Genomic DNA, 115,343 nt, shown 5'->3' with positions numbered 1-115,343 from the left:
ACCATGCCGCTGATCAAATCCCATTGCGAGCTTTCATAGACGACCCTGGGCTCGAACCCTGCTTGTATGCACTCCCGGATGATCCGGTCATGAAGGGTGAAATCCTCGCGAAAGAGCACAAAGGGTTCATCCGCCAATTCCGCCAGATCCACCCACTCCCGCCCTGCAAGCCGGTGTGAAGGATGTACCAGCAGGTTCAGCTTCTCCCTGACAAAAGAGTAGGAGTGAAACACCTGCTCATCCACAGGCAGCACTGCTACGCCGATATCGAGCTGTCCGCTTTCCACATCGGCCTCCACTTTTTTCGCCCCGTCTTCAAACAGTTGGATCGTAATCTTAGGATATTCGCGATGGAACAAGCCGATGACCTCCGGAAAAAAACTGGAGCCGACCATCGGCGGCAGACCGATGCGCAAATGCCCGCGTCTTAGGTTCATCAGGTCCTCCAGCTCGTCGGACACCTGCTGAAAGGACTCAACCATCTGCTGTGCCTGCTGATACATGATCCGCCCGGCATCAGTCAGCTCGATCTTCTTTCCCTGGCGATAAAACAGCGTTACGCCCCATTCATCCTCCATGTTGCGGATCGTCTTGCTGATGGTGGGCTGGGTGATGTACAGCCGCTCCGCCGCTTTGGTAAAGCTCCCCGCGCGGGCAACCTCCAAAAAATACTGCAAATGACGTATGTCCATCTGATCGCATCCCTTCTGACTGTTTTACTAGTATAGATAAATGGAATGGATATCATTCGATATATGCATTTTACCTATGAAAGCAGTCGTTGTAAAATTTCATTAAAGAATGAAAAGGAGGGACAGATCATGAAAAACGTCATAATAGGAAGTTTGCAGGTGGCTGGCTTTATGCTCTTGTCCCTGCTGCTGGATCGACTGGTGGAGTGGCTGAATATTGGCATTCCCGGCAGCATTCTGGGAATTGTCATTGTGTTTATTTTGCTCGAAACAGGCATTTTACAACTTGAATGGATTGAGCTTGGCGCAAACTGGCTGCTGGCGGAGCTGCTGTTGTTCTTCATCCCTGCGGCAGTTGGCATTATGAAATTTTTTCCGATGCTGGAGAGCGACGGACTTCAAATATTGGCGGTTGTCTTGATCGGCACCATTACCGTGATGGTCACATCCGGCCTTACGGCCACCCTGATCTCTTCCAGAAAGGAGCGAAAGCGCATATGAGTCTGTCGCTGCTCGGATTATACGGCTTGCCGCTGACGATCGGCATCTACTGGGGCGCCAAGATGCTGTACCAGCGTCTGCCGAAGGTCTATCTGTCCCCGCTTCTGATCACGCCGCTCCTCATCGTGGTCCTGCTGACCCAAGCGGGCGGCTCCTATGAGGCATACCATGAAGGAGCGCAGTGGATCAGCAAGCTGCTGCAACCCGCGACGATCGCCTTTGCGGTACCGTTATATAAGAACTTTCAAACTTTGAAAAAGCATGCCGCCGAAATTATCGTCAGCGTGCTGACCGGCTCCATGTTTGCCATCATCTCGTCTGCGCTGCTCGCCAAATGGCTTCACCTGAGCAGTGATCTGGCCACCAGTCTGATCCCGCGCTCGATTACGACCCCCATTGCGATGGATGTGTCGGCAGTGATCGGCGGCGTGCCTAACATGACGGCGGTGTTTGTTATCCTCACCGGCATTCTCGGCGCCATGATCGGGCCTTCCATCATGCGCATATTCCATATCAAAGGCGACATCGCCCGGGGTGTGCTGTTCGGGACGAGCGCCCACGGAACGGGCACTTCCAAAGCATTTGAGTTCAACTCCCTGTCGGGAACGATATCCAGCATTTCGATGATCGTGGCCGCCTTGTTTACGCTTGGGGTTGCCCCACTGATGGTCTCCTTCCTGCAATAACCCAAATAAAGGCAAAAACGAAGGGTATCGCCGTTTTTCTTGTGCGGACCCCGGTTTTGCCTTATTTTCCATTTCCTCGGCTGTGACTTCCCGCTTTGACAACCCGATGTGAAGAGGGCATAATAAATTCTGTTCATCAGTTTTGTAAAATCAGGATAAGAATAACTGAACATTTAAATCCAAAATTACGTTTTATTCCTAAGAGTGACGAAATGAGGACCGAAGACGGAATGGAAAGGAAGGCGATCGCAGTGTTCTCCACTTCACGGTTTCGGTTAACACTCACGAAACCTTTTATGTTTTTTTCGATCATCTTGCTGCTCAAGAGCTATCTCGCCTGGATGGTCATCTTTGACGATGTCCTACCCTGGAGACCGCTTATTACAGAGATTCCATTCATCTGGCTCTTGTTCAGTCTGATTGAATGGTTCGCTTCCAAACGGAAGATGGCGATCTACATGGCCGTCAACCTGCTGCTGACGGGCATTTTCTTCGCAGCTATCATGTATTATAAATATTACGGTGTCATCGTAACCTATCATGCGCTGGAGCAGGTGAATCAGGTTACGGCTGTCAGCAATAGCGTATTCTCTCTCATGGATCCTTACTACTTGCTGATCTTTACCGATATTATCGTCTTGTTCATTCTGCTTCGGCGCAGCGACCGGGTTAAGCAATGGAAAGCCCGGCACGCCCATAGGGAAAAGCGGATGCTCACCTCCGTTGTATTCGTTCTTTCCCTTATGATCTGTCTGTTTCAGATCATGCCGAATCGCGCCAGCATGAATGAGATCATCAAGGCTCAGGAGATGGGCATTCTCAACTATGAGGCTTATACGATTTTCCAGCAGGAAAATACGGAGCTGGTGGATGCTAAGACTATCAATCAGGAAGCCATCCATGCGTTAAAGGGCATTTCCGATCCCGAAGAGCCTCAGCTTGCAGGCGTCGCGGAGGGCAAGAATCTGATCATTATCCAGATGGAGTCGTTCCAGGAGTTCCTGATCGGCCTTGAGCTTGACGGACAGGAAATCACGCCGAACATGAACAAGCTGGCCCGGGAGAGTCTGTACTTCCCGAACTTCTATCAGAATGTCGGCCAGGGCAACACCTCGGATGCTGAATTCGTAGTCAACACATCGTTTTATATCCCGCCTCGGGGGGCTGCCACGCAGCATTACGCGGACAAGGCGCTGCCAAGTCTACCGAAGCTGCTCAAGGCGGAAGGCTATGATACGGCGACTTTCCATACGAATGTCGTAGAGTTCTGGAACCGGGGCGAGCTGTACAAGGCGCTTGGTTTTGACCGCTATTATGACAAATCCTTCTTCGGAGAAGAGGACAAACTCTTCTTCGGGGCCTCCGATGATGTGCTGTATGAGAAAACAGCGCCGGAGCTGAAAAGCATGGCTGATTCCGGAAATCCGTTCTACGCCCAGGTCATTTCGATGTCTGCTCATCATCCGTATACGATTCCTGAATACAAGCACCGGATGCTGCTGCCGGAGCGCTATGAGGGCACCTTCGTCGGCGAGTATATTCGGGCACAGAACTATGCCGATGACGCGCTGGGACAATTCATAGAGCAGCTCAAGGCAGACGGCATCTGGGACAATAGCCTGATCGTCGTTTATGGCGATCATCTCGGGCTGCCGACTTACTCGCTGAACAACAAGGATAAAGAGCTGATGCACGAAATTTTCGGCCGCGACTATGATTCGGCCGATATGATTAACATCCCGCTCATGATTCACAGCAGCGGCATTGAGCCGGATGTACTGGAGCAGGTTGGCGGACAGATCGATTTGCTCCCGACGATCGCGAATCTGATGGGCGTCTCTATGGAGGGCCATCTGTACTTTGGTCAAGATCTGCTGAACCATGGCGAAGAGAACCTGCTGCCGGAGCGCTATTATCTTCCTTCCGGCACCTTCATCAACAGCTCGACGCTGTACATTCCGGGCATCGGCTTTGAGGACGGGGAAGCGAAGCCTCTTCCACATTCCGATGCATCCGCCGTCAAGGCAACAGAGAATGAGTTCGAGCGTGCGCTGGAGCTGCTTCATCTGTCCGACAGCTATGTCAAACAGCTGCCAAGCCACAATCAATAATGATCCATGAATCAGAGCCTCCCTTGCATCAGGCAAGGGAGGCTCTTTTTGCGTAAGGGCGTTGGGCAACACCCTTCCTGGCTCAGGCCCTGCTTGCTTGGCGATTGACATCGGCATAGCCGCTTGCTGAAGAGCGATACATCCGCGTCGTACCAGGGTTTCTGGATTGGTATTTGACAGGGTGGCTTGCTATTTCTTATGATTAGTAACATATACGTTTTGTTTTATTTTTATCGATAGTGGTGAAGATTACCTTACAACGACCATATAATGAATACCACTGGTCAGGTACGCTCGGTTACCTGCTGCGGCAAAGAACCGATGATATGAACTTAGGAGTGACGATTTCACTTGGACCCCATACGAAGGATAAACGGTATCTTAAGTATAATACTCGGCATGACGCTAATCATGATTACATTGGTTTCCGTCGCTGCCGCGGAGCCTTCCGAATCGAAAGAGAATCCGCCTGAAGCTGTGGAGAGCGTGCGCCCTGCGCCGCCTATGCTCCCTAAGAGCCCCGAGCCTGGACGGATGATGCCGGAAGTGTTCTCCCGGGTGTTCATAACGCTCTTGCCCAAGAGCATTGATGAGCCTGTACAATCGGATACGTTCCTAATCCTAAAGCACATGCTGCTCGAGCCTTTGAAGTTCCGATCGAATTATGTAGATATCCATGCATAGTACGCCATGGTTATCTAAAAACTAATTCAGATCAGAAGAGAAAAGGATGTGTTTTTACGTGGATGGCAATATAGGCCTTAATCTATTCCTAGTGTTTGTATTAATCGCGGCAACCGCGTTTTTCGTAGCAACAGAGTTCGCTATCATCCGGCTTCGGCCAAGTCGTGTGGATCAATTGGTGATGGAAGGACGCAAGGGCGCCCTCGCCGTTAAGAAGGTCACCTCCAACCTGGACGGATATTTATCCGCCTGTCAGCTAGGTATTACCATTACCGCACTCGGGCTTGGATGGCTCGGGGAGCCGACGGTCGAGAAGATACTGCATCCGGTCTTTGAAAGTCTGGAGCTGCCAAGTGCGGTAGCTTCCATGATATCGTTCTTACTGGCATTTATTATTATGACTTATATCCACGTCGTGATCGGGGAACTTGCTCCGAAGACACTTGCTATAAATAAAGCGGAGACGATTTCGTTCCTCTGCGCCCAGCCCATTATCTGGTTTAACCGCATCATGTATCCGTTCATCTGGCTCCTGAACGGGTCTGCCAACAAGCTCGTTCGCCTGTTCGGCATGAAGCCTGCCAGCGAGCACGAGGAGGCTCACTCCGAGGAAGAGCTTCGCATGATTCTGAGCGACAGTTATGAGAGCGGAAAGATCAACCAGAGCGAGTATGGCTACGTCAGCCGTATCTTTGCTTTTGACGATATGCTGGCCAAGGAAATTATGGTCCCTCGTACCGATATGATCTGTCTGTATGCAGACAAACCGCTGGCCACAAACTTACAGATTATCAAGCGGGAGCAGTACACCCGTTTCCCCGTTGTCAGAGGTGACAAGGACCAGATTGTCGGCATGATCAATACGAAACAGTTCTTTCTGGAGTTCGATGACAATTCCAACATGGATCTGTCGAAGCTGATTCATCCTGCGATGACCGTATCCGAAGCGATTCCGATCAAGAAACTGCTTCGCAAAATGCAGCAGGAAGGTACCCATATGGCCATCCTGATTGACGAATATGGCGGCACATCGGGTATGATCACAATTGAGGACATCCTGGAAGAGATCGTCGGTGAAATCCGCGATGAGTTCGATGATGATGAAGAACACGAACTGACCCAACCGGAGCCGAACCGCATCATTGCGGACGGCAAGGTGTCGATCAGCCGGATTAACGATCTGCTCCCGGCCAATCTGGATACGGATGACCTGGATACGATCGGAGGCTGGCTGTACGGCCACAACTCCGAGCTTGGGAAAGGCGATTCCTGGACCTATGAAGATCTGGTGTTCACGGTATTGGAGAAGAAAACCCACCGTTACACCAAGCTTCAGATCGTGAAGCAATTGCCGGAAGAAGCGCAGGAGGACGAACCCGTCCCGGTCGCTGAAGATTCTCACTCTCATTCATAACCATGATTACCGTCTGCGGCGCTCCTCCTTCGGGAAGGGGGCCGCAGATTTTTTTCTGGATAATTTAACACTTTAACAAGTTATAACTCTGCTGTAATATAGTCTTTAGTTTATTTCTACATACAGGAGGCTTCAGCCTATGAATCGTCAAATCGCCATTCTCGGAAGCAGCGGCGGAAATCTGTACAACCTCGGGGGCAGAGACCCGCTCAAGCTTCTCGATGAAATTTTAGTGCAGCTAAAAAGCGCCGGCCTGTCCTGTGGGGCTCTGCAGTTCATTGCTGCCGAAGGCTCTATGGATACTGCAACAGACCGTACTCCTGCCAAATTGTACGGCTGGAGTGTGACGCAGCAACAGCCGATTGTTGTGGCTGAAGGAACGTTGGAGGAGGTCAATCAAGCCGCCGAGCGGCTCGATCTTGAAATCGCCGAGCAGATTGAGCTTGCCGAAATTGATGGCCTGATTGTGATGAGCGCCGATCCGGAAGGATGCAATCGAAATGCCATTGCCGCGGCCGTGAAGGAGAAAATTCCGTTAACCGGCACAGGCGGTTCTTCAATGGCGGTCATCCAGTCCAAAGGGGCCAACGTGATTGCCGCCTCCGGCACGACAGGCACGACGAACCGGACCCGTGCCGTTGCGTTTGCAACCTCCCTCAGCAAGCACTGGAAGTTAAGCTATCGCCCGGTGATCGGACAGGCTGCCGCTTCGACAGGTGCTGGCGATCAAGCCGTCTCCGCCTCCCCGTGGCGCCGCATCAGCATTCGGGGCATTATGATGGCGTCGCTGCCCGGATTCATCGGCATGGCCCTTATTCTGGCAGCCAGTAAAATTCCGGGGTTGTCGGCCTTGTCCGAAGTGTTCGACCTGATGATCAAGGCGCTGCCGGTCATTCTATCCGTCATCGCAGCCAAGCAAATTTCCGAGCTGGACGAGGTATCGATTGTCGCCGGCATTGTCGCTGGTGTGCTGTCCGTTGAGGGAGGCATTATCGGCGGGATGATCGGCGGGATTGGCGCAGGTCTGATTGTCCATTATGTATTCCGCAAATGTGTGGAATGGCGCTTCCCCGCGACAACCGTCAATATCGTGGCAGGCGGGATCTCGGGCCTTATATCCGGACTTATCGTTTATTTCCTTATCGCGCCGGTGGCGCTGGCAGCCGGGGAAGGAATCCGGGCTCTGATCGAGACCTTGGTGTCCTGGAACCCTGCCATCGCTGGATTAGTAGCGGGTCTGCTCATATGGCCGGCCATTATCGGCGGCGTATATCATGCCGCCATTCTGCCCATCGTCCTGCTGGAGATGGAGACGACCAGCAACAGCTTCTTGGGGGCCGTGGATATGGTTGGCCTGGTTATGGTGTCGGCTGGCATTACGCTCGCCAATATCATCTCCCCGCGCAATAAAGGAGAAGCCGCGGTAGCCGCACCGGGTTTTGCGATCAATATGGGGTTTGGCACCTTCGTGGAGGCTGCATATCCGTTCATGTTCTCGAACAAGCTTGTCTTCGCCGGAGCTATCGCTTCAGCCGGGCTTGGCGGTATGCTTGTCGGTTTATTCGGCGTAAGGGGCACCGCCTATGTGCCATCCTTTGTCGGTCCGATTACGTCCAACAACACCACCGGCTTCTTAATCTCGATGGCTGCCAGCCTGCTATGCTCCTTCCTGATTACCGTACTGGCCAACAGACTGGCGCGGTATAAAAGCAGCAGCAACACGTTGGGTATGTAGCAAAGGGTGTTCGGTAGGCGAATCGGAGCTAGAGTATTCCAATTCCAGTGAAGTCCCCATAATAAAAAGTTGGGCGGAGAAACGTTATGTTTCCCGTCCAACTTTTTTTATATCAAGCCTAATCCCCAACGTGATCGGCTCCTCGATTCTGAGCCCTTGCCCCTTGCATGATTATCCCTTTCGTTCAGGGAGCAAAAAAAAGGGAGTTCAGGCTGGGAGCTAGCATAGGCTATAGGCTCATTAAAAGATCGAATAAAAGGGCGTGGAGAAATAATCGCCAGCCTTACCCACCTACACCTTCCTCCTGCAGCGCGACTTGGAGCAGCGCTTGTTTATGCCGATGTACCTATCCCCTTCTCGGCAGTTCTCCGTTTCTTTCGCTACCTGATTAAAAGGGATTATCGTGAAAGCATCCGTGAAAGGGGAAGTGACGCTAATGGTTATGCTTGCTGACCTACTGAACGGTCTCCGCCAACCCTACGCCTTCGGGTGAATCATCTCTTCCGGACGAACGATGCGGTCAAACTCCTCGCCGCTTAGCAGGCCGCTTTTGATCGCTGCCTCGCGCAGGGTCGTTCCTTCTTGATGTGCCAGCTTCGCAATGGTCGCCGCGTTCTCGTAGCCGATATGCGGATTCAGGGCGGTGACCAGCATGAGCGAGCGCTCCATATTGGCCCGAATCACCTCGATATTCGCCTGGATGCCCACCGCACAGTTGCGGTTGAAAGAATCCATCGCATCCGCAAGGAGACGAGCCGACTGCAGATAATTGTAGATGATGACAGGCTTGAACACGTTTAGCTCAAAATTGCCCTGGCTTGCCGCAAAGCCGATGGCAGCGTCATTGCCCATCACCTGGCATACGACCATCGTAAGCGCCTCGCTCTGGGTCGGGTTCACCTTGCCCGGCATAATCGAGCTGCCCGGCTCGTTAGCCGGAATCGTCAGCTCGCCGATGCCGGAGCGCGGACCGCTGGCCAACCAGCGCACATCGTTGGCGATCTTCATCAGATCAGCCGCCAGCGCCTTCAGCGCACCATGAGCAAATACAAGCTCATCATGGCTCGTCAGCGCATGGAACTTGTTGCTTGCCGAAGTAAAGCTGTAGCCGGTCTGGGTGCTAATCTCGGCAGCGGTCATATCGCCGAAATCCGGATGAGCGTTGATGCCTGTACCAACCGCCGTACCGCCAATGGCAAGCTCGCGCAGCGGCTCGACAGCAGCCACAATCATCTGCTCGGACTTCTCCAGCATCCGGTGCCAGCCGCTGATCTCCTGTCCGAGGGTGAGCGGCGTTGCATCTTGCAGGTGGGTGCGTCCGATTTTTATAAGATCCTTATATTCATCACGCTTGTCCGCAAGCGTCTGCTTCAGCCGCCGCAGTGCCTGCAGCACCTGCTCCTCCACCGCCACGACAGCCGCCATATGCATCGCGGTAGGGAACGTATCATTCGAGCTTTGGGACTTGTTAACATCGTCATTCGGGTGGATCGCAGTGTCCGCCCCTTTATCCTTCAACAGCTGGTTCCCGCGGCGGGCAATCACTTCATTCACGTTCATGTTGGACTGCGTGCCGCTTCCGGTCTGCCATACCACCAGCGGGAAATGCTCATCCCACTGCCCCGCGATGATCTCGTCAGCCGCTGTCACAATCGCTTCTACCTTGCCCGGCTCCAGCTTGCCCAGCTTGCCATTCACAATGGCGGCGCTTTTCTTCAACACGGCAAAGGACCGGATGATTTCCATCGGCATCGTTTCCGTGCCTATGCGGAAATTTTCCAAGCTTCGCTGGGTCTGGGCAGCCCACAGCTTATCCGCAGGTACCTTGATTTCACCAAGCGTATCCTTCTCAATACGGTAGTCCATCTCATCTTCCTCCTCGTGTCTATTTTGCTAGCCGTTACCCATCATGTAAAAACGCTTTAAAATTCCAATCCTATTATGACACAGATGGCAGCGGAATGAAAAATGCTTCCCCTTCATGCTGATAACGATCCATGGCTCCCTATGCAGGCTGTGCCGGTTGATCATCTTCCTCACGTTTACGACGCACAAAAGCCCGGGCCCTCGAAGAACACATCCTTCGAAGACTCGGGCTGTATGTTGTTGTGTCACCCCGAGGGAGTTCACATGACGCCTGGCCGGTCGAGCTGATACAAGCGTCTGTAACGAGAGGAGCGCTGGAGCAGCTCGGCATGCGTCCCTCTCATCGTAATCTCCCCTTCATCCATAAACACAATTTCATCCATCTGTTCGATCCCTACGAGATGATGCGTAACCCAGATTAACGTGCGGCCATGCAGACTGCTGAAAATGGTGGACAACAGATCCCGCTCAGTCTTCGGATCAAGGCCGACCGTCGGCTCATCCAGAATGACAACCGGCGTATTCTGCAGCAGAATGCGGGCGAGGGCCACGCGCTGCCGCTCTCCGCCGGAGAAACGCTGGCCCGCCTCCTGCATCCGTGTCTTGAGGCCTGCCGGAAGCGACTGCACCAGCGGCCCCAGCCGGGCAAGCCTTACCGCCTCGTCCACTTCCTCTGCTGTAGCGTCATGACGCCCGAGCCGGATATTGTTTTCCAGTGTCGTGTCAAACAGGTGCGGGCTCTGATTCAGTACCGATATAAACGAAGCCATGCCATCTCCATAATGGTCCGCCGGACTCCCGTCCAACGTGACACTGCCCGCCGATGGAGAGATAACGCCTTGAAGCAGCTTGAGCAGCGTCGACTTGCCTGCACCGGATCGGCCAATGACCGCTACTTTCGAGCCAGGAGGGATGTCCATCGACAGACCACGAACCGCATACCGGGTCTCTCGCTCAAGGCCCTCCTCTTCTGCTGTCGCAAGAGCTGAGAGGGATTCCTTCTCATAACGGTATGAGACATCCCTCACAAGAATATGAACCCCCGCGCCCGCGTCGGACAAGAACCGGGCATTCTTCGCCAGGTCCAGCTTGGCGGCATGCTGCATTCCGGACCGGTTTCGATTCTCCACACTCTCTCTATCATATGCAGCACCGGCCAGCCCTCCCCTTGCGTTTCCTGCCTCAATCGCCCGCAGACGGGCCAGTGATTCCTCATAATGCGGTATCTTCTCCACTGCATCAGACAGGGGAAGAAAAGCATCCATCAACGGGAAAACGGCGAGGACAAAAGCGGCAATCAGCGTCACATCCAGCATGCCTTCCCCGTGCCGCTGCCCTGTCCAGTACAATACCGAGATGACCGTCAGCGCCACCACCCCTTGCGCGATCAGGCCGCGCCACCGTGCCCAGCGCTTCAGCTGTCGATCCGTCCGGTCTACCTCCGCTTCATCCTCTTCATATCCGCGCAGGAACTGTTCTTGACGACCGCTCACGAACCACTCGTTCAGACCGAGCACAGCATCGGTAAGCTTGCGGTATAATGCACTGCGCTGCTGCTTAATCGCTCTGTTCTTCCGCTTGGTCAGCAGCAGCGAAATGAGCGGCAGAACAAACACAAGCAGACAGACATACAACCCGATCAAGACGGCAAATCCGGGATCAAAAGCCCCGAGCGCCGCCACGATCCCCCCGTACATCACAAGTGCGGTCACAGCCGGAAAGACGGTTCGGATATAAACGTCCTGAAGACGTTCAATATCTTCTGCGAGGACGCCCAGCAGATCGCCTGTGCGGTACCGGGAAGACAGCCGGAGCGCCTGCGGCTCCAGCAGGTTGTACAGGCGCAGGCGCATTTGTGACAGGATGCGCAAGATGGTGTCGTGCCCGACCAGCCTCTCCACATAATGGATGACCGCACGGCCGATGCCGAATGTTCGCACGCCAACTACCGGAACATACACCATCAGAATATTTTCGGGCCGGAGTGCCGATTTGGAGATCAGATACCCGGAGGTGAACATCAACGCCCCCGCAAACAGAACAGTCAGAATGCCGAGCACCGCGATCAGCACAAACCGCCAAATATGCGCGGTAGCATACGGCATAAGCCACGATTCCTGCTTCAAAGCACTCCCTCCATTTGCAATGTGATCAGTTGATAGTAAACCCCGCGCCTGGCCATCAGCTCTCCGTGTGTCCCGGTTTCGGCCACTCGTCCGGCGTCCAGGACAATAATGTAATCCATGTGCGGCATCCAGTGGAGGCGGTGGGTTGCCAGGAACACCCATTTATCCCGAAACAGAGGGAGCATCGTCTCCTTCAGCTCATACTCGGTCTCGATATCCAAATGCGCCGTAGGCTCATCCAGCAGCAGCACCGGCCGATTGCCGAGCAGCGCCCTCGCCAGCGCCACGCGCTGTGCCTGTCCGCCGCTAAGCGCCCGTCCGCCTCCGCCAATGTGCTCATCCAGCCCTTGCGGCAATGACGCCACCAGCTTCGACAGTCCGGCCATATCTACCGCCTGAACAACCTCTGCCCTTGAGGCATCCGGTGCATAGAACTTCACATTATCCTCAAGAGAGCAGCTGAACAGATACGGATGCTGGGGCATGTAAGTGATCTGTTCACGCCATGCGCGCCTATCTGCATCCGACATCGGCACGCCATCTAACGAGATCGTTCCCTCCGATGCCTGGACGAACCCGCCAAGCAGATCAATCAGTGTTGACTTGCCTGCACCGCTCTCACCCACGATGCCAACCTTTCTCCGCCCCCGGATCTGAAGGTCAATTCCCTCCAAAGACGCGCGCCCGCCGTCTTCATACCGCTTGCCAATCCCGGTCAGCCGCAGCAGGCTGTCCGTCTCCCAGGCAAAAGACTTCCCGATCGGGGGTGCGGCCGGGCCCTTCCCGGCTTTACGCGGAAGGCCTGATGAACCGCCATTCGCATTCCCTATCGCGTATCGCTGCGGACCTTGAGCTTGAGGCGGCCTCTTCTGCTCGCCTGCTGCTGGCTGCTTCGTGTCCGGGAGCGGCGTAGCGCCAGACTCGGCTTCAGCCTCCCGGATCATCGATTGCATGGCCAGCCCCGCCTGCCTGCCGTCCAGCGTCGCGTGGAAGTCAGCCCCGAGCATGCGCACAGGCAGGAAATATTCTGGTGCAAGCACCAGCACCGTCAGTGCAGGCAGCAGCTCCAGACTGCCATTGATCAGGCGCAGGCCCAGGTTAACCGCCACAGTGGCTACGGACAGCATTGTGAAAAAGTCCAGCGAGAAAGAGGACAGAAAGGCTACGCGCAGCGTCCGCATCGTCGCCTTCCGATACCCTTCGCTAACCTGCTTGATGCTGCGGCTGTGGCCAGCGCTTTGACCGAGATACTTCAAGGTCTCCAGCCCGCGCAGCGAATCGACAAAGTGATTGGACAGCACCCGGTAGGAACCTAGCTGCTTCTCGGTTTGTTTTCTCGCAGCCAGTCCTACCAGAATGAGAAATGCGATCAGAATCGGCATCGTCACGAGCAGAATCAGGCCCGATATACGGTCAGTCGCAAATACATACAGCCATACCAAAATCGGTGTAATTCCTACCCCGAGCATGCGCGGGATGACCAGCTCGGCGTATTTGCGAAACTTGCCGATCCCGTCCAGCACCAGCGTGACCACATTCCCGGTCCCTTCGGTACGAACAGCCGCCGGGCCGCGCTGGAACAGCGCTGCCAGCAGCCTCTGTCTCAGATCGGAGCCGGTCTCCTCGGCAAACCGCTGGGCCAGACGCTGCTGCAGCATGGAGATGACGTGCCGGGCCAGAAACGCCAGCAGAAACCAGCCGATCTCTCCGGCCTGCTGGTACGGACTTGAGCCCGCGAACAGCGCCGAGATGACTTCTGCCAGCCATTTCGCTTGCAGAATGATGGCCAGGCTTTGCGCTACCGTACATAATGCCACAAGAAGAAATACCGGCTTCGCCCCTTTATACCCCAGCAGTTCCTTGCCCATCAGTATTCCAGATGCTCCTTCTCATTCACGCGCTTGTGGAACACAAAGTAGCTCCAGATCTGATAGCCCAGCACAAATGGCAGCAGGGTGACAGCGACGATGGTCATAATCTTCAGCGAGTACGGGCCGGAGGCCGCATTGTAAATCGTCAGGTCAAATGCCGAATCGATGGAGCTGATCATGACGCGCGGGAATAACCCGGCGAACACCGACGTCACCAGCAGCACGATGACCGCGCCGGTCATCCCGAACGCCCAGCCGTCGCGCTTGACGCTCATGAAATAGCCGCCGATGAGAAAGGCTACCATCGCGAGGATGAGCAGCAGCGATACGAGCATGCCCTTCTTCTCGATAATGTCCGTCACCATGTAAGTCATCACGCCGAAGACCATGAACAGCCCTGCAACCGGCAGAAGCAAACGCCGGGCCAGGCGGCGCGCCCGCTCCTGGAGCTGACCTGTCGTGCGCAGCGTAGTGAACATCAAGCCGTGCAGCAGACAGAGCATTACCATCGTCAAGCCGCCGACCACTGTATAAAGGTTCACGACATCGAAGAAGCCGGCATGCAGCTGCATCTGCGCATCAATCGGAAGCCCCTGAATAAGACAGGCGAACACAACGCCAAGCAGAAACGGAGGCAGCACGCTGCCGAGAAAAATTGCCGCATCCCATACTTTTTTCCAGCGGGTGTTATCGACCTTTCCCCGGAATTCAAAGGCGACCCCGCGCCCGATGAGCGCCAGCAGCAAAAACACAAGCGGAATATAGAAGCCGCTGAACAGCGTGGCATACCAGTTCGGGAATGCGGCAAACATCGCACCCCCGGCGGTCAGCAGCCATACCTCGTTCGCATCCCAGAACGGACCGATCGAGTTGATAAGAATACGACGCTCTGTGTCGTTCTTCGCGAGAAACCGGGTCGACATGCCCACTCCGAAATCGAAGCCCTCCAGAAAAAAGAAACCGATAAACAACACAGCAACGAGAATAAACCACAGTTCATTAAGAGACAGCATTGTAGTCCTCCTCCTTCGCGAACGGGTCGCTCACATGTTGATCGCCCGTCTCTTCCGCATATGGCCCTTTCTTGATGACCTTCACGAACAGATAGGCCATTACGACAGCCAGAACGGCATAGATCGCAGTAAACGTAATAAGTGAGAACAGAATGGAGCCTGCGCTGACGTTAGGCGATATGCTGTTCTCTGTTGTTATCAGTCCGAATACCGTCCATGGCTGACGCCCGATCTCCGTCATAATCCATCCGGTTGTATTGGCTATGAACGGCAGCGAAATGCTGTACAGCATCAGGCCCATGAACCATTTGCCGGCCTGCTCCAGCTTCCTGCGCAGTGCCAGCCACGTGCCATACAAGCCAAGCAGAATCATGATTGTGCCAGACGCCACCATAATCCGGAAGCTCCAGAAGGTCGTTCTCACCGGCGGAATATAGTCACCAGGCCCATACTCCTGCTCGTATTGGGCTTGAAGCTCCTTCATCCCGACCACTTCCCCGGAAAACTTGCTGTAAGACAAGAAGCTCAGCAAATACGGAACCTTCACTTCCATGGCGTTCTGCTGCTTCTCAGGATCAATAGCCGCAATGACCGTCCATGGCGCCGGATCATCACTTGTCTCCCACAAGCCTTCCGCCGCCGCCATCTTCATCGGCTGGGTTTGCACCAGGTACTGCGCCTGCTGATGACCGAATACGGCTACGAGTATAGAGGATATCAGCCCTACAACAACCGCGATGTGGAAGGACTTTTTGAAGAAGGTCACATCCTGCTTCCGCATCAGCTTATAGGCACTGACCCCGGTGACCAGAAATGCCCCTGTGGCGAGCGCGCCGAATATCGTATGCGGGAACTCTACCAGCAGCTGTCCATTCGTAATGAGCGCGAAGAAATCGTTCATCTCTGCCCGTCCGTTGTTGATGACATAGCCGACCGGACGCTGCATGAAAGAGTTGGCCGCCAATATCCAGAACGCCGACATGACCGTCCCCAGGGAAACCAGCCAGATCGAGAGCAGGTGAACCTTCTTGGACAGGCGGTCCCAGCCGAAGATCCACAAGCCGATGAAGGTCGACTCCAGGAAGAAGGCCAGCAGCGCTTCAATCGCCAGCGGCGCACCGAATACGTCCCCGACAAAGCGGGAGTAATCCGACCAGTTCATCCCGAACTGGAACTCCTGCAGAATGCCTGTTACGACCCCGACCGCAAAATTGATCAGGAACAGCTTGCCCCAGAACTTGGCCATCTTCTTGTACACTTCCTGGCCTTTCACCACATACATCGTCTCCATGATGGCAATCAGAAACGCCAGACCGATGGATAGCGGCACAAAAATAAAATGAAAAATGGTTGTCGATGCGAATTGAATTCGCGCCAGCATGACCGGATCCATAAAATACCCCTTTCTTTCCTTTCGATTGAGCATGCCTTGTGAAGTTCGGTTCGGCTGCTCACGGTTCTGTTTGTATTTTCGCAGAGGGATAATTTGAATATTGTGATAAAAATCACATAAATCAGCAGCACATGCGGGAAAAAGTTATAAATTCGTGACAAAAATCACTAATTAATCATGATGAAAAAAAGAAAAGCCCGCGCAGATCAGCGCCGGCTTACGTCCTCTCATATTAGCTTTTACATAAGAATTCATCCAGATTATACCGGCTGATGACACTTTCGAGCGTATTGCGATCCGATAAATACTCTACAGTATAAGTGCCGGAAACCGTTACCTTTCGGCCATCCTCCAGGTAGTCCAGATGAAGCACGCCATACTCATCAAATTCCCATTCATGAGCCACCCAATATATTGGAGAGGCCAAGCCTATGAACTGAATAACGACGATCGATCCATATACAAACTCTTCAGGCTCCTCGTATTCCTCGTATTCCTCATATTCCTCGTACAAGTCGTCTCCGGCGTCATATGCATTATATTGATGACGATCGATCCGGGATCGAATGATTTTGATTACGATAGCAGCCGCTGCAGCGACCGCCAAAAGGATAATAAAAGCCACACTGTTAGACCACGACACGTCCTATTCCCCTTCCAGCATCACCTGTTATGTACCTTGTTTCCTGATGATACAACTATGCATACTTGTTGCTTTTATCATATATCGGAAATCCAATTTCACAAGACGTTTCCTCAAAAAATGGGCCAAAACTAAAAAAAAATAATTTTTTTCTTAAAACAGCATGCCGGAGCGCGATGCCTCACGATCGTTATTGGTAACAGCCCTTCCGGATCAGGCGGAACAAATATGCTGATACACCGGGAATGAAACCGGATTCTAGCTAGCTTGCATTCTCCACAATCACATGAATGAAAAGCTTAAAATGCAAGTGCTTCCATCGATCCGTATGAAACCGCAATCACACTGCGTCAGATTATCTGCCGCGTTGACGACTTGACAAAGCTTATGTTACGGTTTTTTTAACGACAACGGCGAATTCAATTATGGGAACCGCCGGATATCCAACTCGTTTTGTTATATTAACTAACACTTTATTAACATAAGGGAGTGGTTAAATTGATCAAAGGTTTCATTTTTGATTTTGACGGAACGATCATCGATACCGAGACTGCCTGGTACTATGCTTTTCGCGAAGCCTACCAGGAGTATGGAGTAGAGCTGACACTCGCACACTATTCCACTTGTATCGGCACCAGCTTGAATTCTTTTAATCCTTACGAATATCTGATGACCGACCTGAACCTGCCCATTGATAAAGAGGAATTCCGCATCGCGGTTCAGCAGCGGCACAGTGAACTGATGGAGAAAGAGGCAATCCGTCCGGGCATTCTGGAGTTTCTGAACTCGGCGAAAGAGGCAAATCTAAAGCTGGGGCTAGCATCAAGCTCTTCCAAGGCCTGGGTTGAAAAGCATTTGGAGTTGCTTGATATTCAAGATTACTTTGAATGTATCCGCACTTCTGACGATGTGGCCCGGGTTAAACCTGATCCTGAGCTGTATGTGCAAACTCTGGAGTTTCTGGACCTCGCGCCTTCGGATGCCGTGGCCATCGAGGATTCCCCAAACGGCTCGAAAGCAGCCGCAGCTGCAGGCATGCATTGCGTAGTTATCCCCAATGAACTGACCCGTTATCTGGAGTTTGATGTTCCGCATCACAAGACCGATTCGTTAAGTTCCCTCGATTTCGAACATGTAGTCACACGCAAAATTTTTAGCTAACAGCTAAGTAATCCTCTATACTCCATTCACACCGATCATAATCAAAGGCCTGTCCGACAAGGATGTTCAGCAAGTTATAGGAACAGGACGGAGATAATGATGAAGCGAAATATCAAGTCCCCTACCTGTCCTGTTCCTTCTTCATTCCAGTCTTTAAGACCAAAAAGGAGGAATACACGATGAAAGCTGTCCACTTCGGGGCCGGGAACATCGGCAGAGGTTTTATCGGCCCGATACTGTCCAAGTCCGGTTACCATGTATGTTTTGTCGCCCGCAACAAGAAGCAAATCAGCGAACTTCAGACCCGGCGGGAATACCCTCTTGTGCTGGCCAATGAGGATCGCAAATCCGAGATCGTTGGCAACGTAACGGCGCTAAGTCTGGGGGAGTCTGGCAAAGTGACCGCGCAGATTGCCGCAGCGGATATCGTCACTACGGCTGTTGGCATCAGCGCACTGAAGGACATTGCCGAATCGATTGCCCGCGGGATTCGCCAGCGGATAAAGCAGGGCAATGCAACCCCTCTGCATATTATGGCCTGCGAGAACGGGATCGGAGCAAGCCAGTTGTTGAAGAAATGGGTCTCCCCTTACCTGGAAAACTGGGGAATTCAAGATGCCGACCGCTTCGTGTCTTATCCGAATACGGTGGTGGACCGGATCGTCCCCGTGCAAAAGCATAAAGATCCGCTGCAAGTGATGGTCGAACCTTTCTCCGAATGGGTGATTGACCGCAACGAGATCAAGGGCGAGCTTCCCCCTCTGCAGGGCGTCCGTTACTCCGATTCGCTCGACGCTTATTTGGAACGAAAGCTGTTCACCGTGAATACCGGACACTGCTGCGCCGCGTATTTCGGATATTTGGAAGGCTATTCTACAATTCAGGACGCGATGTCCGATCCCGGCATCCGTTCCAAAGTTACCGGGGTGCTAATGGAGACCGGAGCGCTGCTCCGCGAGCGTTACGGTTTCGACGAGAAGAAGCATCGGCTGTATATCGAGAAAATATTGGGACGATTCGCAAACCCGCATTTTCACGATCCGATCACTCGTGTCGCCCGTTCCCCGATCCGCAAGCTCTCATCCAGTGAACGCCTGGTGTATCCCGCCATGCAGGCTGAGCGACTCGGATTGAATACATCCGGTTTGGTTACGGCCATTGCCGCCGCCCTTCTGTTTGATCACGCTGACGATCCCGAAGCGCTGAAGCTGCAAGAACAAATCCGCAAGCAAGGGATTCGTGAAGTGGTCTCGCACGTGCTCGGCATCCCATTCAGCCATCCGCTTCACGGCCGTATTACCGCCGCCTACCGGAAGCTGTGCTTGAACTATCCTCATCTGGCCAGCACGGGCTTTGAGACGATCTTCAGTCCTACCGCCCATCGCCCGGCGTCCACGGAATAAGCAAGTGGGCCGGGACACGCGGGGATGCGTAAGCGCAGAACCCTTCGCTTATGACACCGGTCCAATCTCCGTTTCAATCAGCTTGAACTCGGTCACATCCGCAAGCCCACGATTGGTAATGCGGATTTCCGGAATGACCGGCAGCGCGATCAGGGAGAAGGTCATGAAGGGTGCATGGATCGGGCAGCCCAGTTCACGCCAGGCATCCTCCAGCGTCGCAACTTCCTCCGCAACCGTCTCAACCGGCCGGTCAGCAAGCAGTCCGGCAATCGGCATTGCGACCTTTGCCAACACCTTGCCGTCCCGCACGGCAATCATGCCGCCGCCGCAAGCAGCAAGCTCATTGGCTGCCAGCGCCATATCCTCGGTATTCGCGCCCATGACCAGCAAGTTGTGGCTGTCATGCGCTACGGTGGAGGCCACCGCACCGTGTTTCAGTTGGAAGCCGGTTGCGAAGCCAAGCGAGATTTGCCCGGTGCCTTGATGACGCTCAATGCAGGCCAGCTGGATGACGTCCTGGCTGACATCCGGCTGAATCACGCCTTCCTTCACCGACAAAACAGCCGTATGCTTGGCTGTGCGGGCGCTGTTCTCAATGACCCGGACCACGTTCACCTTCGTTTGATGCGTCTCGTATTGGCTAAGGAGACGGAAGTCCGCTGCTGTTAACGCCCGCTGGAGACGAACGGAGCCGAAGGCCTTCTCTGGGTACTCGTAAACCGGGAACGGCTTGATGAGCTGCCCGGCCTCCGCTACCACCTCGCCATCAGTGATCACGATGAACGGAACCATGCTGTTCAGATCGTCGATCAGCAGCATGTCCGCGATTTTGCCTGGTGAAATACTGCCCAGATCTCCATCCAGCCCAAAGTAGCGGGCCACGTTGACCGTCGCCATCTGAATGGCGGTGACAGGCTCTACGCCCTCCTCGATGGCCCGGCGCACCACATGGTTCATGTGACCAAGCCGGAGCAGCGTCTGCGGGTAAACGTCGTCTGTGACAAGGGAGATGTTGTCCGTCCGCACCTTGTCCTCCGTCACCACCTTGATCACTTCCTTCACGTCCTGCCAGGCCGAGCCCTCGCGAATCATCAGATGCAGACCGAGCCGAACCTTCGCGAGCGCCTGTTCTCTCGTAACCGTCTCATGATCCGAGCTCACCCCTGCGGCGAGATAGGCTTGGAGCATCCGGTCATCCTCTGCCGGAAAATGCCCGGTCACGGCCTTGCCTGCACGGATCGTCGCTTCAATCTCACCCTTCATCGTCGGGTCGCCATAGACAACCCCCGGGAAATTCATGACCTCTCCGAGGCCGGCCACGCCCGGCCAGGTGAGGCCCTCTTCAATGTCGGACACGCCCAGCTGGGCCCCGGCATCCTCCAGATCGAACGTGGCCGGAACACAAGACGGAATGGTCGTAAACACTTTCAGCGGCAACTCGCGGCCTTCTTCATGCATCCAGCGCACCCCTTCCATGCCGAACACATTCGCGATCTCATGCGGGTCCATGAACACGCCCGTTGTGCCGGTCACGAGGGCAGCCTTCGCGAATTCCGTTACGGTCAGCATCGTGCTTTCGACATGCATATGCCCGTCGAGCAGTCCAGGTGTGATATACCGTCCGCGGGCTTCGATCACCTTCGTACCGTCTCCGATCGTATGATCCGCTTGTCCGATATAAGCAATTCGCCCGGCAGCAATAGCGATGTCTATCCCCTCTTGAAGCTCCCCTGTAAACACATTGACCAGCGTGCCGTTCTTGATCACCAGCTCGGCAGGCTCCTGGCCAAGCGCAATGCGCCCCAGGCGATCGCTAACTTCATATCGAGGCTGTCTTTGAATTGTTGTCATTTCGATCTCCACTCCCTTATATTTCAAGCTTTCCTAACCCGAGCCCAATTCATTCCCTGTCATGCGGCGGCGAGATAATAAAAAAAACAACCCGGGCTACAATTTCGCCCGGGTTGCCCATGATATCACATTTATAGATGACACAAGCCCCTTCTCGTCACTCGATTACCATATGCCGCGATTGTCCCCGCAAGGACTAACCCGGCGGCTCCCGCTTAACGAAAGGGGCCTTCCGCGATAGACAGCAGGCCGGCTGCTTCTTCGATCCGCTGCGTCCCCTGCATATTCGCTGTGTCATCCTCATGTAGTCAAGTCATTTACGGTAACCTGGTAGAAACGCCAGAGCCTTATTCTCCGGCATATACATCAAGAATGTATCTTATAAAGCCCTATCTGTATATTTCATTGTTTGCATTGTTGTTAGAATTATAATCTTCCTGCCTGAGAAGTCAAGACAGCCGCGATTTCCTTTTCTTGTCTCTTTCGCTTTCTTAGCCCTTATCCTCCCTATTCATCCCCTTCGGGAAGGAAGGCCTTGCTCGGCATCCTGCCCCCTAAGGCATACGCAGCGCTTCGATCATCGGATGCTCAGCTCCGCCTCACGCCTGTCGCCGCCGCTTCATCCGCACCATCCCAAGCCCTATCGCCCATCTCCGGCAGCAGGACCGTAATTGCCGTCCCTCTTCCCGGCTCCGACCAAACCTCCACCTGACCCTGATGCGCTTCCACAATCGCCTTGGCGATGCTCATTCCAAGCCCGGAGCCCTCCATGCTCTCCTCCGTATTCGTCCCGCGATAATACCGCTCGAACAGATTGGCCATCGTCTCCTCATCCATGCCAACCCCCTGATCAGCCACGGTGATCGCCACCCATCCCGGGCGTTTCTCCACCCGTACCTCGATCTCGATGCCATCCGGATTATGCTTGACAGCATTCGTAATCAGATTATCCATCAGACGCTGCAGCCAATTGACATTCCCGTTAACCGGAAGCTCTCCCTCTCCGCCGCTGAACGTATAGGACGCCTTGCTCCATGTAGCATCGTTCACATATTTCAGCACGCAGCGCCGCACCAGCTCGTTCACATCGACCGGGGACATTTCCTGCGGCGCGATCCGGCTCTTGAGACGGAATACCAGCGAGAAATCGTTGATCAGATCCAGCATATAGTCGCCTTTTTCCCGGATGACCGTGCCCATCTCCCTCAGCTCTTCCTTGCTCCATTCCTCCGGCGCGTTCTCAAGCATATAGCCATAACCCTGAATCGAGGCCAGCGGGGTTCGCAGATCATGCGATATGCCTGACATCCATTCCTCGCGGTTCCGGTCCAGTCGCTCCCGCTCCTCTTTGGCCTCCGCCAGTCGATTCGCCATCAGATAGAAAGCATGGATCACTTCCTTGTACAGCTTGTATCTCATGCGGAGCTTGCCATTCCTGCGGAATACCCTTTTTCGGTCCTTCGGTGTCAGCACTTCCTCATACTCCCCGCGTCCCATCCGTTCGAACCAGCCTGTGAAAAGCAGCAGCGGCCGGCTATACCGATAGCCGTTCCAGAACGAGATGGCCAGCGATATGATCAGCATGCAGATCATGAGCCATACGGTGGCCCAGATCACCTCCTGCATGACGGAGACTTTATTCGCGACATTCTCCCGCGGCGTATGATATAACCACGTATGTCCCGTGCGCTGATCACGATAGACGGTAATGGATGTAGAATACGTTCCAGGCTGTTCCTGCATCGCAATAATTTCTAGCGGATGATAACTGTCTTTCTCTGCGGATCGATCACCAATCGCCTGGACGATCTCCCCTTCGCCATTGATCACATGTAAAAAACCACCCAGACGAGCCATCTCCTCACCCAGCCTGACACTCCCTTCCGGACCGACAACCCCATTCTCCTGGAATCGGGCGAACCAGGACTGCAGCCAATCCGCCTTCTCATCCACTCGTCCTAACAAATACAGCAAGGGCTCTTCATAGGCCAGATCCATCTCCCAATTGACGGTATAGCCGCCTAATCGCCCGCTCTCCTGGATCTCGAGCAACTGGCTCACTGAATATTGCTCCGGAATATCTGAATTCGTATTGGATGCATGAATGACCTGCCCCCGGGTGTCTACAACCTGTAGCCACATGTCACTCTCTTTCAGCAATACATTCCAATACTCCGCCAACCGAACGACGCCATCCTCCGTTATCGTCTCAGCCACGATGCCTTCCAGCACACCTGCCGGGAAATTGCGCTTCATCTCCTCGTTGTTGATATGCTTGAGCAGGAAGAACAACAGCACCAGCAGCACGCAAAGCATCAGAACCGACAGGGCAATCATCTGATATGTAAAATGAAAAGCGAGCCTTCTCCGCAGTTTCATCAGGCGTTCTCCTTCACCAGCTTGTATCCCAAGCCCCTGACCGTGACCAGCAGCTTCGGATGGCTCGGGTCCTCCTCAATCCGTTCACGAATGCGGCGGATATGCACCATAACCGTATTGTCCTCGCCGATCCCGTCGATCCCCCATACCGCCTCGTACAGCTGAGACTTGGAAAAGACGATGCCAGGATGCTTGCAGAAATAGAGCAGCAGCGAAAACACCAGCGCCGGACACTGTACTGGCCGTCCCAGTACGCGGAGCTCTCCGGCAGTCTCATCGAGCACAAAACGCCCGTAATCCCACACCCGCCCGGCAACGACCGGCTCCGTCTCGACCGGGACTCCTCCCAGCCCCGTCCGGCGCAGTCTCGCCTTGATTCGGGCTGCAATCTCAAGCGGATTGAACGGCTTGGTCACATAATCGTCCCCGCCCATCGCAAAGCCGGTGAGCACGTCCAAATCGGACGCTTTGGCTGTCAGAAACAGAATATGCGGGCTTCCGTAAGCCCGGATTTTCGGGCACAGATCAAAGCCGCTTCCGTCTGGCAGCATAACATCCAGCAGCACGATATCCGCGCCGTGGGCCGAAATCGCCTCCAGCGCCTCCTTGCAATTCCCCGCCGTATATACTTGGTTAAATCCTTCCTTGCGCAGCACCATCTGCAGCATTTTCACAATGGAAGGTTCGTCATCGACAATTAGTATTTTTGCGTTCTCCATATCTCCCCACCCTCTAGCTAAATGCTAGCACAACTACCTTAACAGGAGCTAAACAATTACCGCAAATTTAAGGAAAAGTTAGGCTGGTCTTATCCGGGACGTTAACTCCGCTCGCTATACTGTTCAGCAAGAGGTGATGATCGGTGGTCAAAATACCACAACGCGCAGCGGCCGTTGATGCCATACGCGGATTAAGTCTGCTGGGCATTTTGCTGGCCAATATGCTTATTTTTCAATATGGGATGTATGGCAAGGACGAACTTCATCTGTTCCATCCGACCACAACGGATACTCTCGGTCACAGGCTGGTTCAGGTTCTCGTAGAGGGCAGCTTTATGCCGATCTTTACGTTCCTGTTCGGATACAGCATGATCAAGATGCGGGACGCGTTAACGGCGAGAGGCCGAACGTCGAGATGGAGCTTCATTCGCAGATCGCTGGCGCTAATCGGGCTTGGGATTGGGCACGGCTATTATTTGTGGGAAGGCGATATTCTGATCTTCTACGGGGCAATAACGCTGCTGCTTCTGTTCTTTCTGAAACGAAAGCCTCGAACGCTGATCCTATGGGGCGCTCTGTTTCTGACACTTACCGGTATCGTGAGCCTTGGAGCAGCGGAGAAGAACCTGGAGGAAACACAGCGACTGGAGAGCTACGTGACAGAAACGACCCATGTGTACCAGTCGGGAAGCTACAGTGAGATCATGGACTATCGCCTGAACTCGGAACCGCCGCTGGATCTGCCGGAATGGGTAATGCTCATCGTCATTCTGATTGTGCCGTTTATGAACGCGCCGATGTTTCTGTTCGGCATGGCGGCTGCCAAGAAGGGCCGCTTCCTTCAACCCTCGGCGGAAGCCACAACCTATCTGCGCTGGTCGCTTCTGGTTCCGCTCGGTCTGGTGCTGAAAACCGCCGCTGTCCTTCTCGGAAGCACCCACGCCTTGAGCGGGGTATGCATCGTGCTTGGCGGGCAGCTCCTGGCGCTCGGTTACATTCATCTATTCGCGCTGCTGTATGCGAAAGCTCCGAGCTCTTCCCTCGCATTTCGCGGGTTCGAAGCTGTCGGCAGAATGTCGCTGACGAACTATTTGCTGCAAACGGTCATTTCCACATCGATTTTCTACGGTTATGGACTCGGGCAGTTCGGCCGGCTTGGCGTATGGCCAGGCATCCTGCTGGCGCTTGCCATATATATGGCCCAGGCAGCAGCGAGCTTGCTCTGGCTCGAAAAGTTCCGCTCTGGCCCGGTTGAGCGGCTGATGCGGAGCCTGACCTACTGGACTTGGAGCGGACGAATAAAGCCGAAGCTGGCGAAGTTACGCCCAGCGGCGGAGGAATCCCGGCAAGCCGGTCGTGATGCTCCATCTCCAACGGGCTGAATGCGGGGAAGACAGCTTTTATGCCTACAGATTCATACATTCCCGGGATTACGGTTATATTAATCGGTGAATACACCGCCGTGATCACGGATGGTTACGTTGAAGGAGGTCCGGTATGGACAGCAGCACGCATGAGTTTGTGGAAAAGATGAATGAGAACGCCGAGAAGGCCCGCCGCAACCAAGAGCAGCACGGCCATGGAACGCCGAGCAGCAAGCTGCCGAACAAGCAGCATGGGACTCGCAAATAATTGAATCATTTGTATCTCTCGAAAGCGATCCGTTCATGGGTCGCTTTTTGGTGTGACCTTACGCCCCTATCCCTGAACTGGAGTCCGCCACCGAAGGGTAGGAATGCCCCGACGGAAAAAGCCGGACGCATCAGCTGGCAAATAGGTTAGGCTCCTTCAAGCAAGTCTCCAAGCGCTACCGACATCGAGTGGCTTGACATGGTCCCATCTGTTGTCTACAATTTAAACAAACGTTTATTTTAAACAAACATTTAAATTGGGAGGGAATCAAGTGGGTGGAGTGGTTAAGGATTTTTTCAAACAGAAAACAACGATCATCGGAATCGCTACGGCGGCGTTGTTCCAGCTTATTTTCAGTGTGGTATGGATGACGGGGTACAGCGGGGTTAATGAACGAACGAGCCAACTGCAGATTGCCGTTGTGAATGAGGATGCCGGCTTCGGGGCTGTGCTCGCGGCGTCGCTGCATGAACAGCTGCCATTCACCGTTATCAAGCCGGGGAGTTTGACAGAGGCTCGCGATCAGCTGGAGCAGCGGGAGGTCCAGATGGTGGTTCACATCCCCGCCGATTTCAGCGAAGCGGTATCGTCAACGGAATCCAAGGGGATGATTACGTATGCCATGAACGAATCCAATGTCGTCACGATAAAAAATGCTATGGCCAGTGTCGCCCAGCAAATCACTGCGACGGCCAATCAGCTTGCCGCACAGCACGGGGTCCAGCAGACCCTAGCCTCCATGCAGATCGCTGAGCCGCAAGCGGAAGCGCTCGCTGCAGGATTGACCTCCCGCATTGAGGGAAGCTACGAAATCAGCAATCCGGTGCCCGATATGGCTGACCAAATGGTGCCGATGATGATGGTGCTTGCCTCTTACGTCGGCTCGATGCTGCTCGGCATGAATCTGGAGCAGTCATCCGCAGCCTTGACAAGCCGGCACTCCAAGTGGCAGCGATTCACAGCGCGTCAGCTCATCAATGTCGGAACAGCCGTCATTGTCGGATTGTTCGGCGTGACGCTGGTCACGCTGCTGGGCAGCTCAACCGAACACAGCTTTCTGTCCTTGTGGGGCTTCCAGACACTGTTCCTGTTTGCCTTCATGACATTGGCGCAGGTCTTCCTGCTGCTGTTCGGCACAGGCGGCATGGTGTTCAACATTATGCTGCTGTCGGCACAGCTCGTATCGTCAGGCGCCATGGTGCCGCGCGAAATGCTGTCCGGATTCTATCAGGGACTGGGCGATGCGCTGCCTGCCACCTATGCCGTTGAAGGCCTGATGAACTTGCTGTTCGGCGGGCCGAGCACTACAGCACCAGCGCTCGCGTTAGCGGCAAGCGCTTTGGTATACTTAGGAATAGGTATCGCCGTAACGGCCGTGAGACGCGGCCGTGCACTGCCCGAGAGGAGTGCATTCGCGGCGAATTAAAAGAGGGGGCGCTGCGACATGACGGAACCGGACATCCGAACCAGAATTCTTCTCGCGGCGAAGACGCTGTTCGCGAAGCATGGGTTCGACGGAACGACGGTTCGCCAGGTTTGCGAGGAGGCAGGAGCCAACGTAGCATTGGTTTCGTACCATTTCGGCGGGAAGGAAAATTTGTTCTCCGCGTTGTTTGATGAGTTTTTCCCCAATGTGGATGATGCCTTGGAGCAGTACCGGGACATTCTCGCTCAGCCGGAGACCGGCCTGGCATTATTTATAGAACAGGTCATGCTGTTTAAGTTAAACGACCCGGACATGGGCAATATTCTGGAACAGGAAATTCTAATGCACTCTCCGCGGCTGCAAGCGATCCAAGACCGAACGTTTCCAATCTGGTCGAAGCTGCGCGACTTGATGCTGGACGGGCGCAGTCAAGGCAAGTTCCACTTCCTGTCCATCGATACGACGCTGTTGCTCGTACTGGGCAGCCTGCTGTTCCATAAGCGAAACTATTACTTCCGTCCGCTGCTCCTCGAGGAGCCGCAGCCGCCGGAAGCCGCCATCGCGGCCACGGTGGAATATGTATACGGAGCGCTCGGCGCTGCTCATCTCGTACCTGAGCGGTATCGGCACGGGACGCGAGGTGACTGTCAACACAACGCTGAATCCATCGAATGATGAACGATGCATCCATAAATCATCGGGCGCTTGTTCGAGCCGCGTGAAGAGGTTTCTTTACGCCAATTCTATATTTATATTACGGCGAATCGGTCTTGAGCACTATGAGGACCGATTCGCTCTTTTTATATAGAAACAGGCGCTGCTCCGGGTGTTTCAGCTGCTGCAACAGACCGAAAAACCAGCAGATCATTGGCCTAATTTTGCAAGGGTAGCTGTTTTATCCTGGTCCCTCTAGAATATGTACATCTTTATGTATTGATCTTTCCTACCCGAGAAGGAAATTTCCTTTTATTAGATGTTCTTACTCAAATTCAAAAGTCTGGCCGTCGATATAAGCCGTGGAGCCAATCCCCATGAATATGTGAAAGGAGCGTTAGAGAAAGACCTCTTGGGGAAGGATGCGGCTTATATCATGATGGATAGGAGAGAACATATGTACAGACAACCAACGAGGAGAAAACATCCCCTCATCATACTCGCGAACGTTGTGATCGCGTTCCTATTATGGATAGGCAGTTTGCCGCTTGCAGCTCCGGCTGTTCATGCAGCGGATCGCGATCCTATACTGTCGCTTCACAGACCTGTTTACGCCTCTTCCAGCCTTGGCGGAAATACGCCGGATCTGGCCGTGGACGGAAACCCGAATACCCGCTGGGAAAGTGTATGGCAGAAGGACCCGCAATGGATTTACGTCGATCTCGGCGCCAGTGCGAACATCTCCAAGGTGACCGTAAACTGGGAGAATGCTTATTCCAGTGCATACACCATTCAAGTGTCGGACGATGAGATCGAATGGACCGATGTGACGGATGTCATTCAAGGAAGAGCCGGTGAGGTCGAGAGCGAAGTATCCGCAGCCGGCCGCTACGTCCGCGTCTATAGCACCGAGCGCGCGCAGCAGGCTTACGGCATTTCGATATGGGAGCTGGCCGTTTACGGTACTGGCGGTGCGAACAAGCCGCCGAAGCCGGAAGCCGTCAATCTGGCGCTGAACAAGCCGGTTACGGTCTCCTCCCTCGAAATTGATGAGCCGACTCGCTCGGCCGAGGACAAAGCCCGGATGGAGGAGCGCAACTACGCCGCCCGCAATGCGACCGATGGCGATCCGGGAACACGATGGTCATCCGTATACACGGATACGGAGTGGATCTATGTCGATCTGGGCGAAGTCAGCGAAATCGGCAGCGTCGCCTTCCATTGGGAAGCTGCTTACGGGCGTGCCTACGACATTCAGGTATCCAACGATGCCCGTGAGTGGACGACCGTGTACCGGGAGCTGAACGGCTCCGGCGGCAAGGATGTCATTCCGCTGTACACCCATGCCCGCTATGTCAAAATGGCCGGCATCGCGCGCGGCAGCGCAAACGGTTATTCACTGTTCGAATTTGAAGTGCGCGCTTACCGCGAAGGGGACCCGCAGCCTGTTTATGATATTCCGGAAGTAAAGGCTCCCTCCGCTGTGCCAGTAGGAGCCGGAAGCTATGAGATCAACGATATCACACAGCTGGAGCCGAAAAATCCGAAATACCGGACGCCGAATATCCAGGCGCCGATCCCGTCCAATGGCTGGTGGCAGTCGATCCTGATCGCCAACCTGGGCGATGGCAACGGCCTGATCACTCTGCCGCTCAAGAACTGGTACACGAAGCAAGGACTCGCGGTATTGAACCCGGGTGCCGGTTATGTGTCGGCAAGCGGCGATAACATCGACGCAGACGGCGACCCGGATCTATACCTGTTCGTCAACAACATCCATCCAGCCGAAATGGAGACGAAAATTTCCGGCTATGGCGATTATTCCGCCAGCGTCATCCTGAGTGATGACGATACGGCTAAGATGAGCACCACCTTTGTGAAGGGTTCGCCTTTCCTGTACAACACGTTTGAGAACCCGGATGCTGTCATTATTCATTCGCCGGTGCTTTCCCGACTGTTCGATGATAACAACAACCCGGTATTGGTGAATGACGGAGACGTGCTCGTAAGCGACCATATCGGCTTCGAAGTGGTGAACCAGGACCGGGCTCCAGCGCCGCAAACGTTCGTCCGCAGCTATGGCATCTATGCGCCGCCGGGAACGACGTTCATGAAGCTTGGGAATACGGTCAAAATCAAGCTTGGACAAGGCGACTACCTGTCCATCGCAGCCCTGCCTTCGGCAACCGAGCTGGAGCGATACTACCAGCACGCCTATGCGTTTGTGACCGATACACGCGTCGATTATCGCTATGACGAGGACACCTCCCTTGTCACAACGAACTTCACCTCGGAGACCGAGCCGAAAAGACCTGGCTTTTCCGAGGAAACGATCATGACACTGCTGCCGCACCAGTGGAAAATCACGACAACTCCGCTGACCGAGCTTAGCTACCCGTCCATCCGCGGTACGCTTAAAGTGCGGGAAGGCAGCACATTTACGACGGAAGACCGTTTTTACGGCATGATTCCGCAATTTGTAGAACCGAGCAACCCGGATTATTCGCGGGCCCAGCTCGTGGCTTACCTCGATCAGCTCGATGCCGATCTTGCGAACGGGCTGATGATCGCGGATCCTTACTGGCAAGGGAAAAAGCTGCATCCGCTCGCGGTAGCGGTGCTGATCAGCGACCAGCTTGGAGACACCGAGCGAAGAGACCGCTATTTGGCGGATCTGCGCACCATTCTGACGGACTGGTATACGTATTCCCCTGATGAGCCGCGTCATTCCCATTATTTTCACTACTCGACGTATTGGGGGTCCGTATTCCCTTACGCCAGCGGATTCGGGCTGAACACGGGACTGACGGACCATCACTTCACGTATGGCTATTACGTCTTCGCGTCCGCGGTGCTAGCGACCTACGACAAGGAGTTCTTGCGTGATTATGGCGATATGACAGAGGTGCTGATTCGCGACTATGCGAACCCGTCCCGGACAGACAACCTGTTCCCTTGGTTCCGCAACTTCGACCCTTATGAAGGCCACTCCTGGGCCGGAGGCTATGCCGACAACCGCAGCGGGAACAACCAGGAAGCGGCCGGCGAAGCATTATTTGGCTGGGTTGGCGAATACATGTGGGGGCTTGTCACCGGCAATGATGCCTACCGCGATGCGGGCATCTGGGGCTTCACAACCGAAGAGAAGGCGGCCGAGCAATACTGGTTCAACTATGACGGAGACAATTGGCCGGAGGCGTACAAGCATAAGGTCGTCGGGCATGTGTACGGCAGCGCCTACCTGTACGGAACGTTCTTCTCCGGAGATCATGAGATGGTCTATGGCATTCACTGGCTCCCGTCAGCCGAATGGATGACCTACTATGGTCGTCAGCCTGAGAAAGCCGCTGCCCTGTATCAGGGACTGATCGATGAGCTGGGAGGCCAGCCTGAAAACACCTGGTTCCATATCATCTGGCCATTCCAGTCCCTCAGCGATCCGGAGGCTGTGCTGGCCAAATGGGACACAACCCATATGCAGCAGAATGAAGCATTCAATACGTACTGGTTCGTTAACAGTATGGCCACGTTGGGGCACCGCTCCACCGCGATCTGGGCCGATTATCCGGCAGCTACTGTATATGAAAAAGACGGCGTGTACACAGCACAAATCTGGAATCCTTCAGAGAGCCCGAGAACCATTCACTTCTATAACGAAAACGGTGTTGTCGGCTCCGCCACCGTATATCCGAACGCGTTAGTTGCCGTTGATCCAACCCGGCATACAACAGTCGAAGGCCCCGACCCGTCTCAGGGCGTGTCCTACCTGGACCGGACATCCTGGACGATCACGGCCTCCGCAAGTTCCGAGCCGGTATCCAACCTGACGGATAATGACCTGTCCACCCGCTGGTCATCAGGACAAACGCAGCGGTCAGGTGAATGGCTGCAGGTCGATCTCGGATCAGAGCAGTCCTTTGATACCCTGTTCATGAATTCTGGCACAAGCTGGGGCGATTATGCGCGCGGTTACGAAGTATATGTCTCCAACGATGGCGAGAATTGGGGAGAAGCCGTGTTCACAGGGGCTGGCGCATCGCCGAGCCTGGCAGTCTCCCTGGGGGCTCAGCGCGCCCGATTCCTCAAAATCATGCTGACTGCCCCGTCGGACAGCTGGTGGTCGATTGCCGAGATCAAGCTTGCACGTTTTGGAGAGCCTGGGGCCCAGCCTCCGGTCCAAGAACCGGGCACGGACAAACCGGAGGATCTGCCTGGCTGGACAGTGACTGCCTCCTCGTCTGCTGACGAGGAAAGGCCGTCCCATATGCTGGATGGCGATATCCGCACCCGCTGGACCAGCGGACAGCCTCAAGCAGGTGGAGAATGGCTGGAAATCGATCTGGGTGCAGCCCACACCTTCGATACCGTCATCCTGGATCCTGGCGTCTCCACAGACGATTACCCGCGCAGCTATAAGGTGTATGTGTCTGAGGACGGTCAAAGTTGGGGAGACGCGGTCGCCAGTGGAGCAGGCGAGCCCGGGATGCTTGAGATGACCCTCCCTCCGCAGACGGCCCGCTATATTAGAATTGTTCAGACCGGGGAATCCGGCAAATGGTGGTCGGTTGCCGAGCTGTCCGTGGTGTATTACGGCATCGGCAAGCAGCGGCAGCTGACTCCGGCAGACTGGGTAATCAGCGCATCGGCCAACTTTGACCTCTCGCAGACCGGGGCGATGCTGGATGGCGATATGTTCACCCGCTGGACCTCCGGTGCCGAGCAGAAGGGCGGCGAATGGATTATGCTGGACCTTGGCGAAGCGACACCGCTAGACAAAATCGTGATGGACAGCGGCAGCAGCCGAGACGATTACGCACGCGGTTACGAAGTCTACCTGTCCAGCGACGCCGAGAACTGGAGCGGCCCGGTCGCTTCAGGCGAAGGCAAAGGTCCGATCATCACCGCGGTCTTCCCGCTGCAAACAGCCCGCTACGTCAAGATCGTGCAAACCGGGGAAGACCTGCATTGGTGGTCGATCAGTGAGCTGGGGCTGTTCACCGCTGACAACGACGACCACGGATCGCCTGATCGTTGATCAGACGATGATCCGAGCAAGAAGGTCAAACACTTCACACGCTATGAGTAAATGAGAATATGAAGAAGCAAGCACATGAAACGGCGTCTCCTGTCTACTTCGTTGCATGTTGCACGGTTATCCCTTTCGTTCAGGACGCTACCTGATCCAGTGGGATCATCGTGCTAAACATCAGGAGTGTCGTTGCGTGCTGGGCTGGCCTCCGGAAGTCTGTTGATCTGACTTCCGGGACAGCCTTTTTTTTACCCCAAAATGCAGTGCCAGCCCTGCAATCATCAATCACGATCCTACGATCGGCTCACCCGGCTCCGCTCCCGGTACGCCCTGTTCTTGGCGCGGTTGCCGCAGGCGCTCATGAGGCACCACTTTCCTGTTCCCGGACGGGATCGGTCTATAAATACCCACTGGCAATCCGGGGCCGAGCAGACCCGAATTCGCCGCCAAAGCCCTTTTCTTCTCATCTCATATACCAATGCCAATACATGCCCGAGCCCTTGCTTGCCTCCTTGATGAAGCGGCTCCAGCTTGTCCCCGTTGTCTTCAAGCCTAATCGCGTACTTGAATTCCCTGGCAACCTTCTCGAGTGGTTCCACGTCAACATCAGGCCCCCGATCATGCGGGTTAAGCTCAATAGCGTCTCTTAACGCGGCTCGCAGCTTCCTCGCCAGCGCCAGATCAGACTCGGACACAGGCTCCTCGCCGGCAATATAATGAATGTTCTGCAACCAGTGCTTCAAATCCTCAGGGACCACCCAGCACTCTGTGCCCGGGTCCCCCTCATATCGCATTCGCCGATCATAGGTATTGATGAAATCCGCTATAATTTCCAGCCCCTGATAGTCTTGCTCCATCACAGCCCAACCTCCTGTTGCTATTGATCCTGCAAACCATTAAAATAAAATAACAGGTTAGCTAACCTTTAAATATGTTTTATAAGTCACGTTTCTCATGATTTACTCCATTTTATCACATATTCACATAACGCCCCCAACCGGGTTCTGTCAACTTTGTACAGCCAGCTATGGCAGACCACCGCCTCATCCATAAAGCGAATAAGATCGTAGCGTACCACATGCAAACATCACCCCTATTTCAATGAAACGAGAGGAGTGCCTGATATGAAAATAGACATTCAGCCTTTCCGCTTCCGGGTAGCGCCGGAGGATATCGAAGACCTGAATCGCCGTCTGGACATGACCCGCTGGCCGGATGAAATCCAGCATGCACAGGGGGACTATGGAATTCCGCTAGCCTTCATGCAGGAAATGATTCGATACTGGAGGCACGAGTTCGATTGGAGCCGCATGGAGCGCAACATCAATGCATATCCGAATTATATCGCCGACATTGACGGACATCGCATTCACTTTATTCACATCAAGAGCAGCGGCGCGAGCCCCATCCCCTTGCTCCTTGCCCATGGTTGGCCCAGCACCTTCTATGAGATGCTAGAGCTGGTCCCCTACCTAACTGAGACGGATACATACGGGGATGGCTCCGGGCTTTCTTTTGATATTGTTATTCCATCCATCCCTGGCCACGGCTTCTCCATCGGGACGAGGGAGCCGGGGTTTGAAGACCGGCAGGCCGGGCAGCTTCTCGGCCAATTGATGGCCGGCCTAGGGTACGATCGGTTCGGCGCCCACGGGTATGATATCGGTGCCAGCATCCTCGGGCTGCTCTGTCTGGATCAACCGGAGAGTGTAATCGGCTACCACACCACGTCGCCAGCCAATCCGAGCCCGTACACGGATGAAACGACCCTACTGTCCCCGGAAGAAACCGAGTACCTCAATATTCAGCGGCAGTGGTATGCATCGGAAGGCGGTTATGCCCATCTGCTCGGCACCAAGCCTCAGACGGCGGCTTATGGCCTTGAGGACTCGCCAGCTGGACTTGCCGCTTTTATATTGGAAAAATGGCATGACTGGACTTACCCCAAGGATGGCGACCTGCTGCAGCACTTCAGCCGGGATTTCCTCATTAGCAACGTTGCGATCTACTGGCTGACTCGGACCATCAATTCGTCTAACCGCTATTATTACGAAGGCAGGCATACCCGCTGGCCCGGCCCGGGAGAGTCCTCTCCTGTGCCGCACGGCATTGCTCTAACGTCCGAGCCGAATACTCGCCCGCCACGGGCATACGTGGAGCGTATATTTCCTAATCTCATTCGCTGGAAGGATCTAAATATCGGAGGGCATTTTATTGCCGCCGAGCAGCCGAAGCTTCTGGCTGAGCAGATTCGGGGTTTCTTTCACATGCTGCAAGGCTAAGCTAAGCTAGGCACAATGATTCAAACAAAAATATCACGGTCGGAGAAACCGGGCACCAGATAGAGATCGACGCACAAAAAGAGGACATATGAGCACGCGAATCGAATCCTTATTTTCCAACCTCTATTCTCTGACCGGGAGGCTCATGACTTGATATGGAAAAGAAAATTCCGCGCAAAATTCATATTATCGGCTCTGTAGGCAGCGGCAAAACAACACTCGCCCGATCCCTGTCCGCCCGGATGGATGCTCCTTTCTATGAACTGGACAATGTCGTATGGATCCGAGCGGACGCTGGGGATATCCGGCGTGATGACGAAGCCATCGTTGCCCTGCTCCAACAGATGGTTCAGAGCGAAAGCTGGGTCAGCGAAGGCGCACACTATCATCACTGGGTTCGGCCTGCTCTTGAGGAAGCCGATCTGATCCTATTTCTGAGCCCGTCCTATCTCACTCGCTGTCGCCAGATCGTCAAGCGATTTATCAAACAGAAGCTCGGGACGGAACAAGCGAATTACAAGCCGACATTCGAGATGCTGATCAAGATGTTCAAGTGGAATCACAGCTACGAGCGGGAAGGCAAGCGGAAGATCGCTGCAATGCTCACGCCCTATACCGATAAAGTGATCGTCGTGCAGAGCGGCAAACAGGCTCTGGCTCAATTCAGAAATCAGAGCTGACTTCCAGTGAAGCTCGGGGCTCGTGGGAATGAGAGGGCTTCCATTACTGCCCGAACAATACCCATGAATATACCAAAGAACCGGACGGCAAGATCCCTCTCTTGCTTCGTCCGGTTCTTCGTTTGGTTATACGATACGGGCAACCACCCACGTCTTACACTGCAACTTCCCTGCTGTACAGCCAAGCTGCCGCAGCGCAGTCTTATCATTATGATCCAAAAATATCCATGCTCAAGTAACGCTCACCTGTATCCGGAGCCATACATACCACCCGTTTCCCTACTCCCAGCCGCTCCGCTACGCGGATCGCGGCAAATACCGAGGCCCCGGAGGACGGCCCGACCAGAATCCCTTCCTGACGAGCCAGGCTGCGGACCATCCCGATCGCTTCTTCATCAGCAATCTGAATGATCTCATGATAGATCTCCGTATTTAAAATATCCGGCACAAATCCCGGGCTTGTGCCCACCAGCTTGTGCGGCCCCGGCTGTCCGCCAGACAGCACCGGCGAGCCCTGCGGCTCAACAACCGCAATATGCAGTTCCGGCAGATGCTTGCGCAATTCCTCCCCGGTGCCGGTAATCGTCCCGCCCGTTCCGGCGGTCGCCACAAAAGCATCCAGCCGCCCTTCCATCTGCTCCAGAATCTCCGGCGCCGTCGTGACTCTGTGAATGTCCGGGTTCGCCTGATTCTGGAACTGCTGCGGAATGAAGCTGCCAGGAATCTGTGCTCGCAGTTCCATCGCCTTGGCTATCGAGCCGGGCATGCGCTCGCTGCTGGGCGTCAGCACCACCTCTGCGCCATAGGCCTTCAGAATGTTGATCCGCTCCTTGGACATATTGTCCGGCATGACCAGAATAGCCCGATAGCCTTTCGCCGCCGCGATCATCGCCAGGCCGATGCCCGTATTGCCACTGGTCGGCTCAATGATGGTTCCTCCGGGAGCAAGCAAGCCCTGTTCCTCTGCGGTGCGGATCAAATTATACGCCGCCCGGTCCTTCACGCTGCCCGACGGATTGAATCTTTCCAGCTTGACATACACGTCGGCTGCACCCTGGGGTACCACGCGCTGAAGCCTCACCATCGGCGTCTGGCCGATCATCTCCACTACATTGTTATAAACGTCCATGCTCTTCTCCTTCTATACGGTCCTGGCAAAATTGATCCCGCTGCATCCTATCCCTATCTTCGCCAAAATTTTGTCAAAGTGGTTCTACCTGTCTATCTACCTTTGATGTTCTGCCCATTCCTATAAATACAATAACTTAACAAGGATTTTCTTTCATCTTAGAAAAGATGCCGCTTGCTTGTCAAACGAAAGGCGCAAGCAAATCTTTCATGCCACCCCGGGCATTGTGGTATTCTGTTCATATCAATCCCATTCATTTCAGCAGAACATGCTCCGGCTTTACATATAGAGGAGGCTTACCCGTTGAACAATTTGAACATGAATATCCCCTTCCGCTTACCCGAACACCAGCCGATACTTATACTGGACCGAACCGCTGATCTATCCTCGGTGGATGTCCTTCACCTTTTTGCCATGGACGAGCTGCTCTGCAGCCAAACCGGGAATGGCGGGCCAGCCATCTGCCATCTATGGCGGCATCCCCGCGCCTTTGTCATGGGCGTGCGGGACAGCCGCCTCCCCCATGCGCCGGAAGGCGATGCCTGGCTGCGTTCCCAGGGCTATAACACCGCGGTCCGCCACTCCGGCGGCGCAGCCGTTCCCCTGGACGCAGGCGTCGTGAATCTGTCCCTGATCCTGCCGTTCGATTCTACGGGCAAGGCTCCGGACTTCCACGACGACTTCGAGGTGATGGTGCAGCTGATCCGGGACGCGCTGCATTCTACCGAGGCGCAGGTGGACACCGGCGAGATCGCCGGCGCCTTCTGCCCCGGAACGTATGATCTCAGCATCGGTGGGCTTAAATTTTGCGGCATCGCTCAGCGCCGCCAGCGGCATGCCTTCATCATCCAGGCATTCATCATCGCCAGCGGCTCCGGCAGCGAGCGCGCCAGGCTCGTGCGCTCCTTCTACGACATCGCCGCCTCCGGCGCGGCTCCCGGCAGCTATCCGCTCGTGGAAGAGAGCAGCACCGCCAGTCTGGAAGAGCTCATCCCCGGGCAGGAGGATGCCGTAAACAGCTTCACGCATGCAGTCAAGGACGTGGTCCGCCGGTGGCAATCTGGCTATGACCTGACCCAGGCGGCCGCCCGGTTCAAGCTGCCCTCTGCAGACGATGTCCGGGAGATGGCGGACAAGCTGCGGCAGCGGTATGCAGATAAGTTAAGTTAAAAACCGGACTGGGGCTCGCAGGATTCTACCTATATAAACGGAGAAATTCCAAGTCATAATGCAACCCTAACAAACAAGCTGGCCTCTACTTGGCCAGCTTGTTTGTTAGGAAGGATTCACCGAAAGACCCTCCAGGGGAGCATATCCTAATAGCTCTCAGATTCATGATATAAGTAAGTCATCTGTATAGTGAGCCAACCCCTTGCGGTGCCTCAGCGGCACCTCATTGCCAGTTCAGCTCCTTCAGCACTAGCCGAGCGCCTTCAGCGTCTTCACAATGTCTGCTCCGATGCCGAGCTTGTAGCCCTCAGACATGTACCGGACTTGACGGCTCGCATCCAGAACCAGCACGACCGGCCATTCCCGGCCCTGGAGATCAGGCACGGTTGCCTTCACCTCTTCCAGCAGTCCGCGGGCACCGTCCTCCTCTACCCGCAGCGTGGCCTGATCCGGCAGCCCATCCATATCCTGTGATGCCGGCGCTGCCTCGCTAAACAGCTTGATCGGCCCTCCCCAGTCTTCCAGCCGGTCAGACAGCTCTCTCAGTTCACGCAGTACATGCTTGGACGGCTCGCGCTCGGACTCCAGCCAGACCAGGACGATGCCAGTGTGCTCGGCGGCCACACTGCCGCTGCCGGCACAATCAGTCCATACCCGGTCACTGACTTTGCCCCATACGGGCGCTTCAATCTCCTCTTCCCGGAATATCAGCGGTGCCTTCACTTCTTCACCCGGCGCAACGCTAAAGAAAGAGAGAAGCACCCGAACCGAACCGTCACCAAGCCGGGTTCCTGTCGTCAGCCGGTAATCTCCGCTCAGCACCTCGTAAGGCTTGTCGTATACATTCGTTTCACCGAACGGAATCGACAGCGTACGATACCTGCCCTCCTCCAACCGGGCCAGCGTGAAATTGTAATGATACGTGGCCACGTCGGATGAAGCGTCCGCTGCCGGCTGATTCGGCGGCTGTACAAAACATACCTTCCCTTTCGCCGCCGGTTCAGCCCCTATCTCTGCAGCCTCCTGCCGGAGCCCCGCCGGGTCCAGCACCGCATCCTGCCAGCTTCCTGCCTGCCAGAACTGCGGCGTGCCGTTCAGCGGCTCCAGTCTGGCCGGAATGCCCAGGCTGCGCGCCGCCGCCACAAACGCGATATGCCGGCTCAGCCGATCCGCCACTTTCAGCCGGAAGGCACCAACGGGCGTTGCCATTCCTGAATAACGGTCCACATCGCTGGCTACCTGAATCAAGCTGCCAATGTGCTCGGCGAGCAGCTGCGGGCTCGCAGCATAACGCGACTTCTCTTCCTCGGTAAAGGACTGCTGGAAGAACGCCCTGTACGGCGCAATCATCTCAAAGTGTACCCGCGGACATAGCACGTAAGTATCAAACAGCTCCGAATCCGGAACGCGATCCACAAACGGCAGGGCGCCGTTCAGATGATCATGCAGCGACTCACGAAACGTATCCGTCAGATCCTTCACCCGCAGGCTTTCCAGAAGCCGAAGTCCCAGCAGCCGGTGTTCAGGCTTGATCTCCTGCAGGAACAGAGCCAGCTCCTCCCCGTTCCCTTTCGCCTGCTGCAGCACCGGCAGCAGCCGGTCCAGCGGCAGCGCCAGTTCCCCGGCCAGCTTGGCCGCATACGCCTCGGAGCAGAACGTGGCCTCATATGCCGCGCGAATGGCCGTTCCTTCCTTCATCCGCTCCTCGTGGCGCCGGCGCATCTCTTCGCTGACGACCCGTTCTTCCCCTCCGGACACCGGCGGGGGTACCATATCCAGCTCCAGCACCTGACCGTAGTCCGGCTGCGAGTGAATGGTCAGCTCGAATTCCCCGGCCTCGGACACGCGGATATGCCGGAAGCCCCAGCCCTGCTCTCCACGGGCATGAACGAGCAGATCGCCAAGTCCTGTCATCAGGGTGACACGCCCTTTAGCATCGGCCTTCTTGGTGACAATCGTGCTGAATTCAGCGAAGTTATACAGCTGGAAATTCACCTCTGCATTGATCGCCGGTCTCCCATCCTCATCCACAACATACACCGAGATCTCTTTCACTGGCGCATAATGGTCCAGCATATTGATCTCCGCATACCACGGATGATCCGAGCAAATTTCCTCCGGACCATCATAGTCAGCCGCTACCCGGGTGTTCACCAGCATCGCGCGCGTGGATGGTGAGCGGAACCAGCCTTCGTCCAGCACCGGCTCCGGCTCACAGGCGCCGATGAAATGCCAGGCGCCGTCCGCCCAGGCCTCCACCCAGGCATGGTTGGAGTCGCAGTGGGCCCAGCGCGGCGTATATACCTGACGCGCCGGAATGCCGATGCTGCGCAGCGCGGTCACCGCCAGCGTGGATTGCTCCCCGCAGCGTCCGAGTGCGGTCCGCATCAGCGTCAGCGGCGAAACCGTCCGGGCATCGTTGCCCGTATAAGTCGCGCGCTCATGACACCAGTAGTTGGTCTCCAGCACCGCCTCCGACATCGACAGGCCTTGTACCCTCGGGGCCAGCTCATGGTGGATCACCATGCGGCTTTCGTCGATGTTCTCATTGTTGACGCGGTAAGGCAGCACGAAATGAACGAACAGCTCCTCCGGCACCGACCGCCCCCATGGCATCTGCTCCCGAACCTCAAGCGCATGCCGAACGTGACGAAGAAAGAACGCCCCGTCATAATCGGCCAGGTCATGCAGCGGCATATACGCATACAGAAATTTCAGCAGCAGCCGCTCTTCCTCCGTCAGCGGCTCACGAAAGACGCCGAACAGCTCCCGCTCCCGAAACTTCGCCCACTGCCTTTTGGCTGCAAATTTCTCTTCCATCACCTGCACATCAAATCCGTAGGTTGTATTCATTCTCTCGCTCCCTCCTGCTCCGTCCATAACTTGCCGTCCTCCCGAATGCATACCCGGCTGCGCCCATCGCTTGATCGGGCCGAGACCTGAAACAAGCTCGACGTGGTTTCAAGCTTCAGATCAAGCAGGCCGTCGTCCCAGCCCTTCTCCGCCTCGCCCAGCAATATGTCAAGCCGGTCACTAAAGACCCCATGCTCGGCGTAATAGTTCCGCTGCCGGTAGTACACCTTCCTCAGCAGACGCTTGATCCCTTCATCCGGCGGAAGCGCGAATTCCGCCTGCTCATGATCGGCGAACATCACATATCCCCACAGCTCCGGATAGTGCATATTGATAATCCCCATCGGGCTCCATACCCAGTTCTCCTCCGGCAGCGGTTTGCCGGTAGCCGGATCCAGCCTTTTCACATATTGACCGTCCTTGATTTCCACATGCCACTCCACCCGGGAGAAGTTCACCCGCCAGCATTCACCAGCCCTTGGCCCGCGCCCCTCCGGCGCACACTCCTTCAGGCTGCTCCATGGCATCGCTACCTCCAGGCTCCATTTCCGGTTGTCGGCAGACGGGTTGTTGATTTCGCCCTCGATATAAACAGCGGTCTCCAGCCCATGAATATCCCATCCATTGATCGCCGGACCTCCGTCCCGATATGGCTTCGGCAGCAGCAAATCCCATACCGTATTCCATGCGTTGATCTCGAATTCGTAATAATTATGGGTATCGCCGTCCGGATCAATAAAGATTTCAAAATCATTGTCATGGAAAATGACCGAATCCCGCTCAGTCAGCGTCGCCCATATTTCGTCTTCTTCCAGCTCGGCCCCCACATAGAAATAATCATCGTCCCATAGCATTTTGACTCGGGTCCGCTTAGGCGGTCTCGGCTTCAGCTCCCCCTCAATATCGACGAAATCCTCCGTCCATTCCGCCTTCTCCCAGAATGGCTTATCCAGGCGTCCATCCAGCTTCAGCTTCCCCGAAGCCCTTCGGCAAATGTAATGTTTTGGCTGCACCTCGATGCCCGGTTCAGGCACACCGCTGTAATTCATCACGATTCCCTCCCTCATCCTCCTCATCAATTTCTGCGAAAGTTGAATGCGGAGCATTGATTTATATCCCTAGTTCTCTTACTATTTTTAAATAAGAAGCTAACAGGAGGTACCTACATGAAGATGAAGTGGAATCACTTTAAATCCAAGCTACTCCTGAAATACACGCTATCCTACATCTCCATTTTCCTTATACCTCTTGTTATATTGACGTTTATTATCTACCAGAATGCGACTGACACCCTCCGCTCCGAAATCGAACACACTAATGTAAATCAGCTTACGCAAGCGATGACCGTCATCGACGAGCGCATGAAGGAACTGCACGAAATTGCCTCCCGGATTGCCTACGATGGCCAGCTCACACCCTATCTCGTGCATCATCCCTACTACAGCCGCGATGCGATCAGTACGCTGGAGAAGTACAAGGCTACCAGTTCCATCATCAACGAGCTGTTTCTTTATTTCCGTGGGGAAGACCTTATTTATTCGGCGAAGGGCCTGGAGGATTTGTCGGTGTTTCTTGGCCGCTACAAATTCCACAGCTGGAAAAAAGAAGACTTCATCAACGATCTGAACAACGTGCGTTTCCCGACCATGCGGCCATCAGAGCTCGTAGACCGCAACGGGCAGCTGCAGCAATCGCTCATGGCGTATCTCGTGCCCATTACACCGAACAAGCCTTATCCTCATGGCACGGTCATGTATCTCATTCCCGAGTCCAGCTTGACCGGACTGATCGACTCCATTCTGACCGACTACCAGGGGATGACCTACATCTTTGATGACAACGGCCATGTGCTTGCTGCCAACCGCCACGGCGAGCCGGTTACCCCGGATGAGGTGAATGCCCTCTACCAGCTCACTTCCGGCATTCACAGCATTACGCTGAATCAGGAGCAGCACTCGGTCGTTTCCGTCAAGTCCGAAGACAACGGCTGGACCTACGTGACTGCGATGCCAAGGAAGCAGTTCCAGGAGCGCATTCTCCATATCCGCACCTTCATTCTGCTCGTATTCTCGGTGGTTGTGGTGATGGGGACACTGATCGCGATCCTGCTCGCAAGACGGCAGTATCACCCGATATCAGATCTAATGGAGATCGTGAAATTGAAAACCCTTACCGAGCGATCTTCCGAGCCTCCGGCCAGCAACGAGCTGGATTGGATCAAAAAAACACTGCACAATTACATCAAGCGCATCGATATTCAGGAGCCTTATGCCCGGAACCAGTACTTGCTGATGCTGCTCAAATACGGCCATTCCCGGGATTATACGGCCGAGGTGCAGAGCATGCTCGGCATCCGGTTCCCGCACTCGCATTATTTTGTCATACATATTAGCTGGGACCAGACAGCCAAGGCCGAACCGCATGATGCCGAACTGCAAGAGGAGCCTGTACCGTCTATCGTGCCGCTCTTTACCGATATCAGCATTCCTGAGCATGCCGCTTCTGCCTATGGCGTCGAGCTTCCCCAGCCGGAGCAGCTGGCCTTGATCATCGGCTTTGACGCCGATAACGAAGACCCGAGCGTATTGTACGAGCGCAGAGTTCAGATCGTGGAAGCCGTGCGGTCGAGAATACGAAGCAACTCGCCGGTCCCTCTCGCGATCGGGGTAGGGACAGCCTACACCAGTCCCGAGCAATTGCATCAATCCTATATCGAAGCCTCGTCGGCACTTGATTTCTGCATGCTGAACAACCAGGAAAGCACCGGCTTCTTCGATAAATTATCCGAGGTGCAGGACCCTGCCTTCTGGATACCGAAGGATCTGCTGCTGAAGCTCAACCAGAGCCTGAAGCAGGGCAGCTACAAGGTTGCCGCGCAGACGATTCACACGGCGATCGCCAGCCTCAAGACCGAGAAGATCCCGGTGGCGCTGCTGCGGTGCATCTGCTTTGACATTATGAATACGATGCTGAAGATGGCCTCGGAGCTTGGCATTCATCATGTGGTGAAGCAGCTCCCTCAGCTGACCTCCTTCGATTCTCTCGAGGAGCTGGAGAAGAAGCTGAATGTGCTTGCCGCTGAAATCTGTGATCATGTCGAGCGAAAAAGCGTATACGAGGAGAACACCCTACTCAACAAAATCATCGCTTACATCGACGAGAACTTCACTGATTATACGCTGAGCCTGGGCACCATCTCAGCCAAATTCTCCATCTCGGCATCCTATTTCAGCCGTTCCTTCAAAGAGAAGGTAGGCACCAATTTCTCGCAATATATATGGCAGAAGCGAATGGACGAGGTGATCCGCCAGCTGATTCAGACCAGCGATCCGCTCAAGGACATCATCACCCGGGTCGGTTATCTGGATACACCGAACTTCATCCGCAAGTTCAAGAAAGAGATGGGCTGTACGCCGGGACAGTACCGCAAGCAGTACGGGAACAGCGGCGCGGCCGAGCTTGCCGATGATGAAGAGGACTAGTCCTTATCCGAGCTGCTCACTGCTCATATCGGAATATCGATATATAGGAAGCAACTCCCCGGTTCAAGGGGGAGTTGCTTTTTTAGATCACCCATTTTAGTTTATTGGTTTTGGTTCCAGCGATCGTAGGCAGCCTGATAAATTTCCTCGATGCGCTCCCCGCCCATCTTCTTGATCTGCTCGACGTAGGCATCCCAGTTCGTCAGCGGCTCTTGGCCAATTACGAATTTAGCCTCCATCTGTTTAACATAGGTGTCAAGATCGGAACGAAGCTTGCTGATCTCCTCCGTCTCCTCTGCAGTCAGATATACAAGCGGATAAGGAACTTTCGCATAAGGCAGCAGTTTCTCTTCATTTTCTTTGATCAGGAACTCGTCATAGTCGGTCTTCAGACCCTTCTGTACATCATTGTTCACGATGCCCGGTGTCACGATGCCATAGTTCGGCGTTAGCGTCGCGCGGAATTCCTCGCGGTCTCCCTCCACTGGGACGGTTTCTTTCACGCGGTTGTCCTTGTCTGTGTATTTCCACAGCATCCCTTCAGGTCCCAGATCGAACAGCACGGCGCCTTCATAGCTGTACAGATAGTCGATCCAGCGCATAGTCGCTTCTGGTGCCTTGTTGGAATTTGTAATGGCAAATGCGCCTCTGGACAGTCCAGGATGCTTGCCATATACCGGTGAATCTGCGATTTCACTCTTCAGTGGCTTCATCATTTCATCTTCAGGGTTCGGATCCCCGCCAAGCGTAAAGTACGGATGGAAGTCTGAGAAGATGGCCAGCTGATTGTTTTTCCCTTTGGATTTCTTCTGATCGTCCGTTTGGGAGAACGTTTCCTTATCCATCAACCCGTCGTTCCAGAGCCGGTTCAGGAATGTCAGATAGCCTTTATAGCCTTCCTGCATCGGCGTGTAATTCACTTTGTGGTTTTTGTCTGCGTAAATGACCTCGCCGTAAATGCCCCACCAGCCCAGCATAAACATTCGCACATCATCCAGTTTGACGGAAGAGAACGGAATTTCGTCTGCCTGACCGTTGCCGTTCGGATCTTCTTCCTTCACGCGTTTCAGATACGTGTAGAGCTCTTCGGTCGTTTCCGGAATTTTGTCCATGTTCAGAGCTTTCAGGAATTCGCCGTTATACCACATCGGACCGCGATACCATACGGCGGACAAGTCGATGCGAGGCAGGGAATAAATATGCCCGTCCGGGGTTGTGATCGACTTGCGGATCTCCGGATTTTCATCGAGTATCTTTTTAATATTCGGTGCGTATTCGTCAATCAGGTCTTCCAGAGGAATCAGCACCCCTTGACCTCCATACCGGACTTCCTCGTCTTGAGTAAGCTCTGCGGCGTAGAAGACATCCGGGTAGTCGCCACTTGCAAATACGAGGTTTTTCTTCGTATCAAAGCTGTCGAGCGGTGCGTTCCGGAAATCAAACTTGATTCCGGTCAGCTTCTCCATCTCTTGAATAACCGGCATTTCATTCCAGTTCTTCATCCCGGCATCCTTCGCCATCATCGTTAAGGTGATGGGCTCATTCACAATCGGGAACCCTTCCTTGTTCACATTGCTGCCCGTTGCACTGCCTGCTTCAGGCTGTTCGGATGTAGAAGGGGAAGAAGAAGCACAAGCTGCCAAGACCGAGAAGAGCATCGAAAACGTAAGAATAATTGCCCATTTTCTTTTTAAACCTCGCATAATAAGAGCCTCCCTTTTGTGATGTTCATTTATTTCATCGCGGTCTGACCGAGGTGAAGAATGGCCAGCGCGATGTTAACCTTTAACCGAACCGATCATCACGCCCTGTACAAAATAACGCTGCAGGAACGGATATACCGCAATGACCGGCAGGGTGGATACGATGATGACCGCATATTTGACCAGCGCAGCGACATCGGCCTTGTTCGCCAGTGCCTGTGCCACCTCTCCGCTGACCGGTCCGGTCATCTCCGAGCCCATCTCCTGCAGAACCAGGATTTGTCGCAGAATCATCTGAAGCGGATATTTCGCTTCCTCATTGAGATAGATCATGGCACTGAAGTAGCTGTTCCAGTGACCGACGCCATAGAATAGAGCCATCACCGCGATGATGGGAAGCGAGAGCGGAAGCACGATTTTCATAAACAGTCTGAGGTTCGTACATCCGTCAATATGAGCCGCTTCCTGCAGCTCTCTAGGAATCGTCGACTGGAAGAACGTACGGGCCACGATGATGTTCCAGATCGAAGCAGCACCGGGAAGAATAAGCGCCCACATGCTGTTGACCATGCCCAGATCCTTCACCAGCAGGTAGCTTGGAACAAGCCCTCCGCCGAAGAACATCGTCACCAGGAACATGCCCATGAAGAATCCCCGACCGACAAAGTCCTTCCGGCTTAGCGCATAGGCCGCCGGCATCGTCACCAGCAGGTTCACGGCCGTCCCGACCAGCGCATAGATAATGGTGTTCTTGTATCCCGTCCAGATCTTCGAATTCTCGAATACGCGGGCGTAGCCTTCAAACGTAATGCCTTTGGGCAAAAGCCACATTTCACCTGAGCTGACATACCTCGGATCACTGATTGAGGCGCTGATGATATACACCAGCGGATACAGAACAATGACCAGTGCAAATAGGAGATACATGTAGTTAAACAGCAGGAACCAGCGATCTCCTCTGCTTTCTTTCACTGCAGATGGCATATTGATTTCTCCCTCCTTCTCCTTCTACCACAGACTGTTTTCGCTTGTCCGGCGGGCTATTTGGTTGACAACGATGAGCAGAATCGCATTCACCACCGAGTTGAACAATCCGACAGCGGTAGAGAAGCTGTACTGCGCATCCAGCAATCCCGATCGGTAGACGAAGGTGGAGATCACATCGGAAGCCTCCATATTCAGCGGGTTCTGCAACAGCAGGATCTTCTCGAATCCTACACCGAGAATGCTGCCCATGTTCAGAATCAGCAAAATGGTAATGGTCGGTACAATCGCCGGAATGTTAATATGCATAATGCGTCTCCAGCGGCTGGCGCCGTCCACGATGGCAGCTTCGTGAAGCTGCGGATCGACCGCCGATAATGCGGCCAGGTAGATAATCGTCCCCCATCCCGTGCTCTGCCACACGCCGGACAGTACATACACTGTCTTGAACCAGGCCGGATCGGTCAGAAACTGGGGAGCGTCAAAGCCGAGAAACTGAATCATATGCACAATAATGCCTGAAGATGGCGACAAAAAGGTAATGATCATACCGGACATGACAACGACCGAGATAAAGTGCGGCGCGTAGGTGACGGTCTGCACGGTACGCTTGAAGAAGGAATCCTTCACCTCATTGAAGGCAAGCGCCAGAATAATGGGCAGCGGGAATCCGACGGCAAGCTCATACAAGCTGATGCTAAGGGTGTTCCAAAGCAAATCCCAGAAATAATAGGAGTCGAAAAAACGCACAAAGTGTTCGAATCCAACCCAGGGACTTCCGGTGATGCCCATCGTAGGGATGAAGTTTTTAAAAGCGATCTGGATCCCGTACATCGGGCCGTAATGAAAGATCAGAAAGTAGAAAAATGCTGGCGCGATGAACAGATACAGCTCCCAGTTCCGGGTGATTCTACGCCACAACGTCCTCTTCTTCTGAACCGGAACCGACGGGTCCGGTATGCTGTTTGGCAAGGCGGCTTGAACATCTTGCTGCATCACTTCCCCTCCTTTTGCAGTGATATCGTCTAGGCTGATTTTCTAAAATGATAGCGCTTTTATAACGAATTGGGTATAAGCCGTTTGTCCGCTTCCAGCCAGGGCAGTGAAATCTGTTTCTCTTCTGGTGCATGGGTTGACATATGCTGGAACTGGACTTACTCTTGGAAAAATGCATTTCACTTCGATTTGATGAAAGGGGTAATGATCCATGACCAAGGTTACAAAAATTCTGGCCGGATATGTAGGCAGAAATGCACTGCCGGAGGTTACGGCCGACGATGCGAAGCGCCTCACCCATGTGAACGTTGCGTTTGGTCACGTCCAGAACGCAGCCATTACGTATCCTTATCCTGAAACGGCAAGCGAACTGCTTCGTCTGAAGTCGATCAACGCCGAGTTGACCATTCTGCTGTCCGTAGGCGGCTGGGGTGCCGGCGGTTTCTCTGAAGCGGCCATGACGGCCGAAGGCAGAAGACGCTTCTGCGAGTCCGCGATCGAGATCCTGAGAAGTTATCCGTTTGATGGCATAGATCTCGATTGGGAGTACCCGACTTATGCGGTGGCCAACATTGCCGCCTCCCCGAAGGACAAGGAGAATTTCACGCTGCTCCTGCAAGAACTGCGGGACACTCTGGACCAGTACGGCAGAGGCCATCGGCATTACTTGCTGACCATCGCAGCCGGCGCCGATCAATATTACCTTGATGGTACCGAAATGGATCGCGTGGCCCCTTATCTCGATTTCGTCCAGCTCATGACCTACGATATGCGCGGCGGCTTTCAGACACTGACAGGGCATCATACGAATCTGTACACCTCTACCGGCGACTTGTTCCGGATTAGTAGCGATCAATCCGTACGCTTGTTCACCCAGGCGGGTGTGCCCCTGAACAAAATTGTCATCGGTGCCGCATTCTACTCCCGGATGTGGAAGGATGTCCCTGATCGCAATCACGGTCTCCTGCAGATGACACCTGGCCCGGGCGGATATGGGCCCACCTATACGCAGCTTGCTGCCGATTACTTCAACAATCCGGAGTACACCAGGTACTGGGACGATGAAGCCAAAGCTCCTTATTTATTTAATGGAAGCAGCTTCATTACGTATGATGATGCCGAATCTCTTGCCCACAAGTGCAAGTACATCCAGGATCAGGGCCTTGCAGGGATCATGTTCTGGGAGTACAGCTGTGATCAGACGCGCACGCTGCTGAAAGCCATGCATGATGCGCTTCACAGCTAAACGGCTATAAAGAACAATCGGAGCGGCATTGTCTCCCCCTTTCCTTCAAGTTCTCCCTTGATTATGCCTGTTGTCTCTTGTCTCCGTTCTCTTTAAGGGAATCAGCTTCATCGTTGGAACACATCATATTATGTCATGTAATTTATCATTTACATATCATCAATGCGTCCAGCGCGGCTGTTGGGTTTATTCTAGAAGCTGACGGGCATATCCGTAAATATGTTGTTTTTAAGATCGTATTTTACGCTGATTTTACACTTTTAACATGGTTCATTTTAGTTGAATATGTTGAATTTGACTAGTATTAATCGGCACTTACGGAAATGACAATGCGAAGAAAATGCCGAAAGGCCGCTTCCTTTCAAGGAAACGGCCTTTCTTCATGTAAACTTTCTGTAATCCATGCAATTTTCATTTTGTTACATTTGGAGTTAGATATATTGACTTATCTGGCGGCAGATCTGTCATCATTACTTACATATCCGAAGAGCCGAATACAATACAATGCGGACAAACCGACCAAGGTATAAATCACACGGGAGGCTCCTGAAGTTTGTCCGCCAAATATGCCTGCAACAAGGTCATATTGAAACAACCCTACAAGCAGCCAGTTGATGCCCCCGATAATGAGCAGCAGCAGCGCAATCGTATTCCATGTTTTCATCGTCTGATCCTCCTTCTATTCTAAATTTTTGCAGATTCAGTTAAGCAACAGTACTATTTTTAACGACTCCCGCGCATTGTAATCATCGAAGAGACAGAAATATTGTTTAAGGTGTGTTGTTATTAAAGGTCTTGGGTGCTTATAGTCTGTTTCGGCTTTTTTTCGGACAAAATGGAACTGTTAGGAGGCGCTGCATGATGAATCAAAATCATACGATGATGCAATTTTTTGAGTGGCATCTGCCTGCGGACGGTTCACATTGGAACCGGCTCCGCGAACTGGCTCCGGAACTGAGCAAACTCGGCATCGACGCTGTCTGGCTCCCGCCGGTGACCAAAGCCCTCTCTGCAGAAGATAACGGCTATGGCGTATATGATCTATATGATCTGGGGGAATTCGACCAGAAAGGCTCAGTCCGAACGAAATACGGGACAAAGCAGGAGCTTGTAGACGCCATTGCCGCTTGTCAGCAACACGGCGTTGCCTGCTATGTTGACCTCGTCATGAATCATAAGGCAGGCGCGGATGAAACCGAGCGGTTTCAGGTTGTCCAGGTGGATGCGATGGACCGCAACAAGGTCATATCCGAGCCCTTTGAGATTGAAGGATGGACCAAGTTCACATTTCCCGGTCGAGGGGATCAATATTCAAGCTTCAAATGGAACTTTCAGCATTTTAACGGCACCGACTATGACGCATCTCGGCAGCAGAGCGGGATATATAGAATGGTTGGGGAGCATAAGGGCTGGGATGACAAGGTGGATCATGAGTTTGGCAACTATGATTATCTCATGTTCGCCAATCTGGATTACGAGCATCCCGATGTGCGCAAGGAGATGATTGAATGGGGCAAGTGGCTGGTCGATACAATTCAGTGCAGCGGTTACCGGCTGGATGCAATCAAGCATATCAACCATGATTTCATTAAACAATTTGCCGTGGAGATGCAGAAAAAGCGCGGGGAGGACTTCTATATCTTCGGAGAGTTCTGGAATCCGGACCTTGCGGACTGTCGGGACTTCCTCGATACGGTAGATTACAAAATCGATCTGTTCGATGTATCGCTGCATTACAAGCTGCAAGCTGCCTCCCAGGGCGGAAGGGCATTCGATCTTCGCACGATATTGGATGACACGCTGGTGCAGTCCCATCCGCTGCATGCCGTCACGTTCGTGGACAACCATGACTCCCAGCCCCAGGAGTCGCTGGAGTCCTGGGTTCAAGACGGGTTCAAGCCCAGCGCTTATGCTTTAATTCTGCTGCGGAAGGATGGTTATCCGGTTGTTTTCTACGGCGATTACTACGGGATTGGCGGGGAGCATCCTATTCCCGGCAAAAAGGAGGTGCTCGATCCGCTCCTGTACGCCCGCCGGTCCAAAGCATACGGGGAGCAGATCGATTACTTTGACCACCCGAACACCATCGGCTGGGTGCGCAAGGGGTTTCCGGACATGGACGGCTCCGGATGCGCAGTCGTCATCTCGAACGGAGATGCGGGCGAGAAGCGAATGCATGTCGGCGAGCACCGCGCCGGCGAGGTGTGGGTGGATCTGACGCAAGCGCGAAGCGACCAGATCACAATTGGACCGGACGGATATGCTGTATTTCCGGTAAATGGAGGCAGCGTATCCGTCTGGGCACAGCCTGAATGAACGTTCCGGGCAGGGCGAAACCGCCATCAGCCCTTCAGTTGAAAGTGACGGCGCAGCCCCTCGCCGAACAGGTTGAACGCGATGATAGCCAGCATCATGGCACCGGCGGGATAGATGACAAACTCCATTTTGCCAAGGTAGATGTCCATGCGGTTACTGGACAGCAAGGTAGCCCAGTTCACCCCGGTCTCCACAAACTGCATCGTGTACTCTTCAACTTCTTTCCACTCGTGGGAGATGAAGATCCCTATGATCGCCAGCTGACCCAGAAGCAGCATCGCTTTGCCCATATCCATACAGAAGTTGACGATCAGCTGCGGAACCAGCGCTGGCAAATAATAATTCCTCATCAGCTTGCGGGAAGTGAGACCCAGCGCAATGCCCGCTTCCATAAATGGTTCCCGGGACAGCTGATTAGCCTGCTCCTGCACCGTTGTTGCCACCCTGCCTGCCTCAACAGCTGCAAGGATCACAATGGCCCAGGCAATCCGGTTCTCCGTAAACAGGAAGAACGGAATAGCCAGCAGCAGTGCTGCGGCAAATATCGGCGGCATGAATGAGAATATCTGCTCCATAAAGGAGACCAGGCTGTGGAAGAAACCTCTCTTCTTCCTCGCCAGCAATCCGAGCGGCACGCCAATCAAATAGCGAACGACCGCAATGGCGGTTACCATGAACAGAGTGCTTTTCGCCGCCACCACAAGCTTGCTTAGATTGTCCACACCGTTCTTGTCCGTGCCAAGCCAGTTCTTCGCCGATGGTTTGAATGCGGGCAGGGCCAGCTTGTCCTCCGTAACCCAGCGCGACCGCTCCTGATTCAGCTCCATGTCAATCATGGGCAGATAAGGTCCGATAAACGCTACAAATAAAAGAAATGCGATTAAGAATCCGCCTAGCCACAATGGAACATTCTTCAACGATACTTCCTCCCTTATTGCGGTCCCAAAAAACGACGAGCCATATGGCTGATCCACTGCACCAGCAGAAACAGCACCATAAAGCTAAAACAGATATAGATAATAATCCCTGGTTCATAACCTGGCCCCGTCCCTGTATACGCATTAAAGTCGAGGGCCTGGACCAAGCGCCAGGACGCGCCGGGATAGTTGCGGTAAAGCTCGACGATGAACAGGTTCGACAATATGTATACGAGCAGCCCGGGCAGGTGGGTCAATATAAGGCCGATGCCGTTTAACAGCATATGCTTGAAGACAATCACCCTGTCTCTCAGCCCCTTCGCCTTGGCCAGCATAATGTACAGCTTCCCCTCCTGGGCCGCGAGCGAGCTGGAAGTAATTCTTGCTATGTAAACGACGGGATAGATTGACACCAGCAGCGCCGGAATGACAAAAGCCTCCCATCCCTCAACCGCAAAGTAACGAATGAACGGGACATGCTTGACGAGATACCACTGGATCACCAGCATCAGGAAGAAATCCGGCATCGACTGGAAGAGCCAGGTTGTCCAATTCCCGAACACGCTGAATTTGGTCTTGGACAGCTTATAATCGGCAACCCCTTTCAGAACGCCAAACACCAGCCCCAAGAACAGAGCAGAAACAATAACCAGCAGGCTCATCCCCACGGCTTCGAAAGCGGCCGCCTCCGCAGATTGTCCTTGGTATCGGGACGGTCCGAGGCTGCCACTGGCAATCGCGTTGCTAAAAAACTGATAGACATTCTCCGTAAATTGACTCCACTTGAAGGCCGGGTCGGCTACAACGATATAGCCTTCAATTCTCATATTCAAGTCCCGTGGAATCAGGACAATCAGTACAACCAGCATAAAGGCAAAAACGCTGATCAGCGTTGACTTGAGCATTTGGCTTTTCAGACTCATGACGTCCCCCTAATTCCTCATACTTCAGTCAGGATTTTACAAAATCCTCAATTAACTATTATCACAAGCCGGCCGTTTCGTCCATGTTTTGATGTAATTTTTTCCTGGTGAAATTATGTCGGACATCTCATCCGGCTTGTTGTTATGCGCTGCGATCCCCATTTGCAATCCGTTGGGAAAGCGGATAACCTAAAGCTAACAAGCCGGGATTCGAAGCAGAGATGAAACAGAGAGAAGTCTGAAACAGGCGCGTACAACATCACCTCAGGAAGGTGAAAGGAGGCAATGATAGGGATGAGTTTATTCGACATTGAAGTCACAACGATCCGGGGAGAGCAGCAAACGCTGGCGCCCTACAAAGGACAGGTGCTGCTGATCGTCAATACCGCCACGAAATGCGGTTTCGCCCCTCAGTTTACAGGTCTGGAGAAGCTGTATCAGACGTACCGGGATCAAGGCTTTGCCGTGCTCGGCTTTCCGAGCAATCAGTTCATGAATCAGGAGCTGGAGGATAACTCGGCGATTGAGGAAGCCTGCAAGTTGAATTTTGGCGTTTCCTTTCCGCTGTTTGCAAGAATCGATGTGCTTGGAGCAGATGCTCACCCCCTGTTCAAGCATCTGACCGAGGAGGCTCCAGGCGCGCTCGGGATCAAGGCGATTAAATGGAATTTCACCAAATTTCTGATTGACCGCAGCGGCAAGGTCGTCCAGCGCTTTGCGCCGACGGATACGCCGGAGAAGATTGAAGCCTCCGTTCGGAAGCTTCTGGAACCGTAGAAGATGCTATGCAGCGGCGCAGTCATCGAGTTACGGCAGCATATGCGCTTGACCACACGTGATGGGCCAGGCCATGATGCTGCGGATCAGGTTCGCATTAGGGAACGAATGAGCTTGTGGGATGACCTGAAAGATAGGAGAAGGGCGACTGCTGGTCTATTGTGCTCGTGCTCGAACCGGACGGCAAAACAGCGGGGCTTCGTAACCGATAGGATACGAAGTCCCGCTGTTCGTTGTGCAGGAATGATGGAGCCTAGAGATTATAATGATGAATCAGGTCAGGTCAGGGCGGGAGCTTCACGAATCCAGACGGCCATTTCATTCTCGCCGCGATTGCCCCACAGATAATAAGGGATGGCCTTAATCGTAACCGGACGCAGCTTCTTCGCAGAGGCCCGGTATAGATCATCCTTCCAATCATCGCTTTCCTCGAGCCAACCTTCACCTTCAATGACGGTCGCACCGCCCAGAAGATCCGGATGGAACTGTGCCTTCAGATTCGGCTCGGATGCCAGCAATATCGAGGAAACCGGCGCGCCATGATCGACGCTCTCCAGGCAATAAACAATCGGTCCCCGCTGGATTGCAACTTTTCCCGCATTGGCCCGCAGATGAGGATGCGAGCGTAGCACCTGAACCGCCGTGGACAGCTCCAGACTCAGTGTATCGCCATCTGCCCACACCCGGCGAAGGTAAGCATATCCGTCCTTCACCACCGCATTCAGATCCATCTCTTCTCCGTTCACCCGCAGGACCGCTTGGCCGCGCGACCAGCCCGGAATACGGACAGCGATTGTCCATTCGGTCTCCTGTTCAGGCTGGACGGTCATGCTGACGCTGCTGCCCCACGGCAAGTCGCTGTTCTGCACAACCTTCACCGGGACGTCCCCGAAATTCACGTTGGCTTCGCCGCCGATATACAGGTGAGTGAATAGCGTATCCGAGCTTGAGGTGTACACATACTCGCCGAGCGAAGACATCAATCGGGCTACATTAGGCGGGCAGCATGCGCAGGCGAACCAGCCTGGCCGAACCGGCTTAATATGGTGCTTGCCAGGGTTCTTCCGGGACGCATCCGGCCATACCTCGAGCGGATTGACGTAGAAGAAATGTCTGCCGTCCTTGGCCATGCTTCCGATCACTGTGTTGTACAGCGCCCGCTCCATCACATCGGCATATTCGGAATTCGGGAACAGCTGCAGCATGCGGCGCGCGAAGAAGATCAGCCCGATGGAGGCGCATGTTTCTGAATAGACGGTATCGTTAGGCAGATCATAGTCGAAGGTGAACGCCTCGCCGTGATGGGTGGAACCGATCCCGCCTGTAACATACATCTGCTTATGGACAATGTTGCGCCATAGCGCCTGACAAGCCTCAAGCAGCTGCGCATCGTTCGTGCGGGCCGCCAGATCAGCCATCGCCGTATACATATACACCGCTCGAACCGAGTGGCCGACAGCCTCCCGCTGCTCTCTGACCGGAATATGGCTTTGGTAATAGTCCAGGTGAGGCGGGGCTGACGTTCGCGAGAAGAAGGATGTCCGGCCGCGCCGTTCCCATTCCTCAAGGAAGAAGTGCGGCTCGGTGCCTCGCTGATCGATAAAATACTGACTCAATTTCAAATATCTTTCTTCCCCGGTCACTTCATATAGCTTCACCAGCGCCAGCTCAATTTCCTGATGCCCGTCAAAGCCGTGAATCTTGCCTTCCTCCGGGCCGAACACAGCGTCGATATAGTCTGCGAACCGGCAGACAATATCCAGCAGCTTGCGCTTCCCGGTTGCCTGATAATAAGCTACAGCGGCCTCCATCAGGTGCCCTGCACAGTACAGCTCATGGCAATCGGTCAGATTGGTCCAGCGCTTCTGCGGCTCTTTAATCGTGAAATACGTATTAAAATAGCCGTCCGGCTGCTGGGCCTCCTCAATCATATCTATAATTTCGTCCACCTTGTTCTCCAGATCAGCATCCGGATGTACGGCGATGGAATAGGCGGCCGCCTCCATCCATTTGGCCAGATCGCTGTCCTGGAATACGAACCCGCCGAATTCCCCCTGCGCTCTTCCGGCTGCGATCCGAAGATTCGCAATTGCGTGGCTCGGCTCAACCCCCGGTATCCGGTCGTGCAGCGCCTCGTATTGGTATGGAATGACAACTTCTCTCACCAGCTTCACATATTGGGACCAGAACGGATCATCAAGCTTCACTTGCTGAAGCGGAACAGATTTGGAAGGTGCCGTGATCGTGAGCATGATTAAACACTCCTTTGAACGATATATAATAGCCCTTGCTCCTCCCATTTTACGTTTTGTGATAAGATGAAAGCGATAACAGATATGAGCTTGTTTTTTATACAATTTCACACAGGGTCAGGTGATGGCAAATGGCTGATCATTCCCTTCTGACATTCTCCCCGCTCCCGCTGCCCTTCTATATAGAATCCGGCAGATCCTTCTATGCCCCCGGGGACAGTCACCCGAGCCGGCGCAACTTGGGGGTATACGATCTCATCATGGTGGACAAGGGATGTCTCTATCTCGGAGAGGAAGGCCAGCAGTGGGCGCTGGGGCCTGGCGATATGGTCATTCTGCTCCCGGATGCCTATCATTATTCGGTGCAGGGATGCCTGGAGGAGTCCTCTTTTTACTGGCTGCACTTTCAGTGTCACGAGCCGGATGCAAGCCGTGAAGACAGCCCGATGGCACACAGCATCCAGCTGCCGAAGCAAGGGCGGATGCCCGACCCGGAGCAGGCATTCCGTCTCTTGGAAGCGTTGCAGCTCTTGACGGTGGAGCCGCGTTCGACTGCATTTTGGCGGGAGCAGACGCTGTTCATCGAGCTGATGCAGCTGCTGGACCGATCCCGCATCGACCAGGAGCAGACCCGGGTTCACAAGGTAGCTGAGCAGATTGAAGCGTATATCAAACGGCATTACAGAGAGCCGATCAGCAATGCCCGATTATCCGAGGCGCTTCATTATCACTATAACTATTTGACACGCTGCATGAAGACAGCCTATGGCATCACTCCCGCCGAATTTCTGCTCCAGTATCGGCTGGATCAAGCCAAGCGGCTGCTGCTGACCACTCCGTGGTCCATATCGCGTATCGCCGAGCATGTCGGATTTCAATATCCGCCCTATTTCACCAGGCGTTTCTCGGCCCGCTTCGGAATATCACCGCTGAAGTTTCGCAAGCAATATACGGAGTAGAGGGGATGCCCATTCAGGCACAGGGGCGGGGGAATCCAGAAGGAAGGAGCGGGCTTATACAAGGCAGGATATTGGCAGACCGTCCTGAATGCAGGATCGGCCTGAATGAATTGGAATATAGAAGCTAGCGGCACAGCAGCACTACAGGACGGCATGAGCAAGTTGACCGACCGCCTGCCATGTGCACGCCTATACGCATCCAAGCCGGGCAAGAAGCTCACCCAGCTCCTTATAGCTCGCCGCCACATGATGCGGCTCATGATCCGATTCGGGCTTCACACCGCGGTGATTGAACCAGATGACATGCCATCCTGCGGCCAGCGCGCCAACCACATCGTTGCGCCAGGAGTCGCCAATGTAATAACTGTGTTCCGGCCGCGTTCCTGTCGCCTCGTTCACATGCCGGAAGATTCGGGCGTCCGGCTTGTCCCATCCCACCGCGCCTGATACAAACAGCCGCTCCGGCGGGATAAGATCGCCCAGGTTCATCGCCCTGATCTTGTTCATCTGATGCGCCTCAGGCCCGTTCGTAATCAGCCCGATGATATGACCGGCTTCAACCAGCGTCCGCAGCAGCTCCCGAGCGCCATCAAACATCTCGATGCGGAATTGGCGCTCATGATAAACACGCTGAACCGCTTCCGCTTGCTTCTCATCCAGTGCAATGCCGAACTCCGCCAGCGCCAGCTGGAAACGGCGCACGCGCATCTCTCGTACCGCCTCCCCGTAGGCCGCCGCCCCCGCGCCGCCAAGCTCCTCGGACAAGCGGTCGCTATAATACCGCATCCGGTGATATGCCGCTTCATACGGAAATGAATCTGCAGGCTGGGCCACCTCCTGCACAGCCCCCCGAAACGGAGTCAAATGGTCGTATAACGTATCATCCACATCAAAAAATATCCCTTTATGCATCGTTGCTGTCATTGTAATTCCCTCTTCCTGTTCCTGTTCTTATCTGAGCCTGCGGCCCGGGCCGGTTTGCCGGATGTCCGGATGGCCGGTTGTTCGGTTGCCCGGCCTCTGTCGATCTGTGCGCTTCTCAGCATCAGGCTATGCGTGCCGGTCATCCTGCGCTAAGGACTCCGCCGTCATTTACCCTCTGCCGCCAGCCGTACGTCTTCGACTTATGTTGATTCTATTGTACATGCCCGCGCCTTATGTATACTACCCATAACCGTTTAGACCGCCCTTTATTCGCGAATATCTCCAGCCCAATGACTGGCATCGCTCAGGCATGATATGATCGTTATAACCGCATCAGGAGCTCGCTCAATAAATAGTCGTATAAGCCGCAAATGATCCACGATGCCGATGACACATCGGCAGCCCGTGTGAATGCATGCGCGAGTCGAATCAGAGACAAAAGGAGATGACCTTGCAATGACAGAGGAAACAAGCAAAGTTCCATCCGCCACAACCGTGCCCGAAGGCAATCGCCTGAGCAACGTGCAGCGTTTCAACGGGTTCCAGGACACGTATGACCAGCATCGCCCCGAGGCTCCGCAGGAAGTCGTTACCCTATTGACCCAATATCTCGGGCACAGGCCTTCTCTCGTTGTTGATATCGGCAGCGGTACCGGCTTGTCCAGCTTCGTGTGGAGAGATACCGCAGCACGAATTATCGGGGTCGAGCCGAACGACGATATGCGGAGCAAAGCGGTAGACAAGCTGATGTCGCTGGCAGGTGCGCCCACAGACGATCAGGTTCAAGCGGCCGAGATGTCCTTTGTTCCCGGCTATTCCAATCAGCTGGAACTGCCGGACGGCGCGGCCGAGATTGTCACCTGCTCCCAGTCGTTCCACTGGATGGAGCCGGTGTCCACCTTGAAAGAAATTGCCCGCGTCCTGCGTGAGGGAGGCATCTTCGCCGCCTACGATTGCGACTGGCCGCCAAGTCTGGACTGGCAGGTGGAACTGGCCTACCATGAACTGATCGAGCTCTCCGAGCAATTGATCGACCGCCATGTCGATGCCGCGGAGCAGGCTTATAAAGGCAATAAGGACGAGCATCTGAAGCATATCCGGGAGAGCGGACATTTTCGATTCACCAAGGAAATTGTGTTCCATCACACTGAGCCTTTTACAGCCGAGCGTTATATTGGCCTTGCTGTCAGCCAAGGCGGAATTCAGACCGTCTTCAAGCTGAACCTGCCGGAAATCCATGCGAAGCTGGATCAATTTCAGGCGCTGGTCACGGACTATTTCCAAGGCCGGACGCTTCCGCTCATGTTTAGCTACCGCATGCGGATCGGCATTAAATAATCTCCTTGATCTCAAATACAACAGACCTAATAGCGGCAGCTCGCAGCAGCCCTTCGTGACCGAAGGCATTGCTGCAGGCTGCCGCTTCGTATTCTATCGCTGGAGCCTGACCTGTTCTCCGCCCGCTCGTGAACCCCGCTTGATTAGCGGCACTATCCCCGCCTCAAGCCTTCTTTCGGTCAACGGAACCGACATGGGCGATCGTCTGCATCACCTCAAACTGTCCCTTCGAGCTGACTCGCCCCGCCAGCAGCGATCCGATGATACCGCCGGCAAATCCGCTCGGAATCGAGACAATGCCGGGATGCTTGAGCGGAAATATCGCCTCGGCCCGGATCCATCCGGATTCCGGGTCCATGACGTTCGGGCCGAGCGCAATGAAGGCCAGCGATGTTACGAGGCCGCAGGCGATGCTCAGCATGGCGCCAGCCGTATTAAAACGGGGCCAAAACAGCGTGAACAACAGCACCGGCAGATTGGCGGAGGCGGCAACTGCAAAGGCAAACGAGACCAGGAACGCCACGTTGAGCTTTTGCGCACCCAGCGCAAGCACGATGGAGGCCAGCCCGACCGCTATGGCAGACAGTTTGGCAACCCGCATCTGCTGCTTCTCGCTCGCCTGGCCGCCGCGGAATATGCTGCTGTACACATCGTGAGCGAACGCGGATGAGGCGGTTAACACCAGGCCCGAAATGACGGCCAAAATTGTGGCAAAAGCCACCGCCGACACAAACGCCATCAGAAACTCGCCGCCCAGGGCGCTTGCAAGCAGCGGTATCGCCAGCTCCACCCGTTCCGACAATGCCGACCAATCCACAAAGGCGGCTGCCCCGAACCCGAGGAATATGGTCATCGCATAGAAAATGCCGATGGTCAGCGTAGCTGTCTTCACCGACAGCCTGACCGCCAGCGGGTCCCGCACCGTATAGAAACGGGCGATGATATGCGGAAGCCCTGCCGTTCCCAGCACCAGCGCCATATTAAACGACAGCATATCGAGCGGATGATCGAACATGTTCCCGGACTGGAGAAACCGCTCCTTCAGCGGCGTTGCCTCTTGCATGGCTGTGAACAGTCCCGGCAAGTCCCACCGGAACCGGGCCAGTACGATCAGACTAATAATAAAGGTGCTGCTGACGAGTAGAATCGATTTCACAATCTGTACCCAGGATGTGGCCAGCATGCCGCCAAAGGTGACATACACCGTCATCAGAATCCCCACCAGCACAATCGCCCACGAGGTCTCAAGTCCGAACAAGAGATGCACGAGCCAGCCTGCACCGACGAGCTGGGCAATCATATAAAAGACGGTGATCATCAGATTGTTCAGTGCGATCAGCCCGCGCAGCCGCCGCTCCCGGAACCGGACCGCCACCGCATCAGCCATCGTGTACCGGCCCAAATTATGAAGCGGTTCGGCGATCCAATACTGAACGATCACATAGGAGGCCAGAAATCCGATCGAATAAAAGAAGCCGTCAAAGCCATACACCGCAATCGAACCGGCAATGCCGAGAAAGGAGGCTGCACTCATATAGTCGCCAGAGATCGCCAGCCCGTTCTGAAGGCCGTTCAGGCGATTGCCTGCCGCATAGAAATCGTGGGTACTGGTGGTCCTGCCAGCCGCGTAATACGTCATCATCAGCGTGCCGACCACGATCGCCAGAAAAAATACGATGCCGGAAATGTTCACTACAGGCCTCCTTCCTTCGCTTTAATCATGCATCATCGCCTACTATTTTACCGTAAAATGACAAAAAAGGGGGATTCAACTGCTGCTAGGCAGCAGGAATCCCCCTTCCGGGGCTGTTCACTATATCGTGGATGCATCCAGTTCGAGATGCAAATAGCTCTGTGACAGATCATAAATCAGCATAAAGTAATCGCCATTGGTTAGCGATTGCGGATCACTAATCTGACTCAGCGTCTCTTCCGCAATCCAGCCCCTGTCTATCAATTCCGCAAGCGACGTATCCGGTGTCACCTGGTCCCTTCCGAATATGGACGAAGCCAGAATATACGTAGCTGTAGACAGATCGAGCGCCTGCTGTCTTGGATCATCCAGATGGCTCAGCACGCTTGAAGACAAATTCGGGAACAGGTCCGGATACGCGTTCGACAGCTGGGCAACCGCATTGAAGAAGCGCTGCACGTTGGCAGGCGAATCGAGCGCCCAGCCGTCATTCGTATAGTTGCCGGAGGTCAGGTACAAGCTGGCCGCTGCCAGAAGGCCTTTGTAGTTTTTGTGCGTCAAATAGGCCGGTTCCTGCACATGATGCGGGGTGAGATCCATCCCCTGCTTCTCCAGCATCGTGCGCAGCTGACCGATCAACTCCTTGGAATGTGACATTTCCCTGAAGCTGATCTGCTGCTTGGAGGCAAATGCCGCTGCCGCCCCGGCCGCTTCGCCGGTCGCCATGCCGAGCGGAATGACCCGCGCGCTGCCATGCGGGATGGAATCAAAGCTGGCGGAGCGCCCGACGACGAGCAGCCCGTCCACACCTACAGGAACAAGGGTCCGAAATGGCACGCCATAGCGTTCCGGCTTCATCATGATGGTGCCGGTCCTGCCGTCACTCGTGCTTTGAATATCGATCGGATAGGAGCCGTAGGCAATATCGTCCCAGTGCACGCGATTCTCCATAACGTCCGCCAGTTTCAGTCTGTATTCGCCGATAAGATGACGGGATTCCCGGATGTAAAGCTCGGATGCTGTTCCGGCATAAGACAGGCCCGAGAACTCTTCAAACGTAGTCGTCAGGTATTCGGCAATCCGCGGCGCCTCTTCCTGACCGACCCGCAAGCCTTCCGCAACCGATCGCGGATCCAGCGGGTCCACCTGGAACAGCTGCATGCTGTTGATCAGAATGGTTCCGTCGTTCTGACGGCCAATATTCAGCCCCCGCATCTTGACACGATCCGGGCGGGTCGATTCATAATGCCGCGCTTCCGTGTACCCCCAGATGCTCATCCGGTCACCGGAAGTGTCCGGGCCGTGCGTCAGCATCTTGTTCCATGCTTCCTGGGTAACACCACTCAGCTTGATCACCAGCGTTGAAGCCATGAACTGCGTGCCGCCGGACTCGGTATCATTGCGCCCCACCGTGAATCGCGCGCCGGCAGCGGCCGCAATATCCGCATTCTGGGTTGCATCAATGACTGCACCGGCATGGACGGTATGTTCCTGTCCGTCCGGAAGAGTGAGCACGACGCCGGTCACGACTGCCTGATCTCCTGAGCGTTCCACGACAGGCGCCATCGCCTGCAACCCCATCAGCAGGTCAAGGTTCGGCTCCGCAGCAACCATCTGATAGAAGCGGTTGGCCGCTTGTGTCGTATCGAAGGATGACGTATTAAAGTAGGAATACCATTCCTCAAAAATTCCTTTGTTCAATAGTTTGACCGGACGGAGCGTAGCCAGAAAGGAAGGCTGCTCCGGCGAGTAGTTAAAATCAATCGTATTCAGCCCGCCTTCGGTCATCAGACCTCCAAGCATCGTTCGCTGATAGCCATCGACCAGCAGCACACGCTGCCCGTTTCGGCTTGCGGACAACGCCGCAGCAATGCCTTCCGGGTCGGTTCCGACCACAATCGTGTCATAATCGCTGTCAATTTCGGCTGTGGATTGCACCGGAATGAGCGGTTCGGATTTGGCATAATTAATGAACCGGGTCTGGTATTTGTAATACCAGTAGGATCCGAAGGCTGCACATGCCAGGAACAGGATAGCTGCTAATAGCAGCAGGACTTGCTTCTGTCTGCTCATCGTACGCTTGCTAGTTTTCATAATTTTGATGAAGTTCTCCTCTGGTAAGTATGTATGGAAATGGACCAACTGCATGTTGTACAGACGCTCCGTTCCTGATTATAGGATATGACAAATTCCGTCATAAATAAATATGGAATATTCACTACCCTCTTCCTATGTTCGTTGATTTCTGCTTGCAATGACAAAAAAAGGGCGACTTCACTGCTGTAACAGCAGCAGGAGTCCCCCTTTCTATGTCCTTCATCCGCTTTAAGCCATCTAACGTCGGCATCAGGCACAGACACCTGTTTCAGACTCCGGGCTTCAGACTTCGTGCCTGATGCCCTCTTCTGTCCCCGGTTATGCTCCCGTGTTAGCCTTCACCAGCACCTCGGCGTATTTCGCCTCATCCTTGGAGGAGGAGAAGTACGTTCCGAGATATGCCGCCAGGAAGCCGAGCGGAATCGAGACGATGCCCGGATTGGTCATCGGGAAGATCGGAGTTCCTGTCAGAATGGCCTGACCGTTCGGGTCCCAGATGTTCGGGCTGAGCGCAACCAGAACAACGGTGCTGATCAGACCTGTCAGCATGCCTGTAACCGCGCCGGTGGTATTGAATCTTTTCCAGAAGACGGTATACAGAATAACTGGCAGGTTCGCGCTGGCCGCCACGGCAAAAGCAAGCGACACGAGGAAGGCAACGTTCATATTTTGCGCGAACAGCGCCAGCAGAATCGAAAGAATGGATACGCCGATGGAGGCGTAACGCGCCATCTTCAGCTGCTCCTTCTCGGAGGAGGTTCCTTTGCGCACGATCTGACCGTAGAAATCATGGGCAAAGGCCGAGGCTGCCGACAGCACAAGTCCGGTAACAACTGCCAGTATGGTTGCGAAGGCGACTGCCGAGATGAGGGCAAAGAGGAAGTCGCCTCCAAGCGCCTTGGCCAGCAGCGGCGCCGCCATATTGCCTGCGGTATCGACCTGGGTAATGTCAGCCGTCCCGACAAAGGCCGCAGCCCCGAAGCCAAGGAAGATCGTCATCACATAGAACAGGCCGATAATCCAGGTGGCGTAGACGACCGAGCTGCGCGCCGTCTTCGCATCCTTCACCGTAAAGAAGCGGATCAGAATATGAGGCAGACCGGCAGTCCCGAGCACGAGCGCCAGGTTCAGCGACAGCGTCTCCAGCGGTACGTTGTACTTGTTCCCCGGGTGGAGGAAGGCCTCCTGCAGCGGCGTCGCCGTCTTCATATGCTCGAACATGTTCGTGAGGCTAAAGTCAAACTTGGCGAATACGATGATGGAAATAATGAACGTACCAATCATCAGCAGAACCGCCTTCGAGATTTGCACCCAGCTGGTGGCATGCATGCCGCCAAATACGACGTAGATCGTCATGAGCACACCGACAATCAGAACGGACAGCGTGTAATCCAGCCCCAGCAGCAGCTTAATGAGCGCGCCCGCGCCGACAAGCTGTGCGATCATGTAGAAGATGGAGATTGAAATCGTATTGAGCGCAGCTACACCGCGAACTTTCTTATCCGAGAAGCGGGCGGCAATCATGTCCGCCACCGTATATTTCCCGAGATTTCGCAGCGGCTCCGCGACAAGATACAGCACAACCAGATAAGCTACTAGGAAGCCGATGCTGTAGAAGAAGCCATCGAAGCCCACCAGCGCGATGGACCCTGCAATCCCCAGAAAGGACGCTGCCGACATATAATCGCCGGCAATCGCGGTTCCATTCTGCCAGCCTTTCAGGCCGCCGCCTGCCGTATAGAAATCGCTCGTATTCGTTGTCTTCTTGGCGGCATAATACGTGATGATCAGCGTGAGCAGTACGATACCGCAAAATAACGCAATCGCCATACGCTTAAGCCTCCATCTCCTGTTTGATGTCATCCGCAATCCGGTCGAATTGCGAAGCCTTGCGGGTGTACAGAATGCACAGCACCCAAGTCATAATGAACTGGGCGAAGGCAAAGACCCAGGCCCAGGTAATCGGGCCGACTGCCGGATGATTCAAGATGTCCGTGTACGAGGTAAGAATCGGCAGTGCAAAATAAAACAGCATAAAAAATACAGTCATCGGAACTATGAAACGTTTCTTGTGTGTGAGCAGTTTTTTGAATTTGTCGGAATGCCATACTTCCATATAGCTTTTTCCTTTGGTCTCCATTCCATTTCCCCTCCATCCACAGCAGAGTGCGTTTCAATCCAATCAAATTGTAAGCGCTTCAAATTGATTATATACGCGACCTGATTCGCATACTACCGCCTTTGCGCGAAGCGTCGCCATCTCTGCGCGAAATGCCGTGTACCGCGTGTGGACCGCATCGAGCGGCGACGGATGGTGCGAAACAGCACCGGATCACAGGTGATCTCCGCCTGGGAAGGTAGCCCTTCGGGCATCATGCTTCGGGTAGCCAGGACCGCGCCTCCCTAATCACTAGCTCTCACGCAGCAGCCTGAACAAATCCTTGGCTGCTTCTCTGGACAACGGGATGACCGTCCCATCCCCGTCCTTCAACACGAGGTTATAGGCGCCATTCTGCCACGGCAACAGCTCTGCAATCCGGTCTACGTTCACCAGATAGCTGCGATGCGGGCGAAAGAAGGAATAACCCGCAAGCCGCTCCTCCAGCTCCTGAAGCGTATGCTTGCTCTTGATCTTGCGCCCTTCCGCGGTATGAATGACGACGCTTCGCTCCTCCCGCACCGCGTATACAATCGCTTCCGGGTCAACCAGGACATGCTTGCCTCCGTCATCAAGCAGCAGCTTGCCTCGCATGGCGCGGCCCCGGTTCTCCGCAGGGGAAGGCTCCTCTAACCCGGCCTTGCTTCCTGGATCGGACGGCTCTGTTGGCGAAGGAAGCTCTGTAAACAGGCGGGCGCGTACGCGCTCTAATGACTCCCGAAACCTCAGGTGGCTGTACGGCTTCATTAAATAATCAATGGCGTTCAGGCCGAACGCCTCCACTGCATATTCGTCATAGGCTGTCGTGAACACGATCAGCGGCGATGCAGCTGACGCCTTAAGCATCCGGGCAGCCTGAAGGCCTTCAAGCTCCGGCATATGGACATCGAGGAATACGACATCCGGCTTCCACTGCGAAGCCAGCTCCAGCAGCTCCCGGCCGCTCTCGGCATGCGGAAGCAGCTCGATATCCGGTTCCTGCTGCAGCAGGTAGACCAGCTCCTCTCTGGCCAGCCGTTCATCCTCGGCAATCATCGCTCTAATTCGCTTCAAGGTACTGCCCCCCTTCCGATATGCGGATAGGGATGCGGAACGATATCCCGCAGCCGCCTTCCGCCAGATTTTCGATCATGAGCCGGGTCTCCCGGCCGAACAAACTCATCAGCCGCTGATTGATATTGTAAATGCCGATACCGCTCCCCCCGGCCTCGTGAAGCGGCCGTTCCCCGAGTCGCTCCAGCACGGCCGGCGCGATGCCGCAGCCGTTATCCTCCAGCCGGATGACGGCCATGTCGCCGTCACGATATACCGAGAGCCTGATAATGCCGCCTCTGGCCGTGTGGCGGAATCCATGCTTGATGCTGTTCTCCACCAGCATCTGAAGTGTCGCTGGCGGAATATGAAGGTCCATCAGATCCGGTTCAAGCTCGCTATGGAATGCGAATCGGTGCTCAAAGCGGATCTGGATAATATCCAGGTAGGCGCCCAGAAGCTCCATCTCCTCGCGGATGGTTGTTCTGCGGGATGCCATAACCTTCCCATTCAGCCGCATGAAGGCGCCCAGCTGCATCGTCGCGTGTCTGGCGAGCTGCGGGTCTGTTCGGATCAGCGAATGAATCGCATTGAGGGTGTTGTACAGAAAATGCGGATGAATCTGCGCCTGCAGAAGCTTCAGCTCGGCCTCTTTCATGAGCTTGGCCATGTTCTCGTGGGAAGTTGCGCCCAGCTGATAGGAGATCAGCTGCCCGAGCCCCCTGGCCATGGCCAGCTCGACGCGTCCGATGTCCTGCGGCCGCTTGAAATACAGCTGGATCACGCCGACGATTCTCGCACCTTCCATCATCGGCACGAGAATGGCCGCCCCGAGCGAGGGATGACGGGGCTGAATATCCTCTTCATGCTCCACCACCTGCAGCACGCCGGTGGAGATGACCTGCCGGGCCGGCAGGGACGCTATCGGCTCCCCCGGATCAATCGTCCGGCTCGCCGCTCCGGCATGGGCCAGGAACCGCTCCGTATCGGTGACAGCGACCGCCGTCGTCTTCAGCTCCCGCAGCAGCAGATCGGCGACCGCCTGAGCCGTCCGGTAGGTCAGCCCCTGCTTCAGATGGGGGAGCGCAGCTTCGGCAATATGCAGCGCCTTCTCCGTCTCGTAGGCTGCTGCCCGCTCTTCCTCCGCCAGCGCCACCCGCAGCATCGTCGTGAAGATCGCGATCGCGATGCTGCCTGTCAGCACCATCGGCAGACCGATCAGATCGACCAGTTCAATCGCCTGGGCGGCATCATCCGCGCATATCAGAATGACCCCCATGTACAGCACCTCCGCAAACATGCCAACGAACAGTGCCTTGGCCGGGGAGACAACCCGCTCCTGCGAGAAGAACCGGGCGACGCCACCGGCTAGGATGCCCGTCAGCGGCGCTGCGATCAAGCCTGCGAGCCCGGTGTAGCCGCCCATGTAGAACAGATGCGCCCCGGCCAGTAGGCCGCCGCCAAAGCCGACGCGCGGGCCGCCAATCAATCCCCCGATCACCACGCCGACCAGCGCGGCATGCGCCAGCGCCTGATCCGGCTGAAGCGGGAGCAGCCAGAAGGAGGAGCTGATCTCCTTCCCCTCCACTACGACCCCGGCATAGGTGCCAAGAATGCCAAACAGCCCGAACAGAAAAGCGTTCAACAGCGTCTGCAATCCGGAGATTTCCCGCCGGTCCAGCAGCTGACGAAACAGCGGGATTCTCGTCAATATAAAGGTCAGGATGAGCAGCATGCCCATCCGCTCGAACAGATGCAGCGCCAGCTCCTGCATGGATCATCCCTCTTCCTGATCTGGAGTGGAATACAGCCATCGCCTGAATGATGTCGCTTTGCGTAGTTACAGCTTTTTTATATACTCCGAAGCTTGTTGAATGCGGTTACACAACACTTTAAATTACAGATCATTCAGTGCAAGTAGATTATAAGGCACAGCTCCTGATTCAGACAATAAAAAGGAATAATATGAATTCACTGGCAATTATAATGACACCTGACAGGGCATGGGTGGAAGCGTGGATGCGCTATCCCTTTTTCTCATAACTACAGACCTCTTTCCTGTGATAGGGAAATGTAAGTCGAAGCTCGCAAGCCCCGTCCAACGCGAAAAAACCGCATCCCGGCCGTGCAGCCGACATACGGTAAGCTGATGATATCCTATGGACCGAGCTTCCATTCCCGGATTCTCCTCAACGGGTCACCAGCTTCCTCAGAACCTGATTGATCACTTCCGAGAGCAGCAGCCCGAGCGCGATTGCGCCGGAGATCATGAACGCCTGCAGCCCGAGCTGCACCGCCTGGTCGAACTGGTTCTCCGCCACGTTGCGAAGCGCATTGTAGGCCAGCCCCCCCGGCACCAGCGGAATGATGCCCGATACGCTGAATACGATGATGGGGGTCTTATATTTTTTCGCAAAAAAGTGACTGATCATCGTCACGCAGAAGGCCGCCACAACAGTCGCAGGAATCGGATTGACCATCATCTCCTGCAGCCAAATGTATAGAATCCAGCCCACCATGCCTGCAAAGCCGCATTGCAGCAGCGCTTTTCTCGGGGCGTTAAAGATCATCCCGAAGGCCGCGGAAGCGATAAAACTCGTCACGAGGTGCTCCACATACATCATTGCCGCTCTTGCTCCCTTCCTCATTCAATAAAATGACAGCGTAAAGGCGATGCCTGCCCCGATGGCAAAGGAAGTGACAAACGCCTCCGCTCCCTTGGACAAGCCGGATATAAGATGCCCCGCCATTAAATCCCGAATCGCGTTGGTAATGAGCAGACCCGGCACCAGCGGCATGACCGAGCTGATAATGATCGTATCCAGCTGCTGCCCGAATCCGTATTTGACCATCGACACAGATGCGATGCCAATGACAAGCGCCCCGGAAAACTCGGCAAAAAACCGAACCGGGATCACGCGATGCATATATACAAAGCAGGTGAAGCCGAGTCCTCCGGCAATCGCCGAGGGGATAAAGTCCGGCCACACCCCGCGGAACATGAGCAAAAAACAGCCGCTTGCCAGAGCCGCGACAAGAATGAGAAGCCAGGAGGGATATAGCGCCTCCTCCCGTTCAATCTGCTGCAGCTTCCGGTAAGCCTCCTCGATGGTCAGCTCCCCCATGCTGATGCTTCGGGATACGGTGTTCACCTGCTCGATTTTATACAGGTTGGTTGTCCGGTCCGAGATCCGGATCAGCCGGGTGATATGCTGAGGCTCCTCCACCGAGAAAATAATGCCCGTTGGCGTCATATAGCTGTGGCTGTTCTCCACGCCAAAAGACGCGGCGATCCGCATCATCGTGTCTTCGACCCGATACGTTTCCGCCCCGCTCTGCAGCATGATTTTGCCTGCCAGCAGACATATCTTGATAATCTCATGCTCCCGCTTTAATGAATCGATCAACGCCAGTCCTCCTGATGCATGAATGCTGTTTTCAAACCTCTTTCATTATAGTACAGTATGACCGTTTCCTGAAAGGAATAGCTTCCGCGCTGTCGCGGTCTTGGCCGAGTGGGCTGGCGCTGCCCGGAAGGTTGCGATCTGATCATGAAAAAATGCGCCCTGCCACTTGAATATATCCCGCCGTTTGCGGTATACTGTACAACAATATCAACATCAGACCGATGAAGAGCATCCAACTCAGAGGTGTTTTCGCCAAGGGGAGTAGATCTGCGTGATGTGATCTGCACGAAGTAAGCCGAGCTATGATCCCCCTAAGTTAACCGGGTCCGCCCGTTACCGCGGATTCAAAGTGGATTGAACAAGGCCCGTCAGCAGATTGACCGGGAGAGCGTTCAATCAATTTGGGTGGCACCGCGAGCGCAACAAGCGTCCCTCGTCCCATACGGACAAGGACGCTTTTTTATTTTCATGAATAAGGAGTGGATCGTCGATGTTGGATATGAAATCGATTCGGGAAAGTGAGCAATATCAGAGACGGGTTCAGCTGGCCGCTGACCACAAAGGCATCAAATTATCGGTCGCGGAGCTGCTGGATCTGGACAACGACAGACGCAGGCGGCTCCAGGAGGTCGAACAGCTGCGCCAGCGGCGAAACGCAGGATCGCAGGAGATCAGTCTGCTCATGCAGCAGGGAGCGAAGGATCAGGCTGAGCTGAAGAAGCAGGAAATCAAACACATCAACCTTGTGCTCGGCGAACAGGAGCAGAAGCTCCGGGAGGTGGAGGCCCGCTTCAACGAAAGGCTGGCCCTCGTTCCGAATATCGTCTCGCCGGATACCCCTGTTGGGGCGTCGGATCAGGATAACGTGGAGGTGCGCCGCATCGGCGAGCCCGCCGTGTATCCATTCCCCATGAGGGACCATGTCGAGCTCGGTGAACTTCACGGGATGATGGATATCGGGCGCGGCGTCAAAACCGCAGGGTCGCGCGGGTATTATCTGAAGGGAGCCGGCGTGCTCCTGCACCGGGCGGTTCAGCAGCTGGCGCTGGATAGGCTGATGCACAAAGGCTTCATGCTGCTCGATGTGCCGTTGATGGTGCGAACAGCCGCCATGGAGAACACGGCCTTCTTCCCGCTGGGACAGGATCAGGCGTTTGCCATCGCAGACGAAGACCGCTGGCTTGTCGGCACATCGGAGGTGCCGCTGGTCAATTTCTACAGCGGGGAGATTGTTGATGTGAGCGAGCCGCTCCGCCTGGCAGCCGCTTCGCTATGCTTCCGGAGCGAGGTTGGCTCGGCGGGAAGAGATGTAAGCGGGCTGTACCGCGTGCATCAGTTTGCCAAGGTGGAGCAGGTGATCCTGTGCGAAGCGGACGAAGAGGTTTCGGAGCGGCTGCTGCAGGAGATTACCGCCAATGCCGAGGAGCTGCTGCAGCTGCTTGAGCTGCCTTACCGCGTCGTGGCGGTCTGCACTGGCGATATGTCGCAGAAAACCTACAAGCAGTACGACATCGAAACGTGGATGCCAAGCCGCCAGGCCTATGGCGAGACCCATTCGTCCTCGAATCTGCTCGACTTCCAGGCTCGCCGCTCGAACATTCGCTACCTCGATAGCGATGGCCAGCTGCGCTATTGCCATACGCTGAACAATACGGCGGTTGCCTCGCCGCGCATTCTGATCCCGCTGCTGGAGAATCATCAGCGGGAAGACGGGTCGATTTATATCCCGCAAGCGCTGCGTCCCTATATGAACGGAATAAAGGAGCTGACAATACAGCATCATAACGACTGACATTTAGGTATCACAGAGTATACTGTCAACCCGATATCACGATCCATCGGCCTTCTGGGTGCTGCTATCCCCTGTTTTCTAAGTCAGGTTCCTGAATAAGGGCTGTTCTTTCATTTGTTCCTGTGAAAAAGTAAGGATATAATAGCGATACAGTGGGCTCTGCGCTTTCTGCTTCTACTGGAGCCAATACGCTGCATGGCCCTCCTGTTTCGCCAATCGCGGCCAAACCGCGGCGTTGGCGACGCTGTATGTTTCTATAGCTTGGTCTGCTCGAGCAACAACTGGCCACCCATGCCAGTCAGATGAGCGCCAGGCTGCTATAGCACTTGAACAGTCCGCTTTCATTCCACTGCAGGACGGTGAATGACGGAACGGTATGGATACATTGATGTCCGCCCACTTTATGATTAAGGAGGCATATCCTAATGTCAGAACCCGAACAACAGCAGCACACCGCTCGTCCCAAACAGCTTGGCGACGTTCCGATCTCCATCCTGGACCTTGCATCCATCACAACGGGAAGCACCGCAGCGGTCTCGCTAAGACATACACTCGACCTGGCCCAGCATGCGGAGAAATGGGGCTACCACCGCTACTGGCTGGCCGAGCATCACAATATGCCAGGCGTAGCCAGCTCCGCCACATCGGTGGTCATCGGCTATGTGGCCGGCGGAACCAGCACCATCCGCGTCGGATCAGGCGGCATCATGCTGCCTAACCATGCTCCGCTGGTTATTGCCGAGCAGTTCGGCACACTCGAATCTCTATATCCGGGCCGCATCGACCTCGGTCTTGGCCGCGCGCCGGGATCAGATCAGTTGACCGCCCGTGCGCTGCGCCGCGGTCCTGGCAGCGACGGACAGGACTTCCCCGATCGCCTGGGCGAGCTGCGCACCTACTTCAACCCGATATCCGGCTCTTCCATGCGGGTAAGAGCGATTCCGGGTGAAGGACTCCACATTCCGATCTGGCTGCTTGGCTCCAGCGGCTTCAGCGCCCAGCTCGCTGCACAGCTGGGTCTGCCGTTTGCGTTTGCCAGCCACTTTGCACCGGATTTCCTGCTGCAGGCTTTGGATTTGTACCGCAGCTATTTCCGCCCATCCGAGGAGCTGGCGAATCCGCATGCCATGATCGGCGTTAACGTCATCTGTGCTGATACGGATGAGGAAGCTGAGCGTCTGGCAACCTCAGCTTACCAACAGTTCCTGAATATTATTCGCGGGCGCACCGGTCAGCTGCAGCCTCCGGTCGACAATATGGAGGAACTGTGGTCGATACAGGAGCGGGCCATTGTGAAAGGGCAGCTCAGCTTCTCTGCCATCGGCAGTCCGAAGACCGTGCGCGCCCAGCTCGAGCAGTTCCAGCAAATGACGAATGCCGATGAGATTATCGTGGCCTCGGCAATCTATGATCACGATGCCCGCCTGCGCTCCTATGAGCTGCTTGCTGACATTACGGGGATTAAACCCCAGGCATAAACGTAAACCCAAGCGATAGCCCCGGTCCAGCACACCGCATATGGCGGATTCAGCTGCTGTCTTGCAGATAGCCGGGGCGTCCACCGTTCCAACAGCCAAAAAGAGCGATCTGTCCTGCGGCATCTAGCCGCCACAACAGATCGCTCTTTTCGTACTTCACAGCTGCCAATAAGCTCGTCCTATACAGGAGTGATGACAGGGCGAGAAGAATCTATAGCCTCGCAGTTAAACGGCCTCCAGTTCGGCCTGCGTCAGCTCGCGCAGCTTCTCCACCGTCATCCGCTCCACAAAACGGGAATACTTCTCCTTCTTCTTGCCGGCTTCCTGATATACCGAGATCAGCCGCCGAATGACAGGAACCAGCTGCCGGGAGGATAGCCCGGAATGCAGCTGCTTGGCAATACCGGCCTTGAGCCCACGCGGTTCACCGCCGACATAGATGTCATAACCCTCCCGAATCTTCACGACGGCAATATCCTTAAGCAAAGGTTCGCTTGTCCCGAGCCCGCATCCGGCGTACCCAATCTTGAGCGGATTCGGTACGGGATGATCTGCGATGGCCTCATCCAGCATCAGGGCAACATCCAGTCCGGAATCCTCAGCCCCTCGGCAAAAGTTGCAGGTGATCAGACTTTTGGATACAAAGCCTGCCGGATGAATTTGCAGCCCCGTCTCCTTAAGCTGCACCTCCACCTCCTCGATCCGTTCTTCGTCCATCTCCACGTACAGCTGCTTAAATGTGGTCAGCTCGATGCGGGCGTTCTCTCCCACAATGGAGCCCAGCACGGCCAGCTGCTCCGGCTTGAACAGCGTTCCGCCGACCTCAAATCCCGGCGTTACCGCAAATTTTCGCATAGCCACTTCTTCTCACTCCCATTTCAACGTTCAAGCTTGCCCCATTCTGTATTCCGGCCAAATGATTATCCCCCGGACCACTTGCCTTAACCGTCAGCGCCTTCGGCTTCTCATGACTCTCCTACCATCCGCTTTCAGGCCACCCCGCTTGTTCCGGGCGGTGCGATACGTTCATACGAAGGTGTGCATTATACCTTCATTCGCTGCAGGCGGAGCGCATTCAGCACCACCGATACGGAGCTTAGTGCCATCGCCGCCCCGGCAACCCAGGGTGCAAGAAGCCCGATGGCGGCAATCGGGATGCCGAGCGAGTTGTAGGCCAGCGCCCAGAACAGGTTCTGCCGGATATTGCCCATCGTCCGGCGGCTCATATAGATGGCATCCGGAATGCTGCCCAGATCGCCCTTCATCAAGGTGACGTCTGCCGCCTCCATGGCGACATCCGTGCCTGTGCCAATCGCCATGCCGATATCGGCCACTGCAAGCGCCGGAGCATCGTTGATGCCGTCGCCGACCATCGCCACCTTCCGGCCTTGCTGCTGCAGCTTTTTCACCTCATCCGCCTTGCCTTCGGGAAGAACCTCTGCCCGCACCTGATCGATTCCGGCCTGTGCAGCAATCGCCTGAGCGGTGCGTTCATTGTCGCCGGTAATCATGATGACCTCGATCCCCATCTGCTTCAAGCGCGCCACCGCCGCCTGCGATGTCTCCTTGATCGTATCGGCCACTGCAACCAGTCCGGCATATTTGCCATCGACAGCCACCAGCATGGCCGTTTTGCCCGCTGACTCCAGCTCGGACATGCGGCCCAGCGCGGGTTCCACGGAGACATGCTTCGCGGCCATCAGCCTTCTTGTTCCGGCCAGCACCTCTCTCCCGTCGACGACCGCACGGATGCCGTGACCCGGAATCGCTTCAAATTGCTCTGCTTGCGGCAGCTGCACCCCCGCGGCCTCAACTCCGGCCACGATCGCCTCGGCAAGCGGATGCTCCGAGCCTTTCTCCGCAGCCCCTGTCAAACGGAGGAATGCCAACTCCTCCATGCCGTATGGCTCCACGTCGGTCAGCTCCGGAGTTCCTTTCGTCACCGTTCCCGTTTTGTCCAGAATGACGGTATCGATCTTATGCGTCGCCTCCAGATGCTCGCCGCCCTTGAACAACACACCGAATTCGGCGGCCCGGCCGGAGCCGGCCATGATCGAGGTCGGTGTGGCCAGGCCCAGCGCACAAGGGCACGCAATCACGAGAATGGCAATCGCGATCTCCAGCGCGTGGGCAAAGTCGCCCGGCGCAGCCCAGAAATACCATACGATAAAGGCAAGCACGGCAATGCCGACAACAATCGGTACGAAGATGCCCGAGATCACGTCCGCGATCCGCTGAATCGGCGCTTTAGAGCCTTGGGCCTCCTCCACCACCTTGATAATTTGAGCCAGGGCGGTCTCTTTGCCAATCTTGGTGGCCGTAAACGTCAGTCGCCCATTCTTGTTCATGGTCGCCCCGATCACCGTGTCCCCGGCTTTCTTCTCCACCGGTATGCTTTCACCTGTCAGCATGGACTCATCCACAGCCGACATGCCGTCCACGACCCGGCCGTCCACCGGAATTTTCTCGCCGGGCTTCACGATGACCGTATCGCCAACCAGCACCTGTTCCACCGGAATCGTCATTTCCTGGCCGTCCCGGACGACCAGCGCCGTCTTCGCTTGAAGCCCCATCAACGCTTTAATCGCTTCCGAGGTCCGTCCCTTCGCCAGCGATTCAAACAGCTTGCCCAGAATGACCAGCGTGATCAGGATGGCACTTGTCTCGTAGTACATCGCCGGCCCATGATGGGCTGAAGCGCCCGCCATTGCCCAATCCAGCGTCAAATACAGACTGTAGAAATACGCCGCCGATGTCCCGAGCGCGATCAGCACATCCATATTGGCGCTAAGGTTCCGAAGCGCCTTATAGGCGCCGACGTAAAACTGCTTGCCGATATAGAACTGGACCGGAGTGGCCAGCGCCAGCTGGAACCATGGATTCATGAACAAGTCCGGCATCCAGATCCAGGAGGTGAAGGAGAAATGCGCAACCATCGCCCATAGCAGCGGCAGCGACAGCACGGCAGACAGAATGAACTTCCGCTTCTGCATAGTAATCGCCTGCTCCCGGTGATCCTGCCGCCCTTCAGCCTCCTGCTTCGGCACGGCCTGATAGCCGAGCTTCTCCACACGCTGCTGGATATCCTGGAGTGACACCTCCGCCGGATTATATTCCACCCGAGCCGTCTCCATGGCATAATTGACGGTGGCCTCCTGCACGCCCGGCATCCGGTTGACCACCTTCTCGATCTTCACGGCGCAGGCTGCGCAGTACATGCCTGCCAGCTGCAGATCCGCCGTTTCCTTGGCAGTGCCGTACCCGAGCTTCTCGATCTTCTCTTCCATCTGCTGTACCGTCACAACCCCCGGATCATATACGACCGCTGCTTTCTCCAAGGCAAAATTAACGCTGGCCTCCTGCACCCCTTCCATACGGGAGAGCCCTTTCTCAATCCGGTTCGCACAAGCGGCACAAGTCATGCCGGTAAGCTGCAGCGATGTCTTCTTATAATCCTTGTCGGCTGCATCTGTTCCCATGCCGATTCACCCCATTTCTTCGCTGTTGTCGTTAACGCACGGTATAGCCTTGCTCCTCGATAACGTTCTTGATCGTATCCAGATTGATCTTATCCGGGTCATATTGTATGGAGACCGTCCCTGTCGCCAAATCAACCGTGCCTTGTACCTGGTTTGCCTTCAACGCGCCCTCAACCGAGCTCACACAATGGCTGCACGACATGCCCACTACCCTGATTGTTGCCTGTTCCACCGTCAATCCCTCCTCTTTTTCTAATTTTGTTGTTGAATTTAGAATACCCCCCTACCCTATATTTCGTCAATGAATTTTTCATACTTGGGCTGAAAACAACGATGCCCGCTGCTACAGACCAAGAAATAACCTCCAATCACCACCGTACGCTGCCGGGACGTTTCTAGCCCAATCTCAAGTCCGCCCATATGCGGACTTGAAGGAATCCATCCTGTGCTGCCGGTTCTGTGTTCCTTCCCATGCGCTGAACGAAGGCTGCCCACAGAACCGGCTTCAGCCCGCGCGGCAGGCTGGAAGCCAGCCTTTGTTTATTTCATCAATTTGTTCATCGTCGTTAACAGTTCTGTGATGACTTCCTCGTCACCCTCCTGCAGCCGCTCTACCACACAGCTTTTCATATGGTGCTCCAGCAGCAGCTTGCTGACCCCGTTCAAGGCCGACTGTATGGAGGAAATCTGGTTCAGAACATCGTCACAATACGTATCCTTCTCGATCAGGCCCTTCACACCGCGAATCTGGCCTTCAATCCGGTTCAATCTGCTGATCAGATTGTTCTTCGTCTTCTCGGAATGGTGACTCTTCCGCTCACTTGTTACCGCGCACTCATGTGTATGGCTCTCTGTTGACATTCCCTTTCCCCCTTGGTCCTTGGCTTGGCATCGGCCTCGATTATCAATTCAGCAGCACAACAACCGATGATGCCGTCCCGTTCTTGTTATCTCTAGTATATCATATAGCCCCCCACCCTATAAGAGTGGATCGCCATCATTTTTTGTCATTTGTTCCGTTGTCATTGGTTCCCTTCTCAATGGCCAAATTCATTCGATATGCTTCAGATCACGCAGTATTCATTCCCTCCTCGGAATGTAAAACGCTTTAAAATTTTTGTTCCATACTACCATACAAGTATGGTAGTATGGAACAAAATAGGAGGTGATGTCATGGTTGAATCCTGGCGGTCACAACCGGGCTCAGCGGGGAACAACGTCTATTCCCGTCTCAAGCAGCAAATTGTCAGCTTGGAGCTGCCTCCCGGAACCGCTTTATCCGAGAAGGAGGTTTCGCTTGCCTTCGAAGTTAGCCGCACGCCGGTTCGGGAGAGCTTCGTTCGGCTCGCCCAGGAAGATCTCGTCGTCGTCCTTCCGCAGCGGGGCACGCGAGTGTCGCTCATTGACCCGGACCTGGTAGAGGAAGCCCGGTTCATGCGCGAGCAGCTCGAGAAGGCCGTCGTTCGGCTCGCCTGCGCCGAGTTCCCGGCGGAACGATTGGCCGAGCTGGATGCCAATCTGTCCGCTCAGAAGCATAGCATCGAGAAGCATGACGGCCGTGAAATGTTCGAGCTTGATGAGGCTTTTCACCGGATTCTATTCGAGGGGTGCCGCAAGCAGGGAACGTGGAGCGTGCTGCAGCAGATGAATGCCCATCTGAACCGGAGCCGGATGCTGTGGTTGTCCACCGATCCGCACTGGGGTCAGCTGTATGAACAGCACCGTGAAATTACGGAGGCTATCCGGCGGCAGGATGCCGATACGGCCGAACAGGTGATGCAGCATCATCTCAGCCTCATAATCTCTAATCTGACCGTGCTTCGAGAGAAGCATCCCGATTATTTTAAATGACGTATTTTGAATTGCCTTCCGGAAACAAGGAAGATATATAATCTTTACTTAACTTCAGGCTGTATACATCTTTATCCTGTTAAAGGCGGTGGACAATTTTGCGTATGGTATTCAGATGGTTCGGCGAGGGCAACGATACTGTCACGCTGGATCAGATCAGACAAATCCCCGGGGTAGAAGGCATTGTATGGGCGCTTCATGACATACCGGCCGGGGAAGAATGGCCGCTGGCACGCATCGAGGAGGTTCGGGATCAAGCCAAGCGCTACGGACTTCATATCGAGGTTGTGGAAAGCGTCAATGTGCATGAGGACATCAAGCTCGGGCTTCCGTCACGGGACCAGTACATCGAGAATTACATCCGTACGATCGAGAAGCTGGCCAAGGTCGGCGTCAAGGTCATCTGCTACAATTTCATGCCTGTATTTGACTGGGCGCGCACCGAGCTGTTCAAAGAAATGGAGGATGGATCAACCGCCCTCTTCTTCGAAAAATCCAGAATCGACGGCATTGACCCGATGGACCTCGTCCGAAACATCAGCGAGAACAGCGCGCTGACGATGCCGGGCTGGGAGCCCGAGCGGCTGATGCATCTCACCTCCCTGTTCGAGGCCTATCGCGGCGTAACCGCCGACGATCTGTGGCGCAATCTGGACTATTTTCTACAGGCCGTCATTCCGGTTGCGGAGCAAAACGGCATCCGCATGGCGATTCATCCGGATGATCCGCCTTGGTCGATCTTCGGGCTGCCCCGCATCATTACGGGACAAGAGAATCTCCGCAGATTTCTGAGCCTGTACGATAGCCCGGCCAACAGCATCACCCTGTGCAGCGGCTCCCTCGGAGCCAATCCGGACAATGACATCATCTCCATGATTCATGAATTCCATGACCGCATCCCGTTCACGCATATCCGGAATGTGCGCGTGTATGAGAACGGCGACTTCATTGAAACCTCTCATCGGACACAGGACGGAACCGTCGATATTTCCGGCATCGTCAGGGCGTATCATGAGAACGGCTTTTCCGGCTATTGCAGACCGGATCACGGACGCCATCTGTGGGGCGAAAAGTGCAGACCAGGCTACGGCCTGTATGACCGTGCCCTCGGCATCATGTACTTGTGGGGCCTGTGGGACGCCTACCGCAGGAATGAATCCGCTGTGAAATAAGGAGGAATCACAATGAGTTTGCATGAACAAACATCAGGTCCGGCCCATCACGCAGATGACGGGCGCGAACCTTCCGCAGGAGCGCACCCTGTCAGCCCAGATCAGGGAGGCGCAGGCAGCCATGCCGGCCTTGCTGAGCAGGAGGCTCCCGCTCTCCCGCTGCACCCGTCGCTAGCCGGCAAAACCGCCGTCATTACCGGCGGCTCCGGCGTCTTATGCCGTGCGATGGCGCTTGAACTGGGGCGGCAGGGTGTGAGCGTCGCGGTGCTGAATCGCACCGTAGAGAAAGGCCAGCAGGTCGCCGATGAGATCAAGACCGCTGGCGGCAAAGCGATTGCGGTCGCTTGTGATGTCACCGATGTGAACAGCGTCCGGCAGGCGCAGGCCGCGGTTCTCGAGGCCTTCGGCCCCTGCGACATTCTGATCAACGGAGCTGGCGGCAACCGCAAGGATGCCAACACCACCCATGAGATTTTCCGGCCGGAGGATATGGGGCAGCCGGATGTCACCACCTTTTTCGGACTGAGCATTTCCGGGTTCCGCGACGTGTTCGACCTGAATTTTATCGGCACGATGATCCCGACCCAGATATTTGCCGAAAGCATGGTGGACCGCCCGGGAGCAGTCGTCCTGAACATCTCCTCCATGAGCGCGCCAAGCCCGATGACCAAGGTTCCGGCCTACAGCGCAGCCAAAGCAGCGATCAACAACTTCACACAGTGGCTCGCTGTTCATCTGGCGGAATCCGGCATTCGCGTCAATGCGATCGCACCGGGATTTTTCCTGACCGAGCAGAACCGCGACCTGCTTCTTCAGCCGGACGGATCACTGACAGACCGCTCCCGCAAAATCATCACCCACACCCCGATGAGACGGTTCGGTGTTCCCACCGATCTGCTCGGCACGCTGCTGTGGCTGGTCGATAACGATACGTCCGGCTTTGTGACCGGCACGGTCATTCCGGTTGATGGCGGTTTCATGGCCTATTCGGGGGTATAGCGCTAGAGCTGCTTTTGGCCGCTACTGCTTCCGTAAGTAGACGTAGATCGTTAGCGGAGCAAAAATACCGAGCAGCAGCAGGCCGACCCCGAGGCCTGCCGCCTTATCGGCAGCACTCGCCGTGCCGTGAAGCAGTCCCCGCGTCAAGCTCACGGCCACGCTGATCGGATTCCAGTCAATCGCCATCATAAGACCGCTCGGCATCGTCGAGGTGTCAACAAGCACATTGCTGGCGAACAGGAGCGGATAGACCACCATCATGCTTGTGCCCGATACCGTCTCCGGCCGTCTGACCGTATTGCCGACAAACGCGAATACCCAGCTCGTGCAATAAGCGAAAAGGAGGACGTAGATCAGTGCAGCTACCGCACCCGGGATGCCGACTTCCGGACGAAATCCGAGTGCGAGTATAGATGACCGACAAATCGTCAACCGAGAAGTGCTGCCTCGTCAGATAAAATCCATCCATCAGCTCAAATCCTCCGTCTGCGCCGGTGAATGATGCAACCGGAATACCGGCCTGATTAATCAACTCCACGTCACGGTAGACCGTGCGTACCGATACTTCAAATTTGGCAGCCAATGTCGCTGCGGTCACCCGCTTCTTGGCCAGCAGTTCCAGCGTAATTCCAAGCAAACGATCCAGTCTCACGGGCATCCCTCCTTCGGTTGGTGAAGTGTGGGTCATCTGCTATCGATCCTAAACGAATAATCCTGACAACAAGGCTGTCAGGATTATAATCGGTCATAATTCATTTTTTCTTCGCTGTTCGTAAACTACGCTTGATAAAAGGCCGGCAAATATTTCTTGTTCGCCTCCAGCATCTCATCCAGCAGCTTCTTGGCCACGGTGACCGACGGCACTAACGGATGGTGCACCAGCGCCTGCAGCGCTATGCCCCGGTCTCCTGTAATCGCCGCCTCGATGGTCAGCTGCTCGTAAACCTTAACCGCATGCATCAATCCTTTGACATGCTCCGGAACATGCTGTGGCGCAAGCGGAATTGGCCCTTGTCCGGTCACCACACAGTTGATCTCGATGCTGGCATCCGCAGGCAGAAAGTCATACATCGAGCCGTTGGATACGTTCAGCGTCTGAATGTCATGCCGGTCGTTATAGATGGAGTTCATCAGATTGACAGCCGCTTCGGAATAGTAGGCACCGCCCCGCTGCTCAAGCTGCTTTGGCTTCTCCGCCAAATTCTCGTCCTTATACAGCTCGAACAATTCCTGCTCAACCCGGCTGACGACATCCGCCCGGGTGCCATCCTTCGCAAGCGATGCCTTCATATCAGCCAGCATCTTGTCAGTCATATAGAAGTACTTCAAATAGTAGGTCGGGATCGCACCAAGCGATTGCAGAAACTCAGCATCCCAGCCGAGGGTCGGCACATTACGGGCCGTATAGGTCTTGCCCCCGTCCAGGAGCTCCGGCAGCTTCTCCTCCCCATTTACGATAGCCGAGGTAACCCAGTGCAGATGGTTGATGCCGACAAATTCAGCGAGCACGTCCTTCTCCGGCACGCCGTATTCCGCCGCCAAGAACTTCTGGAAATTGATCGGGGAGTTGCACAGCCCGACCGACTTCACCCGGCTGTGCTTGGCAACCGCCTCCGTCACAATACCCGCCGGATTCGTAAAATTGAGCATCCATGCGTTCGGCGCCAGCTCCTCGATATCCCGGCAAATGTCGAGGATGACCGGCACGGTGCGCAGCGCCTTCATCATGCCGCCAGGTCCGGTCGTTTCCTGCCCGATCACATCATGCATGATCGGAATATGCTCATCCAGCTTCCGGGCGGCCAGCAGACCGACCCGCATCTGTGTCGTAACGAAATCCGCCCCTTCAATCGCCCGTCTCCGGTCCAGCGTCAGATGGACCTCGATCGGCAGCCCGGACTCCTTCACCATCCGCTTCGCCAGATTGCCGACGATATCCAGCTTATGCTTGCCCTCTTCAATGTCCACGAACCACAGCTCGCGAACCGGCATTTGATCATAATGACGGATAAAGCCCTCCACAATTTCCGGCGTGTAGGAGGAGCCTCCTCCGATCACCGCTATTTTCAAGCCCGACGAATGCTTCACGTCAAATCGCCTCCCATGATTGTTCCGTTCCCTAATATGGCCTCAGATTCCCTCATACGCTCTCTTCATCAAACACAAACGCTTTAAGCCTGACTTCCGTCTCCGGTTTAATCGTCCGCCCGTCCGCTTCCATCGCACACATCAACGCCCCTACAACCGGGTCAGATGTCAATCGGACACAGCGGGCGCCCGGGGCCCGTTCTGCCACCACCCGCTCGATGGCGCTGGTCAGTATCGAGCTGTTCGGACGATTCAGCACGCTGCCGATATACACGATGTCAAAGATCTCCTGCGTCATGTCCAGACGCCGAACAAGTGTACATACGGCGTTGGCCAGCTCTTCTCCTTCGCTGACCAGAATTCGCGTGGCCACCTCGTCGCCGGCCTCGGCCGCTTCGAATACGATTTTCACCAGACTCGGAGGAATCGAAATGTTGCCGTACAAGACATCCTCATACATCGGCTCCACCTCGTCATAGCCGAGATGCCGGAGCACCAGCGGCGTGAGCAGCGTCTTAGGCCCCCGCCCATCCCAGGCGCGAATGACCGAGCGAAATGCCAGCTGGGCAAAACCGGCCCCTCCGGCATAGCCGTCTCCGTAGACAAAGCCGAATCCTCCGTATTGAAACTCCTCGCCCGCCCGGTTTCGGGCCGCACTGTTAAATCCCGTACCGCAGATGATTGCCGCGCCGTATGGCCGGCTGGTGCCTGCCCGCATGCCGATGATCGTGTCGCAGGCGATCGCATGCCGCGCATAGCCAAGACGCGCTATCATCGGACGCAGAATGGCAAAGTCCGCTTCACGATCCGCGCCGGCGAGCCCAAAATACGCATAGCTGATCTCTTCCTGAGCCGCCCCGGCCGACCGCAGCGCTGCCTCACAGGCCGATTGAATGTTGCGCTCCGCCTCGCGAGTCGTCTGATGATTGCCGTTACCGGACATTCCCTTACCTACAATATTCCCATTCTCATCGCAGATGACCGCGTGCGTCTTGCTCCCCCCGGCATCCACTCCCAGATACAAACTCATCGTCTCACTCCTACCGCCGCCCTTGGGCTGCGTCATGTGGTGGTATACGTTTACCATACCGCTTGCAGGGCGGTTCCTTCTACCGCTATACCACCGGGGAGTGATACAATCTTACTGTTTATCAGGTGGAGACAATTGGGGACCGGGATAACCCCCTGCCCCCGTATAAGCGCGTTCACGAACCTCGCTCGGCGAAGCCCCGATATGCAGCTTGAACAGCCGGTTGAAATTGGACAGATTGCGAAAACCGCAGCTTTCAGCGATCTCGATAATTTTATGATCCGTTGTCTCCAGCAGATGAACGGCATGAGTCAGCCGAAGCTGGATCAAATAATGATGCGGCGACGTTCCGACTACCTGCTGGAACAGCGCGCTGAAGCGGGATGGGCTAAGATGCGTCAGATCGGCCAGCTCGCGCAGCGTCCACCCGTAGGCAAAATGTAGCTCCATCGTCCGCAGCACCTCCTTGAGCGCATGCATTCCGCGAACAGGAACCGGAACTCGCTGCTTCTCCTGAGCCGGTGCCGTGAGATGGCGATTCGCCAGGCTCAAGAAGCGGATCAGATCCGAACGAATCAGGCTCATAAAGGACGTCCCCTTGATGCGGTTCTCCTCCATCATCCGGCTGAACAGCAGCACCAGCTCGTCATATATCGGCGAGTCGGCATTCACGACATGCGGGAAACGCGTTCCCAAAGCACGAAACGGCAGCAGCAGATCCGGATCATATTTCAAATCGATAGCAAGCAGCGAAGGCTCGAACATCATCACGTCCATCACCAGGTTGTCCGTTTCGTAGGCCCGGTGAAGATCATTGCTGTTGATCAGAATAAGGTCGCCCTGTTTGAACGACAGCCTCATCCCATTGATCACAATATAGCCCGTGCCGCTGCGGATATAATTGAGCTCCAGCGCATGATGCCAGTGAAGGCGCTGAGCCCCGATGAAGATCCCTCTCGTGGTGGAGGCTGTGAACGGAAATGCAGCATGGGTAAATGCAATCTGGTCAGGCAAAATGCTTTGCGGGCGGTCCATTGCCGGCACCTCCTGGATTATGAATATTCACGAAACCATTCAATTACCCCCATCCTACCACGCGACTTCAAGAACCGCCACGGATAATAAATGCAATTTACCAGGCGCGATAGCACCTCTGCCGGGAAGCAGGCCTGCAACAAAAAGCAGGCCATGCCCCGCCGCATGACCTGCCTCTGAACAGCCTTGAGAATTTGACTTAACCTAAGATTCGGCGAGCGTCCCCCGCCATTAACCAATTCGCATGGACGCAGCGCTCTGCAGCGCTGCGACCTGCTCCGGAATATGGGCTACCTCACCGACTACGATCAGCGCCGGATTGCCCAGCTTCACCTGCGCAGCCACTTCCTGCATATCCTCCACGGTACACAGGAAGCTCCGCTGCAGGTGGGTCGTTCCCTGCTCAATGAAGGCAACCGGGGTCGCACCAGGCTTGCCATGAAGCAGCAGCTGCTCCCGGATGAACGGTATCTGCTTGACGCCCATATAGATCACAAGCGTATCCACACTGTGCGCCAGCAGATCCCACCGGACCGGCGTACCATCACCGTGACAGCGGCTGCCTGTCACACAGGCGAAGGATGCCGCCACACCGCGGTGGGTTAGCGGAATGCCCGCCGAAGCCGCCGAGCCGATGGCGGATGTAATTCCGGGGATGACCTCATGCGGAATGCCGTAGGCGGCAAGCGCCAGCACCTCTTCCCCGCCACGGCCGAACACGAAGGGATCGCCGCCCTTGAGCCGGACCACCCGCTTGCCCTGCAGCCCATAGCGGATGAGCAGCTTGTTGATCCCCTCCTGGGGCACCGCATGCTCCCCCGGGGCTTTGCCGCAGTATATGCGGATCGCCTCTGGCGGCGCATAGGACAGCAGCTCTTCATTGACCAGCCGGTCGTACAAGATCACGTCGGCCTCCTGTATACGTTTCAGCGCCTTCACAGTGATGAATTCCGGATCCCCCGGTCCCGCTCCAACGATACTGACCCTGCCTGCTGTCCGCATATGGTGCACCTCCTGTAATTGTCATTCATGAAGCTTCAGACCGTTCTGTTAAGCGCACGCGCGCGGCACCTGCATCCGGTCTAGAGGACGATATAGACCGAACCGCTTGTGCCGTCAATCTCCGTCCGGAAGGTCGTAATGCATCCGTCGTCCGGCTCGTACACGCGCCCGCTGGCCAGGTCGATCTTCCAATCGTGCAGCGGGCAGTGCACCGCCGTTCCGCATACCATGCCCTCAGACAGCTTGCCGCCTTTATGCGGGCACCGGTTCTCCACCGCTTTTACGCTGCCGTCACTGAGCTTGAATAACGCAATTTCTGTATCCTCGATACGAAGCGTGCGCGCGCCTTTGGGATCGATATCCTCCAGATTCGCAACAAATATTTTGCTCATGACCTTCTACCTCCCAAGGTTTCACCGGCACCCGCTCCGGCTTCAGCCAGCGGCATGAAGTTCTTGCGCAGTTCCGGATTCTCGATGATTTCTTTCCACGGATCGGTTGTCCGGCTCAGCGTCTCCTCGATCCGGGATACGAGCGCTTGACGGTCTTCCTGCTTCTCGAGAGCCGCCTTGATGGCATCAAGCCCCACCCGTTCAAGCCAGACCGAAGTCCGCTCATTCCAGTTGGCCGTCTCGCGGTAGTACTGCAGGTAGGCTCCGGTCCATTCCATCACTTCTTCCTCGGTCTTCACCGTGCAGAGCAAGTCCGCTGCCCGGACCTTGACCCCGCCATTGCCGCCGACGTAGATTTCCCAGCCGCCGTCAATCGCAACCACACCGAGATCTTTAATCGTGGCTTCCGCACAGTTGCGCGGACAGCCCGATACCGCCAGCTTCACCTTCGCAGGGGTGTTGAGACGCTCGAATGCTTTCTCCAGCTCAATGCCCATCCCGATGGAGTCCTGCGTGCCGAATCGGCAGAAGGTCGAGCCCACGCAGGTCTTCACGGTCCGAAGGGTCTTGCCATAGGCGTGGCCTGACGGCATGTCGAGCTCCTCCCAAATCTTCGGCAGGTCCTCCTTCTTCACCCCGAGCAGGTCCAGCCGCTGTCCGCCTGTGAACTTCACCATCGGCACATTGTATTTCTCCGCTACCGCCGCGATCTTCTTCAGATCAGCCGGTGAGGTTACGCCCCCGTACACCCGCGGCACAACCGAATACGTCCCATCCTTCTGAATATTGGCGTGGTACCGTTCGTTCGTGAACCGCGACTCCTTCTCGTCGGCGTACTCTGCTGGCCACAGCATGCCCAAATAGTAGTTGAGCGCAGGGCGGCATTTCGAGCAGCCTTCGGGCTCGCTCCAGCCCAGAACGTTCATCGTCTCCTTGACACTGAGCAGGCGAAGCTCCTTTATGCTGGATACAATCTCATCCCGGCTCAGTGACGTGCAGCCGCAGATGCCCTCCTTGACCGGCTCACCGGCCATATCCCCGCCGTAGAGCTGAAGCAGCCCTTCCACCTCCGGTCTGCAGCCGCCGCAGGAGGCCGACGCCTTCGTGCAGCCCTTGATCTTTCCTACCGTGTGATTGCCGTCGGCAATCGCCTCGACGATGCGCCCTTTCGTCACACCGTTGCAGCCGCATATAATCTCATCCTCCGAGCAGGACTCAAGCCGGGCGAGCGGCGACAGCGAGGACTGCCCGGTCTGGTAGCCGAGCAGCAGCTCCTTCTCCCGTCCCGCAACAGATTCGCCGCTCTTGATCAGGGAGAATAAGGATGCACCGTCTGACGTATCCCCGAACAAGACGGCGCCGATCAGCCTGTCGTCCTTGAGCACGATCTTTTTATATACACCGTCAATGTCATCCTGATACCGCAGCGAGCGGGTGCCCTCCGCATCATTGAACATCCCGGCAGAGAACACATCCACACCCGATACCTTGAGCTTGGTCGAAGTGACCGAGCCCGCGTACCCGTCTGTGTCCACGCCGGCCAGGCGTTTGGCCAGCACAGCCCCTTGCTCATACAGCGGCGCGACTAGCCCGTAGGCAATCCCCCGATGCTCTGCACACTCCCCGACCGCATACACGCCCGGAGCGCTTGTCTGCAGGTAATCATCCACGATAATGCCACGGTTGACCTGAAGCCCGGCCGATTTAGCCAATTCCACATTCGGCAGAATGCCAACGGCCATCACCACCAGATCGGCCTCCAGCCTGCTCCCGTCCGCGAACTCCAGCCCCTCCGCCCGGCGCCTGCCGATAATCGCAGCCGTCTGCTTCTCCATCAGGAAGTTCATGCCTTGTTCTTCCAGCTCGCGGCGCAGCATTTCGGAAGCCGGGGCATCCAGCTGGCGATCCATCAAGTGCTTGCCAAGATGGACCACCGTGACGTCCATGCCCAAGTTCAGCAGGCCCCGCGCCGCCTCCAGTCCGAGCAATCCGCCGCCGATGACCGCCGCCTTCTTGTATGACTTTGCCGCCTCGATCATTTTGTTGCAGTCATGGATGTCCCGAAAACCAATCACGCCTTCCTTCCGGGCGCCCGGGATGGGAAGGATGAACGGATTCGAGCCCGTTGCGATAATGAGCGCATCATACGAGGCCTCGACACCGGATTCAGAGATGACCTTGCGGTTGTCCGTATCAATCCGGACAGCGGCATCTCCTTTATATAACTGAATGCCGTTCGATTCGTACCAATCCAGATCATTGATTATGATCTCCTTCATATCCGTGCCGCCCGCCAGAACCTTGGAGAGCATAATCCGGTTATAATTCGGATAAGGTTCCGCGCCAAATACCGTCATCTCATACGCTCCGGGCGACAGCTTCAGCACATGCTCAATCGTTCTTACGCCCGCCATCCCGTTGCCAACCAGCACTAACTTCTTAGGTTCGTTCATCGCAGGTTCTCTCCTTTTCGGCTATGTTCAGGGGTGAAAAACAACAGAAAAAGCCTGCATTCGCCAAGAAAAAAGACCCATCATCTCTCTTCTGATCTGGCGAAGGCAGGCTTCGTTGCCGCTTCTACCCGGACACACCGTTGTATCCGTGAACAATGTTTTTATGGTTTTATTGCTCTTAACTATATAAGACGCCGGTTTTCATGTCAATATACATTACATAATTTTCGAGATAAAAAAATTTTTTCTATCTTTGCGTAATCTTTTATTACCTATCACCCGGGATTGGAAATTCGCTACAGCCGCAGCGTTTTTCCTAATCGACCGAACTGAAAACTGCGATGGAACCATCGTTTTTCTTGATGCCGCAGGGAAATTACCCTCTTTATGAAAAAATGAAAATAAGTTATCATCTGGAGTACACTGGGATTGAAACTTAAACGTCCCGTGAAACAAGCCTTGATTTATATGTTATATTAATTGACATGTACGATTGCAACTGATGATAATCAGCTTCTCAATGAGGGGGGATTTCTTTCGATGCGCTGCTTACTCCTTATTCATGAACAGGGCTCCGCTGCCGCCGGGCAGGAACAGACCTCGATCGAATCCACTGCGGTGGCCGAGGAGAGCCTGAACGAGTGTGGATACCAAGTATATACCGCCTGTTCCGCAGCGGATGTCCCCCGCTGTATTCACGACATCGATGCCGCAGTCGTCCATCTGCCTATGGCTAGGCTTAACACCTGGCACAGGACATTGAATGAGTGGAAGTCCATGCCGCTGCTGTGGTGGTGCAGCCCGTACGCCGCAACGGCATCAGCAGCCGCATGCGAGGACGATGTTCCGATCGATGGCATTATGACGCCAACCATGAGCCCCGCCGAGCTTCACTGGGCGCTGCATATTGGAGCGAAGCAATTCTTCGACCGGCAGCAGTGGGATACGGAAAGACGGCAGCTGCGAGCCCAGCTTGAAGAGCGAAAATGGATTGACATGGCCAAAGGCATTCTATGCGACATTAACCGGATATCCGAGGCGGAGGCCTATGATCTGCTGCGGCGTAGAGCCATGAATGAGCGCAAGCGGATTGTCGATGTGGCGACTTCCATAGTTAAGGCTCATCAGCAGCTGAAGGCGTGACGTCCTATGTGACAAGACTCCCTGCCCAGCGAGGCCAACAGGCCAAGAGATCCACCGATCGGCCGCTTCCTTGTCCGAGGCGGGAGAGAACGTGATTGACGAAACGGAGGTCCTGATGATGACGATGATCGATATATTGAAAGAGGTCGGCAGAGGCAAGCGGGGCGCCCGTGATCTGAATTACAGCGAAGCTCTTGCCGCAGCCGAGTCGATAATAGATGGAACAGCAACTCCCGCCCAGATCGGAGCGTTCTTCGTTGCGGAACGCATGAAGATGGAGAGTGCCGAGGAATTGGAGGCGTTCGTGCACGTGCTGCGGGAGCGGACATACCGCTCATCGGCTCATGCGGGCCTGGACTGCGCGGGTCCGTATGACGGGCGAAAATCATCTTTTTACGCCACCTTCGCCACTGCGTTTCTGCTTGCCGCGGCCGGTGTACCTGTAACGCTGCACGGGATGGCCTCTCTGCCTCCTAAATGGGGCGTAACCCTGATGGATCTGCTACGACAGAAGGGCATCGACTCGGCAAGCGTCCTGCCCGACCATGCCCTGATGGCAGCCAAACAGAGCGGCGTGCTGCTGGTCGATGCCGAGCAGTGGTGTCCGCCGCTGCAAGCGCTCCGGCCTCTGCGGGAGGAGCTTGGCATGCGAACGATTCTGAATACCGCAGAGAAGCTGCTGGATTACAGTCACGCTGATTATATCGTGTACGGCGTATTTCACAGCACCGTGTTCGACCGGATGGGCCAGCTGATGGAGACGCTCAAATACCGTAAAGCGCTCATCGTGCAGGGTACAGAGGGATCAGAGGATCTGTTCATCCACCGGCCGACCCGCGTCCATCTGATCCAGGACGGGGAATCGCACATGCATATGATTGATCCGGAGACCTTCGGCCTGGAGGCCACTCCCCCCGACAAGGACTGGACCGCAGCCGAGCAGCTGAAGACCGCCGAGGAAGTGCTGCAAGGCGAGGCGCACATCGCCTTCACCAATCAGGTGCTGCTGAATGCGGCGGTTCGGCTCCACCTGTGCGGCAACGCCGATTCAATCGAGGAAGGGATCTATACATGCAAGTCCCTGCTCGAGCGCGGCGCCGCCTGGAACAGATATGAATGCTGGCACCAGGCCTTGCGCGCCAGCGCGAGCCCAAGCTCAAGTTCCGGCTCCAGTCAGTCGCCGGGCTCTATCCCCTCTGCACGCTGATCGTAAGAGCATAACAACAAGGACCTTGTCCGCTCACGGGAATCCATCTCCCATAAGCGGCAAGGTCCTTTGTCTTTTCCCCGCTTGGTTACAACGGCCCGGGGCACCGGATCACCTCGCTTGACCGCGAGCAGACGCAGTGCGATCCTCACAGCCGCCGCGCGCCGGATCGATTAACGGGATAGCTCCACCGTCCAGCCGAACGGATCTTCCATCGTTCCGCGCTGAATGCCCGTAATCGTATCATACACCCGCTTGGACAGCTCGCCGGTTGTTCCCCCGTGAATGACCATCTTATTCCCCTGCCATTCCAAAGCGCCAATCGGTGAGATTACAGCTGCCGTGCCGGTGCCAAACGCTTCAATCAGCTGGCCGCTGCGATGGGCTTCCGCAATTTCGTCGATGGACAGCGCCCGCTCCTCGACCGGAATGTTCCAGTGGCGCAGCAGCTCCAGCACCGAATTCCGCGTCACCCCGTTCAGGATACTTCCGTTAAGCGCCGGGGTCACAACGGTATCCCCCAGCTTGAAGAAGACGTTCATGCTCCCGACCTCTTCGATATATTTGCGATGAACCCCGTCCAGCCACAGCACCTGCGAATACCCTTTCTCATGGGCTTCCTCCTGTGCCTTCAAGCCGGCCGCGTAGTTTCCTGCCGTCTTGGCATGCCCCACGCCGCCGGTTACGGCCCGGACATAATTCGGCTCCACATAGATGCTGACCGGGTTAATGCCCTCTTGATAATAGGAGCCAACGACGGACAGAATGATCATGAACTTATACTGACGCGATGGGGCAACCCCCAGCAGCGGTTCGGTTGCAAACACGAACGGACGAATATACAGCGATGTTCCCGGCTCGGAAGGAATCCAGTCGCGGTCAATCAGCACGAGCTCCGAGATCGCCTGCATAACCAGCTCTTCATCCAGCGCCGGGATGCTTAGACGATGATTGGACAGGTTCAGACGCTCGATATTTTTGTTGGGACGAAACAGAAGCGTTCGCTGATCCTCCGTCAGATAGGCCTTCAGCCCTTCAAATACCGTCTGGCCATAATGGAAAACCTTGGCCGCCGGATCCAGCTCAATCGGCTGATACGGCACGATGCGCGGGTCATGCCAGCCCTTGCCCTCATCATAATCAAGCATGAACATATGATCGGTAAATACCGTCCCGAACTCCAGGCGCTCGCCCGAAGGCTTCGGCTTCTTGTTGGTTGTCGGCTCGATTGCAATTGTATGAACCATTGTTATCCATCTCCTCTTAGAACAGTGCTATCGGCTTATATGCCTTCATGTTCTAGTTATTTATTGAATCATGCCAAAGGATACTCGTTCCTAATAAGTATCTGGCCTATAACCCTCCAGCTGCACCAAAAAACTCCGCCCCACAAGGGACGGAGTTCAATCCGCGGTACCACCCAACTTCGCACCGTTCCCGGCGCGCGCCTCAACACCGCATGAAGCCTGCATCATTCGCAAGACTCCTAAGCGGATGCTTCCCAATACATAACGGCGGGATTCCGGATGCGCCTACACAGCCTATGTAACCTTCAGCGCACCTGCTCCGAGGCGACGGCCATCTCTATCGCCGCTGACTGCTTCGCACCTGCCAGCAGTTCTCTGAACCAGCTCCAACGATATCGGCTTCCTCATCAGTGCATTTCAAATTTTTATTAGTCTATCCCAACTATCGGCTTCCGTCAAGAGGCGCCAGACCGTCTTATACGCAGTCCCCGCCTGATTCCGTGTCACCGGGGCGTTTATCTGTTGCTGCTGAACCGGAAGACCGCCATGTCTCCTTTTTTCGGGTGAACGCCTTTGCCCTCGGTGTATTTCCCGCCGGTATACGTATCCAGCGTTCTCCGCCAGAAAATCTGGCTTGTCATATTCCGCTCGCTCGAATTCGTCTGAAGCTCCCAGCCGCCTTGAAGCTGGTTGAATAATTGCACCGCTGCCTTCTGAGCGACACCCTGCCGCCGATAAGCGCGCAGCACAAAGTAATCGTTCAGATGATACTTTGTGTTCGGGGAGGATGCCTCCGACTCATCAGTCACAAGCGCGAATCCTGCTGCGCTGCCGTCCACTGTGATCAGGTATGGAAAGAGATCGGATGGCTGCTCCCACCAGTTCTCATGCCGTTCGCTCAACTCACTCAGCGTTCTTACGCCGGCATCTTCATCAAAGATACCGTACGGATTAGGTCGGGTTCCCCATATCTCAGACATGTCATGCAAGTACAGCGGATACAAGTTATGAATGATAAATGACTGTTCCTTCGGGCATAAACGCACTTCAATATTCACGGATTATCCCCTCCCTAATTGGAATATGAATGCGCACACATTGATCCGGGCGCACAGCTAAGTATGTCTAGGATAACATAATTCCGGCCTCAAGAGGTTTACAGTGATGTAAATTTGTTGACGCTTGCTGTTAAATATTTACGACAATTTGGATATTCGGCAGATATGTCTGCACATCCGCCAGCGCTCTCTCCAGCCGATCGTCTCATAAATAAACGTGCCCGCAGATCGAACTTGAAATCCGCCGCTGATGTTCTTACTATACTTTACATATCCGGCCTTGACTATGACAGTTGCAACATTCCTCCAGCCGAACGTTCGGTATAATTGCCCGATATTCATTATATGCCATGACGGCTTATCCTAAGTAATGACGCTAAGGCGGCGGAGAATGCGATATAATAGACTTTCAAAGCTGTTTCCATATCACTTATTAAAGGGGCTGATCATGGGATGATTTATCGTTCGAAAGTAGACCGGTTTTATAAAAGATTTCTTATGATCATCATACTCATCCTGGCGCTCGCAACCTTCTGGCCGCTATTTCTTGAGGTGGGCAATATACTGGAGGTCATTGTCGTTCTGGGCTGTATATTCGGGGCGATAACAGCCTTTCTGTTGTGGTGCACCTTGTCCATTAAATATGTATTTCGTCAAGAGGATTTACTTGTGAGCGGAGGTCCGTTTCGAAGCCGAATTCCTTATCAGAGCATCACTAAGGCTGCGCCGACAACAGCCATCTATACCGGTTATCGGGTGATGTCCGCGCGCGAGGGGCTTGAGATCTTCTATACGACAGCGGCGTTTGGGAGTGTGAAGATTTCGCCGGAGGAACCGGAGAGGTTTATCGATGAATTGAAGAAAAGATGTCCGCATATGCAGGTCGAGGCGTAGGCCATCCCTACGCCCTGATCTGTTCAGGTCCCCGGGTCCAGCGTCCCTTGCAGAAAGACATGCATCGCTTGGCGATACAGCTCGAGTGTATCATTCACCTGGGTGCGCCGGGACATCTCGCCAAGACCCATCATCAGGGCACCAAGAATGACGGCGAGCATCCGCTCATCATGCTGCTGGATCTGCCCGTCTGCCATGGCCGCCTGCAAAATTTCCTGATAGAAGGTAATCTGCGCCGTATAGAACTCCGTCACCTTGTCTTGTACTTCACTGTTGTCCCACTCGCTACTGAGAAACTCGTCCATTGCTTTGGTCAGCGGATGGTTCAGGTCATTCTTCACAATATGTTCAGCCAGACCCTGGAGCTTCTCGGTAATGGTGAACCAGGTGGATTCCCTCTCTCTCCATTGCTCCAGCCAATCCCGGTCCCATTCATCCAGCAGATATTGAAATAGTCCTTCCTTGCTGCCGAAGTGATAGTAGATGTTGCCTTTGCTCTTGCCCGTGGCCGCTGCGATGTCCTCGATGGAGGTTCCCTTGTAGCCCTTCTGGGCAAATAAATGTTTGGCTGCTTCAGCTACCTGTTTCTTCGTTTGTTCCCCTTGCTCCTTTTTTCGATTCACGAATTTGCTCCCTTCATTATCTCTCCTTCGTGCTTTTCGCTGGATTAACCGCCCGGGGCGCATGCGCGCCCCGACATCAACAAGCCCGCTTATCTTGCCGTATCGGCTGGCCGCTCCACCGGTTTGTGAATCCAGCGCAGGCTGAACATCCAGCCCACCAGGGCGATGAGACTGCCGAGCAGGAACGGAGAGTTGATCTCGATATCGAACAGGGCTCCTGCCAGAATCGGGCCGCCGATATTCCCCAGACTGGTATAGGACGCATTCAGCCCGGCGACAAGCCCTTGCTCATTCCCCGCTATCCTGGAAAAATACGTGCTGATGGCCGGACGTACGAAGTCGACCGCCAGGAAAACGATCGTCACGGATACGAGCATCATCCAATATTGCGCGGAGAAAATCGTGGTTACCATGAATATGGCCATCAATAACAGGCAATATACCGTCAGCCTCTTCTCCCCGATCCAATGGATCAATCGCCCAAACAGGGTGAGCTGCATCACCGCGCCAACGATAGCGCCAACCGCGATCAGCCACGCAATTTGGCCAGGGGTATACCCGTATTTATGATCTACGAAAAGTCCCAGCACCGTCTCAAACTGTGATAGTCCGAGCGAAATGATCAGGATGATCAACAGCCCGGTAAAATAAGGCGTACGATAAGACCCCATCAGCTGCACGAGCTGGGACTCCTTCTGTTCCTCCCGGTTCTGTGCGGCAAGTCGCGTGCTCTTGTCCAGCGATTCCGGCAGAATCAGCATAGACACGAGACCGGACAAGGCTGCAGCTCCCGCCGCTGCAAAGAAAGGCACCCGCAGACCATACTCGGCAAGAAAGCCGCCGATGGCCGGCCCGATGATAAAACCGGTCGAGATCGCCGCATTGATCCAGCCCATGCCCATGCCGCGATCCTCCTCTGTCGTAATATCGACTACATAAGCCATGACAGCAGGCATGATAAAGGCGACGGATACGCCGCCGAGCATTCTTGCGATAAAGAGCAGCAGCGCATTCGTTGCCAGACCGAAGAGCAGTTCGGATAACGCAAATATGAACAGGCCGGCAACGATGATCCATTTACGCCCATAACGATCTGACCAGCTTCCCGCATACGGGGCCACCAGAAATTGAGTTAACGAAAATACAGCCACGAGAAAACCGACCATCGTTCCGGAAATACCCAGCACATTCATATAGGTTGGCATGATCGGAATGACCAGACCGACACCTACAAATCCTATAAATATATTAAACATGAGCAATAAAATCGCTCCGTTGTTTCTGGTTGCCAATGCTTTCATCTCTCGCTCCCCCAGGTTCATCTCTTGTGTATTCATTCATTTATACCGAACGTTCAGTATATATTATCGCCGGGCTTGCTCGATTGTCAATGTGATTTTTCGAGCGCCTTGCTTTGAAGAACAGGGGGATGAATATGGAACTGGATGAGGTGTGCCTTTTTCGCAGTTTTTTTGTTATAATGGCTCGAACGAACATGACATCATCTCACAGATTTGTAAATAGAGAGAACGGAGGGGGAGACGATGAGAAAAGAGCGCATTGAGGAAGTGACCTTGCTGCGGGCAATGGCTTTCATGGCGATCACAATGCAGCATTGCATTGCAGAATATATATATAGACCGGACATCGCGCAGCCGGATGCGGTCATGCTGGGCATGCTGTTTCACTTCACCCGGTTTGGCACGCCGACCTTCGTGTTTCTGTCCGGGCTGATCCTGTTCTATAACTACGCGGAGAAGCTGAATTATCTAACGTACGTGCGGAAGCGGGCAACCGATATTCTGGTACCGTTCCTGACGTGGACCGTCATTTATTGGGTGTCCGTCAGCATCATATCCGGCCATTCGTTCACCGCAGCCGGCACGTGGACCACGCTTGTCCGTCAGCTGGTAGAGCCAAGCTATGGCTATCATCTGTGGTTCATCCTGATGATCTTCCAGTTTTACCTGCTGCTGCCGCTGCTGCTGAGACTGGCCAAGCCTGTGCACAGCTTCATTCAGCGGGAGCCTGAGCAGGCATTCCGGCGCACTCTTATGCTGGTGGCAGGTGCGGCTATCGTATACGGGGCACTGACCTGGTTTTCCTATTACCGGGCCGGCGCCAGCGCTGCCGCCATCGGGGGTTTCTGGGAATGGCTGATGGTCCATCGGTCCAAATGGTTTGTGTTCTATTTCTTCTATTTTCTGCTCGGAGCGGTGTGCGCGTACGGACTGGACCGGTTTCGCCGGGTTGCCGTCAGCAGTCTGCTGGCAAGCGGACTGGCGTTCATTCTCCTGTACATCTGGGCGGGATATGAGCTGCTGGGGATATCGACAACGAGCATGATGCTGGGGGCCTCTACTTACCTGCGGCCGACCATCTTCCTGCTCATTGTCGCCCAGTTGATGGCTGTCTATGGCCTGGCCGTCATCATCGACCGGCATGGCGGGATGATGAAGCGGTTCATGCTGTTCGTCGGCCGCCATTCATTCGGCGGATTCCTCGCCCATGCGTTTGTGCTGATGCTGGTCTCCGGGGTCACCCGGCCGATGCAGCTGGAGGGCTCGCATCTGATCGCGACCCTCATCACCTTCCTGATCGTTGCCGCAGGCTCGATTGGCATCGCCAAATTGGCCAGCCTGCTGCCGTTCGGTTCACTGCTGATCGGCGCGCAGGGAAGGAAGAAGAAGAGCCCCGGCAGCAATGGCAAGCCGCCTTATCGCCAGGAGCAGACCGGAGCCCCATTATAGTAAGGATTCGCCCGAAACATTAAACAATGTCGCGGTCAGCATTGCGCTGACCGCGACATTGTTGTATATATCCCAAATCCGCTGTTGGCTAACCTGATCGGGATGGTGCACAGCTTCTTCCCCGTATCCTTATATCATGCCGGCGCATGCGGATGCACATGCATCGTTACTTATGCAAGGCTTGCTTCAATGCTGTCTTGTATTCATTCACAGCACGCTGACTGATCTCGGCGCCGGGAACATACTCCTCGAAGCCATGAAAACACCCCGGGTAGAGATGGAATTCCGTAGGCACTCCTGCCTCGGCCAACCTGGTCACATACTCGATCGTTTCGTCGCGAAACGGGTCCAGATCGCCAACGCAGATATACGTTGGAGGAAGACCGGACAAGTCGGTTGCGCGAGCCGGGGCCGCATAGGGAGAGATCGCTCCGTCTTCGCGTTCCCCTAAATACAACGACCAGGCCAGTTCTGTCTTGGCCTTGCTCCATACCCGGTCGTCCGTGATCGTCTGGCTGGACGGGGTAACCATCCGATCATCGATCATCGGATATAGAGGCATCTGGAACATGATCGCAGGCCCCTGCCGATCTCTGGCCAGGAGGGAGAGCGCAGCGGTCAATCCGCCGCCGGCGCTCGGGCCCATCACAGCAATTCGGGAGTTGTCACCTCCCAGTTGTTCGGCATGGTCCGCGAACCACTTCAGCGCGGCATAGCAATCCTCCAGCGGTGCCGGATACGGATGCTCAGGCGCTAGCCGATAATCTACTGACACGATGATGCATTCGAGCTCGGATACCATCTGCTTCATAGCGGGATCCATCATATCAGCGGATCCGAGGATATATCCGCCGCCATGAATATAGAGAAGGCCCGGAAGCGCGCCCTTCTTCTCTCGCGGCTCGTAAATTTTGATCCGGACGTCCGGACCGTCCGCCACGCATGGAATATACCGTTCCGAGGTCAGAACCCCCTCATGCACAGGCAGCGTCGCCGCCATGGCCGCAGCAAATTGCTGCATCTCCATTCTTTTCTCCTCCAGGTTCCCCCTCGTGTAGATAACTTCCGGCAAACCAGCAAACATCGACTTCAGTTCAGGATGCAGTCTGTCTTCCATGTTCCAAGCCACCTTTGTCATAGAGAGTTGCACATCATTGTTCAACATCAGGCCGGCTGTTGCGCCAAGCCGTTTGTCCCAGCAAATCACGCATCGTCGCCATATACTCTTCTTCCGAGCGGGTCCACCTCAGTCTCGCCGTTTCCTCCGCGTCCGGCCCTGCAAGGTAGCGCAGCCGAATGGACGGATCACAGGCAGCGGCATACACCTGATCCGCAACCTGGTTCTCGTCCGCATTATCAAACGGATAGTTCATCATCGTATTCATCATATAATCATAATAAGGCTTATACGCGGGCGGGACCGACACACCTTCGGTCGCAGCCATCGTATTCGCAGCAAAGTTTGTCGTGCGCATCGCGCCCGGCTCCACAAGCTTAATCTTGATATTTTGCGATTCCAGTTCGTAGGACAGAGATTCAGTCAGCCCTTCAACCGCATGCTTGGTAGACACATAAATCGACAACAGCGGATTGGATGTGAAGCCGACATTCGAGGTGACGTTAACGATCGTTCCACCCCCTTGTTCACGAAAATAGGGCGTAATCGCCTGGATGACATTCATGACGCCGAAGACATTCGTATCGTAAACGCTGCGCACCACCTCCATCGGTGTTGCTTCGAATATCGACAGGACACTGACACCGGCGTTATTCACGACCGCATCAATCCGGCCGAACCTCTCCACACCTGCCTGGATCGCAGCTTTAATCGTCGCCGGCTTCGTCACATCCAGCTCGTAGACGGCAATCCGCTCCGGGTAGATCTCCGCCAGCCTTTGATCCGGCTTGCGCATGGTCGCAATGACATTCCATCCTTCTCGGGCAAATTTCTGTGCTGCCGTATAACCAAGCCCGGTGGAGCTGCCTGTAATCAATACTGTTTTGGTCACGGGTAAACCCTCCTCTTCCTCAGTTCAGATTTCTCTCTAAGCTTACCGGGTTACAGTTGCTCGAAGTCAAATGCATACCCTGATGCCTGTAACGGCGGGAGGAGATTGGACGGAAAGCAAGCGCGGACTGTACAATAAGATTAGAGTACCTCTAAGCACACAAAGGCGGTGACGATAGCTTATGGCTTTTACGATGAAGGAAGTTGTGGAAAGAACCGGCATTTCCCCGTATACACTCCGTTTCTATGAGAAAGAAGGCGTACTGCCCGCTGTTGACCGGGACGCTAACGGCGTTCGCAAATTCAGCGACCACTACGTCGATTGTGTTGAGATGGTTCAAGCCCTTCGTTCGACAGGACTGCCTCTGGCCGAGATCAAAGAGTATGCCGAGCTGTACAAAAGCGGAAATCGGACACTGCCTCTAAGAAAAATGATGCTCCTCAGCCAGAAGAACAAAGTGGAGGATCAAATCAGCAGGCTCATGAAAGCGCTGGAGAAGCTGAATTACAAATTAGCGTTAATTGATGCCCAAGAGAATAGATTCGAGAGACTGCCTTGAGGATGGGATGCGGTTCATTCACACTGGCTGTATAATCCCATACGTTGCTCTATACTAAACAACGCCCCGATCACTCCTGCTCAGGCAGAAAGGATTGGGGCGTTGTTCGTCACTGGACGACGGTGTACAATTTATCGGACGATATCCCTCTAATGCGTCGATCGGGCTCGGGAGCTATTCCCTCTCTCGCTGATTCAGACGATCCAGCTTCCTTGAAATTTCTTGTTGAACCTTCAGTATATTATGCAGAGCAATCAGAATGACGCCCAGCATAACAAACGTGACAATCTCCCCCGTGAACACCGCGATGCCGCCTAGGATAACGACATACAGTATATATACAATGTCCTTCATATTCCCTCCAATTGCGATATCGGCTTGAAATTCAAGCCACCCTCACTACGATTTGAATCCGTCGATCACACCGGCAATAAAACCCAAGACCGGAACAAGCACATTTAAACTAACGATGAAAATGCCCGTGTACTTCTCCAGCCTCTTGTTTCCTCGGTTTCCATACATGATTAGCCCTACTCCTAACAGCATCGACAGGATATAGACTAAAAAATAATGCACGTCGTCGTCCCCTCACTTATTGCTGAATACACTCGGCCATCGTTCGCCTTCAGTAGCATCTCTATGTAATGATTCAGTTATATTTTACCTCAAAACCCACTTCATAGGTTGTTCAATTGTTATTCTCAACAAAAAAATCCGCTATTTCTAGCGGATTTTCTCGTAATTCCGATGATTTCCCCGATCACTGCGCCTTCTTGATCTGCTTGCTGCGCAGCTGCCCGCAGGCGGCATCAATATCGGTACCGTGCTCCAGACGCACGCTGCAGCTGATCCCCTGCTTCTTGAGCGTATCGTAGAAAGCGGTGATGGTCTCCTTGGAGCTGCGCTGATACTGGCTGTGCTCATCGACCGGATTGTACGGGATGAGGTTGACGTTAGCCAGATGCCGCCGCTCACCTACAAGCTCGGCCAGTTCTAGCGCATGCTCCGGCTGATCGTTGACATCCTTGAGCAGGATGTACTCCAGCGTGATGCGCCGATTCGTTTTATCCAGATAGTAATCAATGGCGGTCATCAGCTTCTCGATCGGAATGGCTTTATTAATCTTCATAATGCGAGTACGCAGTTCATTGTTCGGAGCGTGCAGCGAAATCGCCAGATTCACGTTCAGATCGCTGTCGGCAAACTCCACGATTTTATCCGCCAGGCCGCTGGTCGAGACTGTGATGTGGCGCGGGCCGATCGCCAGCCCCTTATGATCTTTAATGACGCGAATGAAATTCGCCATGTGCACATAATTGTCAAACGGCTCGCCGATGCCCATCACAACGATGTGGCTGACCTTCTCGCCCTTGCCGACTTGATCCAGATGATGCTGAACCTGCATCACCTGCTCCACAATCTCACCCGAGGTCAGGTCCCTGCTCTTCTTCAACAGGCCGCTGGCGCAGAAGCTGCACCCGATGTTGCAGCCTACCTGGGTCGTCACACAGACGGACAAGCCGAATTTATGCCGCATCAGCACGGTCTCAATCAGATTTCCGTCCACCAATTGGAACAGAAACTTGACGGTTCCGTCGAGCGCCTCCTGCTTCGTATGCTCCTTCAAGGTCATAATCTCATAATGATCCTCAAGCAGCTTCACGCAGTCCTCCCGCACCTCGGTCATATCGGAAAAAGCCGACACCCGTTTGCGATAGAGCTGCTCCCATACCTGCCCTGCCCGGAACTTCCGATGTCCCCGTTCACCGAGCCAGTCCGTTAACTGTTCAAAAGTTAATCCATAAATGGATGGTTTGTTCATTGATCTTCCTCTTTCTATTCATGAAGCACGATGCATGATGGCGCGTGCCTTGGTTTTTAACATCCGCTCTTTATTGTCCCAAAATTTCCGCATAAACACAAGGGGAGTTCCTGGCATGCGCCAATGCCGCTAGGATGTCTGCTCTCTGGCGAGTAACGGCCGCGGCACGGTGGATGCTCGAAGAACATCCCTGCCGTATCGGACGCAGATGCACGGACGCAGCGACCCGTTCCGCAGTCCTTACATCGGTATGCAACCGCGGGCAACACGCCCCCGACCGGCCTTATGCATATCGATATGTTTCATAAATTATGCGTGGAAAAGAAAATAAAGGAATAAACACTCCAACCTGTGGTAAAAATACACCTGATATCTACCATGCCAGAATCGGGGTGATCAGGTTGCTGTCTACCGTAATGTTCTATATTCCGAAATGGAGTGTTTTTGTACAATCTACCCTCGTTATCCTCATCCCCATCTTGTTTGTATGGGTCTCGAGAAGATTGCGAGACTCCATTCGGTCCGTGTTCTCCCTTCATTTAGACAAGAGCAAGAATGTTAAGCGGGAATCAAGTCTATCCGAAATTTCGGGAACAGGGCAATACGACCAAGATCTGCAAATGCTTCAAGAAAGCATGGCGCATAATGCAGATGTCCATTTTCGCGAATTCACCATCAGAGGAACCTCCTGCCGGGCCGTCGTTGTCTATGTGGAAGGATTAGCGAACAGCAACCTGATTGACAGCCATCTGATCGCTCCATTAATGAGAGAAGGAGTCCCCGAGGCAGACCGGGAGGATTTCGAGCAGTCCAGCGAGTCAATCCAAGCTTATTTAGAAAGCCACCTCCTCACCGTCAGTCATCTTCGATGGGGTGAGAAGCTACAACCGTTCGTGCAGGGAGTACTGAACGGAAGCTCAGGCTTGCTGATTGAGGGTATGAAGGGATTCTTCCTCGTCGGAATGGCCAAAGGAAAAAGTCGAAACGTGGAGGACCCTATTTCAGAAGCGCTCCTTCGCGGCCCACGCATCGGATTCACGGAAAGAATTGGCGAGAACATGGGGCTGCTCCGTATGCATGGCAAGGATGAAGGAATGGTAATGAAGAAGTACGAGGTGGGCACCCGCGTTAAGAAGGAGCTTGTTCTCATCTATATGAAGGATATTGCCAACCAGGAGCTGATCAACGAGATTGATTCGCGGATACGCAGAATGGCCATCGATGACCCTATGGATTCAGGGTATATCGAACAGCTGATAGAGGACAGCACGCTAAGCCCGTTTCAGCAACTGCAAAATACGGAGAGACCGGACAGAGTTATCGGGGCTATTCTCGAAGGCAGAGCCGCTATTTTGCTGGACGGGACGCCGTTTGCCTTAATCATGCCCGTTACGTTCAGCATGCTATTGCAATCCCCGGAGGATTATTATGAACGATGGATCTCAGGCTCCTTCGTTCGACTCTTGAGGTTTTCTGCCGCATTCCTGGCCTTATGGGCCCCGTCGCTGTACATTTCGTTCATATCGTATCACTCCGGTATGATACCAACCAGCCTTGCGCTGTCCATCGTCGAGTCTAGACAAGGGCTGCCTTTCCCGTCCATTATCGAGGCCTTCATTATGGAGCTGTCGATAGAGATTCTTCGTGAGGCCGGGATCCGCCTGCCTAAGCCGATCGGCCCCGCCATGGGTATCGTCGGGGGTCTTATCATTGGCGATGCGGCTGTCAATGCCGGGATCGTAAGTCCGTTTCTGATCATTGTCGTAGCGGTAACGGCGATATCCTCTTTCACCATCCCTGTATACAGTGCGGGTATCACGCTTCGCATTCTCCGTTTTACCGCTATGATCTTTGCAGGCATATTCGGGTTGTATGGTGTGATCATGTTTTTCCTCCTGATCTGCTCTCACTTGGTGAAACTGAGGAGCTTTGGCATCCCATATCTAAGTCCATTGGTGCCGTATCGTTTTCGGGACTGGAAGGATTATGTTATCCGCTCCCCTTTGAAAATCTTAAAACAGCGCCCAGCCATGCTTAATCCCCGTGATAAGGATCGCAGGACGAACTGAGTAGAAAGAGGTTTGCTTCTATGGTCAGCACAACGAACAAACATACAGATCAAATCACCACTGCACAGGCAGCTGTTCTAGTGATTAACTATACCCTCGGCGCTAGTATTATGACGATTTCGAGGAACCTGCTTGAAGCCGCCCGGACTCCGGATATATGGATATCCGTCATCCTTAGCGGCCTCATCTGCTTCTTGGCGGGCTTGTTCATCCTCTGGTTATGCCAGCGATTCAGGGGAAAGACGCTCTATGAGTTCATGCCGGAAATTACAGGGAAATCGGTAGCCTATGTGATTATCATTATTATGATCGTCTATTTCATCACCATGTCTGCCTATGAGCTCAGAATGATGACCGAAGTCACCAGCGATTTTCTGCTTGAAGGCACGCCAAGATGGTCCATTATTATGGCTTTTATGTGGATTGCCCTCTACCTGAACGTTGGCGGCATCAACAGCATGGCCAGGCTTAATGAAATCGTGTTGCCGATTACCCTTATTTTTTTCATGGTGTGCATTCTGTCCAGCCTAAACCTATTCGATATCAAGCAGTTGCGGCCCGTGCTGGGGGCAGGCATCACACCTGTTCTTCACGGGATCATGCCTGCTCTTTCGGCCCTTACCGGCTACGAGATTCTATTCATTCTCATAGCTTTTATGAAAACACCGAAACAAGGAATACGCGCCCTGCACGCCGGTGTATGGATACCCACAATGATCATTTTGATTACAGTGATTCTATCCATAGGCGTCCTAGGCCTATATGCAACCGCAAACAAAACCTATCCAACCCTTACTCTTGTTCGGAGCTACGAATACCAAGGACTCATCTTTGAACGCTTCGAATCGCTGATGCTGGTTATTTGGATTATGCAGATGTTCACCTCCTTCTCAATTATGCACTACGCTGCTTCTCTTGGATGTTCGACGATGTTTAATAAAAAACCAAATTCACTCCTGTTTGTGACGCTGCCATTGATCTTTATTGTATCCATGGTCCCGAAAACTCTTATGGAGACCGTCAAGCTGGGGGAAATGCTAGGTGTAGCATCGATCATCTTGTTCGGCGGCTTTCCGCCTATACTTCTCCTTGTCAGCGTCATCCGAAAGAAAGGAATGAGGCGGAAATGAGCAGAACCATGCGAATTGGGCTGATGCTGACCTTCATTGTGCTGCAGGTGATTACAACCGGTTGCTGGGGGCACAGAGAAATAGAGGATCAGAGCGTATACATTGGGCTTGGACTCGATGTAGGTAGTCCTTCAAAATTTGAACAGGAAGCCAACGAACAGGGTGGCCACTACCCCAAAATGAACACAGTGACAGTCACGGTACAAATTGCCCCGGCCGGAAGTTCTCAGAAGCAAGGCGGTCAAGGCAGCCCCTCATCCGGTTCACAAGGGGGGTCCTATCAAAATCAACAGCTGACCGGAGATTCGATCCTACAGGTGTTCCGCCAATTCGCATTACGGAATGAACCGCCGTTGGTCGGACTTCACCTGAAGGTCGTTGTAGTGTCCAGCGAACTGGCCAAGCAGTACGGCATGGGACAGATCTTTGACTCCATATTCAGGGATAATGACATTCGAGAGAGCTGTCTGGTTATGATCAGTCACGGCAAAGCTTCTGAGGTGTTAAATTCCCAACACCCCGGAGAAATTCCGGCCTTCAGGCTAAGAGATGCCCACCGCAACCGTTACCGCAATCAGAAAATTCTACCTCCAGTCACCTTGGTCATGCTTGAAAACAACGTTAGATCCAAATCCAGCTTCATGCTCCAAAATATCGTGTCCGCTGAAGGAGAACAGTACCTATCAGGTGCAGCCATTATCAAAGGGGAGACCAACAAGTGGGTCGGTGAATTAAGCGAGGCGGAAGTCGAAGGTTTGTCCTGGATTACGGAAAAAAAACTTGGTGGTGTTGTTAAAACCTACACGATAGATGGACGTGCCATTACCTACGAAATCAAGAATGCTTCCGCCAAGGTCGTCCCCATCGTATCTGGAGACGACATCTCCTTTCAGATTAAAATTAGCTCGGAGGGCAGACTGATTGAGGATTGGAGCCAGCCCGACATCACACCTCAACAGACAACTGTTTTACAGAAGCTCGAGGAAAAATTCGAGGAACAAGCCCGCAAACAGCTCGGACAGGCTCTGTACAAGCTGCAGAATGTCTATCATACCGATGCTGCGGGCTTCGGAGAGCAGATTCGCATCTCGCACCCCAAGGTCTGGAAGAAGGTGAAGGACAACTGGGATGATATTTTCAGTCACGTCCCCATCTCTTACGACATAAAGATGACTATTATTGACTATGGCTCCTCTAAAGAATAAATACAAGGTTATATCAATAGCATAGCCACAACCGTAGTAACAGCCAAGCCAAGCATGACCGGCTTCAGATTCCGTCTGGCCAGCTCAAACGGACTGACTCCACAGATCGCCGCAGCAGGTATAAGCGCCCAGGGGATCAGCGTGCCGCCGCCAACCCAAATGGCTGCTACTTGGCCCAGCGCTGTCAATGTCGCCGCGCCTGAACCAATCGCCGTGGCAAAGAGCTGGGCGATGGAGCCCGCCAGCGATATGCCCGAGAATCCGGACCCGTCCAGTCCGGTAATGGCCCCGGTTATGGTCAGCGTCACTGCGCCAACCGCGCCATTGAGCGGAACGGTATTGGCCAGCGCCAGCCCCAGATCATTGACAATGCCGTGTGAGGCCTCAGGGAGGGCATCACCGCTGAACATTTCAGTGAAAGCAGCATCGCCAAGATAGAAGAAAGCCGCAATGGGAACGACAGGCCCGAACACTCTGAATCCGAACATAAATCCTTCAATAAGGTAGGAGGTCATCTGCTCCAGCCCCCGATTCCGATGGGCCATCAGCGTAATTACCATCAGAATCAGCACCGCTGTACCGCCCACTAAGGCCGTGGCGTCACCGCCCTGCAAATTCAGCAGAAACATCGTGGCCACATCCAGCGCAAACAACAGCAGGATGGCGATGGCAAGCCCTTTTTTCATACCTGGAGAAATCGGCTGTATCCCTTCCCCTTCGTCTTTAGGCTCCGTGAGCGGATGTTTCGTGTTGTTGGCGGCGATCAGCCCGTCTCTGAAAGTGCCCAACTGCTGTTCTCTTCGCATGATCCAGAATGCTGTGAACGTCGTTACCGCGCCCATGACGATGACCAGCGGCACGCTTGCCGCCATCACGCTCGTCACCGGAAGACCTGCAGCATCGGCCGTTAATTTAGGTGCTCCCTGGATAATGTAATCACCCGATAGCGCAATTCCATGTCCGAACAGATTCATGGCCATGGCCGCTCCAATCGCAGGCAGCCCGACCCGAATCGCTACCGGCAGCAGCACAGCGCCGATGAGCGCTACAGCCGGGGATGGCCAGAAGAAGAACGATGTCACCATCATAATTAGCCCGATTCCCCAATAGGCCATCGCAGGTGTTCTCAGAAACCGGGTTAACGGGGCGACCATCGTCTCATTAATACCGGTGCGAATCAGCACCCTGCTCATCGCCACAATGATGGATATGATCATGATGGTGCCCATCAATTCTTTCGTTGCGTAGATGAAAGACTCGAAGACGCCGGACACGGAGCCGCTAAGCGACCCGACCGCCAGCAGCCCGAGCGCAAAAATACCTGTGATGCACACCATCGTCGTATCGCGACGCCTGATCAGCAGTGTGATGATCAGCACGATAAAAGCCAAGTATACCCAGTGTATTGCCGTCAAGTGAATCCCCATACGATGTTCACGCCCTTTCCAGGCAGCAAGTTTGGTACCTACATCGTATGCGCAAGCCTGGGCGAAGGTTCATGCTCTGGAATTATTGTACGTTGACAAACGAATGCTTCCGCAGGATCAAAAACATCATGAACGTGAGCACCGCCGACATCAGAAACAGCAACGGAATCGGCAGGTACTCGGCCCATATTCCTGAAATAAACAGGCCCAGGGGCAGAGCCAGCTTCATCAGCATGGAGGAGGTTCCTGCCACCCGGCCAAGCAGATGATTAGGCGTGAACTCCTGCCGAATTGTGAAATAGACGACATTGGACATCGTAATGGCAAATGTTCGAATAAAGAGGCCAAAGCCTATGACCCACCAAGCATAGGCAAATACGAGCAGCAGAAAACCCAACACCTCTGTCAGCACACAGCCGACATACAGCCTGCCGCGACCGTACCGTTTCCGCAGCCACGGAATACACACGGAACCCACCATTCCGCCGGCAGCACCCATACCAATCATAAGGCCGACCTGCTGATCGGTGGCATGCAGTACATCCACCGCAAAAAACATCAGCACCCCCGAGGTCAGACTGGCTGAGAAGTTGTTAAAGAGAACCGCCAGCGTAGGCGTCAGCAGCACTTTATTGTCAAGGAGAGCATCTATGCCCTCCTTCATCTCCTTCCAAACCGAGAATTTGGCGCCTGTTGCCCTGCTCGCCGTCTCCGGAATCCGAGTCAGACTAACGCAAATCCACAGCAGTACAATGCAGGCAAGAAAGATGCCAAAGCTGACCTCATAGGAAAAAGCCGCGATCAGGACCCCAGCAACGCCGGGGCCAACCATCATGATCAGGGTATCTACGAAGGTGAGCTGAGCATTGGCTGCCGTCAGCTGCTTCTTATCCAACAGCAAGGGCAGCACCGAGTGATGCGAGTTGCCAAATGTATAACCCGCCGCTGACAAAACAAATCCCAGCACGTACAAATGCCACAGCTCAAGTCGATTGGCATACAGCAAGAACATGATTCCCGCTAATGTAAACAGTCTCAACAGCACGCTGATCGACATGACCCGCTTCCGGGAGAAGCGGTCCACAATGACACCCGCAACCATCCCGATCATAATGTTCGGAAAGAAATCAATCGCCCGCATCATACTCATCGTCAGAGCCGAGCGCGTCATATCATAGATCAACAGTGGCAGCGCCACCAGATAGATTTGATAACCAAAATTGGAAAGAATGGTTCCTGTCCATAAATATAAAAAGTTCCGATTAGACCACAGCGAAGCCGGCGCGGTCGACGGAGCAGCTTTGGGACCAACCCTCGGTAGCCTGGTGTTCTTATCCATGTGTAAATCCCCCTGTTCTACACGGCTAAACCAGCCGTTTCTCTATGTGATCTCAGTGTAGAGTTAAAAAAGGTGAGGAAAAAGTGTAAACTGGTTATGATTTAATCTCACCTTTTGAAGAGGATGTCGACATGAAATTAATTGAGCACTATACCCGGCTTTACGAAACCTACATCACTTCTGACCTACAGGATCAAGATGGAAGGGTTCATCTCACCCGCTTGACCAAGATGGAAGATATCCAGAACTGCTTATGCTGTACCACGCGGCATGCCAAATGGCTGATCAAGCAGTTTCAGCAGCAGCAATGGATTCAGTGGGAGGCTGCCAGAGGCCGGGGCAAAGCCTCCAAGCTCACCTTCTTGGTGCATCCAGATGAAGCGAAGGCAGAGGAGGCCCGGCAGTGGGTACGGGAAGGAAAGTATGACATGGCGTTAACCGTCATCTCAGAAGCCGATCATCGGGTCAAGGAGCAGTTTCATGCATGGCTCGGGCATCAATTGGGGTACCGGATGGAAATGGAGGGAAACAAGGAGCTGGATGTGCTCAGGTATCCTTTCTATCCGTGCATCGTAAGCCTTGATCCGGCTTACATTCTGTCTCGTCATGACAGTCACTATGTGGAGCATGTGTTTGACACGCTTGTGCAGTATGATCGCAGCACACACCGGATCGTGCCTCATCTGGCGCATCACTGGGAACGGCTTCATGGGGGGATGGAGTGGAGATTCTACCTTCGCAAAGGTGTGCGGTTTCATCATGGAAGGGAGCTGACCGCGGAGGACGTGGTGCAGACGTTCCTGCGTTTTCCCGAGCTTAACCGCTTAACCCGGAGCTTCTGGGAGCAGTTGAAGATCAGCGATATGAAGGCGCTCGGCAGCCATACGGTGGCTTTTACCCTGGCTGTGCCAAGCGCGATTCTGCCACAATATTTCCGTTCTCCGGCAACCTCTATTATTCCTTATGACATATGGGAGAGGGATCCGGAAGCCTTTCACCGCATGCCTGTCGGAACAGGCCCCTTTCGAATCGCCAAACATGACCGGACGATGCTGGTGCTTGAGGCCTTTGAATCTTATTTTCTGGGGCGGGCAGAGCTAGACAGGGTGGAAATCTTGACGGTACCTGACCTGTCCCGAGAGGAAAGCGAGCTGCTGAGGTATCAATACAACTTCGCCGGATCGCCGGAACAGACGGATGACGGTGACCGCAAAGGAACTTGCAGTGATAGCGAGGATTGGGACAAGCTTGAGAATATAGAGGATGGGGCATCTTATTTTACCTTTAACATGAATAAACAGGGGCCGCATCAGAACCTGCTGCTGCGACAAGCGCTGTGCTTGGCGCTTCCCATTGAGCGGATCGACAAGGAGATGGACTCGGAACGATACATGCCGGCCTACAGCTTATTCTACGATGTCAGTCAGGAGCGCAGTGCTTTCCGCCCGAGCCGACCGACGATTCATCAGTTAAGAGAATGGGTGAGACTATCAGGCTACAACGGAGAGCTCGTGCACATCTGTTCCACCGAATTGCGTCCTAAAGCCGATCACAGGCCGGTGGCATTGTGGCTGCAGCGTCAGTGGGAACAACTCGGCGTAAGATGTCGGGTGTCCGTGGTGCCCATCCACGAACTCATGCGTCCCGAACGTCTTGCCGAAGTCGATGTGGTGGTAGCAGGGGTCGTTTTTGCCCAAAGTCCGCTTGTAAGTTTTATCCGAACTTATCAGAGCGACACCAGCTTTATTCTGAAACAGCTTGCGCCTTCCTACCGTCACCTTGTGGATCAGACGTTCTCCCGAATGATATCCGGGTCAGAGCGTGCATGGGAAGAAATGCTGGAGCTGGAGGAGCAGCTTCTTCAGGAGCACTTTATCCACTACCTGTATCACCGATCTCACTATGTATATGTGAAGACAGGCAGCCATCTGCAGGGGGTGAGGCTGACTAGCAACGGACGGGTGGATTACCGCTCGCTGTGGTTCAAACGGGCGTAACATCGAATGGGCAGGGAGGTGGCATGCTTAGGCGGCCTTTTATATTTCAACCAGCCTTCCCTAGTTCTTACTTTACGCCCATTACTGGTTACAGACTGCATCAAGCCCGCGGCCTGGTCACCATCCAGATGCCCAATACAAGCGTCCACAGAAACACGGGACCCGAAGTCACCGGGTAGATCATTATACTCCACTCGGGAAGCAGCAGTGCAGCCGGAATTCCGACGGCTCCCCATGCGCCCGCAGCTATGCCCGCCCATGCGATGGCAGGCTTCATCGCTTCCTCTGCAAGCAGCGAAAAGCCCAGCAGAACGATACCAATCCATGCCAGCATCATGGCAAAGTCGCCTGCCATGATGCCGAAGGCAAACAAGCCTGCGCCAAGCGCTGCCGTTCCGGCGTCCACCCGGTGCCATTCCAGAGCAAGGGAAGGCAGGGTTGTCAGTTCCATCGCTAGTACAAGAACCCAGATCGTCAGAGCTGCCACAAACAACCGGGCAGCCATCCTTGCCGCCGGCCTGTTAACCGCGAAGCTCTCGCTCATGGACAAGCCCCCGAGCCACAGAATGACCGCCGCCAGCATGAGACTATGATCCCACTGCCAATAGACAAGCATGTCGGATATCATAGCGATGACATGATGTCCTGTCCAAGGATTTGTGGCCGGAGGATGCATCAGCGTAGCAATGATGAACAGGACGCCGCCCAGCAGGATGCTGATCCCTGCATACCGGGATACATTATAACCTTGCTTTTTCATACCAAGCTCCCCCCCTTCTAATAAGAACCTATCTATTTATATCCTGCCCGCCGGAGTATGAATCCAGAAGTCCTTGACATGAACACGGCATCTGTGTCATGATTCTGATCAAATCCACTGGCTTTTCATGCCGGGAATGGATACCAGGAACAGCAAATCACACCGCTATGAGAAGAAGTAGTAGCCTTTTTCCAGGTTTTCAGCGAACCGGCGTCTGGTGCAAGGTCCGGTACCTTCGGGGTAGGTGAATGGGTCTTCTCGCTTCAACCCGAACCTCTGGCATATGCCCGTGCAGTAGGCGTTGACGGCGCTCCCCCGTTATCATGGGAGACATGGTGACGAAGATTTGATTCTTCAAGCCGTGATTGAGTGCGACATGAAATGTCGAATACGGGTGGTACCGCGGAGTTACACTTCGTCCCTAAGGGGGATGAGGTGTTTTTTTGTGTTGTTCTTCCGTTAAAATTCAGGAGGTGTTTGTGTTGAAGAGATTATTGTCAGGCATTAAACCTAGCGGCGATTTGAATATCGGGGGATACGGAGGTGCCCTAAATCAATTTGTCAAAATGCAGCATGAATATGAGTGCTATTTTTTTGTTCCCGATCTGCATGCGGTGACGGTTCCCCAAGACCCGAAGGAGCTTCACCAGCGCTCCCGGGATATTGCCGCCTTCTACATGGCTGCGGGCATTGATCCCGGCAAAGCCGTGATCTTCCTTCAATCCCAGGTTCCAGCACATACGGAGCTCGGATGGCTGCTTGAGACGCAGGCACATTTCGGCGAGCTGGGCCGAATGACGCAATTCAAGGACAAAGCCGAAGGCAAAGACACCGTCAGCTCGGCGCTGTTCACGTACCCGGTGCTGATGGCGGCAGATATTCTGCTGTATCAGGCTACTCACGTCCCTGTCGGAGACGACCAGAAGCAGCACCTGGAATTGACACGGGATCTCGCTGAACGCTTTAACCGCCGATTCGGGGATACCTTCACCCTGCCGGAACCTGTCATTCAGGATATCGGCTCGCGCATTATGGGACTGGACGATCCATCCAAAAAGATGAGCAAGAGCAATCCGAACAAAGGCAGCTATGTGCTGCTGCTTGATTCGCCGGATGAGATCCGCAAGAAGTTCTCCCGGGCGGTGACCGATTCGGATATGCAGATCCGCTATGACTGGGAGCAGAAGCCGGCGGTCAGCAATCTGATCGAAATCTACTCGGTGTTCTCGGGAGAGGACATTCCTGTAATCGAGAAGCGTTATGAAGGCCAGGGATACGGCACCTTCAAGAAGGAGCTGGCCGAGGTTGTCATCGAGAAGCTGACCCCGATTCAGGAGAAGTATCGGGAGATCGTCCATTCCAGTGAGCTGGACCAGATCTTGAAGGACGGCGCAGAGCGCGCCACAGCAGCCGCAGAACGCACGCTGACCAAGGTGAAGCAAGCGATGGGGTTTGTTACCTTTTGAGGCCTGGGATTGTCCACGCCGCCGATTAAGAAGCTTCATCCGATTACGTGTTTAAGTATCCTCGTGGTGTTTCGCGAATTCAATAATAAAAAAGCCATAGAAGGTCTTGTTGAACTTCAATGGCAATTACGTAATTTTAGTCATTTTCGGTATTGATATTGGGAAGCGGGGGATTGGGTATCACCTTTATTTGTAGTGACGCTCCTTTTAATGGTTCATCCATAATAACATAGAAGAACTTGCTGTTGGTATAATCCTTCACTTGCGGATTCAGTATCACATTCGGCCCATCTATAGAGGTTATTTCTATTTTCGCCGAATCAATGAGGTTGTTGTTTATTAGACCGAAGATGATACTGTAATCTTGATCGCCTGTGCTTTGACCTGTTACATGGTAATAGATGTCTTCATCAGTATCATTAACAAACACATTTCCATTATAGCTCCAATTCCATTTCAAATAGCGCTTGTTTAGTGCACCTACACTAATTCCATTTTTATGGGGATTTTCATAGAAAACAAATATCGTATCTCTCTTCACCCCTGATTCCGTTATAATTTGATCTTCAGATATTCCTTGTTTTAGTAGAAAATCTTGGGGTGTTGTAGGAAAATTTAGATAAAAAATGACTAGAAAAGAAAGCAAAAATACGATCGACGCAACGATTATCCATCTTTTTTTCATCATCCAGCTCCTTTCCTTTTAAAAAATTTAAGTCAAAACCCAACTTTTTCTTTTATTGGGATTAGTATACTACTTTTTCAGAAGGGTTAACATGAACAAAACCGTCTAGTAATGCTGCGTTGTCCTTGTCATTACTTTTTGCTTTAGGTGCACAGTCAATTTCCCATGCGGAATCAGTGCCATCCGAGGCGCAAACTAATCGCTCGCGATGATCAAAGTATACGAGAGGCTGAAGTTGAGGCGTTAAGCAAGGGGTTTGAAAACCCCTATTCAATTACCGGGTTGATAGAAGAAGATGAGAGTAAATATTTAGAGATGGGTTTCCCTAAGGAGGAGCTAAAAAACTTAACCCCTTTCCGCCGTGCTGTTCTCAATGATATTTGGAATTCATCAGGCGGGACGGCGAAAATCCTAAGTGGCGATGAATTAGATGAATTCGGTATAACTGCCAATGAAGATATCGATAGACCACTTATCAGCGTCTATAAACCATCTGAATACCCAGATACTTCCACGTCACAGTATATTAAAGTAACTTCGATAACAGGTTTAGTTGTGGGCTAAAAGCGTAGCCAATGCGCTTGCTTGGTCTGACGATTGGAATATTGTCGACCACATGTCCGTCAACGTTTGGTGGACAAAAAATATTATTGGCCAAGCACTTCTCACGCTGAATGGGGCATCATGATTGATGCTGTTCCAAAAACAGGAATAAGCTATGAATCTGGGTGGCTATACAACCACCTCAATTAATTGGGGTGCTTCCATTTCATACCCACCTGGAATTACCTTTACCCCTTCAGATAAGGTATTCCAACGAGCCAATCCTAGAAATGCTAACGATCCAATAAAATAAACCATAAATAGAAACATAG

At 54.3% G+C, this 115,343-nt stretch carries 92 protein-coding genes, 1 pseudogene, 1 riboswitch and 1 other annotated feature (1 of these 95 running past the window's edge); of the genes and pseudogenes, 38 read left to right on the top strand and 55 right to left on the bottom strand.

Features of this window, described 5'->3' with window-relative positions; all coding sequences use genetic code 11:
- Positions 1-692, bottom strand: the 5' portion of a protein-coding gene (gene cidR / locus CHH75_RS18605) for a cidABC operon transcriptional activator CidR (RefSeq protein WP_095265004.1). 247 nt of this gene lie to the left of the window's left edge; 692 of the gene's 939 nt are visible here — the first part of the coding sequence; the start codon lies at positions 690-692; the stop codon falls past the left edge of the window.
- 129 nt (positions 693-821) lie between these two features.
- On the opposite strand from cidR, the gene CHH75_RS18600 reads away from it, so the two are divergent.
- The 6 genes from CHH75_RS18600 (at position 822) to CHH75_RS18575 (ending at position 7,823) form a co-directional block, all read left to right on the top strand.
- Positions 822-1,193, top strand: a complete 372-nt coding sequence (locus CHH75_RS18600) for a CidA/LrgA family protein (protein ID WP_095265005.1) — start codon at positions 822-824, stop codon at positions 1,191-1,193.
- Positions 1,190-1,879 (top strand): CidB/LrgB family autolysis modulator, encoded by a 690-nt coding sequence (locus tag CHH75_RS18595; RefSeq protein WP_095398885.1) that lies wholly within the window; start codon positions 1,190-1,192, stop codon positions 1,877-1,879. Before CHH75_RS18600 ends, CHH75_RS18595 begins: the two co-directional genes overlap by 4 nt.
- Before the next feature lie 230 nt (positions 1,880-2,109).
- Complete coding sequence (locus CHH75_RS18590; RefSeq protein ID WP_255223071.1) at positions 2,110-3,990, top strand: LTA synthase family protein; 1,881 nt, start codon at positions 2,110-2,112, stop codon at positions 3,988-3,990.
- A gap of 399 nt (positions 3,991-4,389) precedes the next feature.
- Positions 4,390-4,674, top strand: a complete 285-nt coding sequence (locus CHH75_RS18585) for a hypothetical protein (protein WP_141235863.1) — start codon at positions 4,390-4,392, stop codon at positions 4,672-4,674.
- Between the two features lie 58 nt (positions 4,675-4,732).
- Positions 4,733-6,088, top strand: a complete 1,356-nt coding sequence (locus CHH75_RS18580) for a hemolysin family protein (protein ID WP_095265008.1) — start codon at positions 4,733-4,735, stop codon at positions 6,086-6,088.
- Between the two features lie 139 nt (positions 6,089-6,227).
- Complete coding sequence (locus CHH75_RS18575; RefSeq protein WP_095398884.1) at positions 6,228-7,823, top strand: PTS sugar transporter; 1,596 nt, start codon at positions 6,228-6,230, stop codon at positions 7,821-7,823.
- Positions 7,824-8,300: 477 nt separating this feature from the next.
- Here CHH75_RS18575 and fumC read toward each other — a convergent pair whose 3' ends face one another.
- From fumC to CHH75_RS18545, 6 genes are all read right to left on the bottom strand, one after another.
- Positions 8,301-9,689, bottom strand: coding sequence for a class II fumarate hydratase (gene fumC, locus CHH75_RS18570; protein ID WP_095398883.1), 1,389 nt, complete (start codon positions 9,687-9,689; stop codon positions 8,301-8,303).
- A 260-nt stretch (positions 9,690-9,949) separates the two neighbouring features.
- A complete protein-coding gene (gene cydC, locus CHH75_RS18565) occupies positions 9,950-11,815 on the bottom strand; it encodes a thiol reductant ABC exporter subunit CydC (RefSeq protein ID WP_095265011.1) in 1,866 nt (621 codons plus the stop codon).
- Positions 11,812-13,683 (bottom strand): thiol reductant ABC exporter subunit CydD, encoded by a 1,872-nt coding sequence (gene cydD / locus CHH75_RS18560; protein ID WP_095398882.1) that lies wholly within the window; start codon positions 13,681-13,683, stop codon positions 11,812-11,814. The genes cydC and cydD overlap by 4 nt, the downstream gene beginning before the upstream one ends.
- On the bottom strand, positions 13,683-14,699 hold the full coding sequence (gene cydB / locus CHH75_RS18555; protein ID WP_095398881.1) for a cytochrome d ubiquinol oxidase subunit II: 1,017 nt from the start codon (positions 14,697-14,699) through the stop codon (positions 13,683-13,685). Before cydB ends, cydD begins: the two co-directional genes overlap by 1 nt.
- Positions 14,686-16,092, bottom strand: a complete 1,407-nt coding sequence (locus CHH75_RS18550) for a cytochrome ubiquinol oxidase subunit I (RefSeq protein ID WP_095265014.1) — start codon at positions 16,090-16,092, stop codon at positions 14,686-14,688. The genes cydB and CHH75_RS18550 overlap by 14 nt, the downstream gene beginning before the upstream one ends.
- Positions 16,093-16,324: 232 nt before the next feature.
- On the bottom strand, positions 16,325-16,735 hold the full coding sequence (locus CHH75_RS18545) for a hypothetical protein (protein WP_095265015.1): 411 nt from the start codon (positions 16,733-16,735) through the stop codon (positions 16,325-16,327).
- A 498-nt stretch (positions 16,736-17,233) separates the two neighbouring features.
- On the opposite strand from CHH75_RS18545, the gene CHH75_RS18540 reads away from it, so the two are divergent.
- Positions 17,234-17,896: an HAD family hydrolase gene (locus tag CHH75_RS18540; RefSeq protein ID WP_095265016.1), complete on the top strand. Its 663-nt coding sequence runs from the start codon at positions 17,234-17,236 to the stop codon at positions 17,894-17,896.
- 179 nt (positions 17,897-18,075) lie between these two features.
- On the top strand, positions 18,076-19,299 hold the full coding sequence (locus CHH75_RS18535; RefSeq protein WP_095265017.1) for a mannitol-1-phosphate 5-dehydrogenase: 1,224 nt from the start codon (positions 18,076-18,078) through the stop codon (positions 19,297-19,299).
- A 48-nt stretch (positions 19,300-19,347) separates the two neighbouring features.
- Here the strand turns inward: CHH75_RS18535 and ade are convergent, their stop codons facing one another.
- The 3 genes from ade to CHH75_RS18520 form a co-directional block, all read right to left on the bottom strand.
- Positions 19,348-21,150 (bottom strand): adenine deaminase, encoded by a 1,803-nt coding sequence (gene ade, locus CHH75_RS18530; protein ID WP_095398880.1) that lies wholly within the window; start codon positions 21,148-21,150, stop codon positions 19,348-19,350.
- Positions 21,151-21,435: 285 nt separating this feature from the next.
- Positions 21,436-21,537: riboswitch (purine riboswitch) on the bottom strand.
- Between the two features lie 201 nt (positions 21,538-21,738).
- Positions 21,739-23,529 carry a sensor histidine kinase gene (locus CHH75_RS18525; protein ID WP_095265019.1) on the bottom strand — a complete coding sequence of 597 codons (1,791 nt, stop codon included), beginning with the start codon at positions 23,527-23,529 and terminating at the stop codon, positions 21,739-21,741.
- Positions 23,529-24,248, bottom strand: a complete 720-nt coding sequence (locus tag CHH75_RS18520; RefSeq protein ID WP_095265020.1) for a response regulator transcription factor — start codon at positions 24,246-24,248, stop codon at positions 23,529-23,531. Before CHH75_RS18520 ends, CHH75_RS18525 begins: the two co-directional genes overlap by 1 nt.
- Positions 24,249-24,391: 143 nt before the next feature.
- On the opposite strand from CHH75_RS18520, the gene CHH75_RS18515 reads away from it, so the two are divergent.
- From CHH75_RS18515 to CHH75_RS18495, 5 genes are all read left to right on the top strand, one after another.
- On the top strand, positions 24,392-25,630 hold the full coding sequence (locus CHH75_RS18515) for a DUF418 domain-containing protein (RefSeq protein WP_255223070.1): 1,239 nt from the start codon (positions 24,392-24,394) through the stop codon (positions 25,628-25,630).
- A gap of 115 nt (positions 25,631-25,745) precedes the next feature.
- On the top strand, positions 25,746-25,880 hold the full coding sequence (locus CHH75_RS18510; protein WP_095265021.1) for a DUF4023 domain-containing protein: 135 nt from the start codon (positions 25,746-25,748) through the stop codon (positions 25,878-25,880).
- A gap of 271 nt (positions 25,881-26,151) precedes the next feature.
- Positions 26,152-27,306, top strand: a complete 1,155-nt coding sequence (locus CHH75_RS18505) for a YhgE/Pip domain-containing protein (protein ID WP_095265022.1) — start codon at positions 26,152-26,154, stop codon at positions 27,304-27,306.
- Between the two features lie 18 nt (positions 27,307-27,324).
- Positions 27,325-27,981, top strand: coding sequence for a TetR/AcrR family transcriptional regulator (locus tag CHH75_RS18500; RefSeq protein WP_095398879.1), 657 nt, complete (start codon positions 27,325-27,327; stop codon positions 27,979-27,981).
- Between the two features lie 436 nt (positions 27,982-28,417).
- Complete coding sequence (locus CHH75_RS18495; RefSeq protein WP_095398899.1) at positions 28,418-32,995, top strand: discoidin domain-containing protein; 4,578 nt, start codon at positions 28,418-28,420, stop codon at positions 32,993-32,995.
- Positions 32,996-33,282: 287 nt separating this feature from the next.
- Here CHH75_RS18495 and CHH75_RS18490 read toward each other — a convergent pair whose 3' ends face one another.
- Positions 33,283-33,846 carry a CGNR zinc finger domain-containing protein gene (locus tag CHH75_RS18490; protein WP_095398878.1) on the bottom strand — a complete coding sequence of 188 codons (564 nt, stop codon included), beginning with the start codon at positions 33,844-33,846 and terminating at the stop codon, positions 33,283-33,285.
- Between the two features lie 267 nt (positions 33,847-34,113).
- Here CHH75_RS18490 and CHH75_RS18485 point away from each other — a divergent pair, with 267 nt between their 5' ends.
- Together CHH75_RS18485 and CHH75_RS18480 are read left to right on the top strand one after the other, a co-directional pair.
- The gene (locus tag CHH75_RS18485; protein ID WP_255223069.1) at positions 34,114-35,271 is read left to right on the top strand and encodes an epoxide hydrolase family protein; all 1,158 of its coding nucleotides are present in this window, start codon (positions 34,114-34,116) and stop codon (positions 35,269-35,271) included.
- 155 nt (positions 35,272-35,426) lie between these two features.
- Entirely contained in the window at positions 35,427-35,951 is a 525-nt protein-coding gene (locus tag CHH75_RS18480) for a P-loop NTPase family protein (protein ID WP_095398877.1), read from the top strand.
- A gap of 208 nt (positions 35,952-36,159) precedes the next feature.
- On the opposite strand, the gene cysK is transcribed toward CHH75_RS18480, so the two are convergent.
- Complete coding sequence (gene cysK, locus CHH75_RS18475; protein ID WP_095398876.1) at positions 36,160-37,080, bottom strand: cysteine synthase A; 921 nt, start codon at positions 37,078-37,080, stop codon at positions 36,160-36,162.
- 318 nt (positions 37,081-37,398) lie between these two features.
- On the opposite strand from cysK, the gene CHH75_RS18470 reads away from it, so the two are divergent.
- A complete protein-coding gene (locus CHH75_RS18470; protein ID WP_095398897.1) occupies positions 37,399-38,250 on the top strand; it encodes a lipoate--protein ligase family protein in 852 nt (283 codons plus the stop codon).
- Positions 38,251-38,499: 249 nt separating this feature from the next.
- Here the strand turns inward: CHH75_RS18470 and CHH75_RS18465 are convergent, their stop codons facing one another.
- The gene (locus tag CHH75_RS18465) at positions 38,500-41,103 is read right to left on the bottom strand and encodes a transglutaminase-like domain-containing protein (RefSeq protein WP_255223068.1); all 2,604 of its coding nucleotides are present in this window, start codon (positions 41,101-41,103) and stop codon (positions 38,500-38,502) included.
- Entirely contained in the window at positions 41,100-42,152 is a 1,053-nt protein-coding gene (locus tag CHH75_RS18460) for a carbohydrate-binding family 9-like protein (RefSeq protein ID WP_095265029.1), read from the bottom strand. The genes CHH75_RS18465 and CHH75_RS18460 overlap by 4 nt, the downstream gene beginning before the upstream one ends.
- A 123-nt stretch (positions 42,153-42,275) precedes the next feature.
- On the opposite strand from CHH75_RS18460, the gene CHH75_RS18455 reads away from it, so the two are divergent.
- Positions 42,276-44,585, top strand: coding sequence for a helix-turn-helix domain-containing protein (locus tag CHH75_RS18455; RefSeq protein WP_095398896.1), 2,310 nt, complete (start codon positions 42,276-42,278; stop codon positions 44,583-44,585).
- Positions 44,586-44,686: 101 nt separating this feature from the next.
- Here CHH75_RS18455 and CHH75_RS18450 read toward each other — a convergent pair whose 3' ends face one another.
- The 3 genes from CHH75_RS18450 to CHH75_RS18440 all read right to left on the bottom strand — a co-directional run bounded on the left by CHH75_RS18450 (position 44,687) and on the right by CHH75_RS18440 (position 48,268).
- Positions 44,687-46,288, bottom strand: coding sequence for an extracellular solute-binding protein (locus CHH75_RS18450; protein WP_095398874.1), 1,602 nt, complete (start codon positions 46,286-46,288; stop codon positions 44,687-44,689).
- Between the two features lie 75 nt (positions 46,289-46,363).
- Positions 46,364-47,272, bottom strand: coding sequence for a carbohydrate ABC transporter permease (locus CHH75_RS18445; RefSeq protein WP_095265031.1), 909 nt, complete (start codon positions 47,270-47,272; stop codon positions 46,364-46,366).
- 24 nt (positions 47,273-47,296) lie between these two features.
- Complete coding sequence (locus CHH75_RS18440; RefSeq protein WP_095398873.1) at positions 47,297-48,268, bottom strand: ABC transporter permease; 972 nt, start codon at positions 48,266-48,268, stop codon at positions 47,297-47,299.
- A gap of 211 nt (positions 48,269-48,479) precedes the next feature.
- Between CHH75_RS18440 and CHH75_RS18435 the strand changes: the two genes are divergently transcribed.
- Complete coding sequence (locus tag CHH75_RS18435; RefSeq protein WP_095398872.1) at positions 48,480-49,514, top strand: glycoside hydrolase family 18 protein; 1,035 nt, start codon at positions 48,480-48,482, stop codon at positions 49,512-49,514.
- A gap of 445 nt (positions 49,515-49,959) precedes the next feature.
- Here the strand turns inward: CHH75_RS18435 and CHH75_RS18430 are convergent, their stop codons facing one another.
- The gene (locus CHH75_RS18430) at positions 49,960-50,178 is read right to left on the bottom strand and encodes a DUF378 domain-containing protein (protein ID WP_095265034.1); all 219 of its coding nucleotides are present in this window, start codon (positions 50,176-50,178) and stop codon (positions 49,960-49,962) included.
- Between the two features lie 197 nt (positions 50,179-50,375).
- Here CHH75_RS18430 and CHH75_RS18425 point away from each other — a divergent pair, with 197 nt between their 5' ends.
- Complete coding sequence (locus CHH75_RS18425) at positions 50,376-51,830, top strand: alpha-amylase (protein WP_095398895.1); 1,455 nt, start codon at positions 50,376-50,378, stop codon at positions 51,828-51,830.
- A gap of 26 nt (positions 51,831-51,856) precedes the next feature.
- On the opposite strand, the gene CHH75_RS18420 is transcribed toward CHH75_RS18425, so the two are convergent.
- Positions 51,857-52,747: an ABC transporter permease gene (locus CHH75_RS18420; RefSeq protein ID WP_095265035.1), complete on the bottom strand. Its 891-nt coding sequence runs from the start codon at positions 52,745-52,747 to the stop codon at positions 51,857-51,859.
- Positions 52,748-52,761: 14 nt separating this feature from the next.
- A complete protein-coding gene (locus tag CHH75_RS18415) occupies positions 52,762-53,670 on the bottom strand; it encodes an ABC transporter permease subunit (RefSeq protein ID WP_095265036.1) in 909 nt (302 codons plus the stop codon).
- A 294-nt stretch (positions 53,671-53,964) separates the two neighbouring features.
- Here CHH75_RS18415 and CHH75_RS18410 point away from each other — a divergent pair, with 294 nt between their 5' ends.
- Positions 53,965-54,447, top strand: a complete 483-nt coding sequence (locus tag CHH75_RS18410) for a glutathione peroxidase (RefSeq protein ID WP_095265037.1) — start codon at positions 53,965-53,967, stop codon at positions 54,445-54,447.
- 278 nt (positions 54,448-54,725) lie between these two features.
- Here CHH75_RS18410 and CHH75_RS18405 read toward each other — a convergent pair whose 3' ends face one another.
- Positions 54,726-56,699 carry a glycoside hydrolase family 127 protein gene (locus CHH75_RS18405; protein ID WP_095265038.1) on the bottom strand — a complete coding sequence of 658 codons (1,974 nt, stop codon included), beginning with the start codon at positions 56,697-56,699 and terminating at the stop codon, positions 54,726-54,728.
- A 131-nt stretch (positions 56,700-56,830) separates the two neighbouring features.
- Between CHH75_RS18405 and CHH75_RS18400 the strand changes: the two genes are divergently transcribed.
- Positions 56,831-57,658, top strand: a complete 828-nt coding sequence (locus CHH75_RS18400) for a helix-turn-helix transcriptional regulator (protein WP_095265039.1) — start codon at positions 56,831-56,833, stop codon at positions 57,656-57,658.
- A gap of 189 nt (positions 57,659-57,847) precedes the next feature.
- On the opposite strand, the gene CHH75_RS18395 is transcribed toward CHH75_RS18400, so the two are convergent.
- A complete protein-coding gene (locus CHH75_RS18395) occupies positions 57,848-58,582 on the bottom strand; it encodes an HAD family hydrolase (protein WP_095265040.1) in 735 nt (244 codons plus the stop codon).
- Positions 58,583-59,038: 456 nt separating this feature from the next.
- Here CHH75_RS18395 and CHH75_RS18390 point away from each other — a divergent pair, with 456 nt between their 5' ends.
- Positions 59,039-59,920 (top strand): class I SAM-dependent methyltransferase, encoded by an 882-nt coding sequence (locus CHH75_RS18390; RefSeq protein ID WP_095398871.1) that lies wholly within the window; start codon positions 59,039-59,041, stop codon positions 59,918-59,920.
- A gap of 163 nt (positions 59,921-60,083) precedes the next feature.
- On the opposite strand, the gene CHH75_RS18385 is transcribed toward CHH75_RS18390, so the two are convergent.
- The 8 genes from CHH75_RS18385 to CHH75_RS18350 all read right to left on the bottom strand — a co-directional run bounded on the left by CHH75_RS18385 (position 60,084) and on the right by CHH75_RS18350 (position 70,307).
- Positions 60,084-61,613, bottom strand: a complete 1,530-nt coding sequence (locus CHH75_RS18385) for a solute symporter family protein (protein ID WP_095265042.1) — start codon at positions 61,611-61,613, stop codon at positions 60,084-60,086.
- A gap of 120 nt (positions 61,614-61,733) precedes the next feature.
- Positions 61,734-63,686 (bottom strand): FAD-dependent oxidoreductase, encoded by a 1,953-nt coding sequence (locus CHH75_RS18380; protein WP_255223067.1) that lies wholly within the window; start codon positions 63,684-63,686, stop codon positions 61,734-61,736.
- A gap of 342 nt (positions 63,687-64,028) precedes the next feature.
- Positions 64,029-65,540 carry a solute symporter family protein gene (locus CHH75_RS18375; protein ID WP_413773637.1) on the bottom strand — a complete coding sequence of 504 codons (1,512 nt, stop codon included), beginning with the start codon at positions 65,538-65,540 and terminating at the stop codon, positions 64,029-64,031.
- A 4-nt stretch (positions 65,541-65,544) separates the two neighbouring features.
- Positions 65,545-65,850 (bottom strand): DUF485 domain-containing protein, encoded by a 306-nt coding sequence (locus tag CHH75_RS18370; RefSeq protein WP_095265045.1) that lies wholly within the window; start codon positions 65,848-65,850, stop codon positions 65,545-65,547.
- A gap of 270 nt (positions 65,851-66,120) precedes the next feature.
- A complete protein-coding gene (locus CHH75_RS18365; protein WP_095398869.1) occupies positions 66,121-66,921 on the bottom strand; it encodes a LytR/AlgR family response regulator transcription factor in 801 nt (266 codons plus the stop codon).
- Positions 66,908-68,674: a LytS/YhcK type 5TM receptor domain-containing protein gene (locus tag CHH75_RS18360; RefSeq protein ID WP_095265047.1), complete on the bottom strand. Its 1,767-nt coding sequence runs from the start codon at positions 68,672-68,674 to the stop codon at positions 66,908-66,910. Before CHH75_RS18360 ends, CHH75_RS18365 begins: the two co-directional genes overlap by 14 nt.
- A 415-nt stretch (positions 68,675-69,089) precedes the next feature.
- Complete coding sequence (locus CHH75_RS18355) at positions 69,090-69,524, bottom strand: threonine/serine exporter family protein (RefSeq protein WP_095265048.1); 435 nt, start codon at positions 69,522-69,524, stop codon at positions 69,090-69,092.
- Positions 69,525-69,548: 24 nt separating this feature from the next.
- Positions 69,549-70,307: a threonine/serine exporter family protein gene (locus CHH75_RS18350; RefSeq protein WP_095265049.1), complete on the bottom strand. Its 759-nt coding sequence runs from the start codon at positions 70,305-70,307 to the stop codon at positions 69,549-69,551.
- 490 nt (positions 70,308-70,797) lie between these two features.
- Here CHH75_RS18350 and serS point away from each other — a divergent pair, with 490 nt between their 5' ends.
- Together serS and CHH75_RS18340 are read left to right on the top strand one after the other, a co-directional pair.
- Positions 70,798-72,099, top strand: coding sequence for a serine--tRNA ligase (serS, locus tag CHH75_RS18345; protein ID WP_095398868.1), 1,302 nt, complete (start codon positions 70,798-70,800; stop codon positions 72,097-72,099).
- 425 nt (positions 72,100-72,524) lie between these two features.
- Positions 72,525-73,577 carry an LLM class flavin-dependent oxidoreductase gene (locus CHH75_RS18340; protein WP_095265051.1) on the top strand — a complete coding sequence of 351 codons (1,053 nt, stop codon included), beginning with the start codon at positions 72,525-72,527 and terminating at the stop codon, positions 73,575-73,577.
- Positions 73,578-73,802: 225 nt separating this feature from the next.
- Here the strand turns inward: CHH75_RS18340 and CHH75_RS18335 are convergent, their stop codons facing one another.
- From CHH75_RS18335 to CHH75_RS18320, 4 genes are all read right to left on the bottom strand, one after another.
- A complete protein-coding gene (locus tag CHH75_RS18335) occupies positions 73,803-74,438 on the bottom strand; it encodes a nitrite reductase (protein ID WP_095265052.1) in 636 nt (211 codons plus the stop codon).
- A gap of 182 nt (positions 74,439-74,620) precedes the next feature.
- Positions 74,621-77,056 carry a heavy metal translocating P-type ATPase gene (locus CHH75_RS18330; RefSeq protein WP_095398867.1) on the bottom strand — a complete coding sequence of 812 codons (2,436 nt, stop codon included), beginning with the start codon at positions 77,054-77,056 and terminating at the stop codon, positions 74,621-74,623.
- 31 nt (positions 77,057-77,087) lie between these two features.
- The gene (locus tag CHH75_RS18325) at positions 77,088-77,288 is read right to left on the bottom strand and encodes a cation transporter (protein WP_095398866.1); all 201 of its coding nucleotides are present in this window, start codon (positions 77,286-77,288) and stop codon (positions 77,088-77,090) included.
- A gap of 308 nt (positions 77,289-77,596) precedes the next feature.
- Positions 77,597-77,917 carry a metal-sensitive transcriptional regulator gene (locus CHH75_RS18320; RefSeq protein WP_095265055.1) on the bottom strand — a complete coding sequence of 107 codons (321 nt, stop codon included), beginning with the start codon at positions 77,915-77,917 and terminating at the stop codon, positions 77,597-77,599.
- A gap of 312 nt (positions 77,918-78,229) precedes the next feature.
- Between CHH75_RS18320 and CHH75_RS18315 the strand changes: the two genes are divergently transcribed.
- The 3 genes from CHH75_RS18315 (at position 78,230) to CHH75_RS18305 (ending at position 81,078) form a co-directional block, all read left to right on the top strand.
- On the top strand, positions 78,230-78,907 hold the full coding sequence (locus CHH75_RS18315) for a GntR family transcriptional regulator (RefSeq protein WP_095398865.1): 678 nt from the start codon (positions 78,230-78,232) through the stop codon (positions 78,905-78,907).
- Between the two features lie 98 nt (positions 78,908-79,005).
- The gene (gene uxuA, locus CHH75_RS18310) at positions 79,006-80,079 is read left to right on the top strand and encodes a mannonate dehydratase (protein WP_095398864.1); all 1,074 of its coding nucleotides are present in this window, start codon (positions 79,006-79,008) and stop codon (positions 80,077-80,079) included.
- 12 nt (positions 80,080-80,091) lie between these two features.
- A complete protein-coding gene (locus CHH75_RS18305) occupies positions 80,092-81,078 on the top strand; it encodes an SDR family oxidoreductase (protein ID WP_095398863.1) in 987 nt (328 codons plus the stop codon).
- A 21-nt stretch (positions 81,079-81,099) separates the two neighbouring features.
- On the opposite strand, the gene CHH75_RS18300 is transcribed toward CHH75_RS18305, so the two are convergent.
- From CHH75_RS18300 to nirB, 8 genes and pseudogenes are all read right to left on the bottom strand, one after another.
- Complete coding sequence (locus CHH75_RS18300; RefSeq protein WP_095265059.1) at positions 81,100-81,510, bottom strand: ABC transporter permease; 411 nt, start codon at positions 81,508-81,510, stop codon at positions 81,100-81,102.
- Positions 81,461-81,730, bottom strand: a pseudogene (locus CHH75_RS18295) (helix-turn-helix transcriptional regulator); the annotation flags it as partial. The gene CHH75_RS18300 and the pseudogene CHH75_RS18295, both read right to left, overlap by 50 nt.
- Positions 81,731-81,855: 125 nt before the next feature.
- Positions 81,856-83,166, bottom strand: a complete 1,311-nt coding sequence (locus CHH75_RS18290; RefSeq protein ID WP_095265060.1) for a 6-phospho-beta-glucosidase — start codon at positions 83,164-83,166, stop codon at positions 81,856-81,858.
- 52 nt (positions 83,167-83,218) lie between these two features.
- Positions 83,219-84,196 carry an N-acetylglucosamine kinase gene (locus CHH75_RS18285; RefSeq protein ID WP_095265061.1) on the bottom strand — a complete coding sequence of 326 codons (978 nt, stop codon included), beginning with the start codon at positions 84,194-84,196 and terminating at the stop codon, positions 83,219-83,221.
- 111 nt (positions 84,197-84,307) lie between these two features.
- Complete coding sequence (locus CHH75_RS18280; RefSeq protein WP_095265062.1) at positions 84,308-85,231, bottom strand: AraC family transcriptional regulator; 924 nt, start codon at positions 85,229-85,231, stop codon at positions 84,308-84,310.
- A 231-nt stretch (positions 85,232-85,462) separates the two neighbouring features.
- Entirely contained in the window at positions 85,463-86,233 is a 771-nt protein-coding gene (cobA, locus tag CHH75_RS18275) for a uroporphyrinogen-III C-methyltransferase (protein ID WP_095398862.1), read from the bottom strand.
- A gap of 80 nt (positions 86,234-86,313) precedes the next feature.
- The gene (gene nirD, locus CHH75_RS18270) at positions 86,314-86,625 is read right to left on the bottom strand and encodes a nitrite reductase small subunit NirD (RefSeq protein WP_095398861.1); all 312 of its coding nucleotides are present in this window, start codon (positions 86,623-86,625) and stop codon (positions 86,314-86,316) included.
- Positions 86,622-89,078, bottom strand: coding sequence for a nitrite reductase large subunit NirB (nirB, locus tag CHH75_RS18265; protein WP_095265065.1), 2,457 nt, complete (start codon positions 89,076-89,078; stop codon positions 86,622-86,624). The genes nirD and nirB overlap by 4 nt, the downstream gene beginning before the upstream one ends.
- A 540-nt stretch (positions 89,079-89,618) precedes the next feature.
- On the opposite strand from nirB, the gene CHH75_RS18260 reads away from it, so the two are divergent.
- Together CHH75_RS18260 and CHH75_RS18255 are read left to right on the top strand one after the other, a co-directional pair.
- Entirely contained in the window at positions 89,619-90,221 is a 603-nt protein-coding gene (locus CHH75_RS18260; RefSeq protein ID WP_095398860.1) for an ANTAR domain-containing response regulator, read from the top strand.
- Between the two features lie 118 nt (positions 90,222-90,339).
- Positions 90,340-91,428: an anthranilate phosphoribosyltransferase gene (locus CHH75_RS18255; protein ID WP_095398894.1), complete on the top strand. Its 1,089-nt coding sequence runs from the start codon at positions 90,340-90,342 to the stop codon at positions 91,426-91,428.
- Positions 91,429-91,601: 173 nt separating this feature from the next.
- On the opposite strand, the gene CHH75_RS18250 is transcribed toward CHH75_RS18255, so the two are convergent.
- Positions 91,602-92,675 carry a branched-chain amino acid aminotransferase gene (locus tag CHH75_RS18250; RefSeq protein ID WP_095265067.1) on the bottom strand — a complete coding sequence of 358 codons (1,074 nt, stop codon included), beginning with the start codon at positions 92,673-92,675 and terminating at the stop codon, positions 91,602-91,604.
- Positions 92,676-93,190: 515 nt separating this feature from the next.
- Positions 93,191-93,733, bottom strand: coding sequence for a GNAT family N-acetyltransferase (locus tag CHH75_RS18245; RefSeq protein WP_095398859.1), 543 nt, complete (start codon positions 93,731-93,733; stop codon positions 93,191-93,193).
- 453 nt (positions 93,734-94,186) lie between these two features.
- Here CHH75_RS18245 and CHH75_RS18240 point away from each other — a divergent pair, with 453 nt between their 5' ends.
- A complete protein-coding gene (locus CHH75_RS18240; RefSeq protein WP_095398858.1) occupies positions 94,187-94,627 on the top strand; it encodes a PH domain-containing protein in 441 nt (146 codons plus the stop codon).
- A gap of 23 nt (positions 94,628-94,650) precedes the next feature.
- Here CHH75_RS18240 and CHH75_RS18235 read toward each other — a convergent pair whose 3' ends face one another.
- Together CHH75_RS18235 and CHH75_RS18230 are read right to left on the bottom strand one after the other, a co-directional pair.
- Positions 94,651-95,250 (bottom strand): TetR/AcrR family transcriptional regulator, encoded by a 600-nt coding sequence (locus CHH75_RS18235; protein ID WP_095398857.1) that lies wholly within the window; start codon positions 95,248-95,250, stop codon positions 94,651-94,653.
- Positions 95,251-95,339: 89 nt separating this feature from the next.
- Positions 95,340-96,551: an MFS transporter gene (locus CHH75_RS18230; RefSeq protein WP_095265071.1), complete on the bottom strand. Its 1,212-nt coding sequence runs from the start codon at positions 96,549-96,551 to the stop codon at positions 95,340-95,342.
- A 243-nt stretch (positions 96,552-96,794) separates the two neighbouring features.
- Here CHH75_RS18230 and CHH75_RS18225 point away from each other — a divergent pair, with 243 nt between their 5' ends.
- The gene (locus CHH75_RS18225) at positions 96,795-98,000 is read left to right on the top strand and encodes an acyltransferase (RefSeq protein WP_095398856.1); all 1,206 of its coding nucleotides are present in this window, start codon (positions 96,795-96,797) and stop codon (positions 97,998-98,000) included.
- A gap of 166 nt (positions 98,001-98,166) precedes the next feature.
- Here CHH75_RS18225 and CHH75_RS18220 read toward each other — a convergent pair whose 3' ends face one another.
- On the bottom strand, positions 98,167-99,117 hold the full coding sequence (locus CHH75_RS18220) for an alpha/beta hydrolase (RefSeq protein ID WP_095398855.1): 951 nt from the start codon (positions 99,115-99,117) through the stop codon (positions 98,167-98,169).
- Between the two features lie 34 nt (positions 99,118-99,151).
- Positions 99,152-100,009 carry an SDR family oxidoreductase gene (locus CHH75_RS18215; RefSeq protein WP_095265074.1) on the bottom strand — a complete coding sequence of 286 codons (858 nt, stop codon included), beginning with the start codon at positions 100,007-100,009 and terminating at the stop codon, positions 99,152-99,154.
- A gap of 181 nt (positions 100,010-100,190) precedes the next feature.
- Between CHH75_RS18215 and CHH75_RS18210 the strand changes: the two genes are divergently transcribed.
- Positions 100,191-100,568 (top strand): MerR family transcriptional regulator, encoded by a 378-nt coding sequence (locus CHH75_RS18210; protein WP_095265075.1) that lies wholly within the window; start codon positions 100,191-100,193, stop codon positions 100,566-100,568.
- 174 nt (positions 100,569-100,742) lie between these two features.
- Here the strand turns inward: CHH75_RS18210 and CHH75_RS18205 are convergent, their stop codons facing one another.
- The 3 genes from CHH75_RS18205 to rlmN all read right to left on the bottom strand — a co-directional run bounded on the left by CHH75_RS18205 (position 100,743) and on the right by rlmN (position 102,390).
- Positions 100,743-100,922, bottom strand: a complete 180-nt coding sequence (locus CHH75_RS18205) for a hypothetical protein (RefSeq protein ID WP_095265076.1) — start codon at positions 100,920-100,922, stop codon at positions 100,743-100,745.
- Positions 100,923-100,967: 45 nt separating this feature from the next.
- Positions 100,968-101,090 (bottom strand): hypothetical protein, encoded by a 123-nt coding sequence (locus CHH75_RS25365; RefSeq protein ID WP_255223066.1) that lies wholly within the window; start codon positions 101,088-101,090, stop codon positions 100,968-100,970.
- Positions 101,091-101,328: 238 nt separating this feature from the next.
- Positions 101,329-102,390 carry a dual-specificity RNA methyltransferase RlmN gene (gene rlmN, locus CHH75_RS18200; protein WP_095265077.1) on the bottom strand — a complete coding sequence of 354 codons (1,062 nt, stop codon included), beginning with the start codon at positions 102,388-102,390 and terminating at the stop codon, positions 101,329-101,331.
- A 401-nt stretch (positions 102,391-102,791) separates the two neighbouring features.
- Between rlmN and CHH75_RS18195 the strand changes: the two genes are divergently transcribed.
- Genes CHH75_RS18195 through CHH75_RS18185 form a run of 3 tightly spaced genes read left to right on the top strand, consistent with a single transcriptional unit; the run spans position 102,792 to position 106,794 of the window.
- A complete protein-coding gene (locus CHH75_RS18195) occupies positions 102,792-104,459 on the top strand; it encodes a spore germination protein (RefSeq protein WP_425320438.1) in 1,668 nt (555 codons plus the stop codon).
- A gap of 20 nt (positions 104,460-104,479) precedes the next feature.
- Positions 104,480-105,589: a GerAB/ArcD/ProY family transporter gene (locus CHH75_RS18190; RefSeq protein WP_095398854.1), complete on the top strand. Its 1,110-nt coding sequence runs from the start codon at positions 104,480-104,482 to the stop codon at positions 105,587-105,589.
- Between the two features lie 8 nt (positions 105,590-105,597).
- Positions 105,598-106,794 carry a Ger(x)C family spore germination protein gene (locus CHH75_RS18185; protein WP_255223065.1) on the top strand — a complete coding sequence of 399 codons (1,197 nt, stop codon included), beginning with the start codon at positions 105,598-105,600 and terminating at the stop codon, positions 106,792-106,794.
- Between the two features lie 8 nt (positions 106,795-106,802).
- Here CHH75_RS18185 and CHH75_RS18180 read toward each other — a convergent pair whose 3' ends face one another.
- Positions 106,803-108,221, bottom strand: a complete 1,419-nt coding sequence (locus CHH75_RS18180; RefSeq protein ID WP_095265081.1) for a hypothetical protein — start codon at positions 108,219-108,221, stop codon at positions 106,803-106,805.
- 82 nt (positions 108,222-108,303) lie between these two features.
- A complete protein-coding gene (locus tag CHH75_RS18175; RefSeq protein WP_095265082.1) occupies positions 108,304-109,560 on the bottom strand; it encodes an MFS transporter in 1,257 nt (418 codons plus the stop codon).
- 131 nt (positions 109,561-109,691) lie between these two features.
- Between CHH75_RS18175 and CHH75_RS18170 the strand changes: the two genes are divergently transcribed.
- Complete coding sequence (locus CHH75_RS18170; protein ID WP_095265083.1) at positions 109,692-111,557, top strand: ABC transporter substrate-binding protein; 1,866 nt, start codon at positions 109,692-109,694, stop codon at positions 111,555-111,557.
- 100 nt (positions 111,558-111,657) lie between these two features.
- On the opposite strand, the gene CHH75_RS18165 is transcribed toward CHH75_RS18170, so the two are convergent.
- Entirely contained in the window at positions 111,658-112,317 is a 660-nt protein-coding gene (locus tag CHH75_RS18165; protein ID WP_095398852.1) for a hypothetical protein, read from the bottom strand.
- Between the two features lie 158 nt (positions 112,318-112,475).
- Positions 112,476-112,743: a binding site (T-box leader), on the top strand.
- A gap of 56 nt (positions 112,744-112,799) precedes the next feature.
- Between CHH75_RS18165 and trpS the strand changes: the two genes are divergently transcribed.
- Entirely contained in the window at positions 112,800-113,783 is a 984-nt protein-coding gene (gene trpS, locus CHH75_RS18160; RefSeq protein ID WP_095265085.1) for a tryptophan--tRNA ligase, read from the top strand.
- A 136-nt stretch (positions 113,784-113,919) separates the two neighbouring features.
- On the opposite strand, the gene CHH75_RS18155 is transcribed toward trpS, so the two are convergent.
- Entirely contained in the window at positions 113,920-114,471 is a 552-nt protein-coding gene (locus CHH75_RS18155; RefSeq protein ID WP_095265086.1) for a hypothetical protein, read from the bottom strand.
- Positions 114,472-114,615: 144 nt separating this feature from the next.
- Here CHH75_RS18155 and CHH75_RS18150 point away from each other — a divergent pair, with 144 nt between their 5' ends.
- Complete coding sequence (locus tag CHH75_RS18150; protein WP_141235862.1) at positions 114,616-115,032, top strand: hypothetical protein; 417 nt, start codon at positions 114,616-114,618, stop codon at positions 115,030-115,032.
- The last annotated feature ends 311 nt before the right edge of the window (positions 115,033-115,343 follow it).

The organism is Paenibacillus sp. 7541 (genome assembly GCF_002276395.1).
Lineage (GTDB): Bacteria > Bacillota > Bacilli > Paenibacillales > Paenibacillaceae > Paenibacillus_AQ > Paenibacillus_AQ campinasensis.
Note: the sequence above shows the minus strand (reverse complement) of the source record. Positions and strands in the feature narration are given on the sequence as shown.

Excerpts from the sequence above, each read along its gene's own strand:
- CHH75_RS18465 (WP_255223068.1), bottom strand. The coding sequence starts at position 41,103 with ATGAATACAACCTACGGATTTGATGTGCAGGTGATGGAAGAGAAATTT.
- CHH75_RS18440 (WP_095398873.1), bottom strand. The coding sequence starts at position 48,268 with ATGCAGCAAGATGTTCAAGCCGCCTTGCCAAACAGCATACCGGACCCG.
- ade (WP_095398880.1), bottom strand. The coding sequence starts at position 21,150 with ATGACAACAATTCAAAGACAGCCTCGATATGAAGTTAGCGATCGCCTG.
- CHH75_RS18330 (WP_095398867.1), bottom strand. The coding sequence starts at position 77,056 with ATGGGAACAGATGCAGCCGACAAGGATTATAAGAAGACATCGCTGCAG.
- CHH75_RS18485 (WP_255223069.1), top strand. The coding sequence starts at position 34,114 with ATGAAAATAGACATTCAGCCTTTCCGCTTCCGGGTAGCGCCGGAGGAT.
- cydD (WP_095398882.1), bottom strand. The coding sequence starts at position 13,683 with ATGGGCAAGGAACTGCTGGGGTATAAAGGGGCGAAGCCGGTATTTCTT.
- CHH75_RS18180 (WP_095265081.1), bottom strand. The coding sequence starts at position 108,221 with ATGGGGATTCACTTGACGGCAATACACTGGGTATACTTGGCTTTTATC.
- CHH75_RS18490 (WP_095398878.1), bottom strand. The coding sequence starts at position 33,846 with ATGGAGCAAGACTATCAGGGGCTGGAAATTATAGCGGATTTCATCAAT.
- CHH75_RS18340 (WP_095265051.1), top strand. The coding sequence starts at position 72,525 with ATGTCAGAACCCGAACAACAGCAGCACACCGCTCGTCCCAAACAGCTT.
- CHH75_RS18380 (WP_255223067.1), bottom strand. The coding sequence starts at position 63,686 with ATGAGCAGACAGAAGCAAGTCCTGCTGCTATTAGCAGCTATCCTGTTC.
- CHH75_RS18500 (WP_095398879.1), top strand. The coding sequence starts at position 27,325 with ATGACGGAACCGGACATCCGAACCAGAATTCTTCTCGCGGCGAAGACG.
- CHH75_RS18225 (WP_095398856.1), top strand. The coding sequence starts at position 96,795 with ATGAGAAAAGAGCGCATTGAGGAAGTGACCTTGCTGCGGGCAATGGCT.
- nirD (WP_095398861.1), bottom strand. The coding sequence starts at position 86,625 with ATGAGCAAAATATTTGTTGCGAATCTGGAGGATATCGATCCCAAAGGC.
- CHH75_RS18525 (WP_095265019.1), bottom strand. The coding sequence starts at position 23,529 with ATGAAACTGCGGAGAAGGCTCGCTTTTCATTTTACATATCAGATGATT.
- CHH75_RS18185 (WP_255223065.1), top strand. The coding sequence starts at position 105,598 with ATGCGAATTGGGCTGATGCTGACCTTCATTGTGCTGCAGGTGATTACA.
- CHH75_RS18410 (WP_095265037.1), top strand. The coding sequence starts at position 53,965 with ATGAGTTTATTCGACATTGAAGTCACAACGATCCGGGGAGAGCAGCAA.
- CHH75_RS18220 (WP_095398855.1), bottom strand. The coding sequence starts at position 99,117 with ATGGAAGACAGACTGCATCCTGAACTGAAGTCGATGTTTGCTGGTTTG.
- CHH75_RS18445 (WP_095265031.1), bottom strand. The coding sequence starts at position 47,272 with ATGCCATCTGCAGTGAAAGAAAGCAGAGGAGATCGCTGGTTCCTGCTG.
- CHH75_RS18360 (WP_095265047.1), bottom strand. The coding sequence starts at position 68,674 with ATGCAGGAGCTGGCGCTGCATCTGTTCGAGCGGATGGGCATGCTGCTC.
- CHH75_RS18600 (WP_095265005.1), top strand. The coding sequence starts at position 822 with ATGAAAAACGTCATAATAGGAAGTTTGCAGGTGGCTGGCTTTATGCTC.
- CHH75_RS18375 (WP_413773637.1), bottom strand. The coding sequence starts at position 65,540 with ATGGCGATTGCGTTATTTTGCGGTATCGTACTGCTCACGCTGATCATC.
- CHH75_RS18210 (WP_095265075.1), top strand. The coding sequence starts at position 100,191 with ATGGCTTTTACGATGAAGGAAGTTGTGGAAAGAACCGGCATTTCCCCG.
- CHH75_RS18390 (WP_095398871.1), top strand. The coding sequence starts at position 59,039 with ATGACAGAGGAAACAAGCAAAGTTCCATCCGCCACAACCGTGCCCGAA.
- CHH75_RS18395 (WP_095265040.1), bottom strand. The coding sequence starts at position 58,582 with ATGACAGCAACGATGCATAAAGGGATATTTTTTGATGTGGATGATACG.
- cysK (WP_095398876.1), bottom strand. The coding sequence starts at position 37,080 with ATGGACGTTTATAACAATGTAGTGGAGATGATCGGCCAGACGCCGATG.
- CHH75_RS18550 (WP_095265014.1), bottom strand. The coding sequence starts at position 16,092 with ATGGATCCGGTCATGCTGGCGCGAATTCAATTCGCATCGACAACCATT.
- CHH75_RS25365 (WP_255223066.1), bottom strand. The coding sequence starts at position 101,090 with ATGTATGGAAACCGAGGAAACAAGAGGCTGGAGAAGTACACGGGCATT.
- serS (WP_095398868.1), top strand. The coding sequence starts at position 70,798 with ATGTTGGATATGAAATCGATTCGGGAAAGTGAGCAATATCAGAGACGG.
- CHH75_RS18415 (WP_095265036.1), bottom strand. The coding sequence starts at position 53,670 with ATGAGTCTGAAAAGCCAAATGCTCAAGTCAACGCTGATCAGCGTTTTT.
- CHH75_RS18285 (WP_095265061.1), bottom strand. The coding sequence starts at position 84,196 with ATGAGTTTGTATCTGGGAGTGGATGCCGGGGGGAGCAAGACGCACGCG.
- CHH75_RS18450 (WP_095398874.1), bottom strand. The coding sequence starts at position 46,288 with ATGCGAGGTTTAAAAAGAAAATGGGCAATTATTCTTACGTTTTCGATG.
- CHH75_RS18155 (WP_095265086.1), bottom strand. The coding sequence starts at position 114,471 with ATGATGAAAAAAAGATGGATAATCGTTGCGTCGATCGTATTTTTGCTT.
- CHH75_RS18470 (WP_095398897.1), top strand. The coding sequence starts at position 37,399 with ATGAATATCCCCTTCCGCTTACCCGAACACCAGCCGATACTTATACTG.
- CHH75_RS18205 (WP_095265076.1), bottom strand. The coding sequence starts at position 100,922 with ATGAAGGACATTGTATATATACTGTATGTCGTTATCCTAGGCGGCATC.
- CHH75_RS18260 (WP_095398860.1), top strand. The coding sequence starts at position 89,619 with ATGCGCTGCTTACTCCTTATTCATGAACAGGGCTCCGCTGCCGCCGGG.
- rlmN (WP_095265077.1), bottom strand. The coding sequence starts at position 102,390 with ATGAACAAACCATCCATTTATGGATTAACTTTTGAACAGTTAACGGAC.
- cydB (WP_095398881.1), bottom strand. The coding sequence starts at position 14,699 with ATGCTGTCTCTTAATGAACTGTGGTTTATTCTCGTTGCTGTGTTGTTT.
- CHH75_RS18190 (WP_095398854.1), top strand. The coding sequence starts at position 104,480 with ATGGTCAGCACAACGAACAAACATACAGATCAAATCACCACTGCACAG.
- CHH75_RS18575 (WP_095398884.1), top strand. The coding sequence starts at position 6,228 with ATGAATCGTCAAATCGCCATTCTCGGAAGCAGCGGCGGAAATCTGTAC.
- CHH75_RS18520 (WP_095265020.1), bottom strand. The coding sequence starts at position 24,248 with ATGGAGAACGCAAAAATACTAATTGTCGATGACGAACCTTCCATTGTG.
- CHH75_RS18460 (WP_095265029.1), bottom strand. The coding sequence starts at position 42,152 with ATGAATTACAGCGGTGTGCCTGAACCGGGCATCGAGGTGCAGCCAAAA.
- CHH75_RS18435 (WP_095398872.1), top strand. The coding sequence starts at position 48,480 with ATGACCAAGGTTACAAAAATTCTGGCCGGATATGTAGGCAGAAATGCA.
- CHH75_RS18240 (WP_095398858.1), top strand. The coding sequence starts at position 94,187 with ATGATTTATCGTTCGAAAGTAGACCGGTTTTATAAAAGATTTCTTATG.
- CHH75_RS18230 (WP_095265071.1), bottom strand. The coding sequence starts at position 96,551 with ATGAAAGCATTGGCAACCAGAAACAACGGAGCGATTTTATTGCTCATG.
- CHH75_RS18370 (WP_095265045.1), bottom strand. The coding sequence starts at position 65,850 with ATGGAGACCAAAGGAAAAAGCTATATGGAAGTATGGCATTCCGACAAA.
- CHH75_RS18355 (WP_095265048.1), bottom strand. The coding sequence starts at position 69,524 with ATGATGTATGTGGAGCACCTCGTGACGAGTTTTATCGCTTCCGCGGCC.
- CHH75_RS18175 (WP_095265082.1), bottom strand. The coding sequence starts at position 109,560 with ATGGATAAGAACACCAGGCTACCGAGGGTTGGTCCCAAAGCTGCTCCG.
- CHH75_RS18405 (WP_095265038.1), bottom strand. The coding sequence starts at position 56,699 with ATGCTCACGATCACGGCACCTTCCAAATCTGTTCCGCTTCAGCAAGTG.
- CHH75_RS18430 (WP_095265034.1), bottom strand. The coding sequence starts at position 50,178 with ATGAAAACATGGAATACGATTGCGCTGCTGCTGCTCATTATCGGGGGC.
- CHH75_RS18315 (WP_095398865.1), top strand. The coding sequence starts at position 78,230 with ATGGTTGAATCCTGGCGGTCACAACCGGGCTCAGCGGGGAACAACGTC.
- CHH75_RS18510 (WP_095265021.1), top strand. The coding sequence starts at position 25,746 with ATGGACAGCAGCACGCATGAGTTTGTGGAAAAGATGAATGAGAACGCC.
- CHH75_RS18400 (WP_095265039.1), top strand. The coding sequence starts at position 56,831 with ATGGCTGATCATTCCCTTCTGACATTCTCCCCGCTCCCGCTGCCCTTC.
- CHH75_RS18165 (WP_095398852.1), bottom strand. The coding sequence starts at position 112,317 with ATGAAAAAGCAAGGTTATAATGTATCCCGGTATGCAGGGATCAGCATC.
- CHH75_RS18320 (WP_095265055.1), bottom strand. The coding sequence starts at position 77,917 with ATGTCAACAGAGAGCCATACACATGAGTGCGCGGTAACAAGTGAGCGG.
- CHH75_RS18250 (WP_095265067.1), bottom strand. The coding sequence starts at position 92,675 with ATGGTTCATACAATTGCAATCGAGCCGACAACCAACAAGAAGCCGAAG.
- fumC (WP_095398883.1), bottom strand. The coding sequence starts at position 9,689 with ATGGACTACCGTATTGAGAAGGATACGCTTGGTGAAATCAAGGTACCT.
- CHH75_RS18535 (WP_095265017.1), top strand. The coding sequence starts at position 18,076 with ATGAAAGCTGTCCACTTCGGGGCCGGGAACATCGGCAGAGGTTTTATC.
- CHH75_RS18495 (WP_095398899.1), top strand. The coding sequence starts at position 28,418 with ATGTACAGACAACCAACGAGGAGAAAACATCCCCTCATCATACTCGCG.
- nirB (WP_095265065.1), bottom strand. The coding sequence starts at position 89,078 with ATGAACGAACCTAAGAAGTTAGTGCTGGTTGGCAACGGGATGGCGGGC.
- CHH75_RS18425 (WP_095398895.1), top strand. The coding sequence starts at position 50,376 with ATGAATCAAAATCATACGATGATGCAATTTTTTGAGTGGCATCTGCCT.
- CHH75_RS18305 (WP_095398863.1), top strand. The coding sequence starts at position 80,092 with ATGAGTTTGCATGAACAAACATCAGGTCCGGCCCATCACGCAGATGAC.
- CHH75_RS18280 (WP_095265062.1), bottom strand. The coding sequence starts at position 85,231 with ATGGACCGCCCGCAAAGCATTTTGCCTGACCAGATTGCATTTACCCAT.
- CHH75_RS18590 (WP_255223071.1), top strand. The coding sequence starts at position 2,110 with ATGGAAAGGAAGGCGATCGCAGTGTTCTCCACTTCACGGTTTCGGTTA.
- CHH75_RS18170 (WP_095265083.1), top strand. The coding sequence starts at position 109,692 with ATGAAATTAATTGAGCACTATACCCGGCTTTACGAAACCTACATCACT.
- CHH75_RS18255 (WP_095398894.1), top strand. The coding sequence starts at position 90,340 with ATGACGATGATCGATATATTGAAAGAGGTCGGCAGAGGCAAGCGGGGC.
- CHH75_RS18585 (WP_141235863.1), top strand. The coding sequence starts at position 4,390 with ATGACGCTAATCATGATTACATTGGTTTCCGTCGCTGCCGCGGAGCCT.
- CHH75_RS18480 (WP_095398877.1), top strand. The coding sequence starts at position 35,427 with ATGGAAAAGAAAATTCCGCGCAAAATTCATATTATCGGCTCTGTAGGC.
- CHH75_RS18455 (WP_095398896.1), top strand. The coding sequence starts at position 42,276 with ATGAAGTGGAATCACTTTAAATCCAAGCTACTCCTGAAATACACGCTA.
- CHH75_RS18595 (WP_095398885.1), top strand. The coding sequence starts at position 1,190 with ATGAGTCTGTCGCTGCTCGGATTATACGGCTTGCCGCTGACGATCGGC.
- cobA (WP_095398862.1), bottom strand. The coding sequence starts at position 86,233 with ATGCGGACAGCAGGCAGGGTCAGTATCGTTGGAGCGGGACCGGGGGAT.